Consider the following 102,035-nt stretch of genomic DNA (forward strand, 5'->3'; position numbering starts at 1 on the left):
CGCCCGCGGCCCCCCCGTCGTTTTTCCTGCGGGCCCCCTACTCCAACCGCCCCCCCCCCCCCCCCCCTTCTCATACCCAGGCCGGTTTACGGCTCGAACTTGTAACCGAGCCCCCGCACCGTGACCAGGTACCGCGGCGCGCCCGGGTCCGGCTCGATCTTGGCGCGCAGGCGCTTGACGTGGACGTCGAGGGTCTTGGTGTCGCCCACGTAGTCCGCGCCCCAGACGCGGTCGATCAGCTGCATCCGGGTCAGGACACGCCCGGCGTTGCGCAGCAGCATCTCCAGGAGGTCGAACTCCTTCAGCGGCAGGTCGACCTTGCCGCCGGCGACGGTGACGACGTGCCGGTCGACGTCCATGCGGACCGGGCCGGCCTCCAGCGCGGCGGGGGTGACCTCCTCGGGCTCGCCCCGGCGGCGCAGCACCGCGCGGATGCGGGCGACGAGCTCGCGGGAGGAGAAGGGCTTGGTGACGTAGTCGTCGGCTCCTATTTCCAGGCCGACGACCTTGTCGATCTCGCTGTCCTTGGCGGTCACCATGATCACGGGCACATTGGAGCGTCCCCGCAGCTGCCGGCAGACCTCCGTGCCGGGCAGGCCCGGCAGCATCAGGTCGAGCAGGACCAGGTCGGCGCCGTTGCGCTCGAACTCGTCCAGCCCGTCGGGCCCGGTGGCCGCGACCGCGACCTCGAAGCCTTCCTTGCGGAGCATGTAGGACAACGCGTCGCTGAAGGATTCTTCGTCCTCGACGACGAGCACTCGGGTCACGAGGCGGCCTCCGGTCGGTTCTCTGAGAAGTGCGGAGAGGGGGGAGAGAGGGAGAGGGGGAGAGTGCCGGGGATCACGGCCGGACCCCCGGCAGGGGGAGGTGCTCGCCGGCGTAGGTAGCGCCGGCGGGCTCGTCTGGGGTGTCGCCGGAGCCCGGGACCGGCTCGGGTCCGATCTCCTGGCCGATGCGCGGGGACTTGCCGCCCCGCTCGCGGTCACGGGCCGCGCCCGCCTCGGGCAGCCGCAGCGTGAACGTGGACCCCTGGCCCTCGGCGCTCCAGACGGTGACCTCGCCACCGTGCGAGGCGGCCACGTGCTTGACGATGGACAGGCCGAGGCCCGTGCCACCGGTGGCGCGGGAGCGGGCGGGGTCGACGCGGTAGAAGCGCTCGAAGACGCGCTCGCGGTCCTTCTCGGAGATGCCGATGCCCTGGTCGGTGACGGCGATCTCGATCAGGTCGCCGCCGGGGGCGGCGACGCGGCGGGCGGCGATGCCGACGCGCGTGCGGGCGGGGCTGTAGTTGACCGCGTTCTCCACGAGGTTGCCGAGGGCGGCGGCGAGCTGGCCGCGGTTGCCCCAGACGTGGAGCTCGGCGGTGCCTCCGGTGGCCATGGTGATCTGCTTGCTGGCGGCGCTCTGGCCGCAGCGGTCCACGGCCTCGGCGACGAGCTCGCTCACCCGGACGGGCTCGGAGTCCTCCAGCGGGTCGTCGTACTGCACCCGGGAGAGGTCGATGAGCTCCTGGACCAGGCTGGTCAGCCGGGTGGCCTCTATCTGCATCCGGCCGGCGAAGCGGGTGACCGCCTCGGGGTCGTCGGAGGCGTCCATGACGGCCTCGGAGAGCAGGGAGAGCGCGCCGACGGGCGTCTTGAGCTCATGGCTGACGTTGGCGACGAAGTCGCGGCGGACGGCCTCGATGCGGCGGGCCTCGGTGAGGTCCTCGACGAGCAGCAGCACGAGCCGGGAGCCGAGCGGCGCGACTCTGGCCGACACGGCGAGCGCTTCGCCGCGCCCGGTGCCGCGCCGGGGGAGGTCGAGCTCGACCTGGCGTATCTCGCCGTCCCGGCGGGTGTCGCGGGCCATCTGGAGCATGGGCTCGACGGCGAGCTTCCCGCCGCGCACCAGCCCGAGGGCGTAGGCGGCGGAGCTGGCCTTGACCACGGCGTCGGCCTCGTCGAGGACGACGGCGGAGGAGCGCAGTACGGAGAGGACGGTGTCGACGCCGGGCGGCAGCACGGCGTCGGTGTGGAGGGAGCTACGGGTGGGACGAGCCTGGTCGCGCTCGCTCCAGCGGAACGCCAGCATGGCGATCACACCGGTGCACACTCCGGCGATCGCCGCCGCTGCGGCGACGGCCGCGTCCAGGTTCATGAGTCAAGGTTATGCGGGTGTGCCGACACAGCCACAGCCAAATGGGGGGCACCTCGAACACCCGTTGCCAAGAGTTCACCTTCAGGCCAGTGCCGGTTCACTCCGGCGGCCGCCTGCCGTCTACGTTCCGGCCGGAACGTAGAGGTCACGGCCGGGATGACGGTCGGCGGGAAGCCGCCGGCCCGGCCCCGGCGCTGCCAAGGTGAGAGAAGGACAGGACATGCGGGACGCGTACCACGAGGAGCTGGATTCGATCGGCGAGGGCCTGGTCGAGATGGCCCGGCTGGTCGGCTCCGCGATCGGGCGCGCCACCACGGCGATCCTGGACGCGGACCTCAAGCTGGCGGAGTCGGTGATCGCGGCGGACGCCAGGGTCGACGACCTCCAGCGGGACCTTGAGGCCCGGGCGATCGCCCTGCTGGCGCGGCAGCAGCCGGTCGCCACGGACCTGCGGATCGTCGTCACCTCGCTGCGCATGAGCGCGGACCTGGAGCGTTCCGGCGACCTCGCCCAGCACGTGGCCAAGCTGGCCCGGCTGCGCTTCCCGGAGACGGCGGTCCCGCGCGATCTCCACTCCACGGTCCTGGAGATGGGCCAGCTCGCCCAGCGGCTGGTGGCCAAGGCGGCCGAGGTGATCATCACCAAGGACGTGGACCTGGCGCTCCAGCTGGAGCAGGACGACGACGCCATGGACATGCTCCACCGCACGCTCTTCCAGCACCTGATGGACGACCGCTGGCGGCACGGCATCGAGACGGCCGTCGACGTGACCCTCCTGGGCCGCTACTACGAGCGCTTCGCCGACCACGCGGTGTCGGTGGCCAAGCGCGTGGTCTACCTGGTGACCGGCGAGCACGCGGACGAGATCGCCCAGGCCGGCGGTGCCCCGGGCGCGGTCGAAGCGGACTGACGCCCCCGGAAGCGGGCCCGCTCCCCCGTACGCCCTGGCGCCCCCACCGTGCGCCTGTACGCCCCCACCCGCCCCGTACATACGTACGCGATGGGCATTGACGCTCGCTGCGGGCGGTCCTTGACTGGGTGGAGGCAGACACCCCTTCGAGGGAGGAGACCGAATGAGCGGCTGTCAGTGTGGTCCCGGGTGCTCGTGCGGCTGCCAGAACGGCGGCTCGTGCCAGTGCGGCGGAAGCTGCTCCTGACGAGTCCACGCACGTCACTCACGCATAGAGAAGGGCCCCTGCCCCGGCAGCCATCGGCTGCGGGGGCAGGGGCCCTGTCCCGTTCCGCTTCGTTACTTCTTCTTGCCCTGATTCTTCACGGCCTCGATGGCAGCCTTCGCGGCCTCCGGGTCGAGGTACGTGCCGCCGGGGACGACCGGGCGGAAGTCGGCGTCGAGCTCGTAGGCGAGCGGGATGCCGGTCGGGATGTTCAGGCCCGCGATGTCGGCGTCGGAGATGCCGTCGAGGTGCTTGACCAGCGCGCGCAGCGAGTTGCCGTGCGCGGCGACCAGGACGGTGCGGCCGGCCATCAGGTCCGGGACGATGCCGTCGTACCAGTACGGCAGCATGCGCTCGACGACGTCCTTGAGGCACTCGGTGCGCGGGCGCAGCTCGCTCGGGATCGAGGCGTAGCGCGGGTCGTCGCTCTGCGAGAACTCGCTGCCGTCCTCGAGCGCCGGCGGCGGGGTGTCGTAGGAGCGGCGCCAGAGCATGAACTGCTCCTCGCCGAACTCGGCGAGGGTCTGGGCCTTGTCCTTGCCCTGGAGGGCGCCGTAGTGGCGCTCGTTCAGCCGCCAGGAGCGGTGGACCGGGATCCAGTGGCGGTCGGCGGACTCCAGCGCGAGCTGCGCGGTGCGGATCGCGCGCTTCTGGAGGGACGTGTGGACCACGTCCGGGAGCAGGCCGGCGTCCTTGAGGAGCTCACCGCCCCGGACAGCCTCCTTCTCGCCCTTCTCGTTGAGGTTGACGTCCACCCAGCCGGTGAACAGGTTCTTCGCGTTCCATTCGCTCTCGCCGTGGCGGAGGAGGATCAGCTTGTACGGTGCGTCGGCCATGCCCTTGAGCGTAATCGACCGTGCGAGCGCCCCGCGCCCGGGACGATTGACGCCGATCGTCAATTGGATGGCGTGGACACGATCAAATACGTAAGGTGCGGAGAGCTTAGTACCACTTACTTTCGGGGGGCGCGGAATGTCGGTCGCGAGTATCGGGCGGGCCGCGAAGCAGAGCGTCTCGGGGCTGCCCCGGGCGTTCTGGTGGCTGTGGACGTCGACCCTGATCAACCGGATGGGCGCCTTCGTCGCCACGTTCCTGGCGCTCTATCTGACCGTCGACCGGGGCTACTCCGCCTCCTACGCCGGTCTCGTCGCCGCGCTCCACGGGCTCGGCCAGGTCGTCTCCTCCCTCGGCGCCGGTGTGATGACCGACCGGCTCGGCCGCCGCCCCACGCTGCTGATCGCCCAGGTGTCGACCGCCGCCACCGTGGCGCTGCTCGGCTTCGTCGAGCAGCCCGCCGCCATCGCGGCTGTCGCCTTCCTGGTGGGCGTGACCAGCAACGCCTCCCGCCCGGCCGTCCAGGCGATGATGGCCGACATCGTCGCCCCCGAGGACCGCGTCCGCGCGTTCGCGCTCAACTACTGGGCCATCAACCTGGGCTTCGCGTTCTCCTCGCTCGCGGCCGGTGTCATCGCCCAGTACAGCTATCTGATCGGCTTCCTCGGCGAGGCCGTGCTGACTCTCATCTGCGCGGTCCTGGTCTTCCTCAAGCTCCCCGAGACCCGGCCCGCGCCGTCCGCACCCGGGGCGGCGGCCGGTGAGCCGCCGGTCGGGCTGGGGACGGTGCTGCGCGACCGTCGCTTCATGGGCGTCGTCGGGCTGTCCTTCCTGATGGCCCTGATCTTTATGCAGCACTCGGTGAGCCTGCCGGTGGCCATGGGCAAGGACGGCTTCTCCAGCAGCGACTACGGCATGGCCATCGCCGTCAACGGCGTCCTGATCGTCGCCCTCCAGATCCCCGTGACCCGCTTCATCGAGCACCGCGACCCCCAGCGACTGCTCGTGATCTCCGCCCTGCTGGCCGGGTACGGCTTCGGGCTCACCGCCTTCGCGGGCTCGCTGGGCGTGTACGCGCTGACCATCTGCGTCTGGACGCTGGCGGAGATCGTCAACTCCCCCACCCAGATGGGGCTCGTGGTGCGGCTCTCCCCCGCGCAGGGGCGGGGGCGCTACCAGGGCGTCTACACCCTCTCGTGGTCCCTCGCGGCACTGGTCGCCCCGCTGACGGGCGGGTTCGTGATCGACGAGTTCGGGTCGGCGGTGCTGTGGGCGGGGTGCGCGGTCGTGGGTACGGTCGCGGCCGCCGGGTACTGGTGGCTGATGCGGGGGCTCCCGGCGGAGGGCGCGACCGACGCGGTCGGCGCGGCCGCTCGGCCGCAGGCCGAGACGGCGGCCACGGCCTCGGCCTGATCGTCCCTACGGTGCTTCGTCGCGCGTCAGGCGCGTGAACGCGTCGAGGTTGCGGGTCGACTCACCGCGCGCCGTGCGCCACGCGTATTCCTTGCGGATCGCGCTGGCGAAGCCCATCTCCAGCAGCGTGTTGAAGCTGCCGTCCGCGTGCTCCAGGACCTGCCCCAGGATGCGGTCGACCTCGTCGGGCGTCACGGCCGCCAGCGGCAGCCGTCCGACGAGGTAGACGTCCCCGAGCCGGTCGACGGCGTAGGCGAGCCCGTAGAGCTTGGTGTTGCGCTCCAGGAGCCAGCGGTGCACGGCGGCGTGGTTCTCGTCGGGGCACCGTACGACGAAGGCGTTGACGGACAGCGAGTGGTTGCCGACGACCAGGGAGACGGTCGTCGACAGCTTGCGCGTGCCGGGGAGCTTGACGACGTACGTGCCGTCGGAGCCGGCCGGGCTCTCCCATTCGAGCTCCGCCTCGCGGAGCGCGTGCTCGATGGTGGTCTTCGCGTCGGACATGTGCCGAGCGTAGGCGACGGCGGCGGTACGGCGAGGGGCGGGCGTGCCGGGGCCCTCGCCGGGCGGGCCCGGTTCGGGGGGTGGGCCGCTCCCCCGGACCGTCCGATTCCGTCGGCGAGAACCACCACCGCAGCAGCGCGGCGAGGAAGAGAACCGCTGCCACGAGGACGGTGGAGCCGACGGCGACGGGCGCGCCGCTCACGGCCCCGCCTCGGGCGGCCGCGCGCCGACGGCGTCGTGGAGCTCGAACCAGACCCGTTTGCCGATGACGTGGTGCCCCGCGCCCCACGTCCACGTCACGCCGGACGCGGCGCCGAGCCTGCGCAGCAGGGTGAGCCGGGGGTGGTCGTCCGGCCGTCTGCCGTACTCGACCGGCGTCCCCTGCGGGTTGTCCGTGCCCACGGCGACCACGACACGCGGCCGGATCAGCGTGATCTCCACCGCGAGGGGGCCGAGCAGGCGCGGGATCATGTACGTCACGGCATCGGACACGCACACACGCGCGTCCTCGATCAGGACGGCGGGCACGGTCGTCGTCAGCAGGACCGCCCGTACGACGTCCCGCGCGACCCGCGCCGACGCGGGGATCGCGGGTGCGATGAATCTGTAGGAGTCGGCGGTGGCGTAGGCGGCGTCGGGGCTTCTGAGCGTGGCTGTACGCATGGGGTTTGCTCCCGGTGGTCAGGCCGCACACCTCACGCTCGCCCGTGGCTCGGCCACCCCCCGGAGTGCCCCAACGGGCATGCAGGCGGCTGCACTTCGGCTCTTCCCGGCGTGCGGTGTGGTTTCGGCCTCGACCATAGGGATGCCGGGTGAACCCTTGCAACCCATTCAGGGAAACCCATGCACCGGGTGGACCCGCTGGAAGATCGCGCGCGAGACTGTGCCCAGACAGCGGGAAGGGAGCGGTATGCCACCGAGAGCGGCGCCAACTGCGCGACAGCAGAGGCTGGGTGCCGAATTGCGCAAGATGCGCGAGCAGGCGGGCTTGAGCGCCGGCGATGCGGGGCGCCTCATCGGCGCGGACCGCACTCGCATCAGCAACATCGAAGCCGGTCGGCTCGGCGTGAGTTCTGAACGGATCCGCACGTTCGCCACGGTTTACCAATGCCCGGACAGCGGCTACGTCGACGCCCTGGTCGGCATGGCGGAGGACCGTCACAAGGGTTGGTGGGAGCAGTTCAGGGGAATCCTGACTACCACCGTGCTCGACCTTGCCGAGATGGAACACCACGCCACCAGCTTGACGGTTATGCAATTCGCGTACATTCCCGGGCTGTTGCAAACCGAAGAGTACTCACTGAGCCTGTTCCGCAACGCGGTTCCACCACTGAACCCGATAGAGGTGGACCGCCGGGTATCGCACCGGATGAACCGGAAGTGCATCATTCGGCGCACCCCGGCCACACCCTGCACGTTCGTGATCCACGAAGCGGCGCTGAGGATGATCCACCCCGGCAGGGAAGGGCAGCAGCGGCAGCTGGACAGGCTGGCCGAGGTCAGCACCTACGAGGGCGTCACCCTTCGCGTGATCCCCTTCGCACACGGTTCGTTCCCCGGCGCCAACAGCTCCTGCACCTATGCGACAGGGCCGGTGCCACGGCTGGACACGATCCAGATCGACACCGCGCACGGCTCACTGTTCCTCGACACCGAGTCGCATCTTGAGAACTACCGCAGCATCTTGAAGCACGCCCAGAAAACGTCCCTCTCCCCGAAGGATTCGAGGGACTTCATCCGCAGCATCGCGAAACAACTCTGAAGGCAAGGCATGGAGATGTCGGAAACCATATGGCAGAAGTCCTCCTTCTCCGGGGACAGAGATGAATGCGTGGAGCTCGGAGCCCTCTCCGAGGTGGTCGCGATCCGCGAGAGCGACAACCCCGCAGCGATCATCGGGACTACGCGAGGCGCGCTGCGCGCGTTCATCCTCGGCGTCAAGTCCGGTGAGCCAAGTCGCCCGATCTAGCGAGGCCCACCACTCGAAGGCCTCCCATCCGTGCAGGTGGGGGGCTTTCGGCATATGCCGGTGCACACGTTCTCCGGTGCACGCTTGCATCCGCGCTCGGTGCGGCACTAACTTCCCGTCGCATCACCGCTCCGCGCGGCGCAACTCACCGCGCCCGGAGGACGGTTCGACGCAAGGGGGACACCCATGGCCGTGTACGCGCACATCACCGACTCCGCCGGACGACTGCTGCTCCTGATGTGCGGCATAACCCGCGAGTGGGTGCTGCCCGGCGGGGACGCCATCCCGTACGAGTCCGAGGCGGACGCCACCGCCTATCACGTCCGCCGGATTCTCCACATCTCACTCGCCCCGGGCGAGAAACGCGCTGTCGCGCAGGGCGACGTCCTCTTCGACTGCGGTTCCGTCAGCCCGCATCAGCTGTCCCGCATCGAGCTTCCCGAAAGGCCCCCGGGGCGGTCCCGTCCCGAATTCCTCGCCCACCGCTTCGTATTGCCGTCGGCGCTGCCCGAACCGATGCGGGCCGGGCACCGGCGGCTGCTCTACGAACAAGGGATCGACCGACCGCACCCCACCATGACAGGATGACGGCATTCCGGTTAGCTCGTGCCGAGAGGGGAGCAACATGGACAAGGTGTCCTGGGTCATGGAGAACGCCGTCGTCACGGTGTCCCTGCCGCCGTCGGACGCGGAGTGGGCCGCCGAGGGCACCCGTGGGATCCACCATGTACCGGCCACCCATGAGGGCCGGGGCCCCGAGCCGCTGCCGGTCCCCGAGGCCGAGGGCATGAGCCCCATCCAGCTCGGCGCCATGGGGTCGGGCCTCTAGCGACCCGCCGGAGCCCGGCCGCGGGCACCCTCAGACGTGCGCCCCGCGCAGCCGACGCCGCCGTTCCGCGATCGCGGCGGTGTAAACCTCCGCCGTCGCGGCGGCCGCCGCGCCCCAGCCGAAGGAGCGGGCGTGGTCGGCGGCGGCCGCGCCCATGGTGCCGGCCAGGGCCGGGTCGTCGGCGAAGCGGGCGAGCGCGGTGGCGTAGTCGGCCGGGTCGTGGCCGTCGACGAGGAAGCCGCTGACCCCCTCGCGCACGGCCACGGGCAGGCCGCCGACGGCCGCCGCCACGACCGGGGTGGCGCAGGCCTGGGCCTCGATGGCGACGAGGCCGAAGGACTCGCTGTACGAGGGCATGACCAGCACCGACGCGGCCCGGTACCAGTCGGCGAGGCGGTCCTGGCCGACGGGCGGGCGGAAGCGGACGACATCGGCGATGCCCAGACGGGCCGCCAGCTTCTGGAGGCCCTCGGGCTTGGCGAGGCCGCTGCCGCTGGGGCCGCCGACCACGGGGACGACGATGCGCGAGCGGAGCTCGGGACGCCGGTCCAGCAGCACCGCGACAGCGCGCAGCAGCACGTCCGGGGCCTTGAGGGGCTGGATGCGTCCGGCGAAGAGCGATATCAGGGCGTCGGCGGGCAGGTCCAGCCGCTCACGGGCGGCGGCCCGGCCCCCCGCCGGCCGGAAGCGGTCGAGGTTGACGCCGGGGTGGACGACGGCGACCTTCTCCGGGTCGGCGTCGTAGTGGTGGACGAGTTCGTCGGCCTCGCCGCGGGTGTTGGCGATGAGCCGGTCGGCGGCGCGGACGATCTGGGTCTCACCGATGACGCGGGCCGCGGGCTCGGGGGTGTCGCCGACGGCGAGCGCGGCGTTCTTGACCTTGGCCATGGTGTGCATGGCGTGGACGAGCGGCACGCCCCACCGCTCGGCGGCGAGCCAGCCGACGTGGCCGGAGAGCCAGTAGTGGGAGTGGACCAGGTCGTAATAACCGGGCCGGTGCCCCGCCCAGGCGCGCATCACTCCGTGGGTGAAGGCGCACAGCTGCGCGGGCAGCTCCTCCTTGGCCAGGCCCTCGTACGGGCCCGCGTCGATGTGCCGCACCAGCACGCCGGGGGCCAGCTCCACGGTGGGCGGGAGGGCGGCGGTGGTGGCGCGGGTGAAGATCTCCACCTCGATGTCGATCTCCGCGAGGCGCTTGGCGAGCTCGACGATGTAGACGTTCATGCCGCCCGCGTCGCCCGTGCCGGGCTGGTGGAGCGGGGAGGTGTGCACGCTGAGCATCGCCACGCGGCGCGGGCGCCGGGGGGTGCCGAGGCGCCGGAGCTGGGGCTTGGGGAAGTGGCCGAGCGTACGGCCACGGCGAGCGCCGAGCCGGGATGCGTACTGGCTCACCGTCTGTCCTCCGTCCGCCCACTGAGGGACCGTCCCTGGGGCGTCCATCGCCTGTCCGACGGTGCAACACCGGACCGACCGGCTCCCATTTCCCCTTTACCAAACAGTGACGCAAAGCCCTGGTCAAATCGCTATGGGCGGCCGCGCGTGAGGGCGATTCCGGCTGCCAGCTGGGCCGCCGCCGTCGCCAGGAGCAGCGCCATGGGGGCCGTCCAGCCGCCGGTGGCGTCGTGCAGCAGGCCCACGGCGAGGGGGCCGGACGCGGCCAGCAGATAGCCGAGGGACTGGGAGAGCGTGGACAGCGCCGTGGTCTGCGCGGGGCCGCTGCCGCTCTGCGCGATCACGGTGAGGACCAGCGGGAACGAGCACAGCCCCAGCCCCACCAGCACCGCCCACACCAGGGGCATCGTCATGGGCGCCACGAGCAGCCCGGTGAAGCCCGCGAGCATCGCCGCAGAGACGACCGCGAACGCCCCGCGCAGCCCCGCCGGGCCCTTGGCCAGGGCCAGGACCGCGAAGGACACGGGTATGCCCACGGCCTGGGCGACCGCCAGCACGACGCCCGCCGCGCCCCCGGACATGCCGTGGCCGGACAGCAGCGAGGGCAGCCAGCCGGTGATGGCGTAGGCATTGAGCGCCTGGAGGCCGAAATAGGCGGTGACCAGCGCACCGAGGCGGGTGCGGGCCATGGCCCAGGGGGAGATCCGCTCCCCCTGGACCGACGGCATGGTGACGCCCGGCGTCCGTATGCCCGTCCGGGCGCCCCACACGACCGTCGCGGCCAGCGCGGGCAGCGCCCAGACGGCGAGGCCCAGCGACGGTGAGCCCACGGCCACGGCCACGGGGACGGCCACGGCGGAGGCGAGCGTGGCCCCCAGGGCGAGGGTGGTGGTGTAGAGGCCGGTGAGCAGGCCGACGCGCCCGGGGAAGTAGGTGCGGACGAGCGTGGGCAGCAGGACGTTGCACAGCGCGAGCCCGGACATCCCGAGCACGGTGCCGGCCAGCAGCGCCCACGTGGCCGGTACGGCCCGTACCGCCAGCCCGGCGGTCAGCGCGCCGACGGCCGCGAGGACCGCGCGCTCCGCGCCGAGCCGGCGGGCCAGCGCGCCCGTACCGGCGCCCGCGGCGGCGAAGCAGAGCGACGGCAGCGTGGGCAGCAGCGCCGCGACGAGGGGCGAGAAGCCGAGGTCCGCGCGGAGGGCGTCCAGGAGGGCGGCGGCGCTGCTCATGCCCAGGCGGAGGTTGAGGGCGATGAGAAGCACGGCGACGGCGGTGAGGAGGCCGGCGCGGGTGCGGGCCGAAGCCACGGCGGAGGTGGGGGTGGCAGTGTTCTGAGCCATGGACTTAAACGTAAGACGTCTGACGTTTGATGTCCAACGTGCGACGTGTGATGTGTTCTCCGGCCAGCCGGTACCGTGGCCGCATGACCGCCGACCCCGCCGACCCCGCCCTCGAACCGGTGCGCCGCCCGGCGCTCTCCGACGAGGTCATCGAACGGATCCGGGCCCGCATCGCCTCCGGCGACTGGCCCGTCGGCAGCCGCATCCCGCCCGAGCCCGAGCTGATGCGCCGGCTCCAGGTCGCGCGCGGCACCGTCCGCGAGGCCGTGCGCGCGCTCGCCCACACCGGGCTGCTGGAGGTGCGGCGCGGCGACGGCACCTACGTCAAGGCCAAGAGCGAGCTGTCCGGCGCGGTGACCCGGCTCTACGGCGGCAGCGACCTCGGCCAGCTCCTGGAGGTACGCGAGGGCCTGGACGCGCAGGCCGCCCGCCTCGCCGCCGCCCGCGCCGACGACACCGCGCTCGACGCGCTCGCCGACGCGCTGCGGCGCCGCACCGCCGCGTGGGAGGCCCGCGACTTCGACACGTGGATCGCCGCCGACTGGGACTTCCACGCCGGCGTCGCCGACGCCTCCGGCAACGCGCTGCTCGCCGAGCTCTACCGCAACCTCGCCGGACCGCTGCGGGCGGCCATGGCCGAGGCCTGGTCCACGTCCGGCTTCCAGGGCGCGGACCCCGTCGGCCACGAGACCCTGCTGGCCGCGCTGCGCGACCGCGACCCCGCCGAGGCGGGTCGGCAGGCCGCCGCGAACGTCTCCGACACGCGGGCGTGGGACGAGGGCTCCGGACGTGACTAGGACCGTTCGCCCCATCGGCTCGGCCACCCGCGGCACCACCAACCCCAACCGGCTGCGCCGCATGGACCGCTGGATCGCCGCCACCCACGCGGCCGCGCTACGACGCTCCGCCGACCCCGTGGCCGTCGACCTCGGCTACGGCGCCGCGCCGTGGACGGCCGTGGAGCTGCTGGGCCGGCTGCGCACGGTGCGGGCGGACGCGGAGGTCGTGGGCATCGAGATCGACCCTGCGCGGGTCGCGGGCGCGAAGCCGTACGAACGGGACGGGCTCGCCTTCGTCCACGGCGGCTTCGAGGTCCCCCTGCCCGGGGACGCCGGGCGGCGCGCCCTGCTGATCCGCGCCGCGAATGTGCTGCGGCAGTACGACGAGGGCGAGGTCACCGCCGTCTGGGAACGACTGTGCGGGCGCCTCGCGCCGGACGGGCTGCTCGTCGAGGGCACGTGCGACGAGATCGGGCGCCGGCATGTGTGGGTGGCGCTGGGGCCGGAGGGGCCGCGCACTCTCACGTTCGCGGCGCGGCTGGGGTCGCTGGGCGCGCCATCGGATCTGGCGGAGCGGTTGCCGAAGGCGCTGATCCACCGGAATGTTCCGGGGGAGGCGGTGCATGCGTTTTTGCGGGACTTCGATCGGGCGTGGGCCGCGTTCGCGCCGTACGGCGCTCTGAGCGCCCGCCAGCGCTGGATGCGCTGCGCCGACGCCCTCCGGGCGGACTGGCCGGTGGTGGACGGCCCGGCACGCTGGCGTCAGGGCGAACTCACCGTCCGGTGGGACGCGCTGGCGCCGGGTGGGTGAGGGTCAGGGGCAAAGGCCCAGCGCGGCGCACAGCGCATCCACCAGCGGACGGTCCCGTTCCTGCGTCAGCCGGTCCCGCGCGGCATCCGGCGGCAGCCACACCAACTGGTCCACCTCCCGATTCGGCTCGAAGAACCCACCCGTCATCTCCGCCGACCAGTAACGGACCTCCTTGGGCCGCCCGTCCACGGCATACCGGGCCGTGGGCAGCCGCGCCCCCACCGCGCAGTGCATGCCCGTCTCCTCCAGGACCTCCCGGAGGGCTCCCAGCAGTGGGTCCTCCCCCCGCTTGAGCTTGCCTTTCGGGAAGGACCAATCGCTGTATTTCGGCCGGTGGACGAGCGCCAGCTCGATCCCCCCGGAGCCAGGGGCCCGGCGCCACAGCACGCACCCCGCCGCCCGCACCACAGCCCCGCCGCCGGCCATCAGATCCGCTGCCAGATCCGGCCGAACAGGAAGCGCGCCGCCTCCACCTCGTGCCGCTGGTCGGCGTGGAGGACGCCCAGGGCGTACGCCGTCGCCGGGGCGATGCGCGGGGTGCGGGCGGCCGAGGCCGCCGCGGCGGCGGCCTCGGCGGCGTCGCGGTGGCGGTCCAGGGCCTGGCCCGCGCCGAGCAGCCGCACCGACAGGGACGGTTCCGCTTCCGACTGCCGTTGCTCGTCCAGGACCTCCTGGGCGTAGCGCCGCAGCCGGACCAGGCGGCGCACCTGGTGCCAGGGCGCGTCCTGGCGGGTCTCGGCGGCCGGGGCGTCGGCGGTGGGCGTGGCGGCCAGCCCGCAGGTGAGGGCCTCGGCGTTGTACGGCAGGCCGGACGCCGACAGGGGCAGCGCGTCGACCGCCTCGGTGAGCCGTCGCTGGATCTGTTCGGCCAGGCGGGTCAGGGCGTCGCCGGCGAGCACCTCGTGCGCGGCGGGGTCCAGCGGCACCTCGGAGGCCAGGACGGCGACCGAGTCCGCGACGCCGTGGAAGCGCGCCGAGCCCAGTGCCTGGAGGGCCGCCGAGTGGGCGCGGGTGCGGGCCAGGGTCAGCTGGCGGTCCAGCAGCGCCCCGGCGCGCGCGGCGCCCACGGTCGGGGTGCCGTCCGTGCCGGACAGGCGGTGCAGCGCGCCGCGCAGCCGGGCCAGCCGGGCGGTGTGGGCGTGTTCGCGACCCAGGACGTCCGAGAGCCACACCAGTTCGGTGCGGAGCTGATCCGTCCAGGCGACGTCCGTGAGCGGCCGGTAGACGTGGAGCGTGCCGGCGACGCGGCGCGCGGAGCGCCGCAGCAGCCGGACCGCCTCGCCCGCGTCCTCGGCGTCGGAGCGGCTCTCGCCGTGCAGCCGCAGGCTGCGCAGGAATTCGGTGGCCTGGGTGTGGAGGTAGCCGGAGAGGACGTCCCCGGCGGTCGGCGCCTCCAGGCCGTGATGGCCGAGGGGGCCGTGGGGGCCAAGGGGACCGTGGGGGGCGCCGCCGTCGAGCGCGGCCTGCCCTCCGGAACGTTCCGTCGTCGTCACTTCATACTCCACGGGCACGGACACGGGCACGGGTGCCGGCGCGGTGAGCGTAACCGGCGGGTCATGAGGTCGCTGAGCCACGCCGGCGCCTCCGGGCGTCGATGAGCATCTCCTGCACGTTGCGCAGCGGCCGGCCGTCGGCGTCGGTGGCGTGCCGGGTCCAGTTGCCGTCCGGGCCCAGGTGCCAGGAGGACGTGCGGTCGGAGACGCCGAGCTCCAGCAGCCGGCTGAGGGAGGCCCGGTGGCCGGGGTCGGTGACCCGGACGAGGGCCTCGATGCGGCGGTCGAGGTTGCGGTGCATCATGTCGGCGCTGCCGAGCCACACTTCGGGCTCGCCACCGTTCCCGAAGGTGAAGACCCGGGAGTGTTCCAGGAACCGTCCGAGGATGCTGCGCACCCGGATGTGCTCCGAGAGGCCCACCACGCCCGGCCGCAGCGCGCAGATGCCGCGCACCCAGATGTCCACCGGCACCCCGGCGCGCGAGGCGCGGTACAGGGCGTCGATGACGGCTTCGTCCACCATCGAGTTGACCTTGATGCGGATGTACGCGGGCCGTCCGGCGCGGTGGTGGACGACCTCCTTGCCGATCCGGGAGATCAGGCCGTCGCGCAGGGACCTGGGGGCGACGAGCAGCCGCCGGTAGGTCTCGCGCCGGGAGTAGCCGGAGAGGCGGTTGAAGAGGTCGGAGAGGTCGGCGCCGACCTGCGGGTCGGCGGTGAGCAGTCCGAAGTCCTCGTAGAGCCGGGCCGTCTTGGGGTGGTAGTTGCCGGTGCCCACGTGCGCGTACCGGCGCAGCGTGTCGCCTTCCTGACGGACCACCAGCGACAGCTTGCAGTGGGTCTTCAGCCCCACCAGCCCGTAGACGACGTGGCAGCCGGCCTCCTCCAGCTTCCGGGCCCACTTGATGTTGGCCTGCTCGTCGAAGCGCGCCTTGATCTCGACGAGGACGAGGACCTGTTTGCCGGACTCGGCGGCGTCTATGAGCGCGTCGACGATCGGCGAGTCGCCGGAGGTCCGGTAGAGGGTCTGCTTGATGGCCAGGACGTCCGGGTCGGCGGCGGCCTGCTCCAGGAACGCCTGGACGGAGGTGGAGAAGGAGTCGTAGGGGTGGTGCAGCAGGACGTCGCGCTCCCGCAGCGCCGCGAAGATGTCGGGCGCGGAGGCGGACTCCACCTCGGCGAGGTCACGGTGGGTGCCCGCGACGAACTTGGGGTACTTGTGCTCGGGCAGGTCCAGGGAGCCGATGGCGAAGAGCGCGGTGAGGTCCAGCGGGCCGGGCAGCGGATAGACCTCGGCGTCGCTGATCTTCAGCTCGCGGACGAGCAGGTCGAGCACGTACGGGTCGATGGTCTCCTCGACCTCCAGCCGTACGGGCGGGCCGAAGCGGCGCCGCATGAGCTCCTTCTCCAGGGCCTGGAGGAGGTTCTCCGCGTCGTCCTCCTCGACCTCCAGGTCCTCGTTGCGCGTCACCCGGAACATGTGGTGCGCGAGCACGTCCATGCCGGGGAAGAGCTCTTCGAGGTGGGCCGCTATGACGTCCTCCAGCGGGACGTACCGCCGCGGGGAGACCTCCAGGAAGCGCGGCAGCAGCGGCGGCACCTTCACGCGCGCGAAGTGGTCGTGGCCGCTCACGGGGTTGCGGACGACCACGGCGAGGTTGAGCGAGAGCCCCGAGATGTACGGGAAGGGGTGCGCGGGGTCGACGGCGAGCGGGGTGAGCACGGGGAAGATCTGCTGCCGGAAAAGGGTGAAGAGCCTGCCCTGTTCCTTCTCGGTCAGCTCGTTCCAGCGGATCAGGTGGATGCCCTGCTCGGCCAGCTCGGGGGCGACGTCCTGCTGGTAGCAGGCGGCGTGCCGGGCCATGAGCTCGCGGGAGCGGGTCCAGATCAGCTCCAGGACCTCGCGGGGCTGGAGCCCTGAGGCGGAGCGGGTGGCGACGCCGGTGGCGATGCGGCGCTTGAGGCCGGCGACGCGGACCATGAAGAACTCGTCGAGATTGCTGGCGAAGATCGCCAGGAAATTGGCGCGTTCGAGCAGGGGTGTGGCCGGATCCTCCGCCAGCTCCAGCACCCGTTCGTTGAAGGCGAGCCAGCTGCGCTCCCGGTCCAGGAAGCGGCCGTCGGGCAGCGGCTCGGCGTCCACGTGGCCGTCGCCCTCGTCGAGATCCTTGATCTCGTACGTGTCGAGATCGGGCCCGATCCGGGGCACGCCCGCGACCACGGCGGCCTTCGGGCGGTGGGCGGCGATGAAACCCACCGATTCGGTGGAGTCGGTGCTGTCGTGTGCCTGTGCGCTGGACGACTGGCTCATGTCTTCATTGTTCCGCGCCGGGGGCCGCACAGGCGCGTCGGAAGACGACGCGGGGGCGGCGCGGAGCCGTCGTTCGGAGGCGCGGGGCGCGGCGGGCTGCATTCGCCAAGGCTCGCAACCGAGGTTTAATCACGGGTAACGTCCACATGGCGTTAAGGAAATGCGGCCGCTTCCAGCGCGGGACGAGGCGGGGCGAGGATCCGCCTCCAGCACGGGACGACGCGGGACGGAGATCCGCCCCGCGCCCCCACCCGCATCGGGGATACGTCAGGGATACGTCCGGCGGATCACCCAGAACGCCGCGCCGGCCGCGAGCGCCGCCAGGCCCACCGCCACACCCGCCTCGGCCCACTCCAGCGGCCACAGGTGCGAGCCGGGATGCCAGTCCACGTACCACCCGGCGGCATGGTGCTGGGCGACGCAGTCGTCGGGGCCGACGCCCACCCCGCACCGGGGGTCCGGGATCCGGCCGCCCGTCTTCGTCACCATGCCGTGCTCGACGATCCAGTCCTCGTCGCCCCTGATCAGGCCCGGCGCCGCGGCCGACAGCTGCGTGGCCGGGCCGATCAGGCGCGGCCGCAGGCTCTCCAGCTGCCCCCAGAGCGCCCCGAGGGCGATCAGCGTGGCGCCCATGGCCGGCACCGTCCGCTTGATCAGCAGGCCCACGAGCGCGCCGACCGCGATCGCGAGCAGCGCGTGGGCGACCGGCGCGGGGCCGATCATGTCGAACGACCGGTCCCAGCGCTGCCCGGGAAGCAGCCCGGCGGGGGCGGCGCTCCAGGTCCAGGTGTAGACGGCCGCGAGCGCGGAGACCCCGGCCAGGACGGCCACCACCGGCACGGCGAGCTTCGCGGCCAGCCAGCGCACCGGGGGCACGGACTGTGCCCACACCAGCCGGTGCGTCCCGCTCTCCAGCTCGCGCGCGACCATCGGCCCGGCCACGAACAGGCCGGTGAGCAGCGGCAGGAACTCCAGCAGCTGACCGTTGTAGTGCAGATAGTCGCCGTACGTGGAGCGGAATCGGTCGACCTGCGCGAGGAGGCCGTCGGCGCAATCGCTGCCCCCGGTGCCCGGCCGGCAGGCCGTCCGCAGGCCGGGGTGGGCGTCGAGGTGGCCGGTCATCGCCAGGCGCAGCCACACCAGCTCCGCGACCAGCGCGATCAGCAGGGCCAGGGCGACCCGGGCCGTGGTGCGGTGCCGGCGCAGGACGAGCCAGGCGAGGCCACGGGCCCGGGCGGGCCCGCGCGCCACGGGGGCGGTGGAGGTCATCGTCGCCGTCACGCCGCCGCCTTCAGGCCGGCCGGGCGCGGTTCCGCGCTCGGGGCGACGAGCGCCGGGGCGCCGGGCGCGCGGAGGTGGGCGAGCAGCAGCTCCTCCAGGGAGGGCTCGGCGACCTCCCAGTGGCCGCCGATCGGCCCGTCGGTCCGTACGAGCGCGGTGAGCTGACGGCCCGTCGTACGTGTCTCGACGATCGTGTGGGCGGCGAACTCGCGGGGCGTGCCGGCGTCCTCGTAGCGGCCCATGACGAGCCGGTGGGCGGAGAGCAGGTCCTCGACCTCGCCCGCGAGCCGCACCCGGCCGTCGGCGATCAGCAGCAGGTAGTCGCAGGCGCCTTCCAGTTCGGCGACGATGTGCGAGGCGATGACGACGGTGGTGGCGTGCTCGGCGGCCTGGGCCATCAGGGCGGCCATCATCTCGTGGCGCACGAGCGGGTCGAGGTCGCTCATCGGCTCGTCCAGCAGCAGCAGTTCGGGCCGTTTGGCCAGGGCGAACGCGAGGGCGACGCGACGGCGCTGGCCACCGGAGAGGGAGTCGACGCGGGCCCCGGGCCGCACCCCGCCCCCGGCCCCGCCCTCGTAGACGAGGCGCTCGGCGGCGGCTTGGTCCCAGGAGCCGGGGTTGAGCTCACGGCCCAGGCGCAGGGTGTCGGCGACGGTGAAGTGCGGATAGAGGGGGTTGTCCTGGGCGACGTAGGCGACGCGGGGCCGGACGTCCGCGCCGCCCGGCGCGCCGCCGAGGACGCTCAGCCGGCCGGCGGACGGCTTGCGCAGCCCGGCCGCGAGGGACAGCAGGGTGGACTTGCCGGCGCCGTTGGGGCCCACGAGCGCGCACACGCGCCCGGCGGGCAGCCGGAACGAGCAGTCGCGCAGCGCCCAGCCGCCGCGGTACCTCACGCCCAGGTCCACCGCCTCCAGGGCGGTGCGGTCGGGCAGGAATGTCAGATCGGTCATGCGGTCCCCTCGCTCACGTCGTCTCGGCCCCGCGCGCCTTCCCCGGTCCCGGGTGGTCACTCCGGTGCACCGGGACGGGATCCGCCGGAGGGGGTCCCATCGGAACGGGCTCCGCCTGGCCGGGTCCCGTCGAAACGGGTCTCGTCGAGGACGGACGCGACCAGCGCGGCCACGTCCTCCCGGTCGAGCCCGGCCGCGTGGGCGCGTGCCATCCAGTCGACAAGTTCGGCACGCAACGGCGAATCGGCGGCTGCCCCGGGACGGGCCAGCGACCGCCGGACGAACGTCCCCAGTCCGGGGCGCGCCTCGACCAGGCCCTCGCGATCGAGCTCGCGGTAGGCCTTCAGGACGGTGTTGGGGTTGATGGCGGTGGCCGCGACGACCTCTTTGGCGGTGGGCAGCTTGTCGCCGGGAGCGAGCAGACCGAGCCGCAGGGCCTGTTTCACCTGCTGGACGATCTGCATGTACGTGGCGATCCCACTGCGCCGGTCGATGCGGAACTCGACCACACACATCACCCTTTCACTACTTGACTAGTGAAAGGGTGATGGAATCGTTCGCGCTATGTCAAACGTGAGCTCTCGGTCGTCAGCTCTCGGTCCGGTACATCAGGTCCGTCTCGTGGACGAGGAAGCCGAGCCGCTCGTAGACCCGTACGGCCGGGACGTTGTCGGCGTCCACGTAGAGCATCGCGGTCGGCAGCCCCTTGGCCTCCAGGTGCCGCAGGCCGATCGTGGTGAGCGCCTTGCCGAGGCCGCCGCCCTGGGTGCCGGGACGCACGCCCAGGACGTACACCTCGCCCAGCTCCTCGGCAGCGTGGATCTTCGTCCAGTGGAAGCCGATGAGCTCCCCGCCGCGCTCGGCGAGGAAGAAGCCCTCCGGGTCGAACCAGTCGGCGGCCTTACGGTCGTCGAGGTCGCGCTGGGTGAGCGAGCCCTGCTCGGGGTGGTGGGCGAAGGCCTCGGCGTTCACCGCGAGCCACGCCGCGTCGTCCTCGCCGGGCCGGAAGGCCCGTACGGTCACGCCCTCGGGCAGGACGGGGTCGGGGAGGTCGAGGCCGGCCAGCGGGCGGCGCATCTGCCGCAGCTCGCGGAAGAGGCTCAGCCCGAGCACCTGCGCGAGGTGCCGGGCGGCCGGGTGGCCGCCGTGCGCCCAGACCCGCAGCCGCTTGCCGGACTCGTGCAGCAGGGCGCTGCCGAGCGCCCGCCCGTGGCCACGCCCCCGGGCGTCGGGGTGGACCACGAACTCGCCCGCCGGGGCCTCCACGGGGTCGCTGTCCTCCAGTTGGCCGTATCCGATGAGCTTCTTGTCCATGTCGCTCAGCAGGACGTGCCGTACGCCCGCGCGCCGCCCCTTGAGCTGAAGGCGCCCCTGCTCGGAGACGGCCGGCTGCCCGTCCACGGCGGCCGCAGCGTCGACCAGCCGCAGCACGCCGTCCACCACGCCGGGCGTCAGCTCCTCCAGCACCTCGATCCGGCGCTGCCCGCTCACGTCCACGTCATTCACCACGTCACTCATGGTGCGAGCCTACGACTTGGCGGTGCGCTGGTGGTCGACGCTCCGGTTCAGCGGCGGCTGTTGAGGAAACCGATGACGGTCGCGCCCCACCAGCCGAGCTGGGAGACGAGCACACCGGCGGCGCAGCGGGCGACCAGGGCACGCCGGGACCCCTGGGGCGAACACTGGGCTCCGAGGCGCGGCTGGAGGGTGTGGGCGTGGATGCCGTTGAGGGCGACGAGGAGGACGAGGCCGAGCTTGATCCGGGTGAGGGGGGCGCCGGGGTCCGGGTGGAGCAGCACCCCGCTGCCGACGAGCCCGGCCAGCCCCAGCCAGATCGGCGTGTGGACGGCGTCGGCCGTGCGGAGGACGTCCGGCAGCGGGCGCTTGCCCAGCAGCCACAGCAGGCCGAGCCAGTCCACGGTCAGGACGGCGCCGAAGCCGACGATCAGGCAGGCCAGGTGGACGAAGAGCGCGACGTCGTGGAGGAGCGGATCGGCCCGGAGGTGGACGGCGGCCCAGACCGCGGCCGCCCAGACGGCACAGACGCCCGTTGCGGCAGCGGAGATCAGCACGGATCTCGCGACCAGAGGGGTGGAAACGGGGGCGGGGCCGACCGGGGCGGTCACGGGCAGGGTCCTTCGCACGAGGAGGGGACGGGTGGGTGTGGCCGGCCCCCCACAGGCCGAACGCACCGCGGTCGGCCTTCGCTCGGGTCAGGTTAGGAAAGGCTTCCCTTGGTAAGTTCGCCCTTACTACGCCACAGAAGCCATGTCCCGGTCAAGCGGCGTGACCTTTTCGTTGCCCCGTCAACAACCCTTGGCAGCGCCGTTGCAGCGCCGTGGGCCGCACCGAAGCGCTACCGATTCGTCACCTCGCCCCACCTGCCGACCTACGCGCGTTGACCGTAGGCTGCCGCCGACCGCATAAACCCGATCTTCATGCACGCCTCACGCGCACCTCGTGCGCGTCTTCTCGTCAATTGCACAAAGGGGAACAAATGCACGCGACGCCGCCACGGAAGCGCCTCGCAAGACGGCTGACCGCGACGGCGGCCGTACTGGCCGCCACCGCCGGTGTCCTCTCCACCGCCGCCCCCGCCGGCGCGGCGACCGCCTCGTACGGCCACGGCCACGGCAACGGCCATGGGCACGGCAACGGCCACGGCCGGACCGTGGACCTCCAGCTGCTGTCCTTCAATGACCTCCACGGCAACCTCGAGCCCCCGCAGGGCTCCTCCGGCACGGTGACGGAGACCCAGGCCGACGGAACGAAGAAGGTCATACCCGCGGGCGGCGTGGAGTATCTGGCCAACTCGCTGCGCACCGCGCGCAAGGGCCACGAGTACTCGATCACCGCCGCGGCCGGCGACATGATCGGCGCCAGCCCGCTGATGTCCGGCCTCTTCCACGACGAGCCCACCATCGAGGCGCTCAACAAGCTGAAGCTGGACGTCACCTCCGTCGGCAACCACGAGTTCGACGAGGGCCGCGCCGAGCTCACGCGCATGCAGAAGGGCGGCTGCCACCCGAAGGAGGGCTGCTTCGAGAAGGGCAAGAAGTTCAAGGGCGCCGACTTCCCCTACCTCGCCGCGAACGTCCTCGACGAGAAGACCGGCAAGCCCATCCTCAAGCCCTACACGATCTGGCAGCACAAGGGCGTGAAGGTCGGCTTCATCGGCGTCACGACCAAGCACACGCCGGACGTCGTCACGGCCGAGGGCGTCAAGGGCCTGAAGTTCGCCGACGAGGTCGAGACGATCAACAAGTACGCCAAGGAACTCGACCGCCAGGGCGTGAAGTCGATCGTCGCGCTGATCCACGAGGGCGGCATGCCCGCCAACGGCTCGTACAACTTCGACTGCGACACCCCGGGCGCGGGCGCGGGCATCTCCGGCCCCATCGTCGACATCGCCAAGAAGGTCACCCCGAAGGTCGACGCCCTCGTCACCGGCCACACCCACCAGGCCTACGCCTGCACCATCCCCGACCCGTCCGGCGCCCCGCGCACGGTCACCTCGGCGGCCTCCTTCGGCCGGCTCTTCACGGACACGACCCTGACCTACGACCGCCGCACCAAGGACATCGTCCGCACGGCCGTCAAGAGCCCCCGCGCCGGCAACCACGTCGTCAACCGCGACCAGCCCAAGGCCGCGGACATGACCGCGCTCATCGACCGCTGGAAGACCCTGGCGGCCCCGATCGCCAACAAGCCCGTCGGCTACATCTCCGCCGACATCAACGGCCGCGGCTCGGAGGCCCTGGAGCAGCCCCTCGGCGACGTCATCACCGACGCCCAGGTGGAGGCCCTCGCCCCGGCCGGCAAGGGCAGCGCCCAGATCGCCTTCATGAACCCCGGCGGCATCCGCTCCGACCTCGCCTACAAGGCCTCGGGCGGTGAGGGCGACGGCGTCGTCACGTACGGCGAGGCGTTCACGGTCCAGCCGTTCACCAACATGATGCAGACCAAGGACCTCACCGGCGCCCAGGTGCTGGCCGTCCTCCAGCAGCAGGTCAGCGGCGCGAACGCGGACCAGACGAAGATCCTCCAGATCAGCAGGGCGCTCACCTACACGCTGGACCTGACGAAGAAGGGCGCGGACCGTATCGTCGCGTCGTCCGTGAAGGTCAACGGCGCCCCGCTGGAGGCCGGCAAGACCTACCGCGTCGCCGCGAACGAGTTCCTGATGGGCGGCGGCGACGGCTTCCCCGCCTTCAAGGACGGCACGAACAAGCTCGTCGGCCCGTCCGACCTGGACGTCTTCGTCACCTACCTGACGGCCCACTCCTCGAAGGCGTCCCCGCTGGCGCCGCCGAAGGCGGACCGCATCACGATCGTGAAGTAAATCGTGAAGTAAACGGTCCCGCGGCTCACTTGCCCGTACGCCCTCGCGCCCCTTGGCGCGGGGGCGTACGCCGTATGGGGGACGGCGCACGGTGGTAGATCGTCCCGGACCCACCGCCCGCCGTCCGCTTCACGACGAGGAGACCCGCATGAAGCACACCCTCCGCCGCGTCCTCACGACAGCCGCCGCGACTTTCCTGCTGGGCCTGGGCGGTGCGGCCCTGGCGACCCCGGCCCACGCGGAGGTGGACGGCACGGTGCTGGGCGGGCTCGTTCTGGCCCATGCCAACAAGGTCGTCGACGTGGACGCCCTGGGAACCCCGCTGGTCCGCCTCAACAACGCCCTCGAAGGCCTGATCTGACCTTGCCGGGGGCGCGGGACAGGCCCATGATCACTTCTCGTATCGAGTCGGTCACCCAACAGGACTGGAGACGAGACGTGGCATCCCGCATCGCGTTCCGCGCCCTCGCCGCGATCGTGGCGACGACGGCCCTGACCGCGCCCTTCGCGCAGGGCGCGTCGGCGACGACGCCGCCGGCGCGCACGACGGCGGTCACCGCCGCGGACGAGAACCCCTTCCGCTGGATGGACCTGGACGGCCTGCGTGCCGAGTACCGGTTCATGTGCCCGGCGGGGCACTGCGTCGGCTACTGGTCGCTGGTCCTGACGGATGAGGTCGCGAGGCGTTCGTACCGGGGTGGCGAGTTCTTCGCCTACGCCCCGGCGACAGGCGAGTTCGGCTTCTTCCTGGACACGGACATCGCGACCCGCACGGTGCGGCACCCCCGCCAGGTCCGCCTCGTGGACTCCGACTTCACCCGCTCCCACCCGCGCTTCGAGATCCGCTACGGGGATTCGGCCCAGCCGAAGAAGGCGCGGGTCGTGGCGATGGCCACGACCTGGATGCGGTGACGCGCAGCAGCGCGCGCAGGGTCGCGGGGGCGACGGCCAGGACGGTGTCCGGGTCGTCGCTCTCGCGTAAGCGGAAGAGCCCGGACCCCGCAGCCGCCACGTTCAGGCAGTTCGTGGCGTCGCCGCTGTAGGAGGACTTTTGCCAGACGGCCATATGCATCACTCTCCGTTGACGGGCAACAGCCCTGCCTTGGCGGCGCGTATCAGCGCTCCGAAGGAGGCCGCAGTGGTGTCGAGCACAACCGCCGGATCATCACTTTCACGAAGCCTGATGCCGACATCGCTGTTGGCTGCGATGTTGACGCAGTTGCCAGCATCCGCGCTGTAGGAGGACTTCCGCCATTGGTACGTGGGCACTTCCACTCACCTTCACAGACTGCGCAGGAGGCCGTGGATGAAGTCCCTCGACTTTGCAGGATCCAGCGAACTGAGCTCCATCCGGTCCACGACCGCCCTGTATTTCGCCAACTCCGCATCGGCATCAGCGCACTGGCATCCAGGAGCTGCATCCAACTGCACCGTGTCGAGCTGCTGAACAGGGCCGAGGACATAGTCGAACGACTGCCCCGTCCCAGGGAATGTCCCGCCACCGGCGAAGGGGATGACACGAATGGTTACGTTGCCCATCTCGCTCATCTCGATCAAGTGCTTGAGCTGTCCACGGGCAGTGGCCGTGCCACCGAACTCCATCCGCAGGGCGGCCTCATGGATGGTGGCCGTGTAGGGCACAGGGTTGTCGCTGTACAGGATCGCCTGCCGCTTCATGCGGTGTGAAAGCCGGTGCTCAACCTCGAAGGCATGTAGTGGCGGGGCCGCACCCTGGATGACCGCACGAGCGTGATCGAGTGTCTGAAGCAGGCCAGGGATGTGGATCACCAAGCAAGCCCTGATCCCACAAGCGTGGTGCTCCAGCTCAGCCAGGTCCGCGAAACCCACCGGAAGGTGTTCCCGGTACTCGTCCCACCAGCCGCGCTTACGCCTACCCGTCATAGCGGCCAAGGCGTCCACGAGCTTGTCGTCCAAGCATGAATAGCTGCGGGCCATGACCCGGACCCGGTCCGCGCTCACGGCATACCGACCAGCCTCGATCATGCTCATGCGTGTCTGCTGGAAGCCGAAGCGCGCTGCGGCAGCGGTAGACGACAAGCCCGCACGCTCGCGGAGCTTGCGCAGCTCAGTGCCAAGACGACGCTGCCTGAGCGTCGGGGAGTTCGTGGGAGGCATGAAGCATCACTGTAGGGCGGTCCTCCGTCCGCCCTTGTCACCCACACGAGGGCAATCCCTGACCCCTCTTACGAAAACGGTAGTAGGAGTATCACGGTCGGCCCTACCGTCATCTCCAAGCCACTCCCCACGCGGCCCGCCGCGAACGCGGAAGCGCACCGCCCTGCCAAGGGGCGGCAATGACACCGCGCGGCAGCGTAGACCTCCCCGAAAGGAGCCACCATGGCAACCGTATCGCCGGAGAACCGCTGGTCCTACTCACTCACCCTCCCCCACGACCCGCGCTCCGCGCGGATCGCTCGAATCACACTCCGCAGCGCGGTGGTAAGTCACGGCATGGACGAACTCGCGGACGTCACAGAGCTGGTGGTGAGCGAACTGGTCACGAACTCGTACCTCTACTCGGACGGACCGACCGAGGTACGGCTGAAGTACGTGGCCGACGACCGGCTGCGGATCAGCGTCTGGGACCGGAACCCGGAGGTACCGGCTCCGTTCGAACGGCCCGTTCATCTCGGCAAGGGCCGGATCCCGGAGGCCGACCTGGAGTCGCTCCAGGGCCGGGGCCTACGGGTCGTGCGGCTCTGCGCCGACAACTGGGGCAGCTGGTCGGCCAGCGCCGCGTACCTGGGGTTGCAGGGGAAACTCCTGTGGTGCGAGGTGAGCCCGTCGTCGGTACCCTTCGCCCTCGCCGCAACAGCGGCATAAAACAGAGGCGCTCACTGCGCGTTGATGACGCCCCGGCACAGCCCGAACGCATCGCCGCTCTTCACCGAGCCCTCCCCGAACGCCGTGTTCAGCGCTGTCGCGAACTGCGGGGTGACGCTCAGAGCGATGGTGAAGGGGATGGTGACCTTGGGCGTCGGCATCAGCTCCAGCTGTGGTGACAGCGGTCCCGACGGGACGTAGGTGAAGGCCGGCGTACGGGTGCCGGACGGGTCGGCGGGGGTTTTGACGAGAAACGTCAGCACGCCCTGGAGAAGATTCTCCGCACTGCTGGGGATCTCGGGGTCTGATGCCTCGATCATGTTCCCCGCCCCGTCCCGCAGCGAGAATCCGCCTTTCGCCTCACCTGCGATGGTGATCGCACGTGTCAGAGCCGACGCATCCGTGGCCAGCGAGGGGAGATCCCCCTCACCGGCGATCTCGACCCTCCCCGTGCCGTCCCTGGTGGCGAAGGAGCCCGGCGCGGCGCCCGGGGTCAGCGGGGCGAAGACGACGTCCGGCTTACGCCAGGAGACAGCGCACTCACCCGTCGCGCCCTCGGTCGTGAGGGTGACGGGGTCGGGTACGAACGCGGCCCATCCCGTGACCGCGGCGCCGGTGAGCGCGGCGGCCGCCAGGGCGACCACAGCCTTCCGGTTCACGGGGCGACGCCTCCTCGGGCTTGGGCTCGGACCACGCTGGCATCCTCGCCCCAGCGGGATTCACTCGCATCCGCCCGCCGTCATTGGGATGACCGCTGTCCGAGTCATCCCGTGCCGCACATGTCGCGTGATCGTCGCGACTCCCCCGAGCCCGTGCCATGGAGATCACGCTAGAGGGCTTCGCGGGCCATCCGGGATAAGCCGTGGCGCAACGGCCGGAAACCACCCCGATTTCTGCGCGTATTCGTGCTAAGACTCGCGTTCGAAGGACCTGCCAAGAATGCGCCAGGACCGGCGGTAGCCCTTGCGGTCACCGTCCCCGGCCATGGTGGGATGTGGTGATGCGAACCCCCACGCGCATAGCCGCCCGTCCCCCCAACCCCTACGAGGAACTGGCGGCACTCGCGGATCCCGAGCCGCCACCGTACGACGAACCCCCCGAACCACCCCTCATATCCACCGGCCCCCACGCCGACCCCTACGTCGACCCCTACGTCGACACGACCGCCTATATCTCGGCCGGTCCCGACGACGACCAGCCGTGGACCCCGCCCGGCCACCGTCGCAGCAGGCGCCGCGGAAGGCGCCGCACCCGCCGTCACCCCCGGACCCGGACGCGACCCCCAAGTCCCCTCCGCCTCCTCCGCCGCCTCGTGAAACTCCTCCTCTTCCTCACCGCCGGCGCCGCCCTCCTCTTCCTCGCCGACCGCTGCGCCGTGATGTACGCGGAGAAGAAGGCCCAACAGCAGCTCCAGAGCGCTCTGCACCTGACGGCCGAACCCCAGGTCGACATCAAGGGATTCCCGTTCCTCACCCAGGTGGCCGCCAAGCGCCTCGACCGGGTCGACGTCACCGTCCCCCACGTCGCCGCCGACCGGGTGACGCTGGCGCGAGTACGGGCGAGCGCCCGCGACATCCGGCTCACCGGCAGCCTGCCGACCGCCATCCGGGGGGCCGTCATCGGTGACGTCAACGGTGAGGTCCTGCTGGCCTTCGCCGACATGGACCGGGAGCTCGGCGCCTCCCAGGTCAGATTCCGCGACCTCGGTGGCGATTCGATCGGCGCCCGGGGGCGGCTGAGCGTCGCCGGGCAGGAGCTGGTCGTCCGGGCCGAGGCCCATCTGCGCCGGGACGGCGGGCGGGGCGTCACCACCGAGATCGACGGGATGAGCCTCGACCTCCCCCACGTCGCCACCTACCGCCCCGGGGGCCAGGGCCCCGGCGACCACAGAAGTCTCGTCCTGCACCGCGAGGCCGCCGAACGGATCGCCATGGACACCGCCCGGGTGAAGGCCCTGTTCGCCGTCCCGGCGATCGTCGAACGGCTCGGCGTGCCGGAGGATGCGGTGGAAGCCGCGCTGGGCAGCGAGGAGAAGCTGCGGGAGGTGGCGGGAACGCCCCGGTTCGTCGACGGGCTCACGCGACTCAACCTCGTCGACGTGCTCGTCGACCACCCGTGGCTGCTGGAGAAGCTGGGCATCGACCCCGGGCTGCTCACTGCGCTGACGCGCCTTCAGCCGCCGGAGCTTGCGGACCGTTTCTCGTTCTCCTTCCGGCTGCCGCCGGAGGCCGGCCAGTTGCGCCTACGCGAGCTGACCGTGGGGCCGGACGGCATCCGGGCCGAGCTGTCGGCGACGGATCTTGCTGTCGGCAAGCCCTGAGCGTTCCGCTTCGCTGCGGGCCGGTGGGGGCTGGTCGCGCTCACGCGGCGGTAGCCGCAAATCGACGCTGCCCCGCGCCCCTTACGGGGCCGCTACAGCCGCGGCGGCTCCGTCGCCGCGCCCGGCAGCCGTACGCTCGCCACCGTGCCGGCGCCGCCCCCGGCCGCCGCGCGCAGTGCCACCTCGCCGCCCGCCTGCCGGACCGTCCGGGCGACGATCGACAGGCCCAGGCCGCTGCCCGGCATGCCGCGTGCCGACGGGGAGCGCCAGAACCGGTCGAATACGTGCGGGAGTTCCTCGGCCGGAATGCCGGGGCCGTGGTCGCGGACGGTCAGCTCGCCCTTCACCAGACGGACCTCGATCACACCACCCGTGGGGCTGAACTTCACGGCGTTGTCGAGGAGGTTGACCACTGCCCGTTCCAGCGCGGCCGGCTCGGCGCGAACGAACCACGGGTCGAGCTCGGCGTCGATGGTGAGCCCGGCGCCGCCGGCTCGCAGCCGGGCGCGCTCGACGGCCCGTCCGGCGGCCTCGTGCAGGGCGACCACCTGGAGCGGGCCGCTGTTCTCGGGGCCGTCCGGGCGGGAGAGCTCCTGGAGGTCGCCGATGAGCTCGGCGAGCTCCGTCATCTGCGCCTTGACGCTCGCGAGCAGCGCCTTCCGGTCCTCCGGGGGGATCGCCCGGCCGGTCTCCTCGCTCCGCACGAGCAGGTCGATGTTGGTGCGCAGAGAGGTCAGCGGCGTCCGCAGCTCGTGTCCGGCGTCGGCGATGAGCTGCTGCTGCCGGTCCCGGGAGGAGGCGAGCGCCTCGGTCATGGAGTTGAACGAGCGTGACAGGCGGGCGATCTCGTCCTCGCCCTCGACGGGGATGCGCACGGCGAGGTCGTCCGTGCGGGCGATGTGCTCGACGGCGTCCGTCAGCCGGTCCACCGGTCGCAGCGCGGCCCGGGCGATCCACAGTCCGGCCGTCGCGGCCAGCACCACGCCCACCCCTGCCGTCAACACCAGGACCAGGGCGAGGGAGTTGAGGGGCTTGTCGGTCTCGCTCAGCGGCTGGGCGATGGAGACGGCCGTGTTGGGCAGCTGTTCGCTGCGGTACGTCGAGACGCGCATCTCGTTGCCGTCGGTCGCGACGCTGTCGTGCAGCGCTTCCTCCAGCCGGCCGTCGGCGACGGCGAGGTCGGCGGCCGTGACCCTGATGGGGGACTTGCCGGGCATCGTGCAGACCAGGCCGCCGGCGGTGACGACCTGCACGGTGTACGAGCCGGGGGCCGGGGGCAGGCCGGGCGGGTTGGCGCCGCAGCCGCGCACCAGGGCCTGCACCGACCGCTCGTCGAGGCGCTTGCTGGTCAGGGTGGTGTCGCGCTCGCTGCCGAGCTGCTCCTTGGTGACGAACCAGCAGGCCCACGCCGCCAGCGCCACCGCCACCGCGCAGGCGCCGGCCGTCAGCAGTGCCAGCCGGGAGCGCAGCGGGAGCCCGCGGAATCTGGTCGCGATCATTCCGTGCCGCCGTCGGCCCGCAGGACGTACCCCACCCCGCGGACGGTGTGCACGAGCCTCGGCTCTCCCCCGGCCTCGGTCTTGCGGCGCAGGTACATCACGTACACGTCGAGGGAGTTGGACGACGGCTCGAATTCAAACCCCCAGACGGACTTGAGGATCTGCTCCCGGGTGAGCACCTGACGGGGGTGCGTCAGGAACAGTTCCAGCAGGGTGAACTCGGTCCGGGTCAGCTCCACGCGCCGTTCGCCCCGGGTCACCTCGCGGGTGGCGAGGTCCATGCGCAGATCGCCGAAGGACAGCGTCTGCGAGTCGGTGTCCGCGGGCGCGGGGACGGTGGCGTAGGAGCTGCGGCGCAGCAGCGCGCGGATGCGGGCCAGCAGCTCGTCCAGCTCGAAGGGCTTGACGAGGTAGTCGTCGGCACCGGCGTCGAGGCCGGTGACGCGGTCGCCGACCGTGTCGCGGGCGGTCAGCATCAGGATGGGGACGGTCACTCCGGAGGCGCGCATCCGGCGGGCGGCCGTCAGGCCGTCCATGCGGGGCATCAGCACGTCGAGCACGATCATGTCGGGGCGATGGGCGGCGACCCGCTCGACCGCGTCCAGTCCGTCGACGGCCAGCTCGGTCGCATAGCCCTCGAAGACGAGGCTGCGGCGCAGCGCCTCGCGCACGGCGGGCTCGTCGTCCACGATCAGGATGCGGGCGGGCGTCTCGCCGTGCTCGGCGGGGCTCATCGGCGGTACCTCACGGATCTCACTGGGCGGGTTCAGGTGCTCTCTCTCCTCAGCCTCGCACGCCCGGCGCTTTCTCAGCTGCCACTGCCGCCCGCTCGCAGCTTGGCCAGGTCGGCCTTGACCGTGTTGACCGGGATGGCGAAGCCGAGGCCCACACTGCCGGCGGTGTCACTGGCGCCCGCGTTGTACATGGCGGAGTTGATCCCGATGATCTCGCCGTTCATGTCGATGAGGGCGCCGCCGGAGTTGCCGGGGTTGAGGGAGGCGTCGGTCTGGATGGCCTTGTACGTGGTCTTGGAGGAGCCGGTGTCGCCGTTGTACTGGTTGCCGCCGAACTCGAACGGCCACTGCGGGAGGCCGCGCTGCTGTTGCTGACGCTGCCGGCCCTGGCTGCCGCTGCCGCCCTGCTCCTTGGAGACGGTCACGTCGCGGTTGAGGGCGGAGACGATGCCGCTGGTCACGGTGCCGGTCAGGCCCTCGGGGGAGCCGATGGCGACGACCTGGTCGCCGACCCTGATCTTGCCGGAGTCGCCGAGCTTGGCGGCCTTGAGGCCCTTGACGTCCTGGATCTTGATGAGGGCGAGGTCCTTGTCGGGGTCGGTGCCGACGACCTTGGCGGTCTTGGAGGTGCCGTCGCTGAGGCCGACCTTGACCTCGTCGGCGCCGGCGACCACATGGTTGTTGGTGATCACTTCACCGTCACCGGTGATGATCACGCCGGAGCCGGTGGACTGGCCGGAGGCGGTCGTCGCCTTGATCTCGACGATGCTGGGGCTGAGGGCGTTGGCCACGGCCGAGACGCCGGTGCCCTTGACGGAGGCGTTCTGGACGGGGGTGGACTGGCTGCTGTCCCCGCCGCGCCCACTGGTCAGCTCTCCGACGAGGGCCGCGGACCCGCCGCCGACCACGGCCGCGACGATCGCCGCGGCGGCGAACAGCGCGATCGGGCGCTTGGCGCGGGCGCGGTGGGATGCGGGGTAGGGCGGGGTGGACATCCCCGGCCCCGCCGGGGCAGCCGGCTCTGCGAACTGGGCGTACGGGGAGTACGCCGGGGGCGCGGGGTACTGACCAGGGTCCTGGGGGCCGCCGGGGCGGGGGGTTTCCGTCATGGGTACGACTGTGCGCCGCGATGATGAGAGGAGTCTGAGGACGGGCTGAGAAGGGGTGCAGAACCCTGTTCACCCGGCATAAGGAGCCGCGTCCCGCCTGGGGGGCCGGGGGCTTGCCCCCGGTTTCGGGAAGGGGCGGGACCGGGGCTCTCTCCCGCCGCGACGGTGAGCGGCCCGTACGGCGAGGGTCCGGCGGAATCCTCACGTGCCGCAGCCCGGGGGCGCCCCGCCGTGGTGCACGTCCGTCCGTGGTCGGATTGTGCCCACCCTCCCCCGGCTACCGCTGGGAGGTGCCCCCAGCCCTGCGGGACGATTGCCCACAACCCCGGGGGCGGGGGCAGCCCACGGCCCCGGGGGCGGGCGGCGGCCCACAACCGGGGCGGGTCAGCCACAGCCGCAGGAGCGGCGGATTACCAGACGCGACGGGAACTGCTTCAAGCGCTCGCGGCGGGAGCCGGCGAAGCGGAGGCCGTCGTCGAGGACGAGGTCGACCGCCGCGCGGGCCATCGCCTGCCGGTCGGAGGCGACGGTGGTGAGCGGCGGGTCCGTCAGCGCCGCTTCCTTCACGTCGTCGAAGGCGGCGACGGCCAGCTCCCCCGGCACGTCGATGCGCAGCTCGCGGGCGGCCCGCAGCACGCCGATGGCCTGGTCGTCGGTGGCGCACATCAGGGCCGACGGCCGGTCGGGGCGGGAGAGGAGCTCCAGGGCGACCTTGTACGCGTCGTAGCGGTTGTAGGGGGCCTGGAAGAGCCGGCCCTCCAGGGACAACCCGGCCTCGCGCATGGCGCGCCGCCAGCCCTCGACGTGGTCGGTGACCGGGTCCCCTATGGCCGGCGTCACCTCCGTGCCCCCGAGGCAGGCGACGTACGGGTGGCCGTGCTCCAGGAGGTGGCGCGTGGCGAGCTGGGCGCCGCCGACGTCGTCGGTCACGACGGCCACGTCGTCGATCGCGTCGGGCCGACGGTGCATCAGGACGATCCGGGCGTCCCAGGCGTCGATCTCCATGGCGGCGGTCTCGCTGGGGCCCTGGCTGATCAGGATCAGGCCGGAGACGCGCATGCCCAAGAAGGCGCGCAGGTAGTGCACTTCGCGCTCGTCGAGGTAGTCGGAGTTCCCGACGAGGACCATCTTCCCGCGCTCGGCCGCCGCCTGCTCGACCGCGTGCGCCATCTCCGCGAAGAAGGGCTGGCGCGCGTCCGGGACGATCAGGCCTATGAGGTCCGTCCGTCGTGAGGCCATCGCCTGGGCGACCCGGTCGGGCCGGTACCCCAGCTCCTTGATCGCGGCCAGCACTCGCTCCCGCGTCGCCGGTGCCACCGGGCGCGGTCCGTTGTTGATGACGTAGCTGACGACCGCGGTCGACGTCCCCGCAAGCCTTGCCACATCGTCCCGCGTCACCTTGGCCACGCGCGGCAGTCTACGCGGGTCCACCTACCGTTTCACCGGGCGAACGGCCTCGGTTCGGTCACTAAGGGAGGCGCTGTGCGACCCGTCCCGAGAGCCGTTCCGTGAGCCGTTCGGCAACTGCTCCGGCGCCTGCCTCCCGGCGGAGGCGGTGGAGGCGGTGGACGCGGAGGAGCCCGAGGACTCGGCCTTCCCCTTCTCCGCCTTCTCCGGCAGCACGAACCGGTAGCCCACGTTCCGGACGGTGCCGATCAAGGACTCGTGCTCGGGGCCCAGCTTGGCGCGCAGCCGCCGGACGTGGACGTCCACCGTGCGCGTACCCCCGAAGTAGTCGTAGCCCCAGACCTCTTGGAGCAGCTGGGCACGGGTGAACACCCGGCCGGGGTGCTGCGCGAGGTATTTGATCAGCTCGAATTCCTTGAAGGTCAGGTCCAGGACCCGGCCCTTGAGCTTGGCGCTGTAGGTGGCCTCGTCCACGGAGAGGTCGCCGGTGCGGATCTCCATCGGGCTGTCGTCCATGGAGATCTGCTGGCGTCCCATGGCCAGCCGCAGCCGCGCCTCGACCTCGGCGGGGCCCGCCGTGTCGAGGAGGACGTCGTCGACGCCCCAGTCGGCGGTGACGGCGGCGAGGCCGCCCTCGGTGACGACGAGGAGCAGCGGGCAGCCCGGTCCGGTGGAGCGCAGCAGCTGGCAGAGGCTGCGGACGTGGGGCAGGTCGCGGCGGCCGTCGATCAGTATGACGTCGGCCCCGGGGGTGTCCACGAGGGCCGGGCCCTCGGCGGGGGCCACACGCACGCTGTGCAGCAGCAGACCGAGCGCGGGCAGCACCTCGGTCGAGGGCTGCAGGGCATTGGTCAGGAGGAGCAGGGAGCTCATCGGCAACCACCCGCCCGGGTCCTCGTACGGCTCGTACTGGTACTGGCACTGGTACTCGTACGACCCGTCGGGGTCGCGCTCTCTTGTCGTGCGCTTCGCTCGCCCATTACGTCGGTTCCTCCTCGGTCCCTGCGAGGACGGTTGGGGCACTGCTCGTCGTCCGAATGCACAAAAGGACCCGGGGGCCACTCTGCCCGGATCCTCTCTGCGCAGCAGAATAACCCACCCGACTTTCGACGGCGCGGACGATTTTGCATGAGCTTGTGTTTCGTCGGTCACTTCGAGTGGTCATCGCATCGCACTCTTGACAGCGGAAGGCCTGTGGCGCAGCGGTCGCGGGGCGGAGCGTCCCGCACCGTCCAGTCTCGCGCACCCACCGGCCGGCGGACGGCCGGATGGGGGTGCGATGCGGCACAGACGGCGCATGGGAGCACGCGCCGGGGCGCGCGCCGTCACGACGGCGCGCGCCCCGATGCTGCTACGCCTCCGCGACCGGCTCCGCGAACTGCGCCTCGTACAGCCGGGCGTACGCCCCGCCCGTCGCCAGCAGCGAGTCGTGGGTACCCTGCTCCACGATCCGGCCGGACTCCATCACGAGGATCACGTCCGCGTCCCGGATGGTCGAGAGGCGGTGGGCGATCACAAAGCTGGTACGCCCGGTCCGCAGCCGGCCCATGGCCTGCTGGATCAGCACCTCGGTGCGGGTGTCGACGGAGCTGGTGGCCTCGTCGAGGACGAGGATCTCCGGCTCGGCGAGGAAGGCCCGCGCGATGGTGATCAGCTGCTTCTCGCCGACGCTGACGTTGGAACCCTCGTCGTCTATCACCGTTTCGTAGCCGTCGGGCAGCGTACGGACGAAGCGGTCGACGTGGGTGGCCTTCGCCGCCTCCACGATCTTGTCCATGGAGACGCCCTCGGGGGCGCCGTAGGCGATGTTCTCCGCGATCGTGCCGCCGAAGAGCCAGGTGTCCTGGAGGACCATGCCGATGTGGGAGCGCAGCTCCTCCCGGGACATCTGCGCGACGTCGACGCCGTCGAGCGTGATGCGGCCGCCGTTGACCTCGTAGAACCGCATCAGCAGATTGACCATCGTGGTCTTGCCGGCGCCGGTCGGGCCGACGATGGCGACGGTCTGGCCGGGCCGGACCGTCAGCGACAGCTCCTCGATGAGGGGGCGGTCGGGCTCGTAGCGGAAGGAGACCTTCTCGAAGGCGACCTCGCCACGTACGTGGTCCGGACGGCGCGCGTCCACCGGGTCGGCGGACTGCTCCTCCGCGTCGAGCAGCTCGAAGACGCGCTCGGCCGAGGCCACACCGGACTGGACCAGGTTGGCCATGGAGGCCACCTGGGTCAGCGGCTGGCTGAACTGGCGCGAGTACTGCACGAACGCCTGGACGTCACCGATCGACAGCGAACCGGTCGCCACGCGCAGACCGCCGACCACGGCGACGAGCACGTAGTTGAGGTTGCCGATGAACATCATCGCGGGCTGGATCAGGCCCGAGATGAACTGTGCCTTGAAGCCGGCCTCGTAGAGCTCGTCGTTCTCCTTGCGGAAGGTCTCGGCGGACTCCTTCTGGCGGCCGAAGACCTTCACCAGCGAGTGGCCGGTGTACATCTCCTCGATGTGGGCGTTGAGCTTGCCCGTGGACTTCCACTGCGCGACGAACTGCGGCTGTGCCCGCTTGCCGATCCGGGTGGCGACGATGATCGACACCGGCACGGTCACCAGGGCGACCAGGGCCAGCAGCCAGGAGATCCAGAACATCATCGCCAGCACGCCGACGATCGTCAGCAGGGAGGCCATGATCTGGCTGAGGGTCTGCTGGAGGGTCTGCGCGATGTTGTCGATGTCGTTGGTGGCCCGGGAGAGGACCTCGCCGCGCTGCTGCTTGTCGAAGTAGCTCAGCGGCAGCCGGCCGAGCTTCTCCTCGACCTCCTCGCGCAGCCGGAACACGGCCTTCTGGACGACGTTCGTGGCGATGCGGGCCTGGACGAGCTGGAAGAGGGACGAGCCCACGTAGATCAGCGTCACCCACAGCAGCACCGTGCCGATGGCGCCGTAGTCGATGCCGTGGCCCGGCACGAAGTCCACGCCGGAGAGCACGTCGGCGATCTTGCCGTTGCCCTGCTGCCGCATCCCGGCCAGGACCTCGGCCTTGGTGGCGCCGGCCGGCATCTGGGCGCCGACGACACCGGCGAAGATCAGGTCGGTGGCGTGGCCGAGGACCTTGGGGCCGATGACGGCCAGCCCCACGCTGGCCACACCGAGCGCCAGGGCGATGGAGACGACCGCACGCTCGGGGCGCAGCCGGGCGAGGAGACGGCGGCCGGAGCCGGCGAAGTCCATGGACTTCTCGGTGGGCTGGCCGCCCATGAAGCGGGCTATGCCGACGGCGGGCGCCGGTCCTCGACGCTGGGGGGCGGCGGGACCGCCCCCGGGCTTGCCGCCCGGTCCGCCGGGTGTTCCGTCCGGGCCGCCGGGTTTGCCGTCCGGGCCGCCGGCGGTGGGCGCGGCGGGCTTCTCCAGGGACGTCACGCCGCCTCCTCCTCGGTGAGCTGGGAGAGCACGATCTCCCGGTAGGTCTCGTTCGTCCCCATCAGTTCGGTATGGGTGCCCGTGCCGACGACCCGGCCCTCGTCGAGGACCACGATGCGGTCGGCGTCGCGGATGGTCGACACCCGCTGCGCGACGATCACCACCGTCGCGTCCCCGGTCTCATGCGACAGCGCGGCCCGCAGCCGGGCGTCCGTCGCGTAGTCGAGGGCGGAGAAGGAGTCGTCGAAGAGGTAGATCTCCGGCTTGCGGACCAGGGCCCGCGCGATCGCCAGACGCTGCCGCTGACCACCGGAGACATTGGTGCCGCCCTGGGAGATCGGCGCCTCCAGCATCCCGTCCATGGCCGCGACGAATTCACGGGCCTGCGCGGTCTCCAGCGCCTGCCACAGCTCCTCGTCGGTCGCGTCGGGGCGTCCGTAGCGAAGGTTGGAGGCGACGGTGCCGGAGAAGAGGTACGGCTTCTGGGGGACGAGCCCCACGGCCTCCGACATCGCGGCCGGCTCCAGCTCCCGTACGTCCACGCCGTCGACGAGGACGGCGCCCCCGGTGGCGTCGAACAGCCGCGGGATGAGGCCCAGCAGGGTCGACTTGCCGCTGCCCGTGGAGCCGATGACGGCCGTGATCTCGCCGGGCCTGGCCACCAGGGAGACGTCCCGGAGCACCGGCTCCTCGGCGCCCGGGTAGCCGAACTCCACCGTGCGCAGCTCCAGGTGCCCGCGCCCCCGCAGCTCGGTCACCGGGACGGCGGGCGGTGCCACGCTGGACTCGGTGGTCAGGACCTCCTGGATGCGCTCGGCGCAGACCTCGGCGCGCGGCACCATCATGAACATGAAGGTGGCCATCATGATCGACATCAGGATCTGCATCAGATAGCTGATGAACGCCGTGAGCGCGCCGATCTCCATGCCGCCGTCCCCGATGCGGTGGCCGCCGAACCACACGACGGCGATCGAGGACAGGTTCACGACCAGCATCACGGACGGGAACATCAGCGACATCAGCCGGCCCGCGCGCAGCGAGACGTCCATCAGCTCGGCGTTGGCGTTCCGGAATCGTTTCCGCTCGTGGTCGTCGCGGACGAACGCGCGGATGACGCGGATGCCCGCGATCTGCTCGCGCAGCACCCGGTTGACCGTGTCGATGCGGGCCTGCACCCCGCGGAACACCGGCCGCATCCGCCAGATGATCACGCCCACGATCGCCGCCAGGACCGGGACGATCACCAGCAGCAGCGCGGACAGCGGCACGTCCTGCTGGACGGCCAGGACGATGCCGCCCGCGCACATGATCGGCGCCGACACCATCAGCGTGAACGCCATCAGGGTCAGCATCTGGACCTGCTGGACGTCATTGGTCGTGCGGGTGATCAGCGAGGGCGCCCCGAACTGCCCCACCTCACGCGCGGAGAAGGACTGGACCCGGTCGAAGACCGCGGCGCGCAGGTCCCGGCCGACCGCCATGGCCGTCCGGGCGCCGTAGTACACCGCGCCGATGGCGCAGACGATCTGCGCGAGGGTCACGGCGAGCATCAGCCCGCCGGTGCTCAGGATGTATCCGGTATCGCCTTTGACGACACCCTTGTCGATGATGTCCGCGTTGAGATTGGGGAGGTAGAGGGTGGCGAGGGTCTGAACGAGCTGCAAGAGCACGATCAGCGCGATCGCTCCGGAGTAGGGCCGCAAAGACGACCGTAGAAGTCGCACCAACACACAAGAAGCCTATGCGAGCACCTCTCGATGGGGCCTCTCCTTTACCGGGCGGGGACATGCCGGGCCCGGCACCCGTCATCATGGAGGCGGCAAGAAACCGAAAGGGGTCGCCGTGGCGACGACACACACGGCTCGTCCGGCATCACTGCCGGCACAGCCGGGGCCGCCGGAACCTCCGGCCGGCACGATCCGGTACTGGGCCGCGGCCAAGGCCGCCGCGGGCACGGCCGAGGAGCCGTACGCCGCGCGGACGCTCGCGGACGCGCTGGTCGCGGCCCGGCGGACGCACGAAACGGCGCCGGAGTTCGCGCGAGTGCTCACGCGCTGCTCGTTCCTCGTGAACGGTGACCCTGTCGGCACGCGCGACCACTCGACGGTCCGACTGACCGAGGGCGGCACGGTCGAGGTGCTCCCGCCCTTCGCAGGAGGGTGACCCGGCAGCATGAGCGAACAGCACCACCGCAATCCCTATGACCGGTACGACCAGCACGGGCAGTACCCGCAGTACGAGCAGCCGCAGCAGGGCTACGGGTCGTACGACCACGGGCCGGACGGGCAGGCCGACGGTTCGGCATACGGCTACGGCTACGGCTACGACGCGCAGCAGGCGCAGCAGGCGCAGCACCAGCACGCGGCGCACCAGCAGCCCGCCGCGTGGCCGCAGGCCCAGCAGGACTACCAGCAGCACGACGAGCCGCACACCCAGACCTGGCAGACCCAGACCTGGGAGACCCACACCTGGCAGCAGCCGATCGGCGAGAGCCGGGAGCAGGCCCCCGCGGCCCCGGTCACGCCCGCGCCCGCGTACGACGCTTCGTGGCCGACGGGCGGCGGCGAGGGCGCGGCGTCGCCCTGGGACCGGCAGCGGCCGTCCGGCTACGAGCCCGCCGGGGCCGGGGCGCTGCCGGTGCCCCGTCCGGAGGGCGTGGTCGTGACGGCGGCGGCGCCGGTCGCCGGTGAGGTGGCCGAGCGGCCGATGACCGCGGCCGAGAAGGCGAAGGCGGAGGGCCGCGCGCAGATCGTGTCGCCCGGTCTCCAGCCGGCGCTGATCACCGCCGTGCTCGCCGGCCTGCTGGCCGCCGTGGCGCCGCTGGGGCGGCCCGCGCTGGCCGTGCCCGTGGTGCTGCTCCAGGCGGTGACGGCGGCGGGCTGGTTCCGGCTGAACGGCATGTGGCCCGCCCGGCAGGGCATCGCGCTGGCCTTCCTCGGCGGCGTGGCCGCCGACATCGGCCTGCTGGCCACCGACACGGCCAAGGCGCCGACGGTCCTCCTCGGCACCCTCGGCGTATGGATCCTGCTGGTCGTCGTCCTCCAGCTGCGCAGTCACGCCGCGCCGGACGAGCGGCTCTACGGGCTGACGGCGGCCACCGCCTCGACGGCCCTGGCCGTCATGGCGGGCGCCCACCTGGCGGCCGACTCCGACGCGGTGGTGATCGGCGCGCTCGGCGTGGCCGCGGCCGTCCTGGCCCGCGCCCTGCCGCTGCCCTCGGTCGCCGCCCCCGTCGTCGCGCTGATCGCCGCGACGGGCGCGGGCATCGCGGGCGGCCAGCTGACCGGCTTCGGCGCCTCGGCCGCGCTGCTCGGCCTGGCGGCCGGCGTCTGCGCCCTGGTCGGCCTGCGCGTCGCCAGCTACGACTACCCGTCCCGCTTCGTCCACCTGACGGCGGGCGTCGCACTGCCGCTGGCGCTGGCGGCGCCGGCGGTGTACGTGCTGGGGCGGGCGCTGGGCTAGGGAGTTTTCGGGGGCTCCGCCCCCGGACCTCCGGTCCGCGAACGCCGGACGGGCTGACCTTGTCGGCCCGTCCGGCGTTCGCGGGGCAAGAACCCCCAAACGGTTACAGACCGGTGACACCCGGCCCTGCCACCCACCACCCCCATCCGGTTAGGCTCACGGGAAAGCCTGACCAAGAGTGGGGGACGAACGAACCGATGCGCGCGATACGCAGGCTCCTGATCGCCGCCATAATCCTGGCGGCCCTGTTCATGGGCGCCGACCGTGCGGCCGTCTACTTCGCCGAAAGCCAGGTCGCCGACAAGATCCGCAGCAGCCAGGGCCTCTCCGGCACCCCGGACGTCTCCATCAAGGGATTCCCCTTCCTCACCCAGGTCGCGAGCTCGCAACTCGACGAGGTCGAGATCAAGCTCGACGGCGGCGTCACCGCCGGCACGGGCGACCGCTCCATCACGGTGAGCGGCTTCGACGCCACCCTGCACGACGTCCGCGTCGACAGCAGCTACACCTCCGCCACCGCCGGCCGCGCGAGCGGCACCGCGCACCTCACCTACGAGGAGCTGACCAAGGCCACCGGCGACCCCGACGCCACCGTCGGCTACGGCGGCAAGGACACCACCGGCGGCAACCAGGTGAAGGTCTCCGGCAAGGTCACCGTCATGGGCCAGACGTCGCAGCAGAGCGTGGTCTCGACCGTGACGGTCGTGAACGGCGACACCGTCCGCGTCCGGGCGAACGAGGTCCCCGCGCAGGGCATCCCCGGCCTGGAGCGGAAGATCCGCGAGAAGACCGACTTCGACCGGAAGATCACGGGCCTGCCCAGGGGCATCAAGCTCGACACGGTCGTCGCCACGCCGAACGGCATCGACATCACCCTCACCGGCACCGACGTCAACCTGACGGGCTGAGACCCCCGTCCACGGTACGAGACGCCCCCGTCCGCACATCAGTCCACGCGAGCCCGCGGAAGGGCCGGACGGGGGTCGGCGAGCCTTCCGTGGAGATCTCGATCCCAATATGTGGGATCTTTCGTCTCATTATCCGGCACCCCGGTGACAGGGCTCCCGCCCCTCCCTACGATCCCCCTTATGAAGCGACAGGCGGATCTCACCAAGCGGCGGGCAGTGGACCTGTGCCGTGTTGCCGCCATGCTGTGTCGCCGTGTCTGACGGGGACCGTTTAACGGACCCCTTTCCGGCCCCTCGGCCGCCTCCCCGCACCACCGCTCCACTCGCCGCGCGGTGCCGCGTACCCGCTCACCGCACCACGCGCACGCGCCGCGCACCGGCACGCCAGCAACCGCCCCGGAGGAGATCAGCATGAGCCGCAGTGACGTCCTGGTGGACGCCGACTGGGTCCAGGCCCGCATCGACGAAAACCACCCCACGACCGTCATCGTCGAGGTGGACGAGGACACGTCCGCGTACGACAAGAACCACATCAAGACCGCCATCCGGATCGACTGGAAGACCGACCTTCAGGACCCGGTCCGCCGCGACTTCGTCGACCAGGCCGGCTTCGAGAAGCTGCTGTCCGAGAAGGGCATCGCCAACGACGACACCGTCGTCCTCTACGGCGGCAACAACAACTGGTTCGCGTCCTACGCCTACTGGTACTTCAAGCTCTACGGCCACCAGGACGTGAAGCTCCTCGACGGCGGCCGCAAGAAGTGGGAGCTCGACTCCCGCGACCTCGTCGCCGAGGTGCCGGGGCGGCCGCAGACCGACTACCGGGCGCAGCCGCAGGACGCGTCCATCCGCGCCTTCCGCGACGACGTCCTGGCCGCCATCGGCGAGCTCAACCTCGTCGACGTGCGCTCCCCCGACGAGTTCAGCGGCAAGCTGCTCGCCCCGGCGCACCTCCCGCAGGAGCAGTCGCAGCGCCCGGGCCACGTCCCGACCGCGCGCAACATCCCGTGGTCGAAGTCGGCCAACGACGACGGCACGTTCAAGTCCGACGACGAGCTCACGGAGCTCTACCGGGGCGCGGGCGTGGACCTCGCCAAGGACACCATCGCCTACTGCCGCATCGGCGAGCGCTCGGCGCACACCTGGTTCGTCCTCCACGAGCTGCTCGGACAGCGGAACGTCCGCAACTACGACGGCTCCTGGACCGAGTACGGCTCCCTCGTGGGCGTGCCGATCGAGCTCGGCGCCGGCGGCTGAGCCTCCGAGCCGAGCACCCCGCGCCAAGCACCCCGCGCCAACGGAAAGGAACGCACATGTGTGGAGCGAAAGCAGGCGGCCCCGACGCCTCGACCGCCAAGGCCGGTGAGACCACCATCCAGGGCTCGGTGACCCGCGACGGCGAGCCCGTCGCCGGCTACGTCCGGCTCCTGGACTCGCACGGCGATTTCACGGCGGAGGTGCCCACATCCGCGACCGGGCAGTTCCGCTTCTACGCGGCCGAGGGCACGTGGACGGTCCGCGCGCTCGTCCCGGGCGCCACGGCCGACCGCAAGGTCGTGCTCACCGAGAAGGGCGCGCTGGCGGACGTCGTCATCACCGTCTGAGGCCGGCCGTTCGAACGGCCACGGGACTCGAAGGGCCGCACCCCGGGGTTGGACGCCTTGTGGGGGTGCGGCCCTTCGCGCGCCCTTCGCGCGGGCCGCCCCACGGTCGTACCGTGAAAGCGTGTACTCCCGGCGCAAGCACCTCTACTTCGCCATGATGGGGACCTGCATCTTCCTCTTCGTCATGGCATGGGCCGTCGTACGCCTGTGGTCGGTGCCGGCCGCCGTGGGACTGTGCCTCTTCGCCATGGTCATCCCGCCGGTCGCGGCCATCGTCGCGAACCGCCGGGGGCCCGAGGACCGCTGGTGGGACGATCCATCGGGCGACCCGAAGTCGGACGAATGGTGGGACGAGCTGGACGGCAAGCGCCGCCAGGGGCCACGCGACCCCTGGGGCCGCGACTGAAACCGGGTCTCGGCGGATCAGTAGCGGATCAGTAGACGAGCGCCTGCGTGCCGTCCGCCATCGCCTCGCTGACGAACACCTGCGCGCCCGCGATCCGGGCGCCCTCGATCAGGTCCTTCTCCTCGATCCCGCGCCGCGCCGCGCACTGCGTGCACAGCGTGATCATCCCGCCCCCGGCGAGGATCCCGTCGATGAGGTCCGGCAGCGGCGCCGCGTGCGGCAGCTCGAACTCCGCGGCGCGCCCGGGCAGCGCGAACCACGACGACTCCCCCGTCAGCCACAGCGACACCTCGACACCGCTGGCCACGGCCACGGCAGCCACCGTGAACGCCTGCGAGCACCGCTCGGGCGCGTCCGCGCCCGCCGTCACCTTGATCACGAGCTTCTTCGCGTTCGCCATGCCGGTCACTCTAGGACGGCGGGACGACAGACCTCACAGCGCCGTCCCCGAGGCGGCCGACTAGACTCCTGTCCGGTCCGTACCGACATTGATCTCCACTCCGACCGAGGAGCGCGCTCGTGCTTGAAGGCTTCTTCACCACCCTGCTGGTACTGGTCGCCGTCGGCGTCATGGCCTTCGCGGGCCTGACCTGGAAGAAGCTGTACCAGGGCCAGCGCTGACCCCGTTCTCCGCACCGCCTACAGATCGCCTGAGCCCATGATCGAGATTCCGTCCGACCTTCACCCCGACCTGGTCCCCCTGGCGTTCCTCCTCGGCACGTGGGAGGGCGCGGGCGTCCACGACTTCCCCGGCTCCGAGAAGTGCAACTTCGGGCAGGAAGTCGTCTTCAGCCACGACGGCCGGGACTTCCTCGAGTACGTCTCGCGCTCCTGGGTGCTGGACGCCGCCGGCAAGCCGGTCAAGCCGCTGGAGACCGAGACCGGCTACTGGCGGATCGACAAGAACCGCAAGGTCGAGATCGTCATGATCCGCGACACCGGTGTCGTCGAGGTCTGGTACGGCGAAATGGCCGACCAGAAGCCGCAGATCGACATCGCCACGGACGCCGTGGCGCGGACCGCCGCCTCCGGCCCGTACTCGGGCGGCAAGCGCCTGTACGGCTACGTCAAGGGCGACCTGATGTGGGTCGGCGAGAAGGCCACCCCCGAGGTGCCGCTGCGCCCGTACATGTCGGCGCAGCTGAAGAAGGTCCCGGCGGAACTCCAGGACTGGGCGCGCAACCTGCCCGACGACCTGCCGGACGGCGTCTCCTTCTTCAACCCCGACGGCACGCCGTACAAGCCCGAGGAAAAGTAACCTCTTTCGCGCCCCGCGGGGGAAGTCCGGTCGAAGTCCGGCGCTGACCCTCCCCCAGGGCCTGAACGGCATGGGGGGACCCCCATCGGTAGGCGGAAGGCCCTCTGACGGGGCCTTCCGCGAGCCCGATCACCCACGGCGGCGTGGTTCCCAGCTCACTCGCCGTGGACTGCGAGGGGACACCCGTACGCGTTTACGGCGTTTTCGCTTTCGCGCGCGGAGCCACGGCCCGAGGCGAAGGCGTACCGCCCGTGGCGCACCCCCGCAGGCTCCCCCTGCCGCCCCTTCTGGCAGCCCTCTCCGCCGCCCTCCTCGTCTCCCTGCTGTGCTGTGTGGCGCTCGGCGCGTCCGGCGTCGGCTGGGGCCGGACGACGCGCCATCTGTGGGCGGGGCTGAGCGGCGGGACCATCGCGCCGGACGAGGTCCCGGCGTACACGATCGTCTGGGAGCTGCGCCTCCCGCGCGCCCTGCTGGCCGCCGTCGTCGGCGCGGGGCTGTCGGCCATCGGGGTGGGCGTACAGGCGATGGTGCGCAACGCCCTCGCCGATCCGTTCGTCCTCGGCATCTCCTCCGGCGCCGCCGTGGGCGCCAACGCCGTACTGCTCTTCGGGGCGCTGGGCTCGCTCGGCGTGTGGGCGCTGTCCGGTGCCGCGTTCACCTCCGCGCTGGCCGCGATGGCGCTCGTCTACGCGGCGGCGCGCACCCGGCACGGGCTGACGCCGCTGCGGCTGGTACTGACCGGCAGCGCGATGTACTACGGCTTCTCCGCGATCACCACGCTCATGGTGTTCAGCGCCGACCGGGGCGAGGCGGCGCGCTCGGCGATGATGTGGCTGCTGGGCAGCCTGGGCGGGGCCACCTGGTCGTCCGTGCCGATCGCGGCGGCCGTGGTGCTGGCCGGGACCGGGTATCTGCTGTGGTCGGCGCCGCGCCTGAACGCGCTGGCCATGGGCGACGAGACCGCCGCCACGCTGGGCGTGGACGCCGAGCGGCTGCGACGGGTGCTGTTCGTGGTGACGGCCGCGGTCACCGGGGCCGTGGTGGCCGTCAGCGGAGCGATCGGCTTCGTGGGGCTGATGGTCCCGCACGTCACCCGCATGCTCGTCGGCGCCGACCACCGCCGGGTGCTCGCCGTGGCGCCGCTCATGGGCGCGGTGCTCCTGCTGTGGGTGGACGTCGTCTCCCGGCTGCTGCTGGCGCCGGTGGAGCTGCCGGTCGGGGTGATCACCGCGCTGATCGGGGTGCCCTGCTTCGTGCTGCTGATGCGGCGGCGCGGCTATGTCTTCGGGGGTTCGTGATGCGGGTCGACATCGAGGGGCTCGCGGTCGACATCGCGGGCGCGCGGCTGGTGGAGGACATCGCGCTGAGGGCGGGCAGCGGGCAGTTCGTGGGGCTGGTGGGGCCGAACGGCAGCGGCAAGTCCACCCTGCTGCGCTGCGTCTACCGGGCGCTGCGGCCGGCCGCCGGGCGGGTGCTGCTGGACGGCGACGATCTCCACGCGCTCACCGCCCGCGAGGGGGCGCGGCGGCTGGCGGCGCTGCCGCAGGAGTCGGGCGGCGAGTTCGACTTCACGGCCGCCGAGGTCGTGGCCATGGGCCGGCTGCCGCACCAGGGCCCGGGCGGCCGGGCCACCGAGGTGGACGCCGAGGTGTGCGCGGCTGCGCTGGCGCGGGTGGGCGCCTCGCACCTGGCCGGGCGGGGCTTCCTGTCGCTGTCCGGGGGCGAGAAGCAGCGGGTGCTGATCGCGCGGGCGCTGGCCCAGGAGCCGCGGGTGCTCGTCCTGGACGAGCCGACGAACCACCTGGACATCGCCCAGCAGCTGGAGGTCCTGTCGCTGGTGCGCGAGTCGGGGGTGACGGTGCTGGCCGCGCTGCACGACCTCAATCTCGCCGCCGGGTACTGCGACGCGCTGTACGTCGTCGCCGGTGGGCGCGTCGTCGCGTCCGGGCCGCCGCATTCCGTGCTGACCGCCGAGCTGCTGGCCGAGGTCTTCGGCGTACGGGCGCACCGCGTGCCGCACCCGGTCTCCGGCGCCCCGCAGCTGCTCTTCGACCGCCTCCCGTAAGGAACCTCCGCATGCGAACCGCCCGCATCACCCTCGCCGTTCTCACCGCCATCACCCTCACGAGCTGTGGCGCCAAGGTTTCGGACGCTCCCGACGGCAAACAGTCGAAGGCGGCGTCCGGCGGCCACTACCCGGTGACGATCTCCAACTGTGGTGTGAAGACGACGTACGACAAGGCGCCGGAGCGCGTGGTGACCAACGACGTCGGGATAGCCGAGATCATGTTCGCGCTGGGTCTGGAGGACCACATGGCCGGCTATGTGGCGCCCGACTACCGCACGAGCCGGGACGACAAGGGAGCCGCGCCCTGGAAGAGCGGCTACGACAAGGTGAAGTGGCTGTCGAAGAAGGAGATCAACAAGGAGCTCGTCCTCGACGCCAGGGCGGATCTGGTCTTCGCGGGCTGGAACTACGGCTTCGGCGAGGGGAACGGCTTCACCCCGGAGGCGCTGAAGAAGGTCGGCGTGGGCTCGTACGTCCTCACCGAGTCCTGCCACAACGGCGGCACGGGCACGTCGCGCGGGGTGATGCCGCCGCTGGAGGCGCTCTACACCGACCTGGAGACGCTCGGGAAGGTCTTCGACGTCGAGGACCGGGCGCGGAAGCTCGTCGACGGCTTCAAGAAGCAGGTCGCCGACGCCCGGGCGGCGGTGCCGGAGGACGGCCGGGCGCCGCGGGTCTTCCTCTACGACGACGGCAAGGACAAGCCGCTGACCGCCGGGGCCTTCGCCGGGCCGCACGACATCATCACCAAGGCGGGCGGCGACCATGTGATGAAGGACCTCAAGGACTCCTGGGTGACGGTCGGCTGGGAGACGGTCGTCGAGCGGGACCCCGAGGTCATCGTGATCAACAACTACGGGTCCGTCGGCGCGGAGGAGAAGAAGAAGTTCCTGATGTCCTACCCGCCGCTCGCGGGCGTCTCGGCCATCAGGAACGACCGGGTATTCGTCCTCGACTACGTCGATCTCGTCGAGAGCCCCCGCAATCCGTCGGCCATCGCCGCGCTCGCCGGGTATCTGAAGGGGGTACGGGATGCGTGACGCTGCCTAGACTGGGAGCGTGGTGGACACCGACTGGCAGAGCGACCTCCGTAAGCGCGGCTACCGGCTGACCCCGCAGCGCCAGCTCGTCCTGGAAGCCGTGGACCGGCTCGAACACGCGACGCCGGACGACATCCTCACCGAGGTCCGCAGGACCGCGGGCGGGGTGAACATCTCGACGGTCTACCGGACGCTGGAGCTGCTGGAGGAGCTGGGGCTGGTCAGCCATGCCCATCTCGGGCACGGGGCGCCGACCTACCACCTCGCCGACCGGCACGACCACATACACCTCGTGTGCCGGGACTGCACGGGTGTCGTCGAGGCCGACCTGGCGGTCGCGGCGGACTTCACCGCGAAGCTCCGCGAGACCTTCGGCTTCGAGACGGACATGAAGCACTTCGCGATCTTCGGCCGGTGCGCCGACTGCTCCTCGAAGGCGCCGGACCCCGAGCCGTAGGCTTGGCCCCATGCTGCGTCAATCGAAGAGCCCGCTGCTGTCGCTGCCCGGCGCCGTCCCCGCCGAGGGGCCGGACGAAGGGGTCGCCGCGCACTACGGCGACCTGTTCCGCGAACAGCGCGCGCTCGCCGGCGGGGCCGGTTTCGTGGACCTCTCGCACCGGGACGTCCTGACCGTCACCGGCTCCGACCGGCTGAGCTGGCTGCACCTGCTCGTCACCCAGCACGTGAGCGAGCTCCCGGCGGGGCAGGCCACGGAGGCCCTGATCCTCTCCCCGCACGGCCACATCGAGCACGCCCTGTACCTGGTCGACGACGGTGAGACGACCTGGATGCACGTGGAGCCCGGCACGCGGGAGGCGCTCATCGCCTACCTGGAGAGCATGAAGTTCTTCTACCGGGTCGAGGTCGCCGACCGGACGGACGACATCGCGGTGGTCCACCTGCCGGCCGGCTCGATCGCGGAGACGCCCGAGGGCGTCGTGGCCCGCGAGACGTCCCACGGCCGGGAGGTCTTCCTGCCACGCGCGGACCTGCCGGCCTTCGCCGCCGCGCACGGCCCGGCGGCGGGCATCCTCGCCTACGAGGCCCTGCGCGTCGAGGCCCACCGCCCGCGGCTCGGCCTGGAGACCGACCACCGGACGATCCCCCACGAGCTGGGCCTCATCGGCGTGGCCGTCCACCTCCAGAAGGGCTGCTACCGCGGCCAGGAGACGGTGGCCCGCGTCCACAACCTGGGGAAGCCGCCGCGCCGCCTGGTCTTCCTCCACCTCGACGGCAGCGAGGTCACCCTCCCGGCCCACGGCGCCCCGGTCCGCCTGGCCTCCGACGGCCCCGAGGGCCGCCAGCTCGGCTTCGTCACGACATCGGCACGCCACTACGAGCAGGGCCCGATCGCCCTGGCCCTGGTGAAGCGGAACGTCCCGGTGGACGCGGCGCTGCTCGTGGGCGAGGGAACGGCGGCGGCGCAGGAGGTCGTGGTCGAGCCGTAACGCCACGGCGCCGTGCGGCTGGGCTTCGACGGGGGCGGGTGAGTCCCCGCGTCTCCCGGGGGCGAGCCCCCGCCCCGCCTCGCACTCCCGGCCCGCTGGGCGGGCTGGCGCGGCCCGGGGCGAGCGAGGGGCTTCGCCCTCGCCAGGGGCGGCGCGGCCCGGGCGGGCGCAGCCGGCGCGGGGCCCCGGCTGCGCAGGACCTGAGCACCCTCGCCCGGGCCCGGGGCGAAGCCCCCGGAGGCCGGCGGCGGGAGCCAGGGGCGGCAACCCCCGGAGGAGCGAGGGGCGGGGGCCGGGGCGGCAGCCCCGGTAAACGGGGAAAGGGCGGGGCCGGGGACGGCTCAGTCGCGGGCCCGCCCGAGCACGACCACCCCACCCCCCACCGCCAAAGCGGCGAGCGCCACCGCGAACGTCGTCGCCCCGCCCGTCAGCCCGACCCCGTCGCTCAAGTAACCCGCCGCGACAGGCAGAGCTCCCGCCGGAACGTATCCGCCCACGTTCAGGGCGGCGTTGGCCTCGGCGAGGCGGTCGCCGGGGACGGTGGAGTTCAGCAGGGAGAGGCCGCCGAGCTGGCCCATGCCCTGACCCGCGCCGGCAAGAACCGCGGCGGCGGCCAGAAGGGCGACGGACGACGTCCACACGGCGGCCATGAGAGCCACCATGCCCGCCACAACACTCCCCGCCCCGCCCAGCAGAATCGCCCGCACCCGCAGCCCCTTCACCGCGAACTGCACCCCCGTGGCCGCGAGGAACATCACGAAGGCCATCGCACCCGCGACCACACGGCTGGTGGTACCCAGCAGACCGGACAACAGCGACGGACCGAGCGAGAGCACGAAGGACGTCGACGTGATGCCGGGGGCGAACACCGCGATCCCGAGGAGCAGCTGACGCCCGGCGCCCCGCGGCACCTTGGGCAGCCGGATCCAGGCACCCTCACCCGTAGCCGTAGCCGAGGACGGCCGGGAAACCGGCATCCGCAGCACGGTCACAAACGCCAGGGCGAGCAGCGCGATCTCGGCCAGGAAGACGGTCGCCGTCGGGCCCGGCAGCGTCTCGGAGAGCACACCGGCCAGCAGCGGCCCCAGGCCCGCGCCGAGCACCATCGCGCAGGACGCCAGCAGTGCGCCGAGGCGCTTGCGGCCGGGGCCGGCGACGTCCGTCACCGCCGCCATGCCCGCGGAGACCACCGCGCCGACCGCGACGCCCGTGAACAGACGGGCCGCCATCAGCGCGACCACCGACGTGGCCGTGGCGAAGATGCCGCAGGCCAGCACCGCCAGCCCCAGCGCCGGGAGCAGGACCGGCTTGCGGCCGACCCGGTCGGAGACCACGCCCGAGACCAGCAACGAGCCGATGAGGCCCACGATGTAGCAGGCGAAGACGACGGTCATCGTGCCCTTGGAGAAGCCGATGTCGCGTTGCCACAGCCCGTACAGCGGTGTCGCCGCGTTGGAGAGGACGAAAACCGCTGTGACGGGCCAGGCCGCCAGCCAGATCCACCGGGCCGGGGCGGTGGCGGGCGCACCGGCCGCCGCCGCTTCCACGGGCGCAGGACGGGTGATGGTCACAGGGGTCCCCCTTGGCGAGCTCCAGTACGAGTCGAGTCGAACTTAGCATGCAGTACGATCAGACTCGTACAAGAAAACGGCACGCTGCGAGGGAGCGGTCATGGCGTCAACAGCCGGAACCGGCAAGGTCATCAAGGTCCTGCCCACCCCCGACGACCTGCCGGAGCCCCTCCCGGAGCCCGCGGCCCACGAGATCCGCCTGGAGACGGTCATGGGCGCGCTCAGCGACCCCCTGCGCATGGGGATCGTCCGCAAACTCCTCCTGGAGTCGGAGCGGTTCGACCACCCCTGCGGCTGGTTCGGGCTGGACCGCCCCAAGTCCTCGCTCACCCACCACTTCAAGGCCCTCCGCGAGGCGGGCGTCACCCGTCAGCGGCAGTACGGGCTGGAGCGCCGCAGCCACGTCCGCGTCGACGACCTCGACGCCCGCTTCCCCGGCCTGCTCGCCCTGGTCGCCGCCTGGACGCCCACGCCCACGCCCGCTCCCTGAGCGACGCCGACGCCGACGCCGGCCCCCGGCCCCCGGCCCCCGGCCCCCGGCCGTACGGCCTACGCGCCCCCCAGCGGCGCCCGCGGCACCCCCAGCACCGACAGCCCCAGCCGGGCGCCCCGGTCGAAGGCGACCCCGAACGCTTCCTCGCCCAGGGCCGCCCGCGCGCCCGCCGTGACGCGGTCGACGTCGCCGCGTTCGGCGGGCGGCAGGGGGGCGCCCGCCGAGGCGCGGGCGCTCGCGGCGGCGCCCAGGAGGAGCGCGGCCAGCCCGGGGTCGCCGCCGAGCGCGGCGGCGCCGGAGAGGCCCTCCAGGGGCAGGGCCATCGCGCGCGGATCGCCGATCAGCCGGGCGATGCCGAGCGCCTCCCGGTGCAGCAGCCACGCGGCGACCGCGTCGCCGCGCAGCTCGGCGACGAAGCCCAGTTCGTCGAGGACCAGCGGATTGCCCGGCTCCGCCGACACCGCGTCGTACCAGTCCCGGATCTTCAGCAGGATCGTTTCCGCAGTGGTGAGGTCCCCCTCCCGCCGGGCCGACAGCGCCTGGCCCAGCTCGGCGTGGATCTCACCGAACTTGAAGCCCTGGGCCACGGCCGTCCGCCGGGCCCGCTCGTGGAGCGCCCGGGCCGCGCCCGGGGCGTCGGTCAGCAGGGCGATCCGGCCGAGGTGGGAGAGCAGGAGGGAGACCTCGGTGGCCAGGTCCAGGTCCTCCGCGATGATCAGCGCGTCGTTCAGCAGCCGTTCGGCCCGCGCGTAGTCCCCGCCGATCTCGGCCAGGGTCGCCAGCGGGGCCACGCTCTGGAGCTGGCCCCACCGGTCGCCCAGCTCCCGGAAGAGGGCCGCGCTGGCCTCGCCGTCGCGCCGGACGGCGGCCAGCTCGCCGCGGATCATCGCGTGCGTGGCGCGCAGGGCGAGGGCGGCCGCGACGCCCCAGCGGTCGCCGTGCTCCCGGAAGCCCGCCAGCGCCAGCTCCGTCTGCTTCTCGCTGGCGGCCAGGTCACCGGTGTTGAACAGGGCGTACGCCAGGAACCAGCGGGCCCTGGACCGGACGCCCGGCCCGTCCAGCCCCTCGTACGGCGGCGGTTCGGCCCGGTGGCCCGAGAGCAGCGCGAAGCCGCTGTGCACGGCCCGGATCTCGTCGGACTCGCCGGTCGACAGGGCCTCCGCCGCCCGGCGGCGCGCCTCGCCCAGCCGGCCGCGCAGCAGCCAGTACCAGGCCAGGGAGCCCACCAGCCGGCGGGCCTCGTCCGCCGCGCCCTCGCGCACAGCCGTGTCGAGCGCGGCGCGCATGTTGCCGCTCTCGGCGTCCAGCCGGCCCAGCCACTCGCGCTGTTCGGCGCCGTGGAGATACGGGCGGGCGCGCTCGGCGAGGTCGGCGTAGTAGCGCAGGTGCCGCCGGCGCACGCACGTCTCGTCCGCGACCTCGCGCAGCCGCTCGGTGGCGTAGACGGCGACGGACTCCAGCAGCCGGTAGCGGGGGCCCCGGTCGACGTCGGTCACCAGGACCAGGGACCGGTCGACGAGCCGGGCCAGCAGGCCCAGTACGTCCTCGCGCGCGACGCCCTCGCCCGCGCAGACGGCCTCGGCGGCCGCCAGCGTGCAGCCGTCGGTGTGCGCGGCCAGCCGGCGCAGCACGGTCCGTTCGGGGACGGTCAGCAGCCCCCAGCTCCAGTCGATGACGTCCCGCAGCGTCTGCTGCCGCCGCGGCGCGCCCCGACGACGGCCCGTCAGGACGCCGAAGCGGTCGTCCAGTCGCGAGGCGAGCTCGCGCACGCCCAGCGCCCGGACGCGGGTGGCGGCGAGTTCCAGGGCGAGCGGGAGGCCGTCCAGGCGGCGGCAGATGACGTCGACGGCGTCCCTGCTGCGGTCGTCCAGGACGAAGCCGGGGGCGGCGGCGGCCGCGCGGACCGTGAACAGCCGTACCGCGTCGGCCTGCGGCAGCGGTTCCACGGAGCGCACCGTCTCGGCGGGCAGGCCCAGCGGCTCCTGGCTGGTGGCCAGGACGCGCAGGCCGGGCGCGGCCCGCAGCAGCCGGTCGGTGAGCTCGGCGGCTGCCTCGATGACCTGTTCGCAGTTGTCGAGGATCAGCAGGGCCCGCCGGTCGCGCAGCCGCTGGGCGAGGCGTTCCACGGCCGACAGCGGCGCGGGCGCGCCGTGCGGCGCCCTGTCGTCGCGTACGCCCATGACCCCGGCGATCACCTCGGCCAGGGAGTCGGCGTCGCCGTGCTGCCCGGCCAGCTCCGCCAGCCACACCTCGTCGAGGCGGCCGCCCGCGAGCCGGCCCGCGGCCTCGACCGCGAGGACGGTCTTGCCGACGCCGCCCGGCCCGGTGAGCGTCACCAGGCGTCCGGCGCGGAGCAGGGCGGTCACCTCCGCCATGGCGTCCTCGCGGCCGATGAGTTCGGTGAGGGGGGCGGGGAGGTTGGTGCGGACGGCCGCCGGGCCGGACGGCAGGGCGGGGGCCCGGCCGGTGAGTTCCGGGGCCTGGGTGAGGATCGCCTGGCGGAGGGCGGTGAGCTCCGGTCCCGGGTCCAGGCCCAGTTCGCGGGCGAGCCGTTCGCGCAGCCCGGCGTAGGAGGCCAGGGCCTCGCTCTGCCGTCCGGCCCGGTACAGGGCGCGCATCTGGACCGCGCGCAGCCGTTCGCGCAGCGGGTGCCGGGCGACGAGCGCGGTGAGCTCCCCGGCGAGGCGGCCGTGTTCGTCCAGTTCGAGCCGGGCCTCGGCCTGTTCCTCCAGCGCGGTCAGCCGGAGTTCCTCCAGCCGCAGGGCGGCCGCGCGGACGTACGCGGCGTCGGCGAAGTCGGCGTAGGCCGGGCCGCGCCACAGGCCCAGCGCCTCGGTGAGCAGCGCGGCGCGCTCGCGGGGGGCGGTGACGGCCCGGGCGCGGGCGACGAGGGTCTGGAAGCGGTCGGCGTCGGTGTCGCCGGTGTCCAGGTGGAGCCGGTAGCCGGGCGGGGTGTGGACGACGCGGTCGCGGCCGACGGCCCGGCGCAGCTGGGAGACCTTGCCCTGGAGGGCGTTGGCGGGGTTGCCGGGGGGCACGCCGCCCCACAGGTCGTCGACGAGCCGGTCGGTGGGGACCGGCCGGCCTTCGTGCACCAGAAGGTCCGTCAGCAGCGCGCGGACCTTCGCCTCGCGCACCGTGACCGCATCCCCTGCCTCGTCCCACACCGTCAGTGGACCGAGCACCCCGAACCGCATGCCGATGACCGTAACCCAGCGCGCCCCTCCCGGCCGGGCAGACATGACCGTGGACCGTCAGTCCTTCCGCAGCGGGGCGTCAGTGGGACACGAAAGAGTACGGTCATGGCGATTTCCATCGAATCCACGGACGCGTTCACCGACAAGCCTCGTTACGGCGGTAGGAAGGCCGTCATCACCGGGGGAACCATGGGCATGGGGCTGGCCATCGCCAGACGCCTCATCGCAGGCGGGGCGGAGGTGTTATTGACCGGCCTGAACGACGGAAACCTGCTCAGAGCGCAGGAGGAGCTCGGCGCCCACGCCCACGTCGTCCGTTCCGACACCACCAGCCTCGACGACATCGCCGCGCTGGGCGCGACGGCCGAGGAGGTCCTCGGCCATGTCGACTACCTCTTCGTCAACGCCGGGGTCTCGGAGCCCGGCCCGGTCACGGAGGTCACCGAGGAGTCCTACGACCGGCAGTTCGGGGTCAACGCGAAGGGGGCGTTCTTCACGGCTCAGCGGATGATCCCGCTGCTGCGCGAGGGCGGGGCGATCGTGTTCACCACGAGCGTCGCGGACTCCATGGGGGCGCCGGGCATGGGCGTCTACTCCGGGTCGAAGGCCGCCGTGTGGGCGTTCGCGCAGGTGCTGGCCGCCGAGCTGGCCGGGCAGGGCATCCGGGTCAACGCCGTGTGCCCCGGCTTCATCGACACTCCCACCATGGGCGTGGCCGACATGTCCGACGAGGAGCGGCTGCACTTCAGGGAGCTGGGCGACGCCGCCACGCCGATGGGTCGGCACGGCTCGGCCGACGAGGTGGCGCGGGCCGCGCTGTTCCTGGCCACCGAGGCGACGTTCACCACCGGTGTGAAGCTGCCGGTGGACGGCGGGCTGGCGCAGAGCATCGCCGTGTTCCCGGCCGGTTAGCGCCTGCCCGTTGGCGCCTGCCGGTTGGCCCCGGCCGGGAACACGGGCTCACGCGCCGTACGGACGGGTCGCGCGGGCCTCGCGCAGGGAGACGGCCCACCAGGAGAGCTGATCCAGCATCACCTTCGCGGCACCGGCGGCCAGCTCGCCCGCCTCCTCGTCCAGGTGGCGTCCGGTGGCGTCCAGCTTGCCCCAGGGGCTGTGGAAGCTGACGGTCTCGCGGATGGTGACGGCGTGGAGTTCGGCGAAGACCGGGCGCAGGTGCTCGACCGCGCGCAGACCGCCGGAGAGGCCGCCGTAGGAGACGAAGGCGACCGGCTTGGCCTGCCACTGGGTGTAGTGCCAGTCGATGAGGTTCTTCAGGGACGCCGGGTAGCTGTGGTTGTACTCGGGCGTGATGACGACGAAGGCGTCGGCCGCCGCCAGCCGCGGGGTCACGGCGGCCAGCGCGGCGGCGGCCTCGGGGCCCGGGTCCTTGGACAGGCTGACGGGAAGCGGGTGTTCGGCGAGATCGATGACGTCGACGTCGATGTCGTCGCGCCGTGCGGTCTGGTCGGCGAGCCACTCGGCGACGGTCGGGCCGAAGCGGCCCTCACGGGTCGACGCGACGACGACGGCGAGGCGGTAACGGGTCTCGGACATGACGGGTCCTCTTCTCGGCACTTCACGGGGCTCAATCGGTGCGGGCCGGTGGCGGGCCGCTGGGAAGAAGCCTCTTACCTCAAGCATGGTTGAGGTCAAGCGCGGATTTCCGGGCGCCTTGTGCGGCGCCCGGGCGCGATCGAGGCGCGGGCGACGGCCAGGCCCTCGTTGGTTCCGATCACGATCGGTTCGCGGATGAACTCCGCGAGTGCGGCGGAGACGTGGAAGACGAGCCGGCCGACGGTGTCAGCGGAGGCCCCCCCGGCCGATCCCTCTCGCCGAGACGAACCCGCGCGTACCGAGCCCGCGAGACGCGACCGACCCGAGTTCCCGCCCGATCCCTGCCCCCGGAGAGACACGACCACCAGTTACTTGAGTACCCGAGCACACTGCACGACACTGGCCGAAACACCCCTTATTGGCCGATATGCACGAGATCATCCGAGGCGCCAAGTCCCGGTGCTTGCTCGGAATGCCTCGCTCGGCCCGGCGAAGGGGCGACGCCGTTACTACCAAAGGACATGAAACATGGCCAGCATCGAATCAGGGCGTACCTACAGCCTGGTGAACGCAAAGTCGGGGACCTGCATGGCATCGCGCGAGGAGGACAATGCGTCCATTGTCGGGGATGACTACGAGCCCGGCGATGACCTTATGCACTGGGAGGCGGCTCAGGCCGACAGCGCGTGGACCTTGCGGAACGTGGCGACGGGTAGATACCTCGCCATTAGCAGTGGCCGCGTTGCGGACGGAACCCTCGTCACCCTGGCGGACAGCCCAGTCGAGTGGGAAATCTATTCTGACGAAAAAGACTCATCAATTTACCGCGTGTACGCTCGGGGTCAATTCAGCGAGCTCAATCTCGACCTGGAGGGCTATGGAAACCCTGCCCCAGGAACACCGGTACGACTGTGGTCTAAATCGGACGGCACGCACCAGTGCTGGCAGTTCGAAGAGGCAGAAGAGTTTTAAGGGCAGTACGGCGGACCGGGTGCAGCGGGGCCCCGGCGAGAGGCGCGACGCCAGTCCGCGTCGCCGACGTCCTCGTCCTCGATGTCGTGGCCCTCGGCGCGGAGCCGGGTGACGGCGGCGTCGAGGTAGCGGGTGTTCCACAAGACCACGGCGTTGAGGACGAGGCCGAGGGCGGCGAGCTGGTCCTCACGGTACGCCTGGCGGATCTGGCCCCGGCCGCCGTGGCAGATGGCGCGGGCGAGCCGGTGGCGGGACTCCCGCACCGTGAGCTGCCGGCCCATCAGCACGAGCGCGGGACCGGCCCGGTGCGCGGCACGGGCCACTGCCTCGTACAGGCGCCGCTCCGCCACCGTGCGGGCCACCTGCACCTGCCGGGCCAACACCGAGACGCCCGGCAGCAGCACCCGGTTCTTCCGCAGCCACGTCACCGCGTGGCTGAACAGGGCCACCGGCCCCTCGGCGTGCGTCCACGCCCGCCCGTACAGGAAGCCGCGGCCCCGCACCGCCGGTCGGTGAAGTCCCGGTACTTGAACCGCTCCTGGATCTCTCGCGCGTGCTCATACGGCGCCCTGCGCCGCTCCGGATTACGCTCACGCACGAGGCATCCTCGATGCCAGGCTGCCCGGCCAGGTACTCCACGACCTCCCACGGCACCGCGAGCGGGTCCTCACCCAGGAACGGCCGGGGCCGGTGGCTCAGAAGACGTCCGGGCACCACGGCCGCCGGGCTGTGCGCAGCATCAGCTCGGCACGCGCCGCCGCGCCCGGCCGCTCCTCGGCGACCCGGCCCAGCGCGGCCAGCCGTACGACGGACTCGTCGCCCAGGTACAGGGCGCCCAGGTCGCGCGCGGCGAGGGCGAGATCGGCCGGACGCGCGGTGACCGTGCAGCGGGCGCCGTCCGGCCCCGCCTCCAGCAGGAAGCGCCCGCCCGCGTAGCCGTCCGGGTCGGCGACCTCGACGACCAGCGCGCCGGGCTGGGCGTACGTCCGGGCCTCCAGCAGGGCCGGCACGTCCAGCGGGCGCAGCCACAGGAGGTCGGCGTGCGTGGTGACCTTGGCCGCGCGCGGGTCGGGCAGCAACAGCGGGAGCAGGTCGTCGGGGGCGCGGAAGCCGGAGCGGACGGTGGTGATCCAGTCGACCGACAGCAGGAAGTGCCACAGGGCGCGTTCGGCCTCGGTGCTCACCGCGATCAGGTCGAGCACGGAGACGGTGCCGTGCGGGCGCTTGGCCTCCCAGGTGTCCTCGGCGGTGTAGGCGAGGAGGCCCTCGACACCGCCGTCGGGGGCGCGGTACAGGACGTAGAACGGCTCGGTCCACGGCCGGCCGGCCGGGCGGAGGTCGCCCGTGGCCCGCCGCCACCAGCGCTCGTCACGGTCGACGAAGCCGGGCCGGGTCGCGCGCAGCCGCTCGTGGAGGGCGGGGCCGAGCTCGCGCACCGTGCCGGGGTCCACGAAGTCGACGCGCCCGCCGTCCGTGGGCCCCGCGTAGCGGCGGTCCAGGCCCGCGGCGGCCACGTCCACCTCCCACTCGGTGATCCAGGAGGCGGGGCCGAAGCCGTACCTGCCGTAGATGAGCCACTCGGCGGTGATCAGCGTGGCCGCCGCCTCGCCGCGCTCCTTGGCCGCCCGCAGGTCGTTCGCCATCATCCGGCCGAGGAGCCCGCGCCGGCGGTGCGTGGGCGAGACGGTCACGTTGGAGACCGCGCTGGTCGCCACGGACGCCCCGCCCGGCACGGTGAGCCGCTGCGCGAAGGTGCGGAAGGTGGCCACGCAGCGCCCGTCGTCGAAGGCCCCCTGGGTGCGGTGGAGAGCCATCCCCGCGCGACGTATCTCGACCTCTTCCTTGGAGACCACGGGGGGCCGGAGGAAACCGGCGTGCATGGCGCGCGTCCAGGCCGTCACGTCGTCGTCGCCGATCGTGCGGATCTCGATGCCGGTGCTCGCGTTCATGCGAGCACGCTAGGGGCGGGCCCGTCCGGGCCGCACGCGATTTCCTACGACCGTCAATGATCCGTAACAGGACCTGCCCAGACGGAAGGAAGCCCTCAGAAAGCGCGCGTCAGAACGCGGCGCGCGCCAGAACGCGGCGCGCGTCAGAACGCGGCGCGCGTCAGAACGCGGCGCGGATCTCCCCGACCCGCTGTGCGCCGCCCAGCAGCGGCGCCTCGGCGATCCGGGCGAGGACGGGCGAGTCGACGCCCAGCAGCGCGAGAGCGCGGGCCAGCACGGGCCCCATGGCGCGCGCCGCCCCGTCGTCGATCTTGAAGGCCAACGCCCGGCCGTCCGGCAGGGCCAGGGCCTGCACGGCCTCGGCGCCCATCTTCGACAGCGCGCCCGGCACCTCGCGCATGATCCAGGTGTCGGGACGGCGGGTGCCCGCGACGTACTCGGGGTGGGCCCGCATCGCGTCGGCCACCGCGCGCTCCGGCGTGCCCGGCGCGGCCAGCACGAAGGAGCGGAACGCCCGGGCCAGGCCGGTGAGGGAGAGCGCCATCAGGGGCGCGCCGCAGCCGTCCGTGCCCATGTGGTGCACGGGCTCGCCGGTCACCGCCTCCACGACGTCGAGGACGAGTCGCTGGAGGGGGTGGTCGGGGTCGAGGTAGGTCTCGGTGGGCCAGCCGTTGGCCGCACAGGCGGCGATCATGGCCGCGTGCTTGCCGGAGCAGTTCATGGTGACCTTGTGGCGGGCCAGGCCCGAGGCCAGGTACGCCTCCGCCTCGACCGGGTCCAGCGGCAGGTCGGGCGGGGTCTGGAGGTGCTCCTCGGAGAGGCCGAACTCGCCGAGCATCGTCCGCGCCAGCTCCAGGTGGAACGATTCGCCGGAGTGGCTCGCCGCCGCCAGCGCCAGCCGCTCCCCGGAGAGCTCCAGCCCGGCGCGCAGCACGGCGGCCGCCTGCATCGGCTTGTTGGCGGAACGCGGATAGACCGGGGCCGCGGGGTCGCCGAACGCGAGCTCGACACTGCCGTCGGCGGCCAGCAGCACCAGCGAGCCGCGGTGCACGCCCTCGACGAAGCCGGAGCGGACGACCTCGGCGAGAACCGGGGACAGCCGGGATATGCCGGGCGACGCCGCGGTGGCGTCAAGGGTCGAGGAGGTCATCGTCGGCCTTCCGGGGGGTGGGGTCGGTGGTGCGGGGGCCGCCCGGTGGTCCGTGGTGCCAGAGGTGTCACACGATCACGAGAGCAGGTCGTCCACTTGCGCTTCCCCTTCACGGTACCTGCGTGCGATCTCGGCACTGCAATCGTCCGTGGTGCGCTGCAATCCCTGACGGCGCAGGGAGACCTGCCGCTCGTACGCCACCAGCCGCCCCATACCGGCCCGTAGCTCCCCGTCCGTACGGGCGCCCAGGTCGGACAGCTCGACCTCCGACAGCATGTCCTCGGCCAGCCGCCGGTACTCCTCGCTGTGCGGGGTGCCCAGCGTCACATGCCGGGCCGAGGAACGGTGGGTGGACGGGCCGTCCGCCAGGATCTCCGAGAGCCGCTCCACCAGCAGCCGCTCCACCAGCGGGGACCCCGGCGTCGCCCGGCGCGCCAGCTCCGCCCGCAGGATGTCGATCCGGCCCTGGAGCAGCCGCCGCACATAGCTGAGGTCCGCCTCGTCCTGCCGGGCGTCCCGGCGCATCGCCCGCAGCTCGGCCAGCCGCAGCTCGTTCAGCCGCCGCCCGGGGACGTCCGCCTGCCGCCCGGTGCGCTGGCTCGGGGGTCTGGCCTGCAAGCTGTCCACTGCCGTCAGGCCCTTCAAGTCCTTGAGCCGCTTGAGCTCTTCGAGGTCCGTGAGGCCCTGGGTGAGGCCTTCCGTAAGGCCTTCCGTAAGGCCTTCCGTGAAGCCCTCCGTGAGGTCCTTCGTCATGCGGTTCCGTCCCCTCGGGCGGCGGTGCGCGGCCGGATCACCTTGCCGATGCCCGCGAGGAGCACCGCCTTGCACGCATCGTGCCATTCGGTACGCCCGGTGCGCAGGGCCTCTCCGCCCGAACGGACCTGAATGGGCGCAGGGCATCATGGTCCGTATGCGTGCTGTGGTGCAGAGGGTGGACGGGGCGAGCGTCGCCGTGGACGGCCGGGTGGTCGGCGAGATCGTCGGCGAGGGCCTGTGCGTGCTGGTCGGGGTGACGCACGACGACACGCCGGAGCGCTGCGCGCAGCTGGCGCGGAAGCTGTGGAGCCTGCGGATCCTCCAGGACGAGAAGTCCTGTTCGGACGTGGGGGCACCGCTGCTCGTGATCTCGCAGTTCACCCTCTACGGTGACGCCCGCAAGGGGCGCCGCCCCACGTGGAACGCGGCGGCCCCGGGCCCGGTGGCGGAGCCCCTCGTCGACGAGGTGGTCGCACAGCTGCGGGCGCTGGGGGCGCGGGTGGAGACGGGGGTGTTCGGGGCGGACATGAAGGTGTCGCTGACGAACAACGGGCCGTTCACGGTGCTGCTGGAGATCTGAGGAACCCGCTTTCGTCCCGCGGGCGCTACGCGCGGAGCGCGAAGAACATCAGCCCGCCCACCTCGCGCCACCGCTCCACGATGTCGGCCCGGTGCTCCAGCACGTCCGAGATGTGCTGCATGCCGAAGAAGCCCGCGACGAGCGAGCGCGCGGCCGCCGCCGGGTCGACGCCCTCGCGCAGCCGGCCCTCGTCGCGCGCGGCCGTCAGCAGCCCGGTGAGCAGCTCGGTCCAGTCGACGTAGGGCGTGGGGAGCGTGGCGTCGATCTCCGGGCGTTCGAGCTGGAGCCGGGCGCCCGCCTGGACGACGACGTCGTCGCGGAAGGCGACGGCCGCCCGGTTCAGCATCTCCGCGGCGGTGTCCAGCGGGGACAGGCCCTGCTCCCGGATCTCCTCCAGCAGCTCGGGCCAGCGGGCGTAGTGCTGCTCGACGACGGCGACGGCGAGCGATTCCTTGGACGGGTAGTGGAAGTAGACCGCGCCCTTGGTCATCTCCACCCGGTCCGCCACGTCGTTCACGGACGTGTGCCGGAAACCGCGCGCGGCGAAGAGTTCGGCGGCCGCGCGCAGGACGAGGGCCTTGGTGCGGATCGACCGGTCCTGCTTGGGGGCGGGCCCCCGGGCGCAGTCGATCCTCCGCGGCGGGAACGCGGTCGTCGAGGCGCACTCAGCCGATTCGTTCACCATGGGGGTCAATATACCTTCTGGCAGGTATATTTCCGCGTCCAGGGCTGCGGCCGGAGCCGCGGGTTCTCACGGCACGTAGACATACGGCGTGGTCGTCCCCAGCCCCACGAACCCCAGCCGTTCCAGGATCGGCCGGCTCATCGCCGACGCGTCGACGTGCAGATGGCGGTATCCCCGCCCGGCCGCCAGCCGCGCCCGGTGGTGGACGAGCGCGCGGTAGACGCCCCGCCCCCGCCACTCCGGCACGGTGCCGCCGCCCCACAGGCTCACGAAGGACGTCCCGGGGTGAAGTTCCATCCGCGCCGCGCTCACCGGAACGTCCCCGGCCATGGCGACGACCGCGAGCGGAACGTCCGAGTCCAGCTGGTCGAGGAGGAGCTTCCGGTGTTGCTCCCGGGCCTCGCCGAACGCCCGCTCCTGGGCGGCCACCGCGAGGTCGACGCCGGCCGCGTCGGTGACGGGAAGCAGCCGGATCCCCTCCGGGGGCCCCGAGCCGGCCGGCAGGTCCGCGATGGCGGCGACCATCACCGTCTCCGTGGGCTCGGCCACGAAACCGGCCGCCGACAGGCGCTGCGGCAGGTCGGTCGGCAGGTCGTGCCCGTAGAGCTTCCACTCGAACTCTCGGCCGAGGGAGGCGAAGTACGCCACCTGTTCCGCGATGGCGGCGTCCGCCGTGGCTTCGTCGAGGTCCGACCAGACGACGCCGTTCCAGCCGTCGGCGTCCGCGCCGACGTGCCGGACGACCCCGCCGACGCGCTCGACGCGGGCACCGGGCCCGTCGGCCCGGACGCCCTCGCGCATCTCGCGGTCGTAGAACGGCAGGAGCGCCGCCACCGTGTCCTTGTCCATCCGCACACCCCAGCACCAAGCGGAGCGCGGGGCAACGGAATTAGAAAGGCCCGCGATCCGTCAGACCTTCGGCTGGGTGAAGCGGATGCGGTTGCCGAACGGGTCGCGCAGGCCGCAGTCGATCCCGTACGGGCGCTCGGTCGGCGGCTCGGTGAACTCGACGCCCTTGGCCAGCAGCGTCTCGTAGGTCTTGTGGCAGTCCGGCGTGGTGAGGATGAGCCAGCCGGCCATCGCGCCCTTGGTGACCAGATCGCGCACCTGCGCCGCCGTCTCGTCGGACATCATCGGCCCGCCCGGCTGCTCCAGCAGGATCTGGCGGCCGGCGTCACCGGGGACGCCGACGGTCAGCCAGCGCATGAAGCCCAGGGGGATGTCGGCGGTGACCTCCAGGCCCAGCTTGCCGACGTAGAAGTCGAGGGCCTCGTCCTGGTCGAGGACGTAAATCTGCGAGTGCGTGATGGCGTTGAACATGAGGACAACGCTATTCGGCCACCGGCCCGAAAACTTATCCAAAACTGCTCTCTACGAGAACCGCTCTCTACGAGCCGGGCCGCGTCCAGGCCATCGCGAAGCACGTGGGCACATGCTGCGCGACCGCCTGCTTGCGGTACTCCCGGGGCGACATGCCGACGATGTCCCGGAACGTCCTGCTGAACGTCCCCGGGCTGCCGAAGCCGACCTCGAAGCAGATGTCCGTGACGCCGCGCCCGCTCTCGCGCAGCAGGAACATCGCCCGCTCGACGCGGCGCCGCTGGAGGTAGCGGTGCGGGGTCTCCCCGAACGTGGCCCGGAAGGTCCGGCTGAAATGCGCCTCGGAGACATGGGCGATACGGGCGAGGGCGGGAACGTCCAGCGGCTCCGCGTAAGCGCGGTCCATGGCGTCCCGCGCCCTCAGCATCCGGCGGTTGGTGTCCTCGACGGCACGGTTCACAGCGCTCATCCCACCATATGGCGGGCGTGGAAGCGCAGGTCAGCGCTGGGGGAACGCCCCGAGCGTCCCTATGACGACGGTGGCGCCCAGCTCCTCGCAGCGGGCGACCTCCGGGACCAGCCCGCCCCGCGCGAAGGTCCGGGCCGTACGGGACGCCTGCCGCTCGCTCGTCTCCATCAGCAGATGCCCGCCGGGCGCCAGCCAGCGCGCGGCCCCGGCCGCGACGCGGCGCTGGACGTCGAGCCCGTCCGGGCCGCCGTCGAGCGCCACCCGCGCCTCGTGGACCCGCGCCTCGGCGGGCAGCAGTCCGATGGCTTCGGTGGGGACATAGGGGGCGTTGGCGAGGAGGACGTCGACGCGGCCGCGGAGCGCGGCGGGCAGTGGCGCGTAGAGGTCGCCCTCCAGGACCCGCCCGCCGAACGCGGCCACATTGCGGCGCGCGCACCGCACGGCGGCGCGGTCGATGTCGGCCGCGTGGAGCGCGACGTCCGTCCCCACCCCGGCCTCCCCCACCCCGGCCACCAGAGCCGCGCCCAGCGCGCCGGACCCGCAGCACAGGTCCACGGCGACCACGTCCGGGCCACGGCCCAGGGCGCGGGCGACGGCCTGCCGGACGAGGAATTCGGTACGGCGGCGCGGTACGAAGACACCGGGGTCGACGGCGATCCGCAGTCCGCAGAACTCGGCCCAGCCGACGACGTGTTCGAGCGGATGCCCGGCCGCCCGCCGGTCCACCATGGCACGGAGCTCGTCCGGCGAGCCCGCCGCGGAGAGGATCAGATCCGCCTCGTCCTCGGCGAAGACACAACCGGCGGCGCGCAGCGAGGAGATGACGGTGTTGCGAAAGGAATGCAGCAGAGCCGCGGAAGCGGCGAAAGAAACCGACACGGGGGCCTTTCGGGATCCGAAGGGCGCCCTCCCGGTCCACCTAGACCGGCGCGACCAAGGCGTCGCGGGACGAGAGCACCCGACCTGACACAGCGTTGATCGGTCTCACCTCCTTCGGCCCGGGCCCTTCTCAAGACCCGTATGACACCGGCTCGAACCGGCCGGGGGCGGCAAGGTTACCGCACGCCCACGCCCGGTTCCCCGCCTCGGACGGCGACGGTCAGGCCCCTATGTGGTAGCCGTCGTACTTGCCGCCGACGCAGGCCAGGTAGATGTAGCGGAAAACGATCTGGCCGCCGCCCGCGACGCACTCCCGCGGGCTCACCGTGGGAATGCCGGACACCGCCGCGGAAGTGGCGGGCGTGGCGGCCGAGGCGGTACCGGCACCGGCGAGGCCGAGGCCCATGGTGAGGGCGGATCCCAGTAACGCGAGAGAAACCAGACGACGTCTCATCGTTCTGCTCCATTCGTGATGGTGGTGAACGAAGCGAACATAGCGACGAATTAGGGCGGTTGGCCATACACAGACAGTGACTTGTGACTGAGACTTGTGGCTGAGACTTGTGACGCTCACGGCAGCCATCGCACCGGGGACACCTGGCGGATGTGGATGAGCACATCGAACGCGTCGGCAAGACCGGCGACGGCGATGTGTTCGGCGGCGTCACGCAGCGGGGTGTAGACCCCGCTGATGACGCGGGCCTTCGCGGGGCCGTCCCATCGGCGGCGTACGGCGTCGAGACGCAGGTCCAGCCAGTGGGCGGCCGCATCCGCCTCGCCCAGCATCGCGTCGATCAGATCCCCGGCCGGCTCCGGGACGGTGGCGACACCGACGTCCCCGTGATGGAAACCGATGGCCACGGAGACATACCGCGTGCCGAATCGCTCGCGCAGCAGGCTGCCGGCGCTCGCTTGCGGACCGCGCTCGGGCGCCGACCCCATGGTCACCGCGGCCGCCGATGTGTGAGCGATCCCGTCCCAGTAGACCACTCGCCGGCCCGTCCGACGCTGGTGGTCACCGATGGCATCGGCACATACGACAGCGTCGCCCGCGTAGTTGCCGCTCCCCGCGACACTGCGTTCGTGGAAGTCCGCGATCAGACGCATGCGCGCCACGATGCCGTCGGCGTGGTCGACACCGGGCAACGACCGGACGAGCGCGAGCGCGTCGCGGGCGTGGTCGGCGAACGGGCGCCCCGGGTGCGTCCCCCGAGCGCGCTGCACGTGCTCATCGACGCGGTGGGCGGTCCGGATCGGCTCCAGATGGGATGCCGCCTCCGCCCACCGTTCCGGGGCCGATTCACGTATGTGATCCAGGACGGCGTCGTAGTCCTCGGACCGCGCCTGTACGGGTTTCACACCGAAGATCCGGACGGGGTCGTGGGGGTGGTCCTTGTTGAACGCCCGTATCCACTCCAACGTCGCGGCCATCTCGGCGGTGCGCCAGGGGCGCCAGGCGCCGTCGAGGGCGGATTCGGCCGAACCCTCGCCGGTGCGCACGTACCCGTCGAGGTCGGCGGCGGCACCGGCGCCGTCCTGTACGGCCAGTGCCCGGAACCCGTGGTGCTGGACGAGCCGACGGAAGAGCTGTTCCCGCACCCCGAAGGTCTCCCGGGAGAATCGGGTGGACTCCCCGATGCCGACGACCGTCGCATCGGCGGCGATCGTCTCGGCGAGCTCATCGAGCGTGGCGTCGGACAGCGGGGCGGCGGTGTCACTGTTCATGCCCTCAGCCTCTTACCTAAAGCATGGTTGAGGTCAAAGGGCCCAAGCAGTGCGCCCGGTCACATGACCGTCGGACGGCGACTGACGGACGGTGACTGGCGGAAAACTATTGCAAGCATCCGCTTGCAATAGTTAGCAAGCTGCGGCAGCATCGGCTGCATGGCATCACTCAACGTCGGCAATCTCGGCGAGTACCTCCGCGAGCAGCGGCGCACCGCGCAGCTGACGCTGCGGCAGCTCGCGGATGCCGCCGGAGTGTCCAACCCGTACCTCAGCCAGATCGAGCGCGGCCTGCGCAAGCCGAGCGCCGAGATCCTCCAGCAGCTGGCCAAGGCGCTGCGGATCTCCGCCGAGACGTTGTACGTGCAGGCCGGGATCCTCGACCAGCGGGACCGGGAGGAGGCGGAGGTCCGCAGCGTGATCCTCGCCGATCCCTCGATCACCGAGCAGCAGAAGCAGGTACTGCTCCAGATCTACGAGTCCTTCCGCAAGGAGAACGCCCTCACGACGCCCGAGCAGGCCGGTCCGAGCGGAACCGGCGGCGCGGGCGGGACGAGCGGCACGGGCAAGACGGACGACGACCAGAGCAATCCTTAAAAGGCTTAAGAGTCTTAAGAGCCTCAAGAGCAAACCTTCGAGCCGATCCGGGAGACCCTTCGCCATGGCCCTCACTCAGGACATCCGCAAGACGGCTACCGACACCCTCTACGTCACCGCCGGCATCGCCGACCTCGCGGCGGAGAAGGCGGGGCAGCTCGTCGCCGAGGCCCCCGGGCGCATCGAGCAGCTGCGCAACACCGACCCCAAGGAGCTGGGCGGGCGGGTGAAGCAGCAGGCCAAGCAGGTCCAGACCCAGGTGACCACCAAGGTCACCGAGTTCGTCGGGACCGTCGACACCGACGCCAAGAAGCTCGGCCAGAAGGCCCAGGACCTGGCGCTCCAGGGCGTCGGGCAGGTCGTCGCCGCGGCCGCCCAGGCCGGTGAGCAGTTCGAGAAGCTGGCCGAGCGCGGGCGCACGGCCGTGAAGACCTGGCGCGGCGAGGCCGCCGAGGGGTTCTCCGAGATCGCCGTCGCCGTGGAGCCGGGCAGCGCGGAGAGCGACGGCGGCGCCAAGGACGGACAGCCCGCCGAGGGATCCTCGGAGCCCGCCGCCACCGACGGCTCGGACGGCACGGACGGCTCGGACGGCTCGGACGACGCGTCCAAGCCCGCCGCCCGCCGGACCGCCGCCCGCAAGCCCGCCGGCGCGAAGAAGGCGGACGCCAAGGCCGGTGACGACGCCTAGCCCGCGGCGCGCGGCAGCGAGCGAATCGATCCGGGCACACACCACGTGCCCGGATCGTTCTCCGGGTACGGTGGGCAACGGACACACTGAGAGGTGAGCGGCATGCTGGTGGAAGGCTTCGGCGAGATCCTGTACTGGGTGTCGATCGGCCTGCTCGTCTTCACGGTCGTCGCCTTCGTCGACGCGGCCGTCCGCCGGGAGGACACCTACCGGGCCGCGGACAAGCAGTCCAAGGGCTTCTGGCTGATCATCCTCGGTGTCGCGGTCGCCGTGAACCTCTTCTTCGGCATCCTGAACTTCCTGCCGATCCTCGGCCTGATCGCCACGATCGTCTACATGGTCGACGTGCGCCCCGCCCTGCGGCAGGCCTCCGGACGCGGCGGCCCGCGCCGCCGGGGCTCCAGCTCGGACGGCCCGTACGGCCCGTACAACGGCGGCCGCTGACCCCTCTTCCCCCGGCCGGCCCTAGCCCCGGGCGAGCAGCAGCACCGCGAGGTCGTCCGTCAGGTCGCCACCGTTGAGCGCCCGCACCTCCGTCACGACCTCCTCCAGCAGTTCCTCCCCGGCCAGGCCCTCCTTCAGCTGGCGGGTGACCAGCTCGATCATCCCCTCCTGGCCCAGCCGCCGCGTGCCCTCGCCCACCCGGCCCTCGACCAGGCCGTCCGTGTACATCATCAGGCTCCACGCCTCCCCGAGCCGGATCTCGCGGTGCGGCCAGCGGGCGGCGGAGAGCAGCCCCAGCGCCGGGCCGCCGTCCTCCTGCGGCAGCAGGGCCGGGGCGTGCCCGGGGCGTACGAGCAGGGGCGCCGGGTGCCCGGCGAGGCAGAGCGCGGCCGAGCGCCCGTCCGGGGCGATGTCGACCGCGCACAGCGTCGCGAAGACCTCCTCGTCCGCCCGCTCGTGCTCCAGCACCTGCTGGAGGGTGGCCAGCAGCTCGTCCCCGCACAGCCCGGCGAGCGTCAGCGCCCGCCACGCTATGCGCAGCTCCACCCCGAGCGCCGCCTCGTCCGGGCCGTGCCCGCAGACGTCGCCGATCATCGCGTGGACGGTGCCGTCGGCGGTGCGGACCGTGTCGTAGAAGTCCCCGCCGAGCAGGGCGCGGCTGCGCCCGGGCCGGTAGCGGGCGGCGAAGCGCAGCTCGGAGCCGGCCAGCAGCGGATGGGGCAGCAGGCCGCGCTCCAGCCGGGCGTTCTCCTGGGCGCGCAGCCGGGTCTCGGTGAGCTGCCGCCGGTCGAAGTCGGCGCGCTTGCGCTCGACGGCATAGCGGATGGCCCGGCTGAGCACCCGTCCGTCCAGCTCGTCGCGGAAGAGGTAGTCCTGCGCGCCGACCCGGACCGCCTCCGCCGCCCGCGCGGCGTCGGTCTCGGCGGTCAGCGCCAGAACGGCCTGGTGCGGGGCCAGCCGCAGCACTTGGCGCAGGGTGTCGAGCTCGTGGCCGCGGCCCGGGCTGTAGGCCCTGGAGGGGAGGGCGAGGTCGAGGAGGATGCACTGGACGTCGTCGGTGAGCAGCCGCTCCGCCTCGGTGAGATTGCGGGCGGTCCGGATGCGTACGGGCCCCTCGGCCGTACCGGTCATCTCCGCCATGCCGGTGCCGGACAGCGCCCCGCCCGGGACGTCCTCGATCACCAGCAGCGTCAGCCCGCCGTCGGGCGGCATGGCGGGCGGCTCCGCCGGCCCGGGCACGGATACGGGCATCGCTTCGGTCCTTCCTCCCCCGGCCACCACCAGGGGGTGCCCCTGCCCCAGGGGCGCGGCACCTCGCCGACAGACGAGTACAGAACGTGACCCTAGCGCCAGAGCCCGCCCGAACGGAATGGTACGCAGCCACCCGCCTCCGTCATATGCCTTACGAGTGAGGGTAGTTGACGCCCGCGCAAGGACAAGCGGACCGTCCTACGAGCTGATGGTCGAGCCGCCGCCGGTCGCCCGGCCACGCCCCGGAGGGGCCGCCGCCGCCCCGGCGTACGGGCCCGGCGGCACCCCGCGCACGACCGCCGTCACCCTGACCGTACGGCCGCCGTCACCCCGGCCGGACGACCCTCGTCACCCCGGCCGGACGACCCCGAGCACCGGCATCGAGCCCGCGCCCGTGACGGTGACCTGCCGGCCCGGCCGCGGGGCGTGGACGATCCGGCCGTCGCCGATGTACATGCCCACGTGGCTGGCGTCCGTGAAGTAGATGACCAGGTCGCCGGGGCGCATGTCCTTGACGTCGACCTTGGGCAGCTGCCGCCACTGCTCCTGCGAGGTGCGGGGGATGGCCCGGCCCGCCGCGGCCCAGGCCTTGAGGGTGAGGCCGGAGCAGTCGTAGGTGTCGGGGCCCTCCGCGCCCCAGACGTAGTCCTTGCCGATCTGTGCGGTCGCGAAGTCGATCGCGCGGGCGGCGTCGCCGGTCGCCGCGACGGAGCCCCGTCCGGTCAGCTGCCTGGCGGCGTCCGAGGCGAGCCAGCGGTCCTGGGCCTGCCGGGCCCGCTCCTCCTCCAGCAGCCGAAGTCTCTCCTTCTCCTGCGCCGCGAGTCGTGATTCCAGCTGCTTGGCGGCGTCCAGCCGCTCCTGGATCTCCTTCTTCGCGGCTTCCCGCTTCTTCTTCTCCGCGTCCAGCGCCTTCCAGCGCTCGCCCGCGTCCTTGGTGTAGCGCTCCAGCTCCGCCTTGGTGGCCGTGACGTCGGTCAGCAGCCGGCGGGTGGCCTGCTCGCCCTTGCGGGCGAGGGAGACATTGCCGAGGAAGGAGTCGGGGGACCCGCTGAGGAAGAGCTGGGTGCGGTTGAAGCCACCACTGCGGTACTGGGCGCGGGCCAGGGCGCCCGCCTGGGTGCGCAGCGTGTCCATGCGCTTCTGGGCCGCCTCCAGCCGGCGCGTGAGATCCGCGATCGACTTCTCCTGGAGGCGCAGCTGCTCACCTGCGGCGTTGTAGGCGTCGGTGGCGGTCTCGGCCTTGCGGTAGAGCTCCTCCACCTCCTTGTGGATGGTCTCCAGACGCCGGGTGGCGTCGTCCGCCGCCACGCCCGCCGAGGCGGACGGAGATATGGACGGCGTCGGGTCCGGCGTCGGTCCGGGCGCCGCGTACGTCACGCCGGGCGCGCCCAGCACCGCCAGCCCGGCCGCGCACACGAGCGCGGTCGCCACCGCCACGCGCCGCCGGCGTCCTCGGCCGCCCCCCGCACCGCCATCGCCCGTACGGTCGTCGTTCCGCCTGTCAGGACACCCCACCGGCCACCTCCGCGCCTTCACCCCCACGCCTGACATACCGTCACGCGAAATTCGGATGCTGCCATGCCTGGCGTCAAATCGATAGAGACCTGCGTCACACTGCAAAAAGAACCGGACCTGCATGCGGGCAACCACCCTGACGGGTGAGGTTCACCCTCCGTTCACTCTCACCCATCAACCGCTTCACCTGATCTGCCTAATTTCGCCGAGTAGAGGGTGCGGGCAGGACCGCTCGCACCGACACCTCTCGCACGCCGCCCCAGCGGCGGCTCCCGGAAGGAACATCCGAAAGTGAAGCTTCAGCGCAAGAACCGGCTTCGCACCGTCGCTCTCGGCGCCATCGCCGTCTCCAGCGCCCTGGTGCTCACGGCGTGCGGCTCGGACGACAACAGCGGCAGCGGCTCCACGGGCGGCGGCGACTCCACCAAGGCGGCGGGCAACATCAAGTGCGAGGGCAAGGGCCAGCTGCTGGCCTCCGGCTCCTCCGCACAGAAGAACGCCATGGAGCTCTGGGTCAAGAACTACTCGGCGGCCTGCAAGGACACCCAGATCAACTACAAGGCCACGGGTTCCGGCGCCGGCGTCCAGGAGTTCCTCCAGGGCAAGACGGCCTTCGCGGGCTCCGACTCGGCGCTGAAGCCGGAGGAGGTCACCAAGTCCAAGGAGGTCGTCAAGGGCGGCCAGGGCATCAACCTCCCCATGGTCGGCGGCCCCATCGCCATCGGCTACAACGTCCCGGGCGTGGACAGCCTGGTCCTCGACGCCGACACCCTCGCCAAGATCTTCGACGGCAAGATCGAGAAGTGGAACGACGAGGCGATCGCCAAGCTCAACAAGGACGCCAAGCTCCCCGACCTGAAGATCCAGGCGTTCCACCGCTCCGACGAGTCCGGCACCACGGACAACTTCACCAAGTACCTCAAGGCCGCCGCGCCCTCCTCCTGGTCGTACGAGCCCGCCAAGGCCTGGAAGGCCAAGGGCGGCCAGTCGGCCGACGGCTCCGCGGGTGTCTCCTCGCAGGTCAAGCAGACCTCCGGCGCCATCTCCTACTTCGAGCTGAGCTACGCCACCGCCAACAGCATCAAGACGGTGAAGCTCAACACCGGCGCCGCCGCCCCGGTCGAGGCCACCTCCGACAACGCCTCCAAGGCGATCGCCGAGGCCAAGATCGTCGGCACCGGCACGGACCTCGCCCTCAAGCTCAACTACGCCACCAAGGCCGAGGGCGCCTACCCGATCACCCTGGTCACGTACGAGATCGTCGGCGACAAGGGCAACAAGGCCGAGACCCTCCCGGCCACCAAGTCCTTCCTGACCTACATCGTCAGCGAGGACGGCCAGTCCGTCCTCAAGGGCCTCGGCTACGCGCCGCTGCCCGCCGAGATCGCCAAGAAGGTCCGCGAGACCGTCGCCACCCTCTCCTGACCCGGGCGCGGACGGGCCCCACCGGGAGCCGGCCACCAGGCCGCACCGGCCCAGTGGGCCCGTCCGCACCATCCGGTGCACCGCCGCGCCAGGGAGCGGCGCCGCCGCAGCCGACCCGAGCCCACTGGGCCCGGAAGGCCCCGGCGGCAGCCGTCCCGCAGACCGGAGAAACCCATGGAAATAACCTCAGCCACCACAGACGGCCCACCGCCACCGGGGACCACCACCACGCGCGTGAAGTCCGCCTCCCGCGCCGGTGACCGGATCTTCCTCGGCCTCTCCCGGGGTTCCGGGATCCTGCTCCTGGTGATCATGGCCGCCATCGCGGCCTTCCTCGCCGTGCGGGCGACCAGCGCCCTCTCCAAGAACGAGGGCGACTTCTTCACCACCTTCGAGTGGGCCGCCAACTCCACCCCGCCCAAGTTCGGCATCGCGGTGCTGGCGTTCGGCACGATCGTCAGCTCGGTCATCGCGATGCTCATCGCCGTGCCCGTGGCGATCGGCATCGCGCTGTTCATCTCGCACTACGCGCCGCGCAAGCTCGCCGCGCCGCTCAGCTATGTGATCGACCTGCTCGCCGCCGTCCCGTCCATCGTCTACGGCCTGTGGGGCGCGCTCTTCCTGGTGCCGCACCTCGGCGGGCTCTACAGCTGGCTGAACGACTACTTCGGCTGGACCGGGATCTTCGAGTACCACGACGGCGCCGCCCGCTCGCTCTTCACCATCGGCATCCTGCTGGCGATCATGATCCTGCCGATCGTCACCAGCGTCAGCCGCGAGGTCTTCCTCCAGGCCCCGAAGATGCACGAGGAGGCCGCCCTCGCGCTCGGCGCGACCCGCTGGGAAGTCATCCGGATGTCCGTCCTCCCCTTCGGCCGCTCCGGTGTCATCAGCGCCTCGATGCTGGGCCTGGGCCGCGCCCTCGGCGAGACGATGGCCGTCGCCACCGTCCTCTCCCCCAGCTTCACCATCGGCAAGAGCCTGCTCGACCCGGGCGGCGGAACGTTCGCCCAGAACATCGCGAGCAGCTTCAAGGAGTCCGGTGAGATCGGCAAGGACGCCCTGATCGCCTCGGGTCTCGTCCTCTTCGTCCTGACCCTGCTGGTCAACGGCGCCGCCCGGCTGATCATCGCCCGCCGCAAGGAGTACACGGCATGAGCGACGTGACCATGGACGACACGGTCGTCGCCGACAGCGCGCCCCTCCCCTCGTACACCCTGCGCCAGCCCCGCCTCCCGCGCTGGACCCCCGCCGCCCTCGCGGCCGCCGCGCTCGCCGTCGGCACCGGCGTCGGACTGGGCGCCGGGCTGAGCAGCCACGTCCAGTGGGGCCTGATCGCGGCGGTGGTCTTCCTCGCCGGGATGTTCGCCCTGGCGGCCCGGGTCGAGGGCCTCCGGCAGGCCAAGGACCGCTTCGCCACCAGCATGGTGTGGGTCTGCTTCCTGCTCGCGGTCGTCCCGCTGGTCTCGCTCCTCTGGGAGACGATCTCGCGCGGTGCGAAGGTCCTCGACGGGAACTTCCTCAGCCACTCCATGGCCGGCGTCCTGACCATCCAGCCCGGCGGCGGCGTCTACCACGCCGTCATCGGCACCCTGGAGCAGGTCGGCATCGCCACCGCCATCGCGGCCCCCATCGGCCTGCTGACGGCGATCTACCTGGTCGAGTACGGCCGGGGCCGCCTCGCGACGGCCGTCACCTTCTTCGTCGACGTCATGACGGGCATCCCGTCGATCGTCGCGGGCCTGTTCGTCCTCAGCTTCTGGATCCTGATGCTGGACAACGGCTACTCCGGCTTCGCCGGGTCGATGGCCCTGGCCATCCTGATGATGCCGGTCGTCGTCCGCTCCACGGAGGAGATGCTCAAGCTCGTCCCCAACGAGCTGCGCGAGGCCTCGTACGCCCTGGGCGTGCCGAAGTGGCGCACGATCCTCAAGGTCGTCCTGCCCACCGCCATAGGCGGCATCGCCACCGGTGTGATGCTCGCGGTCGCCCGTATCGCCGGTGAGTCCGCCCCGATCGTCCTCCTGGTCTTCGGCTCCCAGCTCATCAACAACAACCCCTTCGAAGGCGCCCAGTCCTCGCTGCCGTACTACATCTACGAGCAGTGGGCGGCGGGCAACGAGGCCAGCTACGACCGTGCCTGGGCCGCGGCCCTGGTCCTCATCGCCTTCGTCATGATCCTCAACCTGGTGGCCCGCGGCATCGCCCGCTGGAAGGCCCCCAAGGCCGGCCGCTGACGCGGTTTGATTTCCCGAAAGTAGTGATCCCCATGGCCAAGCGAATCGACGTCAGCGGCCTGAACGCCTACTACGGCAACCACAAGGCCATCGAGGACATCTCGATGACCGTGGAGCCCCGCTCCGTGACCGCCTTCATCGGCCCCTCCGGCTGCGGCAAGTCCACCTTCCTGCGCACCCTCAACCGGATGCACGAGGTCACCCTCGGCGGCCGGGTGGAGGGCAAGGTGATGCTGGACGACGAGAACCTCTACGGCTCCGGGGTCGACCCCGTCGCCGTGCGCCGGATGGTCGGCATGGTCTTCCAGCGCCCGAACCCCTTCCCGACCATGTCCATCTACGAGAACGTGGTCGCCGGCGTCCGCCTCAACGGCGGCCGGTACCGCAAGTCCGAGCTGGACACGATCGTGGAGAAGTCCCTCAAGGGCGCGAACCTCTGGAACGAGGTCAAGGACCGGCTGAACAAGCCGGGCGCCGGCCTCTCCGGCGGCCAGCAGCAGCGTCTGTGCATCGCCCGCGCCATCGCGGTCGAGCCCCAGGTCCTGCTGATGGACGAGCCCTGCTCGGCGCTCGACCCGATCTCCACGCTCGCCATCGAGGACCTCATCGGCGAGCTCAAGGAGCGGTTCACGATCGTCATCGTGACCCACAACATGCAGCAGGCGGCCCGTGTCTCCGACCGCACCGCCTTCTTCAACCTGGCGGGCGTCGGCCAGCCCGGCAAGCTGATCGAGCTCGACGACACGGCGCGCATCTTCTCCAACCCGTCGGTCCAGGCCACCGAGGACTACATCTCGGGCCGCTTCGGGTAATCCCCGGCCCCGGTCCGACCCCGGCCCGGCCACGATCTGCCTCGCGGTGCTGCATGGCGGTGCCACCGCAAGGCAAAGGGCCCGCCCCCCTGCTCGTACCAGGGGGGCGGGCCCGAACTCTTTCGTCCGGCGCGTCAGCCGAACGCGAGGTTCACGATCCAGTAGCTCAGCGCGGCGACCGCCGCCGCGGCCGGCATCGTGATGAACCAGCCGAGGATGATGTTCTTGGCGACACCCCAGCGCACCGCGTTGACCCGCTTCGTCGCACCCACACCCATGATCGCCGAGGTGATGACATGCGTCGTGGAGATCGGCGCGTGGAACATAAACGCGGTCGTGAACATCACGGACGCACCGGTCGTCTCCGCCGCGAAACCCTGCGGCGGGTCCAGCTCGATGATCTTCCGGCCCAGCGTCCGCATGATGCGCCAGCCACCCGCGTACGTACCCAGCGAGAGCATCACGGCGCAGGAGAGCTTGACCCAGACCGGGATGGCGTCGCCCTTGCTCTGCACATCGCCGATGACCAGCGCCATCATCACGATGCCCATCGTCTTCTGGGCGTCCTGGAGGCCGTGGCCGAGCGCCATGCCGGCGGCCGAGACGGTCTGGGCGATACGGAAGCCGCGCTTGGCCTTGTGCGGGTTGGACCGGCGGAACATCCACATGATCGCGACCATCACCAGATAGCCGAGGATCAGGCCGACGAACGGCGAGAGGAACATCGGCACGACGACCTTGTCGATGACGCCCGACCAGATGACGGTCGTGCCGCCCGCCAGCGCGGCGCCCACCATGCCGCCGAAGAGGGCGTGCGAGGAGGACGACGGCAGACCGAAGTACCAGGTGATCAGGTTCCAGGCGATCGCGCCGATCAGAGCGGCGAAGAGGATACCCATCCCCTTGTCGCCCGTCGGGGTCTCGATCAGTCCCTCACTGACCGTCTTGGCCACGCCGCTGCCCAGGAAGGCGCCGGCGAGGTTCATGACCGCGGCCATCGCGAGGGCCGCGCGCGGGGTCAGTGCCCGCGTGGAGACCGAGGTGGCGATGGCGTTCGCGGAATCGTGGAAGCCGTTCGTATAGGTGAATCCGAGCGCTACCGCGATGGTTACGACAAGTGCAAACGTATCCACCGGGGGTCAGGACTCCTTGACCGCGATGGTCTCGACGGTATTGGCGACGTGCTCGAAAGCGTCGGCCGCCTCCTCGAGCACATCCACGATCTGCTTGAGCTTGAGGACCTCGATGGCGTCGTACTTGCCATTGAAGAGCTGTGCGAGCAGCTTGCGGTGGATCTGGTCGGCCTGGTTCTCGAGGCGGTTGACCTCGATCCAGTACTCGGTCAGATTCGTCATCGTCCGCAGGTTCGGCATCGCCTCGGCGGTCAGCTCCGCCGCCCGCGCGAGGACCTCGATCTGCTGCTCGACGCCCTTCGGCAGCTCCTCGACCTGGTAGAGGACGACCAGATCGACGGCCTCCTCCATGAAGTCCATGATGTCGTCGAGCGAGCCGGCGAGGGCGTAGATGTCCTCGCGGTCGAACGGCGTGATGAAGGAGGAGTTCAGCTGGTGGAAGATCGCGTGGGTCGCGTCATCCCCCGCGTGCTCCGCTGCCCGCATCCGTTCGGCGATCTCGGCCCGGGCGGAGGCGTCCGCTCCGAGCAGTTCCATCAGGAGCTTGGAGCCCGTGACGATGTTGTCCGCGGAGGCGGCGAACATGTCGTAGAAGCTCGTCTCCCTGGGGGTCAGACGAAAGCGCACGTGGGATCCTCGGGGTGCAGCGGATTCGGTCTCGTTGATGCTAGGCGCATCATCCGGCCACAGCTAACTGGCATTCCCTCAGTGTCGCCCATCGGGCAGAGTGCTCATGAAGGCGGTACGGGCCTCCGGCGGTGAATTTAGGTAGGATATACCCGCCGGGGGTATGTAAAAAGGGTAGGAACGTTTAGACGCCGACAAGCGTGACGTGCCCCCCACAGCCCGCCGATGACCAGCGCGGACACGTCGGTAAAAAGACGGAGGACGCCATGACGGCCAGGGAGGCCACAGTGACCAGCGCCACTGAACCGGTCGGGGCGCCCTGCCACGGCGATCCGCACGACGACGCCCACGCCGCGTCCGCCACCGGATCCCCCGCCGGCCCCCACGGCTACAGCAAGCAGAAGGACCAGCACCTCAAGCGACTGCGCCGGATCGAGGGCCAGATCCGCGGCCTCCAGCGCATGGTCGAGGAGGACGTCTACTGCATCGACATACTCACGCAGGTGTCGGCGAGCACCAAGGCCCTCCAGTCCTTCGCCCTCCAGCTCCTCCAGGAGCACCTCCGGCACTGCGTGGCCGACGCGGCCCTCAAGGGCGGGGCGGAGATCGACGCCAAGGTGGAGGAAGCAAGCGCGGCCATCGCAAGGCTGCTGCGGACGTAGGACCGTGTTGTGGGCGATCGTCCCGCAAGGCGATGGGGGTACCCCCATGCCGTTCAGGCCATGGGGGAGGGTGGGCACAACGGCGACCACCGGCCCGCACCGGCTCGTCAGCCGTCCAGCTCTCCCGGACCTTCGGCGCCGCCCCGCTGCCGCCGCACAACCCGCAGCACCTCATCGATCCGGTCAAAACTCAACCGCTCCTCGTCCGCCATGGACGCCGCGATCATCAAATCACCGTAGAGATCGATCTCGATGAGGGCCACGGGGTCCGGCCCGCCGCACAAACCGCGTCGCGGAACCACGCGATTCACCTCCTCGGGTCCTCGGGGCTTCGGTACTCACCGGCCGGGGCCGTCACGTCACCGCTTTCCAGCGTAGTGATCGGTACACACACCGCGCATGGCACAGATGGACCATTTCCATGGCCAACCATGTCCTCCCGCGTTATTTCTGTGGCGAAGCGACCGTGCCCGCATAGATTTCGGCGGGCGCGGGAAGCCGGATGTCCGGCCGGAATCCAAAGGAGCCGAGCTCCACGGTCGACACCACGGTCATCGGCACCGTCATCGGCGTGGCGGGCGGGGTGGCCGGCGCCATGTCCTGCCGATAGGAGGGGTCCCCACCGGGCCTCCTGCCGGGGGAGTACGTCGCGGCGGCAGTGGCGACCCCCGTCTCCCCCACCGGCCCACGCCCGCCGGCCCGCGCGTCCCGCGCCCCGACCCCGAAGCGATAGCGCAGCACCCGCGGCCGCCCCGCCTCGTCGAGATACGCGTCGAACGCAACCGTCCCACTGGAGAACCCTTTCGCCGCAGCGGCCAGCGCGGCCCGGTCCCTCACGGGCGCGGCGCGCGCGGCCCGGTCCAGATCGATCGTGCCCCAGTAGTGCCCCACGCGGGTGTCGCCGATCCACTCGTCCCGTACATACGCCACCTCGCGCGCCCCGCCCAGCAGCTCGGCCGCCGCGAGAGGGTCGGTGGCGCCGCTCGTGAGCAGATCACCGTCCACGAGGGCACCCGTGTCGAGCCGGACCCATTTGCCGGCGGGAACACCCGCGCCCCGGTTCTTCATATACAGCGCGCCGGGGGTGAAGACCTCCGTGATCGCCCTGCGGCCGGCGGACCCGTCGGCGTCCTCGGGCAGCGTCACGGTCAGCCGCCCTGCCGGACGGGTGAAGTCGTAGCCGCCCTTGCCCCGGATCGTCAGCCGCGTCCCGCCGCTGACGGTCTCCATGGACGTCCGTACCCTGGCGCCCCCGGCCCGGGCCAGGGCCTCGGGGGCGTGCCGCACCACAGCGAGCGCCCGAGCGGGATCGACCCCCACCGGGCCTTCCAGCTGAGCCTGCCGGACCTGGCCGCTCGCCCCGCGCCACGGCCCCTTGCCGTCCTGGCCCCGCTCGGCGGAGCCGCCCTGCTCGGCGCAGCCGGAGACGGCGAACAGCCCGAGGGCGATGCCGCCCGCCAGCGCGGTGGCGACGATCACGCCTCCGCGTCTGCGTCCCTGCACCGCCATGGCCGTAAGCCCCCTGCCGCACGCTAGTGGAACCCGTTTCTTCCAACGACCGCCCCGGGGCGGTCGTCACGGCCGGGTAGCGTGGTCACGTGTCCGATCCCGCTGACCACATAACCAGTACGAGCGAACGAGGCTCGTTCTGCACGGCGCGCTGCACCTGCGGCTGGTACGGCCCGGCCCGCCGGGCCCGCTCCCTGGCGAGAGCGGACGCGGAGGATCACCTGACGGGGGCACCGGGCCCGTCCGGCGCTTGAGCCGCGACGGTTCAGGCCGAGCTGCTTGCGCTTGCGGCTAGGCAGCCAGATCCCGGTCCTGGGCCCGCACCTCGTGCCCACGCCCTGCCGCCCCGGACACGGCCTCCGCCGTCGCGGCCGGCACGAGAGCCGTGTCAGCGGCACCCGCACGCGCCCGTACGAGCCACCCGCACCGCGTCCCCGCGATCCACCCCGTCAGCGGCGTGAGCAGCATCATCGCCGGCGGGGCGAGAAGCAGCGTGACGGCCGTGCCCAGGGCCAGCCCGCCGACGACGTCCGTCGGGTAGTGCACACCCATATAGACCCGGCAGAACCCCTCCAGCAGGGCGAGTCCGATGCCGATGAGGCCGTACTTCCGGTTGGCCACGAACAGGCCGACGCCCAGCGCCATCGTGAGCGTCGCGTGGTCGCTGACGAAGGAGAAGTCGGTCTTCCCCTTGACCAGTACCTCCAGGCCCTGGTGGTCGAGGAAGGGCCGGGGCCGGCGGACGAATCCCCGGATGGGCACATTGATCAGCAGGGCGATCCCGGCCGCGAGCGGCGACCACAGCAGCGCGGCCACCCCGGCCGGGGCGTCCTTGCTTTTGCGAACACTCCACCAGGCGCACAGCATCAGCACGGCGAGACCGAGGACGATGCCGTACTCGCCGATGAACTCCACAGCCCGGTCGGTCCAGTGGGGTGCGTCCTTGGCGATGCCGTTGATGTCGTAGAGCAGGCTGACGTCGGGGTTCGTCTCGCCCCCGGCCAATACGGCCACCGGCATGGAGTCTCCCGTCACGAGTCCAGCCATCGCCCGGCCCCTATCTGTCGCCTGTCACCACGCCCAGCTACCGACCCCCGTGGTCCGTGCGCCGCAGCACGCGGCGCTGCTTTCCCACTCCAATGGAACGCCCTGCTCCGGCCCGCCGTTCCACTCTCCACCCAATGATCACCTGGACGTTATCGAAGGGTGACCCGTTGCCCCAGCCCAGGGGTGAGGTTCGCGGGGAGTTCAAGCCAATCGCGACCTGACGCCACCTCATGGGGCGCCACCGGCCCGCCGGTACCCGGCCGGCTCGGGCCGCTCAGGCCTTCCGCCCCGCCCCTCCCGGCGCCGTGGGCAGCGCCTTCGCCCCGTCCGCGGTGACGCGGGTGGCACCGATGTAGTCCGGCTGCGAGTCGATCTTCTCGAACCGGATCACGGCCCCCGTGCGCGGCGCGTGGATCATGTACCCGCCGCCCACGTAGAGCCCCACGTGGTGGATGCTGCGTGGGTCGTTCAGGTCGTTCGCGTAGAAGACGAGATCCCCGGGGAGCAGCTCGTCCCGTTTGGGGTGCGGGCCGGCGTTCCACTGGTCGTTCGCGACGCGCGGCAGCTCGATCCCGACCGTGGCGTACGCGGCCTTGGTCAGCCCCGAGCAGTCGAAGCGCCCGTTGTCCTCGGGCCCGCCGTCACCGCCCCAGAGATAAGGGGTGCCGAGCTTCTCCTGGGCGTAGTAGATGGCCCCGGCCGCCTGCTGCGAGGGCGCCACCCGGCCGACCGGGCGGGCGAAGCTCTTCTCCAGGCTGCGGATGGATTTCACATAGCCCTGCGTCTCGCTGATGGAGGGGACGCCACCGGCCTTGATGACGCGGTACGGGCCGGCGTTGTAAGCGGCCAGCATGTTGTCCGTGATGTCACCGGACACGCCTTTCACGTCCTTGGCCAGCTGACAGTCGTAGGAGGCGGCTGACGGAATGGCGTCCGCCGGATCCCAGATGTCCTTCTTGCCGTCGCCGTTGCCGTCGATGCCCTCGGTGTCCCACGTCTCCTGGATGAACTGCGCGATGCCCATCGCCGCGGCGGGGCTCCTGGCGGTCGGGTCCCAGTTGCTCTCGGTGTAGAGCTGGGCGGCCAGCACGGCGGGGTTGAGGGCGGGGCAGAGATTGCCCCACTTGGCCACGAGTGCCTGGTACTGATCGGGCACGGCGCCCTTGGCGAGCCCGACCGTACCGCCCTTCCCCAGGCCGGTGATGTTCCCGGCGGCCACGTACACCCCGACGACGAGCAGCCCGATGAAACTCAGGCACATCGCGATGCCGACACCCACGCCCACCCAGAGCTTCCGCACCCGTCAACCTTCCCCCATGGCAGGCCTGTTGCACTGCCGTTTCCGGAATATCGTGCGAGGCCTACTCCCGCGCACCCGTTCCCCCGCCCGTCCCCCTACCGCCTGCTTCCTACTTCGCGACGAAGCCGCGGCAGTCGAAACTCGCGTACTCCTTCGGCCCCTTGACGTGCTGGAAGAGCACGGTCCAGTTGCCGGGGTCGTTCCCGACCGGGATGGGGGATCCGACGGGCTCACCCGTGACGAACTGCTGGAAGTCGTCAGGGTAGGTCAGCTGGATGTCCTTGCCCTCGAAGCCGGACACGCCGTCGGGCAGGAGGTTCACCGGTTTGCTGGTGTACCCCAGTCCGAGGTTTGCGCTCGACAAGCCCGCCAACGGCTTGCCCGTCCCCGAATCGATCTCGTGTGGAGGTTTGACGGCCACGGAGACGAAGTACGGCCGAGGGAGGGCAGGATCGGCATACTTGAATCGGAATGAGATCTTCACCTTGCCGGACATCTGGTGACTCGCCGGGTTCTCGACGTTCATGATCGAGGACTGCAGTTCGCCCCGGCCGGCCCGCTCCTCGGGCGGCAGGCCGCACGAGCCCAGGCCGTCGGGGTCCCCCTCCTTGGGGGTCCAGAAGTCACGGTTGGGGTTGGTCGCCTCGATATAGGCGGGCTCCTTGCCGTCGCCCTGACCGGCGGACGGCGCGCCGGACGCCGACGGCGAGCCCGACGCCGAGGCGGGGGCGGAAGCCGCCGGCTCGGCCGCCCCCTTGCCCAGCGCCTTGTCCTCGCTCCCCTTCGCGTCGTCGCCCAGCGACTGGACGGCGAGCGCGGCGACGACGCCGAGGACGACGGACGCGGCGCCGACGGTCAGCCACAGCTTGGTACGACGGGGCGGGGCGGCGGCCACACCCGCGACACCGCCTGCGACACCGCCTGCGGTACTACCCACCGAACCCGGCATCAGCGTCGGCACATACCCGGCCGGAGGCGCGGAAGCCCCAGAGACCGTGGGCGTCCGCTGAGCGACCGGTGGCAGCACCGTGGGCGTACCGCCCACAGCCGTCAGCTCCCGGTACACCGGATCGTCGACGAGCGCCGAACTCACCGCGCACCGCGCGATGATCCCAGCAGGATCCGGCCGCTTGCCCGGATCGCCCGCGACGCACTCCCGGATCAGCTCCGCGAGCGCCGGCTCCACACCGGCCACGTCCACTTCCCCGTGGACGACCCGGTACGTCACGGACTCCAGCGAACCCTCGCCGTAGGGCGGCCGTCCGGTCGCCACGGCGGCCATGGTCGCGCCGAGCGCGAAGACGTCGGCCGCGGCGCTGACGTCGTTCCGCGTGATGATCTCGGGCGCGGTGTACCCGGGCGTGCCCGGGGCCGACCCGGCCTGGGTGAGTGCGGTCTGCTCGGCGCCGCGCGCGATCCCGAAGTCGATGAGCTTGGGCCCGACGGCCGAGAGGATGACGTTGTGCGGCTTCAGGTCGCGGTGGAGCACCTCGTGCCCGTGCACATGGGACAGCGCCTCCGCCAGCGCCGCGAACAGCCGCAGACAGGTGTCGGCGGGCAGTGGGCCCCGCGCCCGTACCGCCTCCACCAGCGTCGGCCCGGGCACGTACTCGGTGGCGAGCCAGTACGGGGTGGCCTCCAGCGAGGCGTCGATCAGGTTGGCGGTGTACGCGCTGCGCACGGCGCGCACGGTCTCCACTTCCCGCCGGAACCGCGCCAGCGCCTCGGGCGACTCGGCGAAATCCTCCCGGATCACCTTGATCGCCACCTGGCGACCGCCGGGCGACCGCCCCAGATACACCTGCCCCATCCCACCGGCACCGAGGCGGGCGAGAACGGTGTGCACGCCGATGTTCGCGGGGTCCTGAGCTCTTAGCGCTTCCACGAGGTGAGACTGTGCCATATCTGATCATGTCCCTGATCACCGTCTCTCAGGCCGCGACCCGGAACCAGACCGCCTTCCCGGGCCCGTGCCCGTGACGGCACACGCCCCAGTGAGTGGCACAGGCCTGGATGAGGCTGAGCCCACGACCGCCCTCGGCGTCAACGGGCCACGCCCGCTCGTGAGGCGCGCCGGGGGCGTAGTCCCGTACGAGGACGAGCAGGGCGCCGCCGTACATCCACTTCGCGTAGACGGTCACGGGCGACGTGCAGTCGCTGCGACGGCAGGCGTTGACCGCGTTGGTGACGACCTCGGAAGTGAGGAGCAGCGTGCTGTCGACGAGCTCCTCCCGGCCGGCGGCGACGAGTGCGGTCCGTACGGCAGCGCGAACCTCACGGACGAGGCTGGGGACAGGGAGGAAACCGAGGGAGAAGTCGGGGCGGATGGGGACGACGGTGGTGATGGGACACATGGCGTGACTCCTGGGCTTCACCGATTGCCGGGTGCCCTCGGGACGGCGAACAGCGGTGGCATTGCCGGGCACGCATACGGGGCGCGGATGGGCGCGCATGCGGACGCGGTGCGCTTCCGGCTTACGGGCCGGGAGGGCGGGTCGGTTTCGACGGTAAGGAGTCGAGTTGCCGATCAGCAACTCATTCCAACCGATTAACTCCAACGAGTGCCCTCAAGCCCTCGAAACCCGGCAGACTGCTCACGATCTCAAGGAGGACGCCATGGGTCTACGCACCAACCCCACGCAGCGACAACGCCGTTTGGGCATCGAACTGCGCAGACTACGAACCTCATCAGGCCTGCCCGTCGGGCATGCAGCAGCCTTCGCCGACCTGGGGCCGGCCCACCTGGGCCACATCGAGGCGGCCCGAACAGCCATTCCCGAGGTGAAGTTGCGGGCACTCACCGACGCTTACGGTTGCCGATCAGAGCCCCTGATTGATGCACTGGTAGCGATGAGCCACGCCACAGGCAAGGGGTGGTGGACGGCGTACAGGGACATCCAAGGTCCGCACACACTCGACCTGGCCGAGCTCGAAGCCACCGCCGTCGCATGCCGTTCATTCCAGTGGCTGTACATGCCGGGGCTGCTTCAGAGCCCGGAATACATCCGGGCTCTCTTCGAGTCGGCCGAGCCTCACACCGACCCCGCACTGATCGAGAAGTACGTCCAGTTCCGGCTCGATCGCCAACGGGCACTCACGGACGGCTCGCTGCGGTTCCATGCCGTGATTCATGAAGCGGCGCTGCGGATGCACTTCGTACCCGCCGAAATCATGCGCCGCCAGGTCCACCACCTGGTCGGGATGGCTCAGCTGCCCCACGTGCAGGTGCAGATCCTCCCCTTCAAGGCGAGCATCAACCCACCGACGTACAGCACGCCGTTCGTTCTCTTCGAGGGCCCGGTACAGGAGCTGAACACGGCCTACATGGAGCAACCCGTCGCGTCTCCCTTCATCAGCGACCCGGAGCACCTGACCCAGTTCGCCCACTCCTTCGAGTCGCTCAGCTCCTCTGCACTGCCACCAATTGACGCCCGAGTCGAACCTGAGTTCCATACGAGGAGGGATTCCCTAGGCCTCATCCAGCACCTGATGTACACGATGTGAAGGAAGCCATGTCAGAGCTCCAATGGCAGAAGTCGAGCTTCAGCGGACCTAGCGGCAACAACGGCGAGTGCATAGAACTGGCCACGACAGAGGCGCGCACCGTCCACCTCCGCGAGAGCGACACCCCAACCATCACCCTCTCCCCCAGCCACCACGCTCTCCGCGCACTCCTCAGGTGGCAGAAGACAGCGTGACGTGCCCGTCATCACCATCCCCCACGGACAGTGGCCGGTGAGCGGGCCTGTAGCGTCATCCCTCTATGTGCGGAAATGATCGGCGCGAGCGTGGCGCGCCGGCAACGGTGAACCAGGCCATCACCTGCTGCGGCTGCGCCGTCATCGCCCTGGTAGTCCTGTCCACCGCCTGGGTCGTCCTCGGCACGATGCTGCCCGAGAAGGTGTTCTGGTACCCGCTCTGGCTCGCGACGGTGGTGTGGAACGGCCAGGACGGCAACGGCGGCATCAACGGACTGTGGAAGTAGCCGCATGAACAAGGGCTGTTGCGGCGCGCTCGCCGCCACGATCGTCGTGTGGGTGCTGCTCGGGTTACTCGTGTCCAAGGCCTTCTTCTACGCTCCATTGGTCGCAGTGGCCCTGGCGCGAGTCCTGATCGAGGGCAAGCACGGCTGAGAAGCCACAGGGGAACTTCACTCGTGACGCCAACCCACCGTCACCACATATGAGTACACATACTCATGCGCCACCCCTCACCCACGGTGATAGAAAGATTCACCGTGCGTCAGACGCATGTGCGGACCACGGGGGCGCCGCCGCGACTGCTGAAGGCGTGCAGCGAAGACGTTTCTCAGGGGAGGGGAAGGCGCCGCCATGTCCAGATGGGACATCAAGCCCGACGGCGTACGCGGCGTGGTCGCCACGACGGCCGAGATCGCGGGCAAGCTGGTGGGCCAGGCCAACGCGTACATCGAACACATCGACTCCGCCGCAGGCCACGCCGGCCGCCTGGCGGGCCCGTGCGACGCGAGCGAGGGCCTCGTCGGAATGGCACTCAAGGCGTACGCGAACCACGCCACACCTGAACTGACCCACATAGCGGTGAGGACACGCACGCGTCCTTCCAGGGCCTGTCGGCCCACTACGCCGCCCCGGAAGCGGACCAGCTCTTCCGCTCGACCCTCCCTGTGCGCGAACGGGCGGCCCACTTCGCCAACGAACTGAACAAGTTGAGCACCTACCTCAGCTATGAGATGGCAGCCGAAACCGGAGGGTACCTGCGCCCGACGCTGCACTCATTCAATGACGCATACGTAGAGGCAGTACAGTCAGGCCTCAAGTCGATCCTTGACGATCGAAATCTAACCGTGAACGACTACATGGCGATCAGGGATATCAAGTTCGAAGGCGAGGGTGCCCTCTATGACTACCTCGGCAAGATTTACGACTACCTGTTCGGCGACCTCGCCGAACAATCTCTCCCGCCGGATTAGATAGTCGACTGCACCACTCGAATGTCGTAGCCAGAACTATCCCTACTGGATTGTTTGCATGAGCTCCTATCAGCAGCCGCCCCCCTACGGGAACGGCCCGCACCAGCCACAGTTCACCCCACCGTACATAGCACCACGGCCAGGCCCGCCCGACGAGGCTCTGCCCAACCCGGGCGTACGTCTCGGAGCCCGAATCATCGACATCCTCATCATCTTGGTCGGGATATTCGTCATCGCCATTCCGGCGGGAGCGGCGATGGCCGCAGTGGCTGATAACGACAATGCTGGTGCAGCGACGATGGCCACAGCAGGCCTCGGAATCATGGCGCTCTACGAGCCTCTCATGACGCACCTTTATGGAGGAACTCTCGGAAAGCGCGTCTGCGGGTTGCGGGTTGCGCGCGTCTCGGACGGGCAGAAGCTCTCTTTGGGGGCCGCCTTCGGACGCTGGGCCGTCTACCAGTTCATCGGACTTGTCCCGTTCGGCGGGCTGATCAACGCACTGTCCTGTCTCTGGGACAAACCACTACGTCAATGCTTTCACGACAAAGCAGCCTCCAGCGTGGTCGTCAAACGCCGTTGGGGACAGTCCGGCAACCACCTGTGATCGCGCTCCGCAGCCACGCATGAGCCTGGACGTTGACGTCTTCGTCGTCGAGGAGAGCGGGGAGATCCGCATCCTCGACGTGCCTCCCGGTTGTTCCGACCGCGCCGGATTCGAGCGATGGCGTCGCACTGTCTGGGGCTCCGAGACAGTGCGATCTCTCGGAGCCCGGTTCTTCCCCAAGCTCGCCGACGGCGACCTCTACGTCCATCCCACCGACGTACCGGCCTTCATCGCCGAGTGCCTGGTCGTCCGCACGCGCGTCGACCGCATAGCCGCCCGCATGCCGACAAGCGAGCCATACGCCTTCACCGTAGAACTGCTCGAGCAGCGCTTGGGCAACATCACCGACGCAGCCCGTCGCGCACAACGAATCGGCGGAGGAGTCCTCATCTGGTGAAACCAGGCGGTGTGGCGGCACGAGCAACACGGTCGATCAGCCGTCCGGGCTACCTCCCAGGGAACGTCTGAACAGTCCGGCCTCGGCTCAAGCACGGTGCTCCACAAAACGCCGGGCCAGGCCAGGCCGGAAAAATCCGGGCCACTCGTCACACTCCCCCGTCGCCATCCGTCAGTGCAGTGACGGACCTCAACCCGCCGGTGCGACAGACAGACGCACCGGCGGGCCAGGCTTACGAAGGGAAACACCATGAGCGCTCGTATGAAGAACCCTGCGATGGTCCTGCCCGACGCCATGAGGGGCATCCAGAGCCTCATGTCGGCCGTCAACCAGGGCGACGTCCCGCAGCAGATCCTGGAGCTGGTGCACCTGCGGGCCAGCCAGATCAACGGGTGCAGCGCCTGTGTGTACGGCGGTATCGCCAGTGCCAAGAAGGCGGGCGAGACCGACGAGCGGCTGCACCAGGTCGCCGCCTGGCGCGAGGCGCCGTTCTTCAGCGATGCCGAGCGCGCCGCGCTGGCGCTGGCGGAGGCCGCGACCCGGATCGCCGACCGTTCGGGCAAGGCCGTGCCGGACGAGATCTGGGACGAGGCGGCGGATCACTTCGACGAGAAGCAGCTCTCCGCCATCATCCTCATGGTCGCCACGACCAACTTCTTCAACCGCATCAACACCACGATCGAGGAGCCGGCCGGTACGACCTGGGGCTGAGGCCGAGCTGCCACCACGTCCGGGCCCTTCTGACCAGCGCGTCCATCCTTTGTTCATCAGGCACCAATCCCTCACGTGAAGGCTCTTCCTCGCAACAACCGGAACCCTTCCGTCGAGTACTGAGAGGTGCCTCCTCATGAACCTCATCGCCCGGACCGGTCTCGCCGCGGCGCTCGCGGTCGGCGCCGTCGCCACGGTCGTCGCGCCCGCTTCCGCCGCGATCAGCACCGACCACGCCCGTGCGGAGTCCGGCACGCACGCCGTGGTGGCGAATCCGAAGACGATCAAGACGGCCGCGTACAACCAGGCGCGGAGCATCCTCGCCAACGCGGGCAGCCAGACGGCCGCCAAGTCGCATCCCATCCACGGAAAGCCCGACGTGCCGGTCAGCTACGGAACGAGCCTGCTGGCCGGATCACGCGACGAGTTCCGGCAGACCGACAAGCACCTGCCGGCGAAGGACAAGAAGTCCGACATGTCGATCCCGCACTACAACGCGATCCACAGCGCGGCGAAGACGATGGGCATCGACCGGTGGTGACGAGGCGCTGTACGCGCTAGCCGTCGTATGCCATGCGACGGGGCCCCGCCACCGGTCTACCGGTGACGGGACCCCGTGCGGCAGGCAGCGCCGATCTCGATTTCCCTCCAAGGGAAGTCGAGAGAATCGCGGGTAGTACGGAGCGATCGCCGGCCCGGCCCCCGGGTTATCCACAGGCCTCGCGGGATTCCGCTCCGTGCGGTGTCCTGAGGTCATGAAACGGGGGGATCAGCGAAATCTTCACGAGGCCGCCGCCGCGCAAGGCGGCGTCCTGCTCACGACGCAGGCCGTCGAGTGCGGGCTGCGGCCCAGCGGAGCGGCGGGGGCGCTACGACGGGCCGGCTGGTCGCGGTTGTACTGCGGGACATGGGGGCAGCCGGGCTTGCGGATCGATACGCGGCTGCGGCTGCTCGCGGTGCAGTTGAGACATCCGGAGTGGGTGGGCAGCCATGGGTCGGCGGCGGCTCTGTACGGCATTCCCGCCCTCCCGCACGGCCGGGCCGTCCGGCGTCGTGGCGTCGCCCGCGTCGTCGGCGACGACGACGTCGAACTCACGGACCCGCGTCGGCGGGGGCAGTCCCGGGCGCCCGGCGTCGTCGTGCACGCCATACCGCTGGCGGCGCGCGAGATCACGGTGGTCGGCGGTGTGCGGGTCACGACGGTCCTCCGGACCATCTGCGACCTGCTGACGGCCCTGCCCGCGCACGAGGGCGTGATCGCTGCCGACTTCGTGCTCGCGAAGGGGCTGGCAGGCCGGGAACAGATCCACGAGGCGCTCGGCCCTGACGGACGCGACGGACGCCGTCGGCGAAACATACGGTCGGCGCGGGCGGCACTCGCGCTGACCGATCCGGCCTCCGGGTCCCCGGCGGAGACCATGGCGCGACTGTGGATGCACGGCACCGGGCTGCATCCGGAATCGCAAGCCGAGGTGACGGCCCCGAACGGCCGACTGCTGCGGCTCGACTTCCTCTTCAGGGCCGAAGGGCTGGGGGTGGAGATCGAGGGATACACCTGGCACGGCAGCCGGGCCGCACACCAGAACGACATCCTCCGCTTCAATGAACTCTCCGGCTGCGAGGGCATCCGCCAGGTGCTCAGGTTCAGCGGCGACGACGTCTTCCGCCGCCCCCGGCTGATGATGCACACCATTCAGGAGGCACTGAGCAGACTTCGGGAGTCAGCGTCAACGGACTCCTCTATCGTGGTCGCCGACGTTCATCCGAACATCCCATCGCGTGAAGGGGCGTTGCCGTGCCCGAGCTCAACTGGATCCCGGCCACTGATGACGAGACGATGACCGAGTACCTGGAGGTGGCCTTCGGCGGCGACGGGAACGTCTACATCCGGGAGAACATCAACCCCGAGACGGTCGTCGTGACCACCGAGACCAAGTGGGAAGCCTTCTGCCTGGGCGTCAGGGCAGGAGAGTTCGACCACTTCGTCGAGGGCATCGACGACTAGGTTCCACCTCCTGGCGCGGTCAGGGCCAGGGTCAGAACAGCGCGGCACCGATCAGCGCGGCCACGACGAAGACCACCACTCCGGCGACAGCCGCGAGCAGCATCTTCGGCCGTCGTCGCCCAGCAGCGCCCACCGCCGCGGCGGCCCTGGTCCGTGCGGATGGCAGCGCGTACGTGGTCGTCGTCTCCCGCTGAAGGGAGGGAGGCAACGGCGCTACGGGCGAGCCGGGGGGCAGGTGCGCCGCCGGAGCCGACGCCGAAGGCGGCACCGCAGCCGCTACGGGGGTCACAGGCGGGGCGGACGGCGTCGGCGGGGCTCCCATGGCCACGGGGGGCACGGGAGCCGCGTGTGGATGCAGAGGTGCGGCCGGGGGTACAGCGACAGGCCCGGCCGGGGGCATCGCCGACGGAGCGGCCGACGGCGTGACAGCGGGTACGGACGGAGGCGCGGCCGACGTCCCCGCCATCGCTGTCGGCCCTGCTGTCGGTGCCACAGTCGGTCCTGCGACCGACTGTGCGGCGGCAGTCTGCGACACCCCCGGCACGAACGGCGAGGTCATGGGCGACAACGGCTGGGGCGTACCCCGCCACGCGGTACTCGAGAAGAAGTCCGCGACCTCCTGCGCCGACGGCCGTTCCTCCGGCTGCTTCGCCAGCATCCTCAGCAGATACGCCTCGAAGGCGGGCGGGACGTCGGGGCGGTAGTGGCGCGGCGGCTCGGGCGGGCTGTCCACGTGCAGGTACAGCAGCGCCGTCGGGTTTTCGTCCCAGAACGGCGGCCGGCCGACCAGCATCTGGTACAGCACGCAGCCCAGCGCGTACACGTCCGATTCCGGGCCCGCGGTCCGGCCCAGGGCGCGCTCGGGGGCGAGATAGGTGCTGGTACCGACGATCTGGCCTGCCCGGGTCAGTCCGGCCGAGGTTTCGTCTACGAAACGGGCGATGCCGAAGTCGCCGATCTTCAGCGTGCCGGTCGCGGCGTCGACCATGAGGTTGCCGGGCTTCACATCCCGGTGGACCACTCCCTGCCGGTGCGCGGCCGCCAGGCCCGAGGCGGTCTGGGCCACCAGGTCGGCCGCGCGGGCCGGCGCGAGGGCGCGCCGCTCGGCGAGCTCCACCGACAGGCTCGACCCCTGGACCAGCTCCATGACCAGGTAGAAGCGGCCCTCCCACTCGCCGAAGTCGTATACGGCGACGACCTGGGGGTGGTTCAGGCGGGCGGCCGTCTGGGCTTCCAGCCGGAAGCGCATGGCGGCCGATTCGTCGCCGTCGTCGCCCAGGAGGAGCTTGACCGCGACCTGACGGCCCAGCACCTCGTCCTGCCCCTGCCAGACTTCGCCCATCCCGCCGCGGCCGAGCGGATCCCCCAACCGGTACCGACCGGCAACCAGCACCCGTACCACCCTTGATCTTGAACCATGCGCAGATCAGGAAGAGTACCCACCGAACACACTGCCGTTCGAACATCCCCCGGCCCCCCTGCGATACCCCTCACACGGCCGGACATTGCCCGCCGTCCATACGCGTGATACACAGAGTCACCATAGGACTCCCCACTGACAACGGGCCTCGTCGCAGGTCAGGGCCATGCAACCGCCGGTCATACGGGTTCCGACAAAAAATGCCGCCAAATCGACATGCGGACGGCGGTATGTCAGCGAAGATAGGTCCGGGCCTTTGCCGTGCGGCGGGGTGGACACAATTACCCGTATGGGGCGGTGAGTTAGAGATGTTCTTGGCGGCCGGCAAAGGCGACATCAACACCATTATTGGCGGAATCGCCCCTAACTGGGGCCCGTTCGGTCAACTGGGCCGAGAGGCCCGGGTGATGATCGAGGTCATCATGGCCGTGGCGATCCTGCTCTGCCTCGCGATCGCGATCTGGGGCGCGGCGAAGCAGCGGATCGGCGCGACGGCCCTGCGCGACACCTTCAGCGCCGAGCAGGGCAAGGGGCTGATCGTCGCCGGCCTGACCGGAGTCTTCATCATCGGCTCGCTCGGCACGCTGTTCACCATTGTCTACGGCATGGCGGTCTGAGCCCCTCCACGCGCCCCTTCCACCCCCACCCGATCCCCTGTGCACCGCCGCGCATCGTCCCAGCGCAGACCCTCTCGTCCCCCAGCCCACCTCCACCGAGGCTGCCAACTGATGCCCCCTCACTCCCCCACGCCCTCCCCCGGGATTCCGTTCACACCGCTACCGTCATATACGGGCGGCAAGCCGGCCACGACGTATGAGGGAGCAGGCGAGCGATGAGTCTCGGCGACGACGGCTACGGTGGCGGCCAGGGCGGCTACGGCGACGACCGCCACATGACGCGCACGCGGCTTCCGGAGGGCGAGGTCGACCCCTACGCGCCGACCCGCCGCGGAAGCGGGCGTTCCGGTCGCGGGGGCCGACCATCCAGCCGGAATCTGGTGACGGTCGTCGGAGTCGTGGTGCTGCTCATCGCGGCGATCGCCTTCGCCAACCGGGGCGGTGACTCCAGCAGCGGCTCCTCCTCCGGCGGCGATGCGCGCCGCCCCGGCGGGAGCGCGCCGACCGCCCCCACCGGCGTGAAGCCGGTCGACGGCAAGACCGGAGGCATCGCCTCCGGGTTCGCCCATTCGGAGCAGGGGGCGCAGTCCGCGGCGGCGAACTTCGCGGTGGCGTTGGGGGGTGACGGAATGTTCCGGAAGGACAGCCGCCACGCGATCGTCGACGCCACCCACACTCCGGATGCCGCGCCCGCTCTCCAAGGGCAGCTCGACACGGCGTACTCCGACGCCTTCCTCAAGAACGTGGGGCTACTGCCCGACGGCTCGGCGCCCAAGGGCCTGACGTTTGTGTCGCGCACAGTCCCCGTCGGGTCGAAGACCACCTCGTACGGGACCAACGACGCGACCGTCGAGGTCTGGTGCACCGGCCTGGTCGGCCTCGCCGGCGAAGGATCGACCAAGCCCGTGAGCCAGACGTGGTTCACCCTGACGCAAAAGCTTCACTGGACGAACGATGACTGGAAGGTCGCGTCGTCCAGTCAGAAGCAGGGTCCCGCACCGGTGAACGGTGACGACCGGGCCGCATCAGCCACTGAGATCGCGAACGCGGTCAGCGGGTACGGAGGGTTCACATATGCCAGGTAGCCACCGCCCGCGCGCCTTCTCCGTCACTGCGGCCGCAGTGGGCGTGCAGGTCGCTCTCATGGCCCTGGCCTCACGCGCGACCGCCGATCCGGTACCGCCGCCGGCTGGCACGCCGACGCCCGCGACCACACCGCCCGTGGCCACGCCCACGCCCGGCGCGTCGGGGTCGGCCGTGCCCACCCCGACACCGTCGGCCTCCAAGGGGAACGACCCTTGCGACCTCATCGTCGGGCTGGCCAAGGACTACTGCAAGGGCGGAAAAACCCCCGGCACCTCCACCTCCCCCAACGACCCCCAGACCGTCACCGACCCCCTCGCCTCCCTCGCCAAGGGCTGTGCCGACGCCGCGTCGTGGATCATCCACAAGCTGTCCACCGCCGTCCACTCCACCGGCAACGTCGACTTCACCAACACCCCCTTCCTCCGCCAGTACGCCGTCGTCTTCGCCGCCTCCACCATCCTCACCCTCGTCCTGTGGCTGCTCGCCGTGGCCAAGCGGGCGGTGCGCGGGGTGCCGTTCAGCGAGGCGATCACCGAGGCTGTGGGGTTCCTGTGGCTGACGGTGCTGGCGTCCGCCTTTACGCCGCTGATCCTCTACACCGTCGTGAACGCCACCGACGCCGTCACGGAGGTCATCGCCACCGGCTCGTCGACGAACAACGACCAGTTCTTCGGCGGCTTCGCCGAGGCCCTGCAGAAGGGCAACGGCATCGGCGGCGGGCCGATCATGCTGATCGTCGTGTCGCTCGTGTCCGTGCTGGCCGCCGGCGTGCTCTGGCTGGAGCTGGTGATCAGGGCCGCCCTGCTCTACGTGGGCGCGCTGCTCGGCACCGCCGTGTACGCGGGGCTGGTGGACAAGAACATGTGGGGGCACGTCCGCCGCTGGGCGGGCATCATGATCGCGGTGATCCTGGTCAAGCCGATCATCATGATCGTGCTCGGCCTCGCCGGGGCCCTGTCCGCCGGGAAGGGGCCGAACTCCTTCTCCGCCGTGGTCTCCGGCCTCGCGATCATCCTCCTCGCCATCTTCGCCAGTGCGATGATCTACCGCTTCGTGCCGGGCTTCGGCGACGAGATCGTCAGCAGCCGCAACGCCAGCAAGGACGTGGCCTCCCGCCAGGCCGCCGCCGTGATCTCCTCGCCCGCCGCCCTGGTCAAGCAGGGCATCACCACCCACAGCGCCCGTGGCGACGGCGGGGGCGGCGGCTCCCAGCCCCGCCCCTCGGGCGCCGTCAGCGGCGGTGTCACCGCCCACAGCGCCCGCCCGGCGGCCGCCCCGTCCAGCAGCAGCGGCGGTGCTCCCTCCGCAGCCTCGGTGCCGGGCACGGCCGCCGTGCCCGCACCCCGCGCACAGAACAACGCGCAGAACAACAGCAAGCGCAATACATCCGGAGGTGAGCGGAGTTGACGATCCAGGCCCAGTCCCAGCCGATCGCGCCCCGCCGTACGTATCTGATCGGCCGCGCGCGTCCCAACGCGGTCGTCGGCAAGAACCGCGAGACCGGCGAGATCGCGCTGATCATCGCGGGCGCGTTCCTTGGCATGATGTGCGGGCTGCTGGTGCCGATCCTCCCCCTGCGGATCATCACCCTCACCGGCCTCCCGGCGCTGTCGCTGGCCGCCGTCTACGTCCCGTACAAGAACCGCACGTTCTACAAGTGGTTTGAGATCAACCGCTCCTACAAACGGTCGCTGCGTCGCGGCGCGACGTACCGTTCCGCGGTGATCGAGGCGGGCACCCGGATGGACGGGCGGGAGATCGAGGTCGGCCCGCCGCCCGGGATCGGGCGGATCAACTGGCTGTCCGCGCCCTTCGGGCCGGACGAGATCGCCGTGCTGCTGCACGCCGACCGCCGCACCGTCACCGCCGCGATCGAGATCGAGGGCCCCGGCGTCGGCCTGCGCGACTCGGAGGACCAGGAGGCGCTGGTCGAACGGTTCGGCACGCTGCTGAAGCACGTCGCCAACGGCGACGGCTACGTCACCCGCATCCAGATGCTCGCCCGTACGCTCCCCGCCGACCCCGACGCCCACGCCAAGGACGTCGAGCGGCGCGGCGACGAGCGGGCTCCGGAGTGGCTCAAGGACTCCTACGACCAGCTCCAGTCCATGGTCTCCACCTCCTCGGAGCAGCACCGCGCCTACCTCGTCGCCTGTATGCACTACGGCCGTGAACTGGCCGCCGAGGCCCAGGCCATCGCCCGCGCCTCCCGGCACGAGGCCGGCAAGCGGCGGCTGGACAAGGACGCGGGCCTCGCCGTCGTCATGGCACGCGAGCTCACGGACATCTGCGCCCGCCTCGCCGAGGCGGACATCCGCGTCCGCCAGCCGCTGGGCCAGGCGCGCCTCGCCTCGCTCGTGCACTCGATGTACGACCCGGACCACCCCATCGACCACATCCAGGCGATGACGAAGCGGAACGCCTGGCCGGCCGAGCTGGACGCCATGGAACCCACGTTCCTCCAGGCGAAGACGCGCGAGTCGTCCACCCGGGCACCCTGGTGTCACTCCACGGCGTGGGTCAAGGAATGGCCGATGACACCCGTGGGGGTCAATTTCCTCGCTCCCCTCCTCGTCCACACGCCCGATGTGATTCGTACAGTGGCGGTCTGCATGGACCTGGAGCCGACCGACGTCGCCATCGAACGGATGCTGACCGAGAAGACCAACGACGACGCGGACGCCTCCCGCGCCGCCAAGATGAACCGGGTCGTCGACCCGCGCGACGTAGCCCACCACTCCCGCGTCGACCAGCGCGGCGAGGACCTCGCCAGCGGCGCGGCCGGCGTCAACCTCGTCGGCTACATCACCGTGTCATCGCGTTCCCCGGAGGCCCTGGCGCGCGACAAGCGGACCATAAGAGCCTCGGCCGGCAAGAGCTACCTCAAGCTCGAGTGGTGCGACCGCGAGCACCACCGGGCGTTCGTCAACACGCTGCCGTTCGCGACCGGCATCCGACGATAGGGGCAATGCCGTGCTCGACCCGCTCGCCGCCGTCACCGACGCCTTCACCAGTTTCCTGTTCGGAAAGGTCGAAACCACCCGGCTGCCCGTACGTACCTCCACCGGGCAGGCGCAGGCCGTCTACCTCCCCACCGCGGCTCCCGGCCTCGGCGACTCCGGCGTGGTCATCGGGCGTGAGGTGTACTCCGGCAAGGGCTATATCTACGACCCCTTCCAGCTCTACGGACAGCAACTGCCCGCCCCCCACTGGCTCGTCCTCGGCGAGTCCGGCAACGGCAAGTCCGCGCTGGAGAAGACCTACGTCCTACGACAGCTGCGCTTCCGCGACCGTCAGGTCGTCGTCCTCGACGCCCAGGGCGAGGACGGCGTCGGCGAGTGGAACCTGATCGCGCAGCAGCTGGGGATAACCCCCATCCGGCTGGACCCTACGGCCGCCCTCAACGGCGGCATCCGCCTCAACCCCCTCGACCCGGCCATCACCACGACCGGCCAGCTCGCCCTCCTCCGCACCATCATCGAGGTCGCCACCGGCCGGGGACTCGACGAACGCGCCGGCTTCGCCCTCAAGGTCGCCCACGCGACTGTGCTCAATGAATTCGGCTCCGCCGAGGGCAACGAGACGAACCTCGACCGGCAGCCCGTCCTCACCGACATCGTCGAGCAACTGCGCCACCCCGAGGCCGAGTCCGCGGAATCGATGAACGTCGACATAGAAGACGTACGGGCCTGGGGCCTGGACGTCGCCCTGGTGCTGGACCGGCTCGTCGACGGCGACCTGCGCGGGATGTTCGACGGCCCCACGACGGCCGGCATCGATCTCGACGCGCCCCTGATCGTCTTCGACCTCTCCCACATCGACCGCAACTCCATCGCCATGCCGATCCTCATGGCGATCGTCGGCGTCTGGCTGGAGCACACCTGGATCAGGCCGGACCGGAAGAAGCGAATCTTCTTGGTCGAGGAAGCCTGGCACATCATCAACTCACCCTTCGTCGCCCAGCTCTTCCAGCGCCTGCTGAAGTTCGGACGGCGGCTCGGCCTGTCGTTCGTCGCGGTGGTCCACCACCTCTCCGACGTCGTCGACGGCGCGGCGGCGAAGGAAGCGGCCGCGATCCTGAAGATGGCCTCCACCCGGACCATCTACGCCCAGAAGGCCGACGAAGCCCGGGCCACGGGCCGGGTCCTGGGGCTGCCCCGCTGGGCGGTCGAGATCATCCCGACCCTCACCCCCGGCATCGCGGTCTGGGACGTCAACGGCAACGTCCAGGTCGTCAAACACCTCATCACGGACGCCGAACGCCCCCTCGTCTACACCGACCGCGCCATGACCGAGGACGGCGACCGCACCCACGAGCTCGCGGCGGAGGCGGCAGCGGCGGAACGAGCCGCCGCGGCACGGGAATCGCCGTTCGCCGACGAGCCGTACGGCACCGCCTCGACCTACGGATCCTCGGAATCGACGGTGGCGTGAGATGAGGTCCTCGGGGGGCGGGGACCGGGCGGGGCACCGGGACCCGGGTGCGGAGCGCGGTATTCCGGATGGCCTGCTGGTCAGCGGCATAGCCTTTCTGCTGGGCCTGAACCTGCTGGTCTGGACGGCCACCGGCCTGGCCGCCCTCGCCGAACACGGCAGCTGGCCGGAGGGGGTGACCCTGACCCGCACCCCCCAGGCCCTGCGTCATCTGATGACCCAGCCCCGCGACCTCCCTTCCGCGTGGCCGAGCACCCCGCAGGAGGCCCTTTCGGGGTACGGGCTGTTCTGGGGCATCCTCATCAGCGAGCTGCTGGTGGCCGTGGTGCTGATGACGTTCGCGATCGGCACGCTGGCCCGCTGGCGGGGCGCACGGGCACGCCGGGCGGCGGAGGCGGCCGTACCCGCGCCGGCGGTGGGGCCGGCATCGGCGGCGGAGGCCACGTCGGCGTCTGAGGCCGCGCCTGCGTCGGGGGTCTCGCCGATCGCGGAGGCCGCACCGGCGGTGAATCCCGCACCGGCGGTGGAGTCGACGGCCGCCGCCGTCCCCGAGCCGCGGACAGCCGCCGGCGCGGCCTCGGCACCTACGACACCGGTGGCAGCAGCCGCCACGGCGACCACACCGGCCACGACTCCCCCGGCCGCCTCCTCGGTCGTCCCGGCCCCCTCCCCGCCCTCAACCCCCCGGCGCCTCCTCTACACCACCGATCGCCGTGCCCCCGCCTCCCGCGCGGTCCTCGAAGCCGCCGGCCCGGCGCTGGTCGTCACCAGCGATCCCGGCCTCTGGACCGAGACCAAGACCGCGCGCGCCAAGCTCGGGCCGGTCCACGTCTTCGACCCGAGCCACCTCCTCGACACTCCCGACCGGCTCCGCTGGAGCCCCACCACCGGCTGCGAGTCACGCGACACCGCCGCGGCCCGCGCGGCCGCGCTCCTCGCGCCCGTACGGCCCCTCAGCACCCTCGACTCGGCCACCGCCGACACCGCCGAGACCCTGCTGCGCTGCTGGCTCCACGCCGCGGCCGTGGACGGTCGGCCCTTCCGTCAGGTGCACCGCTGGGCCCAGGGCACGTCGGCCCACGAACCGGTCCGTATCCTCCGGACCAGCCCCAAGGCCACCGGCGGCACCGCGGGCGAACTGGAATCCGCCCTCACCGGGCACCCCGAGCGGCGCGACATGGCCCAGGAGCTGGCCGCACGGGCTCTCGGCGCCCTGACGTCCGTCCACATCCGGGACGCCTGTAACCCGAATCGAGCCAATTCGCCGGCGCCGGAATCATTCGTCGCCGAAGAGGGAACGCTGTACGTGGTGGGTGAGGCGATTGAGGATCCCCGCACCCGCCCGGGTGCGATGCCCTTGCTCACCGCACTCGCCTCAAGCGTGGTCGAGCACGGCCGCCGCATGGCCGCACGGTCATCCTCCGGCCGGCTCGACCCACCACTCACCCTCGTCCTCGACGATGTGGCGGCAGTGGCCCCGCTGCCCGCCCTGCCCGACCTTCTGGAGCACGGCGAGGCACAGGGCCTCCCCACGTTCGCGCTGATGCGCTCCGAGGAGCAGGGCCGGGCACGCTGGCCCCGCCGCACCCTTCCGACCGGGTAGCACGGAAGTCCGACCGGACAAGCGCGTCCGCCCGGACAAGCACGGAAGCCGACGAAGCCACGGCGACAGGGGGTAACCGCCATGCACGACACCCTCCTCCTCACCCACACCACACTCATCGCCGCCCCGGGAACACGCGGCCCCGAGCAGGACATGACCGTCGTCGTCCGCGACGGCAGCATCGTGACGGTCGGCCGTACGGCCGAGGTCCCCGTCCCGCACGGGGCCCGTGTCATGGACCTCTCCGGGAAGTACGTCATCCCGGGTCTCGTCGACATGCACACGCACAGCCACGGACCGGCGGAGCTCGTCGCCCCGCTCTACGTCCTCACCGGTGTGACGACCGTCCGGGAGATGTGGGGCACGCCGGCCGTCCGCGCCGGCCGTGACCGGGTCGAGCAGGGTGATTTCCCGGGCCCCCGCTGGGTGATCGCCAGCACCCTCGTCGACGGGCGGCCCAGCCTCTGGACCGACGACGCCTCACCGGTCCCGGTCGTCGAGGCGGGCACGGAGGCCGAGGCACGGGAAGCCGTCCGCCGGATCAAGGAGGAGGGCGCGGACTTCATCAAGGTCTACTCACGGCTGACGCGCGAGGTCTACCTCGCCCTCGCGGACGAAGCCCGACGGCGGGGCATCCCGTACGCCGGCCACTGCCCCGACGCCGTGTCCGTGACGGAGGCGTCCGACGCCGGCCAACGCACCATCGAACATCTCCATCCTCTTCTCACCGCGACGAGTTCGGAGCAGTCGACGCTCCGCCGCGAGATGGAGGACGGTCTGAAGGTCGATCCGACGGACACCGGCTCGATCAGCCGCTGCCGCCGCTGGTTCCGCCGGGTTCATCAGCTGGAGTCGCTCGCGGCTCGCTCCTACGACCCCGAACGAGCCGACCGCGTCTTCGACCGCCTCGCCGCGAACGGCACCCATGTCACACCGACGCTCGGCATCCACCACGTCATGGAGCGCCAGGACACCCTCCCGAAACGGGCCCCCGAATGGGTCCATCTGCCCAGTTGGCTGACCGGCGCGTGGCCGAGCCAGTTGGAGGAGCTGATGGGCGGCCGAACAGAGCAGGAGTATGCGAACGTCCGCGATGTAAACGTCCATCACACGCGGATCGTCGGCGAACTCCACCGCCACGGCGTCCCCCTCCTCGCCGGTACGGACTCCGGGGCCCCCTACCTCGTCCCCGGCTTCGCCCTCCACCAGGAGCTGGAACACCTCACCCTGGCCGGCCTCGGGGCGGCTCACGCCCTACGAGCTGCCACCACCACGCCGGCCCACGCCCTCGGCCTGGAGGCCCTCCTCGGCACGATCGAGCCCGGCAAGGCCGCCGACCTCGTCGTCCTCGACGCGGACCCGTTGGACGACATCCGCAATACGCGGCGCGTCGACTCGGTGGTGACGCGCGGCCACTTGATCGACCGGGCGGAACGCCGACGGCTGCTCGCCCAGATCGCGCAGGCGGCGGCCGAGCTGAAGCCGCCCGCGGGCATGGCCTCGTGAGGAAGGCCAAACCGAGGATCGCGATCACCATGGGCCGCGATGAAGCGGGTGCGACCCTGCCCGCGGATCTACGCGCACGGCTCGCGGAATGGGGGGAGGTGGTGGGTGGTGCAGCGGAACAGGCCGACGTTCTCATCACGGGCTGGGGAAGCCCCCCGCTCACGGAAAGCTTCCTCGCCCGGGCACCGCGTGTGCGGGTGGTCCTTCATGCTGCCGGGTCCGTCAAATGGCTGGTCACGGACGCGGTGTGGGAGCGGGGCATCGTGGTCTCCTCCGCCGCCGACGTCAATGCCGGTCCGGTCGCCGACTACGCCCTCGCCACGATCACTTTCGCGGTCAAGAAGGCGGTGATCGCGGCGTCCACGTATGCCACGAGCACCGCCTGGCCCGGGTTCGCGGAACGGGAAGGCGGCGACGGCCGTACGGTCGGTGTCGTCGGGGCGTCACGCATCGGGCGGCTGGTCCTGGAGCGGCTGGCCACGGCGGATACGGGATGCCGGGTTCTCCTGTACGACCCGTATGTGTCCGCCGCCGAGGCCGCGCGGCTGGGTGTCGAGGCGGTGGGGCTCGAGGAACTGTGCGGCAGCAGTAGCGTCATCACACTCCACGCTCCTGAAATACCGGAAACCCGGCACATGCTGGACGCCCGCAGGCTGGCTCTCATTCCGGACGGCGGCACGGTCGTCAACACCGCACGCGGCTCACTGATCGACACGGAGGCGCTGGTGCGGGAATGCGCGTCGGGGCGGCTCAACGCGTTCCTGGACGTGACGGAGCCGGAGCCCCTGCCGCCGGGGCATCCACTGTTCTCCTTGCCGAATGTGCTGGTCACTCCCCATATCGCGGGGGCCCAGGGGAGCGAGGTCCGCAGGCTGGGGAAGTGGGTGGTGGAGGAAACGGAACGGTGGGTGCGGGGATTGCCGTTGTCCGGGCCGGTGAGAAGGGAAGACCTTTGCCGGCTGGCCTAGCTTTTGGCCGTAAACGCAAGAAAGCCCTGGCAGGTATCCCCTGCCAGGGCTTTCTCCAAAAGAAGTTCGGCGGCGTCCTACTCTCCCACAGGGTCCCCCCTG

At 71.2% G+C, this 102,035-nt stretch carries 107 protein-coding genes and 4 pseudogenes; 57 read left to right on the plus strand and 54 right to left on the minus strand.

Going from position 1 to position 102,035, the window contains the following annotated elements; all coding sequences use genetic code 11:
- Window positions 1-86: 86 nt before the first annotated feature.
- Entirely contained in the window at window positions 87-767 is a 681-nt protein-coding gene (locus AB0E98_RS18195; protein ID WP_015035162.1) for a response regulator transcription factor, read from the minus strand.
- A 73-nt stretch (window positions 768-840) separates the two neighbouring features.
- Window positions 841-2,139 (minus strand): ATP-binding protein, encoded by a 1,299-nt coding sequence (locus tag AB0E98_RS18200; RefSeq protein WP_361703383.1) that lies wholly within the window; start codon window positions 2,137-2,139, stop codon window positions 841-843.
- 220 nt (window positions 2,140-2,359) lie between these two features.
- On the opposite strand from AB0E98_RS18200, the gene phoU reads away from it, so the two are divergent.
- A complete protein-coding gene (gene phoU / locus AB0E98_RS18205) occupies window positions 2,360-3,049 on the plus strand; it encodes a phosphate signaling complex protein PhoU (RefSeq protein ID WP_361703386.1) in 690 nt (229 codons plus the stop codon).
- 339 nt (window positions 3,050-3,388) lie between these two features.
- Here the strand turns inward: phoU and AB0E98_RS18210 are convergent, their stop codons facing one another.
- Window positions 3,389-4,150: a phosphoglyceromutase gene (locus AB0E98_RS18210; RefSeq protein WP_311613787.1), complete on the minus strand. Its 762-nt coding sequence runs from the start codon at window positions 4,148-4,150 to the stop codon at window positions 3,389-3,391.
- Between the two features lie 136 nt (window positions 4,151-4,286).
- On the opposite strand from AB0E98_RS18210, the gene AB0E98_RS18215 reads away from it, so the two are divergent.
- Entirely contained in the window at window positions 4,287-5,561 is a 1,275-nt protein-coding gene (locus AB0E98_RS18215; protein WP_361703390.1) for an MFS transporter, read from the plus strand.
- 6 nt (window positions 5,562-5,567) lie between these two features.
- Here AB0E98_RS18215 and AB0E98_RS18220 read toward each other — a convergent pair whose 3' ends face one another.
- Both AB0E98_RS18220 and AB0E98_RS18225 read right to left on the minus strand, forming a co-directional pair.
- Window positions 5,568-6,065 (minus strand): YbjN domain-containing protein, encoded by a 498-nt coding sequence (locus tag AB0E98_RS18220; RefSeq protein WP_361703392.1) that lies wholly within the window; start codon window positions 6,063-6,065, stop codon window positions 5,568-5,570.
- A 198-nt stretch (window positions 6,066-6,263) separates the two neighbouring features.
- Window positions 6,264-6,728, minus strand: coding sequence for a hypothetical protein (locus AB0E98_RS18225; protein WP_361703395.1), 465 nt, complete (start codon window positions 6,726-6,728; stop codon window positions 6,264-6,266).
- Window positions 6,729-6,975: 247 nt separating this feature from the next.
- On the opposite strand from AB0E98_RS18225, the gene AB0E98_RS18230 reads away from it, so the two are divergent.
- From AB0E98_RS18230 to AB0E98_RS18245, 4 genes are all read left to right on the plus strand, one after another.
- Window positions 6,976-7,827: a helix-turn-helix transcriptional regulator gene (locus AB0E98_RS18230; protein WP_361703397.1), complete on the plus strand. Its 852-nt coding sequence runs from the start codon at window positions 6,976-6,978 to the stop codon at window positions 7,825-7,827.
- Between the two features lie 15 nt (window positions 7,828-7,842).
- The gene (locus AB0E98_RS18235) at window positions 7,843-8,034 is read left to right on the plus strand and encodes a DUF397 domain-containing protein (protein ID WP_361703400.1); all 192 of its coding nucleotides are present in this window, start codon (window positions 7,843-7,845) and stop codon (window positions 8,032-8,034) included.
- Between the two features lie 186 nt (window positions 8,035-8,220).
- On the plus strand, window positions 8,221-8,622 hold the full coding sequence (locus AB0E98_RS18240) for a hypothetical protein (RefSeq protein ID WP_361703402.1): 402 nt from the start codon (window positions 8,221-8,223) through the stop codon (window positions 8,620-8,622).
- A gap of 37 nt (window positions 8,623-8,659) precedes the next feature.
- Window positions 8,660-8,863 (plus strand): hypothetical protein, encoded by a 204-nt coding sequence (locus AB0E98_RS18245; protein ID WP_361703404.1) that lies wholly within the window; start codon window positions 8,660-8,662, stop codon window positions 8,861-8,863.
- Window positions 8,864-8,893: 30 nt separating this feature from the next.
- Here the strand turns inward: AB0E98_RS18245 and mshA are convergent, their stop codons facing one another.
- Both mshA and AB0E98_RS18255 read right to left on the minus strand, forming a co-directional pair.
- Window positions 8,894-10,255, minus strand: a complete 1,362-nt coding sequence (mshA, locus tag AB0E98_RS18250) for a D-inositol-3-phosphate glycosyltransferase (protein ID WP_361703406.1) — start codon at window positions 10,253-10,255, stop codon at window positions 8,894-8,896.
- 131 nt (window positions 10,256-10,386) lie between these two features.
- A complete protein-coding gene (locus AB0E98_RS18255; protein WP_361703407.1) occupies window positions 10,387-11,595 on the minus strand; it encodes an MFS transporter in 1,209 nt (402 codons plus the stop codon).
- Between the two features lie 83 nt (window positions 11,596-11,678).
- Between AB0E98_RS18255 and AB0E98_RS18260 the strand changes: the two genes are divergently transcribed.
- Together AB0E98_RS18260 and AB0E98_RS18265 are read left to right on the plus strand one after the other, a co-directional pair.
- Window positions 11,679-12,392, plus strand: a complete 714-nt coding sequence (locus AB0E98_RS18260; protein WP_361703410.1) for an FCD domain-containing protein — start codon at window positions 11,679-11,681, stop codon at window positions 12,390-12,392.
- Complete coding sequence (locus AB0E98_RS18265) at window positions 12,385-13,185, plus strand: class I SAM-dependent methyltransferase (protein ID WP_361703413.1); 801 nt, start codon at window positions 12,385-12,387, stop codon at window positions 13,183-13,185. Before AB0E98_RS18260 ends, AB0E98_RS18265 begins: the two co-directional genes overlap by 8 nt.
- Window positions 13,186-13,188: 3 nt before the next feature.
- On the opposite strand, the gene AB0E98_RS18270 is transcribed toward AB0E98_RS18265, so the two are convergent.
- The 8 genes from AB0E98_RS18270 to AB0E98_RS18305 all read right to left on the minus strand — a co-directional run bounded on the left by AB0E98_RS18270 (window position 13,189) and on the right by AB0E98_RS18305 (window position 21,346).
- On the minus strand, window positions 13,189-13,611 hold the full coding sequence (locus AB0E98_RS18270) for an NUDIX hydrolase (RefSeq protein ID WP_361703415.1): 423 nt from the start codon (window positions 13,609-13,611) through the stop codon (window positions 13,189-13,191).
- The gene (locus tag AB0E98_RS18275) at window positions 13,611-14,582 is read right to left on the minus strand and encodes a CHAD domain-containing protein (RefSeq protein WP_361703655.1); all 972 of its coding nucleotides are present in this window, start codon (window positions 14,580-14,582) and stop codon (window positions 13,611-13,613) included. The genes AB0E98_RS18270 and AB0E98_RS18275 overlap by 1 nt, the downstream gene beginning before the upstream one ends.
- Before the next feature lie 157 nt (window positions 14,583-14,739).
- Complete coding sequence (locus AB0E98_RS18280; protein ID WP_361703418.1) at window positions 14,740-16,989, minus strand: RNA degradosome polyphosphate kinase; 2,250 nt, start codon at window positions 16,987-16,989, stop codon at window positions 14,740-14,742.
- 267 nt (window positions 16,990-17,256) lie between these two features.
- Window positions 17,257-18,270, minus strand: coding sequence for a translation initiation factor IF-2 (locus AB0E98_RS18285; RefSeq protein WP_361703420.1), 1,014 nt, complete (start codon window positions 18,268-18,270; stop codon window positions 17,257-17,259).
- On the minus strand, window positions 18,267-19,220 hold the full coding sequence (locus AB0E98_RS18290; protein ID WP_361703422.1) for an ABC transporter ATP-binding protein: 954 nt from the start codon (window positions 19,218-19,220) through the stop codon (window positions 18,267-18,269). The genes AB0E98_RS18285 and AB0E98_RS18290 overlap by 4 nt, the downstream gene beginning before the upstream one ends.
- Window positions 19,221-19,276: 56 nt before the next feature.
- Window positions 19,277-19,735, minus strand: a complete 459-nt coding sequence (locus AB0E98_RS18295; protein ID WP_361703424.1) for a GntR family transcriptional regulator — start codon at window positions 19,733-19,735, stop codon at window positions 19,277-19,279.
- Between the two features lie 73 nt (window positions 19,736-19,808).
- Window positions 19,809-20,738: a mycothiol synthase gene (gene mshD, locus AB0E98_RS18300; RefSeq protein ID WP_361703425.1), complete on the minus strand. Its 930-nt coding sequence runs from the start codon at window positions 20,736-20,738 to the stop codon at window positions 19,809-19,811.
- Between the two features lie 47 nt (window positions 20,739-20,785).
- Window positions 20,786-21,346: a hypothetical protein gene (locus AB0E98_RS18305; RefSeq protein WP_361703427.1), complete on the minus strand. Its 561-nt coding sequence runs from the start codon at window positions 21,344-21,346 to the stop codon at window positions 20,786-20,788.
- Between the two features lie 371 nt (window positions 21,347-21,717).
- Between AB0E98_RS18305 and AB0E98_RS18310 the strand changes: the two genes are divergently transcribed.
- The 3 genes from AB0E98_RS18310 (at window position 21,718) to AB0E98_RS18320 (ending at window position 24,474) form a co-directional block, all read left to right on the plus strand.
- Complete coding sequence (locus AB0E98_RS18310) at window positions 21,718-23,562, plus strand: bifunctional metallophosphatase/5'-nucleotidase (protein WP_361703430.1); 1,845 nt, start codon at window positions 21,718-21,720, stop codon at window positions 23,560-23,562.
- Window positions 23,563-23,710: 148 nt separating this feature from the next.
- Window positions 23,711-23,923: a hypothetical protein gene (locus AB0E98_RS18315; protein ID WP_361703433.1), complete on the plus strand. Its 213-nt coding sequence runs from the start codon at window positions 23,711-23,713 to the stop codon at window positions 23,921-23,923.
- Window positions 23,924-24,000: 77 nt separating this feature from the next.
- Complete coding sequence (locus tag AB0E98_RS18320; RefSeq protein WP_361703436.1) at window positions 24,001-24,474, plus strand: hypothetical protein; 474 nt, start codon at window positions 24,001-24,003, stop codon at window positions 24,472-24,474.
- Here AB0E98_RS18320 and AB0E98_RS18325 read toward each other — a convergent pair.
- The 3 genes from AB0E98_RS18325 to AB0E98_RS18335 are packed head-to-tail and all read right to left on the minus strand — an operon-like array spanning window position 24,377 to window position 25,698.
- Window positions 24,377-24,634, minus strand: a complete 258-nt coding sequence (locus AB0E98_RS18325) for a DUF397 domain-containing protein (RefSeq protein ID WP_361703437.1) — start codon at window positions 24,632-24,634, stop codon at window positions 24,377-24,379. The two genes, AB0E98_RS18320 and AB0E98_RS18325, sit on opposite strands and share 98 nt — an antisense overlap.
- Window positions 24,634-24,831, minus strand: a complete 198-nt coding sequence (locus AB0E98_RS18330) for a DUF397 domain-containing protein (protein ID WP_361703440.1) — start codon at window positions 24,829-24,831, stop codon at window positions 24,634-24,636. The genes AB0E98_RS18325 and AB0E98_RS18330 overlap by 1 nt, the downstream gene beginning before the upstream one ends.
- A gap of 12 nt (window positions 24,832-24,843) precedes the next feature.
- Window positions 24,844-25,698 carry a helix-turn-helix transcriptional regulator gene (locus AB0E98_RS18335; protein WP_361703442.1) on the minus strand — a complete coding sequence of 285 codons (855 nt, stop codon included), beginning with the start codon at window positions 25,696-25,698 and terminating at the stop codon, window positions 24,844-24,846.
- Window positions 25,699-25,920: 222 nt separating this feature from the next.
- On the opposite strand from AB0E98_RS18335, the gene AB0E98_RS18340 reads away from it, so the two are divergent.
- Window positions 25,921-26,406: an ATP-binding protein gene (locus AB0E98_RS18340; RefSeq protein WP_361703445.1), complete on the plus strand. Its 486-nt coding sequence runs from the start codon at window positions 25,921-25,923 to the stop codon at window positions 26,404-26,406.
- A gap of 11 nt (window positions 26,407-26,417) precedes the next feature.
- On the opposite strand, the gene AB0E98_RS18345 is transcribed toward AB0E98_RS18340, so the two are convergent.
- Window positions 26,418-27,065 carry a hypothetical protein gene (locus AB0E98_RS18345; protein WP_361703447.1) on the minus strand — a complete coding sequence of 216 codons (648 nt, stop codon included), beginning with the start codon at window positions 27,063-27,065 and terminating at the stop codon, window positions 26,418-26,420.
- A 341-nt stretch (window positions 27,066-27,406) separates the two neighbouring features.
- On the opposite strand from AB0E98_RS18345, the gene AB0E98_RS18350 reads away from it, so the two are divergent.
- The gene (locus AB0E98_RS18350) at window positions 27,407-28,726 is read left to right on the plus strand and encodes a DUF2993 domain-containing protein (RefSeq protein WP_361703449.1); all 1,320 of its coding nucleotides are present in this window, start codon (window positions 27,407-27,409) and stop codon (window positions 28,724-28,726) included.
- A gap of 92 nt (window positions 28,727-28,818) precedes the next feature.
- Here AB0E98_RS18350 and AB0E98_RS18355 read toward each other — a convergent pair whose 3' ends face one another.
- The 7 genes from AB0E98_RS18355 to AB0E98_RS18385 form a co-directional block, all read right to left on the minus strand.
- Window positions 28,819-30,225, minus strand: coding sequence for a HAMP domain-containing sensor histidine kinase (locus tag AB0E98_RS18355; RefSeq protein WP_361703452.1), 1,407 nt, complete (start codon window positions 30,223-30,225; stop codon window positions 28,819-28,821).
- On the minus strand, window positions 30,222-30,959 hold the full coding sequence (locus tag AB0E98_RS18360; RefSeq protein ID WP_361703454.1) for a response regulator transcription factor: 738 nt from the start codon (window positions 30,957-30,959) through the stop codon (window positions 30,222-30,224). The genes AB0E98_RS18355 and AB0E98_RS18360 overlap by 4 nt, the downstream gene beginning before the upstream one ends.
- Before the next feature lie 74 nt (window positions 30,960-31,033).
- Window positions 31,034-32,068: a trypsin-like peptidase domain-containing protein gene (locus tag AB0E98_RS18365; RefSeq protein ID WP_361703457.1), complete on the minus strand. Its 1,035-nt coding sequence runs from the start codon at window positions 32,066-32,068 to the stop codon at window positions 31,034-31,036.
- Between the two features lie 384 nt (window positions 32,069-32,452).
- Window positions 32,453-33,475 (minus strand): LacI family DNA-binding transcriptional regulator, encoded by a 1,023-nt coding sequence (locus tag AB0E98_RS18370; protein ID WP_361703460.1) that lies wholly within the window; start codon window positions 33,473-33,475, stop codon window positions 32,453-32,455.
- Window positions 33,476-33,499: 24 nt separating this feature from the next.
- Window positions 33,500-34,348 (minus strand): response regulator transcription factor, encoded by an 849-nt coding sequence (locus AB0E98_RS18375; RefSeq protein WP_361703463.1) that lies wholly within the window; start codon window positions 34,346-34,348, stop codon window positions 33,500-33,502.
- Between the two features lie 478 nt (window positions 34,349-34,826).
- On the minus strand, window positions 34,827-36,725 hold the full coding sequence (locus AB0E98_RS18380) for an ABC transporter ATP-binding protein (RefSeq protein ID WP_361703658.1): 1,899 nt from the start codon (window positions 36,723-36,725) through the stop codon (window positions 34,827-34,829).
- Between the two features lie 158 nt (window positions 36,726-36,883).
- Window positions 36,884-38,617 carry an ABC transporter ATP-binding protein gene (locus tag AB0E98_RS18385; protein WP_361703465.1) on the minus strand — a complete coding sequence of 578 codons (1,734 nt, stop codon included), beginning with the start codon at window positions 38,615-38,617 and terminating at the stop codon, window positions 36,884-36,886.
- A 145-nt stretch (window positions 38,618-38,762) separates the two neighbouring features.
- On the opposite strand from AB0E98_RS18385, the gene AB0E98_RS18390 reads away from it, so the two are divergent.
- The 6 genes and pseudogenes from AB0E98_RS18390 to AB0E98_RS18415 all read left to right on the plus strand — a co-directional run.
- Window positions 38,763-39,050, plus strand: coding sequence for a MoaD/ThiS family protein (locus tag AB0E98_RS18390; RefSeq protein WP_361703661.1), 288 nt, complete (start codon window positions 38,763-38,765; stop codon window positions 39,048-39,050).
- 9 nt (window positions 39,051-39,059) lie between these two features.
- Window positions 39,060-40,349, plus strand: a complete 1,290-nt coding sequence (locus AB0E98_RS18395; RefSeq protein ID WP_361703466.1) for a hypothetical protein — start codon at window positions 39,060-39,062, stop codon at window positions 40,347-40,349.
- Window positions 40,350-40,546: 197 nt separating this feature from the next.
- The gene (locus tag AB0E98_RS18400) at window positions 40,547-41,257 is read left to right on the plus strand and encodes a DUF2993 domain-containing protein (protein WP_361703467.1); all 711 of its coding nucleotides are present in this window, start codon (window positions 40,547-40,549) and stop codon (window positions 41,255-41,257) included.
- Window positions 41,258-41,668: 411 nt separating this feature from the next.
- A complete protein-coding gene (locus AB0E98_RS18405) occupies window positions 41,669-42,514 on the plus strand; it encodes a sulfurtransferase (protein WP_361703470.1) in 846 nt (281 codons plus the stop codon).
- Between the two features lie 56 nt (window positions 42,515-42,570).
- Window positions 42,571-42,861, plus strand: coding sequence for a DUF1416 domain-containing protein (locus tag AB0E98_RS18410; protein ID WP_361703471.1), 291 nt, complete (start codon window positions 42,571-42,573; stop codon window positions 42,859-42,861).
- Between the two features lie 94 nt (window positions 42,862-42,955).
- Window positions 42,956-43,267, plus strand: a pseudogene (locus AB0E98_RS18415) (DUF3099 domain-containing protein); the annotation flags it as partial.
- A 28-nt stretch (window positions 43,268-43,295) separates the two neighbouring features.
- Here AB0E98_RS18415 and AB0E98_RS18420 read toward each other — a convergent pair.
- Window positions 43,296-43,667 (minus strand): DsrE family protein, encoded by a 372-nt coding sequence (locus AB0E98_RS18420; RefSeq protein ID WP_126915426.1) that lies wholly within the window; start codon window positions 43,665-43,667, stop codon window positions 43,296-43,298.
- A 258-nt stretch (window positions 43,668-43,925) separates the two neighbouring features.
- On the opposite strand from AB0E98_RS18420, the gene AB0E98_RS18425 reads away from it, so the two are divergent.
- From AB0E98_RS18425 to AB0E98_RS18450, 6 genes are all read left to right on the plus strand, one after another.
- Window positions 43,926-44,525: an FABP family protein gene (locus AB0E98_RS18425; RefSeq protein ID WP_361703473.1), complete on the plus strand. Its 600-nt coding sequence runs from the start codon at window positions 43,926-43,928 to the stop codon at window positions 44,523-44,525.
- 251 nt (window positions 44,526-44,776) lie between these two features.
- The gene (locus AB0E98_RS18430; RefSeq protein WP_361703475.1) at window positions 44,777-45,823 is read left to right on the plus strand and encodes an iron ABC transporter permease; all 1,047 of its coding nucleotides are present in this window, start codon (window positions 44,777-44,779) and stop codon (window positions 45,821-45,823) included.
- Window positions 45,823-46,590 (plus strand): ABC transporter ATP-binding protein, encoded by a 768-nt coding sequence (locus AB0E98_RS18435; RefSeq protein WP_361703477.1) that lies wholly within the window; start codon window positions 45,823-45,825, stop codon window positions 46,588-46,590. Before AB0E98_RS18430 ends, AB0E98_RS18435 begins: the two co-directional genes overlap by 1 nt.
- 11 nt (window positions 46,591-46,601) lie before the next feature.
- The gene (locus AB0E98_RS18440; protein WP_361703480.1) at window positions 46,602-47,633 is read left to right on the plus strand and encodes an ABC transporter substrate-binding protein; all 1,032 of its coding nucleotides are present in this window, start codon (window positions 46,602-46,604) and stop codon (window positions 47,631-47,633) included.
- A gap of 19 nt (window positions 47,634-47,652) precedes the next feature.
- A complete protein-coding gene (locus AB0E98_RS18445) occupies window positions 47,653-48,090 on the plus strand; it encodes a transcriptional repressor (RefSeq protein WP_361703483.1) in 438 nt (145 codons plus the stop codon).
- Between the two features lie 10 nt (window positions 48,091-48,100).
- Window positions 48,101-49,081 (plus strand): folate-binding protein, encoded by a 981-nt coding sequence (locus AB0E98_RS18450; protein ID WP_361703485.1) that lies wholly within the window; start codon window positions 48,101-48,103, stop codon window positions 49,079-49,081.
- A gap of 341 nt (window positions 49,082-49,422) precedes the next feature.
- Here the strand turns inward: AB0E98_RS18450 and AB0E98_RS18455 are convergent, their stop codons facing one another.
- Entirely contained in the window at window positions 49,423-50,628 is a 1,206-nt protein-coding gene (locus tag AB0E98_RS18455; RefSeq protein WP_361703663.1) for an MFS transporter, read from the minus strand.
- 124 nt (window positions 50,629-50,752) lie between these two features.
- Here AB0E98_RS18455 and AB0E98_RS18460 point away from each other — a divergent pair, with 124 nt between their 5' ends.
- Window positions 50,753-51,142, plus strand: coding sequence for an ArsR family transcriptional regulator (locus AB0E98_RS18460; protein ID WP_361703487.1), 390 nt, complete (start codon window positions 50,753-50,755; stop codon window positions 51,140-51,142).
- Between the two features lie 59 nt (window positions 51,143-51,201).
- On the opposite strand, the gene AB0E98_RS18465 is transcribed toward AB0E98_RS18460, so the two are convergent.
- Window positions 51,202-54,342: a BTAD domain-containing putative transcriptional regulator gene (locus AB0E98_RS18465; RefSeq protein WP_361703490.1), complete on the minus strand. Its 3,141-nt coding sequence runs from the start codon at window positions 54,340-54,342 to the stop codon at window positions 51,202-51,204.
- Window positions 54,343-54,447: 105 nt separating this feature from the next.
- Here AB0E98_RS18465 and AB0E98_RS18470 point away from each other — a divergent pair, with 105 nt between their 5' ends.
- Complete coding sequence (locus AB0E98_RS18470; protein WP_361703492.1) at window positions 54,448-55,254, plus strand: SDR family oxidoreductase; 807 nt, start codon at window positions 54,448-54,450, stop codon at window positions 55,252-55,254.
- 48 nt (window positions 55,255-55,302) lie between these two features.
- Here the strand turns inward: AB0E98_RS18470 and AB0E98_RS18475 are convergent, their stop codons facing one another.
- Both AB0E98_RS18475 and AB0E98_RS18480 read right to left on the minus strand, forming a co-directional pair.
- Entirely contained in the window at window positions 55,303-55,896 is a 594-nt protein-coding gene (locus tag AB0E98_RS18475; RefSeq protein WP_361703495.1) for an NAD(P)H-dependent oxidoreductase, read from the minus strand.
- 143 nt (window positions 55,897-56,039) lie between these two features.
- Window positions 56,040-56,135 (minus strand): annotated as a pseudogene (locus tag AB0E98_RS18480) (recombinase family protein); the annotation flags it as partial.
- 289 nt (window positions 56,136-56,424) lie between these two features.
- Here AB0E98_RS18480 and AB0E98_RS18485 point away from each other — a divergent pair.
- Complete coding sequence (locus AB0E98_RS18485) at window positions 56,425-56,868, plus strand: RICIN domain-containing protein (RefSeq protein ID WP_361703497.1); 444 nt, start codon at window positions 56,425-56,427, stop codon at window positions 56,866-56,868.
- 65 nt (window positions 56,869-56,933) lie between these two features.
- Here AB0E98_RS18485 and AB0E98_RS18490 read toward each other — a convergent pair.
- From AB0E98_RS18490 to AB0E98_RS18510, 5 genes and pseudogenes are all read right to left on the minus strand, one after another.
- Window positions 56,934-57,155 (minus strand): annotated as a pseudogene (locus AB0E98_RS18490) (Tn3 family transposase); the annotation flags it as partial.
- A pseudogene (locus AB0E98_RS18495) lies at window positions 57,156-57,537 on the minus strand (DUF4158 domain-containing protein); the annotation flags it as partial.
- A gap of 26 nt (window positions 57,538-57,563) precedes the next feature.
- Window positions 57,564-58,817 (minus strand): GNAT family N-acetyltransferase, encoded by a 1,254-nt coding sequence (locus tag AB0E98_RS18500; protein WP_361703500.1) that lies wholly within the window; start codon window positions 58,815-58,817, stop codon window positions 57,564-57,566.
- Between the two features lie 160 nt (window positions 58,818-58,977).
- Complete coding sequence (locus tag AB0E98_RS18505; protein WP_361703503.1) at window positions 58,978-59,967, minus strand: asparaginase; 990 nt, start codon at window positions 59,965-59,967, stop codon at window positions 58,978-58,980.
- A gap of 75 nt (window positions 59,968-60,042) precedes the next feature.
- Window positions 60,043-60,720 carry an AmfC protein gene (locus AB0E98_RS18510; RefSeq protein WP_361703506.1) on the minus strand — a complete coding sequence of 226 codons (678 nt, stop codon included), beginning with the start codon at window positions 60,718-60,720 and terminating at the stop codon, window positions 60,043-60,045.
- A gap of 157 nt (window positions 60,721-60,877) precedes the next feature.
- Between AB0E98_RS18510 and dtd the strand changes: the two genes are divergently transcribed.
- Window positions 60,878-61,303: a D-aminoacyl-tRNA deacylase gene (dtd, locus tag AB0E98_RS18515; protein ID WP_311613837.1), complete on the plus strand. Its 426-nt coding sequence runs from the start codon at window positions 60,878-60,880 to the stop codon at window positions 61,301-61,303.
- A gap of 25 nt (window positions 61,304-61,328) precedes the next feature.
- Here the strand turns inward: dtd and AB0E98_RS18520 are convergent, their stop codons facing one another.
- The 7 genes from AB0E98_RS18520 to AB0E98_RS18550 form a co-directional block, all read right to left on the minus strand.
- The gene (locus tag AB0E98_RS18520; RefSeq protein ID WP_361703508.1) at window positions 61,329-61,988 is read right to left on the minus strand and encodes a ScbR family autoregulator-binding transcription factor; all 660 of its coding nucleotides are present in this window, start codon (window positions 61,986-61,988) and stop codon (window positions 61,329-61,331) included.
- A 66-nt stretch (window positions 61,989-62,054) separates the two neighbouring features.
- Window positions 62,055-62,837: a GNAT family N-acetyltransferase gene (locus tag AB0E98_RS18525; RefSeq protein ID WP_361703511.1), complete on the minus strand. Its 783-nt coding sequence runs from the start codon at window positions 62,835-62,837 to the stop codon at window positions 62,055-62,057.
- Between the two features lie 60 nt (window positions 62,838-62,897).
- Window positions 62,898-63,308, minus strand: a complete 411-nt coding sequence (locus tag AB0E98_RS18530; RefSeq protein ID WP_358633077.1) for a VOC family protein — start codon at window positions 63,306-63,308, stop codon at window positions 62,898-62,900.
- A gap of 67 nt (window positions 63,309-63,375) precedes the next feature.
- Window positions 63,376-63,777, minus strand: coding sequence for an AraC family transcriptional regulator (locus AB0E98_RS18535; RefSeq protein WP_361703514.1), 402 nt, complete (start codon window positions 63,775-63,777; stop codon window positions 63,376-63,378).
- Window positions 63,778-63,807: 30 nt separating this feature from the next.
- Window positions 63,808-64,656 (minus strand): putative protein N(5)-glutamine methyltransferase, encoded by an 849-nt coding sequence (locus AB0E98_RS18540; RefSeq protein WP_361703516.1) that lies wholly within the window; start codon window positions 64,654-64,656, stop codon window positions 63,808-63,810.
- 220 nt (window positions 64,657-64,876) lie between these two features.
- The gene (locus AB0E98_RS18545) at window positions 64,877-65,110 is read right to left on the minus strand and encodes a hypothetical protein (protein WP_361703518.1); all 234 of its coding nucleotides are present in this window, start codon (window positions 65,108-65,110) and stop codon (window positions 64,877-64,879) included.
- A 116-nt stretch (window positions 65,111-65,226) separates the two neighbouring features.
- A complete protein-coding gene (locus AB0E98_RS18550; protein ID WP_361703521.1) occupies window positions 65,227-66,381 on the minus strand; it encodes an erythromycin esterase family protein in 1,155 nt (384 codons plus the stop codon).
- 159 nt (window positions 66,382-66,540) lie between these two features.
- On the opposite strand from AB0E98_RS18550, the gene AB0E98_RS18555 reads away from it, so the two are divergent.
- The 3 genes from AB0E98_RS18555 (at window position 66,541) to AB0E98_RS18565 (ending at window position 68,110) form a co-directional block, all read left to right on the plus strand.
- On the plus strand, window positions 66,541-66,978 hold the full coding sequence (locus AB0E98_RS18555) for a helix-turn-helix transcriptional regulator (RefSeq protein ID WP_361703524.1): 438 nt from the start codon (window positions 66,541-66,543) through the stop codon (window positions 66,976-66,978).
- Window positions 66,979-67,042: 64 nt separating this feature from the next.
- Window positions 67,043-67,666, plus strand: coding sequence for a hypothetical protein (locus AB0E98_RS18560; protein WP_361703526.1), 624 nt, complete (start codon window positions 67,043-67,045; stop codon window positions 67,664-67,666).
- A 102-nt stretch (window positions 67,667-67,768) separates the two neighbouring features.
- The gene (locus AB0E98_RS18565; RefSeq protein WP_361703528.1) at window positions 67,769-68,110 is read left to right on the plus strand and encodes a DUF2516 family protein; all 342 of its coding nucleotides are present in this window, start codon (window positions 67,769-67,771) and stop codon (window positions 68,108-68,110) included.
- A gap of 21 nt (window positions 68,111-68,131) precedes the next feature.
- Here the strand turns inward: AB0E98_RS18565 and AB0E98_RS18570 are convergent, their stop codons facing one another.
- Entirely contained in the window at window positions 68,132-69,361 is a 1,230-nt protein-coding gene (locus AB0E98_RS18570) for a fused response regulator/phosphatase (RefSeq protein WP_361703530.1), read from the minus strand.
- Between the two features lie 348 nt (window positions 69,362-69,709).
- Complete coding sequence (locus AB0E98_RS18575) at window positions 69,710-70,798, minus strand: NlpC/P60 family protein (protein WP_361703532.1); 1,089 nt, start codon at window positions 70,796-70,798, stop codon at window positions 69,710-69,712.
- A gap of 369 nt (window positions 70,799-71,167) precedes the next feature.
- On the opposite strand from AB0E98_RS18575, the gene pstS reads away from it, so the two are divergent.
- From pstS to pstB, 4 genes are all read left to right on the plus strand, one after another.
- Window positions 71,168-72,301, plus strand: a complete 1,134-nt coding sequence (pstS, locus tag AB0E98_RS18580; RefSeq protein WP_361703534.1) for a phosphate ABC transporter substrate-binding protein PstS — start codon at window positions 71,168-71,170, stop codon at window positions 72,299-72,301.
- 174 nt (window positions 72,302-72,475) lie between these two features.
- Window positions 72,476-73,459, plus strand: coding sequence for a phosphate ABC transporter permease subunit PstC (gene pstC / locus AB0E98_RS18585; protein WP_361703536.1), 984 nt, complete (start codon window positions 72,476-72,478; stop codon window positions 73,457-73,459).
- Window positions 73,456-74,538 (plus strand): phosphate ABC transporter permease PstA, encoded by a 1,083-nt coding sequence (gene pstA / locus AB0E98_RS18590; protein WP_361703539.1) that lies wholly within the window; start codon window positions 73,456-73,458, stop codon window positions 74,536-74,538. The genes pstC and pstA overlap by 4 nt, the downstream gene beginning before the upstream one ends.
- Window positions 74,539-74,570: 32 nt before the next feature.
- On the plus strand, window positions 74,571-75,350 hold the full coding sequence (pstB, locus tag AB0E98_RS18595; RefSeq protein ID WP_361703542.1) for a phosphate ABC transporter ATP-binding protein PstB: 780 nt from the start codon (window positions 74,571-74,573) through the stop codon (window positions 75,348-75,350).
- 134 nt (window positions 75,351-75,484) lie between these two features.
- On the opposite strand, the gene AB0E98_RS18600 is transcribed toward pstB, so the two are convergent.
- Together AB0E98_RS18600 and AB0E98_RS18605 are read right to left on the minus strand one after the other, a co-directional pair.
- A complete protein-coding gene (locus AB0E98_RS18600; RefSeq protein WP_361703544.1) occupies window positions 75,485-76,483 on the minus strand; it encodes an inorganic phosphate transporter in 999 nt (332 codons plus the stop codon).
- A 6-nt stretch (window positions 76,484-76,489) separates the two neighbouring features.
- Window positions 76,490-77,110 (minus strand): DUF47 family protein, encoded by a 621-nt coding sequence (locus AB0E98_RS18605; RefSeq protein ID WP_361703547.1) that lies wholly within the window; start codon window positions 77,108-77,110, stop codon window positions 76,490-76,492.
- A gap of 266 nt (window positions 77,111-77,376) precedes the next feature.
- Between AB0E98_RS18605 and AB0E98_RS18610 the strand changes: the two genes are divergently transcribed.
- The gene (locus AB0E98_RS18610) at window positions 77,377-77,772 is read left to right on the plus strand and encodes a metal-sensitive transcriptional regulator (RefSeq protein WP_361703549.1); all 396 of its coding nucleotides are present in this window, start codon (window positions 77,377-77,379) and stop codon (window positions 77,770-77,772) included.
- A gap of 107 nt (window positions 77,773-77,879) precedes the next feature.
- On the opposite strand, the gene AB0E98_RS18615 is transcribed toward AB0E98_RS18610, so the two are convergent.
- The 6 genes from AB0E98_RS18615 to AB0E98_RS18640 all read right to left on the minus strand — a co-directional run bounded on the left by AB0E98_RS18615 (window position 77,880) and on the right by AB0E98_RS18640 (window position 83,982).
- Window positions 77,880-78,074 carry a hypothetical protein gene (locus tag AB0E98_RS18615; RefSeq protein ID WP_361703666.1) on the minus strand — a complete coding sequence of 65 codons (195 nt, stop codon included), beginning with the start codon at window positions 78,072-78,074 and terminating at the stop codon, window positions 77,880-77,882.
- Window positions 78,075-78,216: 142 nt separating this feature from the next.
- The gene (locus tag AB0E98_RS18620; protein ID WP_361703551.1) at window positions 78,217-79,281 is read right to left on the minus strand and encodes a hypothetical protein; all 1,065 of its coding nucleotides are present in this window, start codon (window positions 79,279-79,281) and stop codon (window positions 78,217-78,219) included.
- Window positions 79,282-79,572: 291 nt separating this feature from the next.
- Complete coding sequence (locus tag AB0E98_RS18625; RefSeq protein WP_361703668.1) at window positions 79,573-80,295, minus strand: phosphatase PAP2 family protein; 723 nt, start codon at window positions 80,293-80,295, stop codon at window positions 79,573-79,575.
- Window positions 80,296-80,602: 307 nt separating this feature from the next.
- The gene (locus tag AB0E98_RS18630) at window positions 80,603-81,628 is read right to left on the minus strand and encodes a bifunctional lytic transglycosylase/C40 family peptidase (protein WP_361703553.1); all 1,026 of its coding nucleotides are present in this window, start codon (window positions 81,626-81,628) and stop codon (window positions 80,603-80,605) included.
- A gap of 109 nt (window positions 81,629-81,737) precedes the next feature.
- Window positions 81,738-83,531, minus strand: a complete 1,794-nt coding sequence (locus tag AB0E98_RS18635; RefSeq protein ID WP_361703555.1) for a serine/threonine-protein kinase — start codon at window positions 83,529-83,531, stop codon at window positions 81,738-81,740.
- Window positions 83,532-83,559: 28 nt separating this feature from the next.
- Window positions 83,560-83,982: an ATP-binding protein gene (locus tag AB0E98_RS18640; RefSeq protein WP_361703558.1), complete on the minus strand. Its 423-nt coding sequence runs from the start codon at window positions 83,980-83,982 to the stop codon at window positions 83,560-83,562.
- Window positions 83,983-84,148: 166 nt separating this feature from the next.
- Here AB0E98_RS18640 and AB0E98_RS18645 point away from each other — a divergent pair, with 166 nt between their 5' ends.
- The 12 genes from AB0E98_RS18645 to AB0E98_RS18700 all read left to right on the plus strand — a co-directional run bounded on the left by AB0E98_RS18645 (window position 84,149) and on the right by AB0E98_RS18700 (window position 90,299).
- Entirely contained in the window at window positions 84,149-85,132 is a 984-nt protein-coding gene (locus tag AB0E98_RS18645) for a helix-turn-helix transcriptional regulator (RefSeq protein ID WP_361703559.1), read from the plus strand.
- An 8-nt stretch (window positions 85,133-85,140) separates the two neighbouring features.
- Window positions 85,141-85,326: a DUF397 domain-containing protein gene (locus AB0E98_RS18650; protein ID WP_361703560.1), complete on the plus strand. Its 186-nt coding sequence runs from the start codon at window positions 85,141-85,143 to the stop codon at window positions 85,324-85,326.
- A gap of 107 nt (window positions 85,327-85,433) precedes the next feature.
- Window positions 85,434-85,613 carry a hypothetical protein gene (locus tag AB0E98_RS18655; RefSeq protein ID WP_361703563.1) on the plus strand — a complete coding sequence of 60 codons (180 nt, stop codon included), beginning with the start codon at window positions 85,434-85,436 and terminating at the stop codon, window positions 85,611-85,613.
- Window positions 85,614-85,617: 4 nt separating this feature from the next.
- Entirely contained in the window at window positions 85,618-85,761 is a 144-nt protein-coding gene (locus AB0E98_RS18660; protein WP_361703565.1) for a hypothetical protein, read from the plus strand.
- 198 nt (window positions 85,762-85,959) lie between these two features.
- The gene (locus AB0E98_RS18665; protein ID WP_361703566.1) at window positions 85,960-86,310 is read left to right on the plus strand and encodes a DUF6507 family protein; all 351 of its coding nucleotides are present in this window, start codon (window positions 85,960-85,962) and stop codon (window positions 86,308-86,310) included.
- Window positions 86,274-86,579 (plus strand): hypothetical protein, encoded by a 306-nt coding sequence (locus AB0E98_RS18670; RefSeq protein WP_361703680.1) that lies wholly within the window; start codon window positions 86,274-86,276, stop codon window positions 86,577-86,579. The genes AB0E98_RS18665 and AB0E98_RS18670 overlap by 37 nt, the downstream gene beginning before the upstream one ends.
- Before the next feature lie 160 nt (window positions 86,580-86,739).
- Window positions 86,740-87,186: an RDD family protein gene (locus tag AB0E98_RS18675; RefSeq protein WP_361703671.1), complete on the plus strand. Its 447-nt coding sequence runs from the start codon at window positions 86,740-86,742 to the stop codon at window positions 87,184-87,186.
- A gap of 19 nt (window positions 87,187-87,205) precedes the next feature.
- Complete coding sequence (locus AB0E98_RS18680; RefSeq protein WP_361703568.1) at window positions 87,206-87,583, plus strand: hypothetical protein; 378 nt, start codon at window positions 87,206-87,208, stop codon at window positions 87,581-87,583.
- 249 nt (window positions 87,584-87,832) lie between these two features.
- A complete protein-coding gene (locus AB0E98_RS18685; RefSeq protein WP_361703571.1) occupies window positions 87,833-88,294 on the plus strand; it encodes a carboxymuconolactone decarboxylase family protein in 462 nt (153 codons plus the stop codon).
- A gap of 136 nt (window positions 88,295-88,430) precedes the next feature.
- On the plus strand, window positions 88,431-88,835 hold the full coding sequence (locus tag AB0E98_RS18690; RefSeq protein WP_361703573.1) for a hypothetical protein: 405 nt from the start codon (window positions 88,431-88,433) through the stop codon (window positions 88,833-88,835).
- Window positions 88,836-89,049: 214 nt separating this feature from the next.
- Window positions 89,050-90,135: a hypothetical protein gene (locus AB0E98_RS18695; RefSeq protein WP_361703576.1), complete on the plus strand. Its 1,086-nt coding sequence runs from the start codon at window positions 89,050-89,052 to the stop codon at window positions 90,133-90,135.
- Window positions 90,132-90,299 (plus strand): DUF397 domain-containing protein, encoded by a 168-nt coding sequence (locus AB0E98_RS18700; protein WP_361703673.1) that lies wholly within the window; start codon window positions 90,132-90,134, stop codon window positions 90,297-90,299. The genes AB0E98_RS18695 and AB0E98_RS18700 overlap by 4 nt, the downstream gene beginning before the upstream one ends.
- A 31-nt stretch (window positions 90,300-90,330) precedes the next feature.
- Here the strand turns inward: AB0E98_RS18700 and AB0E98_RS18705 are convergent, their stop codons facing one another.
- Window positions 90,331-91,692: a protein kinase gene (locus AB0E98_RS18705; RefSeq protein ID WP_361703579.1), complete on the minus strand. Its 1,362-nt coding sequence runs from the start codon at window positions 91,690-91,692 to the stop codon at window positions 90,331-90,333.
- A gap of 335 nt (window positions 91,693-92,027) precedes the next feature.
- Between AB0E98_RS18705 and AB0E98_RS18710 the strand changes: the two genes are divergently transcribed.
- The 8 genes from AB0E98_RS18710 to AB0E98_RS18745 all read left to right on the plus strand — a co-directional run bounded on the left by AB0E98_RS18710 (window position 92,028) and on the right by AB0E98_RS18745 (window position 101,933).
- Window positions 92,028-92,336: a hypothetical protein gene (locus AB0E98_RS18710; protein ID WP_099199098.1), complete on the plus strand. Its 309-nt coding sequence runs from the start codon at window positions 92,028-92,030 to the stop codon at window positions 92,334-92,336.
- Between the two features lie 215 nt (window positions 92,337-92,551).
- On the plus strand, window positions 92,552-93,421 hold the full coding sequence (locus AB0E98_RS18715; protein ID WP_361703581.1) for a hypothetical protein: 870 nt from the start codon (window positions 92,552-92,554) through the stop codon (window positions 93,419-93,421).
- Window positions 93,411-94,829: a hypothetical protein gene (locus AB0E98_RS18720; protein ID WP_361703584.1), complete on the plus strand. Its 1,419-nt coding sequence runs from the start codon at window positions 93,411-93,413 to the stop codon at window positions 94,827-94,829. The genes AB0E98_RS18715 and AB0E98_RS18720 overlap by 11 nt, the downstream gene beginning before the upstream one ends.
- Before the next feature lie 2 nt (window positions 94,830-94,831).
- Window positions 94,832-96,385 carry an SCO6880 family protein gene (locus tag AB0E98_RS18725; RefSeq protein ID WP_361703675.1) on the plus strand — a complete coding sequence of 518 codons (1,554 nt, stop codon included), beginning with the start codon at window positions 94,832-94,834 and terminating at the stop codon, window positions 96,383-96,385.
- Between the two features lie 10 nt (window positions 96,386-96,395).
- Window positions 96,396-97,856, plus strand: a complete 1,461-nt coding sequence (locus AB0E98_RS18730; RefSeq protein WP_361703587.1) for an ATP-binding protein — start codon at window positions 96,396-96,398, stop codon at window positions 97,854-97,856.
- 1 nt (window position 97,857) lies between these two features.
- Window positions 97,858-99,459, plus strand: a complete 1,602-nt coding sequence (locus AB0E98_RS18735; RefSeq protein WP_361703590.1) for a type VI secretion protein — start codon at window positions 97,858-97,860, stop codon at window positions 99,457-99,459.
- Between the two features lie 81 nt (window positions 99,460-99,540).
- Window positions 99,541-100,965, plus strand: a complete 1,425-nt coding sequence (locus AB0E98_RS18740) for an amidohydrolase family protein (protein WP_361703592.1) — start codon at window positions 99,541-99,543, stop codon at window positions 100,963-100,965.
- Window positions 100,966-100,994: 29 nt separating this feature from the next.
- Window positions 100,995-101,933, plus strand: coding sequence for a hydroxyacid dehydrogenase (locus AB0E98_RS18745; protein WP_361703595.1), 939 nt, complete (start codon window positions 100,995-100,997; stop codon window positions 101,931-101,933).
- The last annotated feature ends 102 nt before the right edge of the window (window positions 101,934-102,035 follow it).

The sequence above is a fragment of the Streptomyces sp. NPDC037389 genome (genome assembly GCF_040636475.1).
Taxonomy (GTDB): domain Bacteria; phylum Actinomycetota; class Actinomycetes; order Streptomycetales; family Streptomycetaceae; genus Streptomyces; species Streptomyces hesseae.

What these genes read in the sequence shown, in the direction of transcription:
- AB0E98_RS18200 (WP_361703383.1), bottom strand. Translation starts at nt 2,139, where the DNA reads ATGAACCTGGACGCGGCCGTCGCCGCAGCGGCGGCGATCGCCGGAGTG.
- phoU (WP_361703386.1), top strand. Translation starts at nt 2,360, where the DNA reads ATGCGGGACGCGTACCACGAGGAGCTGGATTCGATCGGCGAGGGCCTG.
- AB0E98_RS18210 (WP_311613787.1), bottom strand. Translation starts at nt 4,150, where the DNA reads ATGGCCGACGCACCGTACAAGCTGATCCTCCTCCGCCACGGCGAGAGC.
- AB0E98_RS18215 (WP_361703390.1), top strand. Translation starts at nt 4,287, where the DNA reads ATGTCGGTCGCGAGTATCGGGCGGGCCGCGAAGCAGAGCGTCTCGGGG.
- AB0E98_RS18220 (WP_361703392.1), bottom strand. Translation starts at nt 6,065, where the DNA reads ATGTCCGACGCGAAGACCACCATCGAGCACGCGCTCCGCGAGGCGGAG.
- AB0E98_RS18225 (WP_361703395.1), bottom strand. Translation starts at nt 6,728, where the DNA reads ATGCGTACAGCCACGCTCAGAAGCCCCGACGCCGCCTACGCCACCGCC.
- AB0E98_RS18230 (WP_361703397.1), top strand. Translation starts at nt 6,976, where the DNA reads ATGCCACCGAGAGCGGCGCCAACTGCGCGACAGCAGAGGCTGGGTGCC.
- AB0E98_RS18235 (WP_361703400.1), top strand. Translation starts at nt 7,843, where the DNA reads ATGTCGGAAACCATATGGCAGAAGTCCTCCTTCTCCGGGGACAGAGAT.
- AB0E98_RS18240 (WP_361703402.1), top strand. Translation starts at nt 8,221, where the DNA reads ATGGCCGTGTACGCGCACATCACCGACTCCGCCGGACGACTGCTGCTC.
- AB0E98_RS18245 (WP_361703404.1), top strand. Translation starts at nt 8,660, where the DNA reads ATGGACAAGGTGTCCTGGGTCATGGAGAACGCCGTCGTCACGGTGTCC.
- AB0E98_RS18255 (WP_361703407.1), bottom strand. Translation starts at nt 11,595, where the DNA reads ATGGCTCAGAACACTGCCACCCCCACCTCCGCCGTGGCTTCGGCCCGC.
- AB0E98_RS18260 (WP_361703410.1), top strand. Translation starts at nt 11,679, where the DNA reads ATGACCGCCGACCCCGCCGACCCCGCCCTCGAACCGGTGCGCCGCCCG.
- AB0E98_RS18270 (WP_361703415.1), bottom strand. Translation starts at nt 13,611, where the DNA reads ATGGCCGGCGGCGGGGCTGTGGTGCGGGCGGCGGGGTGCGTGCTGTGG.
- AB0E98_RS18280 (WP_361703418.1), bottom strand. Translation starts at nt 16,989, where the DNA reads ATGAGCCAGTCGTCCAGCGCACAGGCACACGACAGCACCGACTCCACC.
- AB0E98_RS18290 (WP_361703422.1), bottom strand. Translation starts at nt 19,220, where the DNA reads ATGACCGATCTGACATTCCTGCCCGACCGCACCGCCCTGGAGGCGGTG.
- AB0E98_RS18295 (WP_361703424.1), bottom strand. Translation starts at nt 19,735, where the DNA reads ATGTGTGTGGTCGAGTTCCGCATCGACCGGCGCAGTGGGATCGCCACG.
- mshD (WP_361703425.1), bottom strand. Translation starts at nt 20,738, where the DNA reads ATGAGTGACGTGGTGAATGACGTGGACGTGAGCGGGCAGCGCCGGATC.
- AB0E98_RS18310 (WP_361703430.1), top strand. Translation starts at nt 21,718, where the DNA reads ATGCACGCGACGCCGCCACGGAAGCGCCTCGCAAGACGGCTGACCGCG.
- AB0E98_RS18315 (WP_361703433.1), top strand. Translation starts at nt 23,711, where the DNA reads ATGAAGCACACCCTCCGCCGCGTCCTCACGACAGCCGCCGCGACTTTC.
- AB0E98_RS18325 (WP_361703437.1), bottom strand. Translation starts at nt 24,634, where the DNA reads ATGCATATGGCCGTCTGGCAAAAGTCCTCCTACAGCGGCGACGCCACG.
- AB0E98_RS18335 (WP_361703442.1), bottom strand. Translation starts at nt 25,698, where the DNA reads ATGCCTCCCACGAACTCCCCGACGCTCAGGCAGCGTCGTCTTGGCACT.
- AB0E98_RS18340 (WP_361703445.1), top strand. Translation starts at nt 25,921, where the DNA reads ATGGCAACCGTATCGCCGGAGAACCGCTGGTCCTACTCACTCACCCTC.
- AB0E98_RS18350 (WP_361703449.1), top strand. Translation starts at nt 27,407, where the DNA reads ATGCGAACCCCCACGCGCATAGCCGCCCGTCCCCCCAACCCCTACGAG.
- AB0E98_RS18355 (WP_361703452.1), bottom strand. Translation starts at nt 30,225, where the DNA reads ATGATCGCGACCAGATTCCGCGGGCTCCCGCTGCGCTCCCGGCTGGCA.
- AB0E98_RS18360 (WP_361703454.1), bottom strand. Translation starts at nt 30,959, where the DNA reads ATGAGCCCCGCCGAGCACGGCGAGACGCCCGCCCGCATCCTGATCGTG.
- AB0E98_RS18365 (WP_361703457.1), bottom strand. Translation starts at nt 32,068, where the DNA reads ATGACGGAAACCCCCCGCCCCGGCGGCCCCCAGGACCCTGGTCAGTAC.
- AB0E98_RS18375 (WP_361703463.1), bottom strand. Translation starts at nt 34,348, where the DNA reads ATGAGCTCCCTGCTCCTCCTGACCAATGCCCTGCAGCCCTCGACCGAG.
- AB0E98_RS18380 (WP_361703658.1), bottom strand. Translation starts at nt 36,725, where the DNA reads ATGGGCGGCCAGCCCACCGAGAAGTCCATGGACTTCGCCGGCTCCGGC.
- AB0E98_RS18395 (WP_361703466.1), top strand. Translation starts at nt 39,060, where the DNA reads ATGAGCGAACAGCACCACCGCAATCCCTATGACCGGTACGACCAGCAC.
- AB0E98_RS18400 (WP_361703467.1), top strand. Translation starts at nt 40,547, where the DNA reads ATGCGCGCGATACGCAGGCTCCTGATCGCCGCCATAATCCTGGCGGCC.
- AB0E98_RS18405 (WP_361703470.1), top strand. Translation starts at nt 41,669, where the DNA reads ATGAGCCGCAGTGACGTCCTGGTGGACGCCGACTGGGTCCAGGCCCGC.
- AB0E98_RS18410 (WP_361703471.1), top strand. Translation starts at nt 42,571, where the DNA reads ATGTGTGGAGCGAAAGCAGGCGGCCCCGACGCCTCGACCGCCAAGGCC.
- AB0E98_RS18420 (WP_126915426.1), bottom strand. Translation starts at nt 43,667, where the DNA reads ATGGCGAACGCGAAGAAGCTCGTGATCAAGGTGACGGCGGGCGCGGAC.
- AB0E98_RS18425 (WP_361703473.1), top strand. Translation starts at nt 43,926, where the DNA reads ATGATCGAGATTCCGTCCGACCTTCACCCCGACCTGGTCCCCCTGGCG.
- AB0E98_RS18435 (WP_361703477.1), top strand. Translation starts at nt 45,823, where the DNA reads ATGCGGGTCGACATCGAGGGGCTCGCGGTCGACATCGCGGGCGCGCGG.
- AB0E98_RS18440 (WP_361703480.1), top strand. Translation starts at nt 46,602, where the DNA reads ATGCGAACCGCCCGCATCACCCTCGCCGTTCTCACCGCCATCACCCTC.
- AB0E98_RS18450 (WP_361703485.1), top strand. Translation starts at nt 48,101, where the DNA reads ATGCTGCGTCAATCGAAGAGCCCGCTGCTGTCGCTGCCCGGCGCCGTC.
- AB0E98_RS18460 (WP_361703487.1), top strand. Translation starts at nt 50,753, where the DNA reads ATGGCGTCAACAGCCGGAACCGGCAAGGTCATCAAGGTCCTGCCCACC.
- AB0E98_RS18465 (WP_361703490.1), bottom strand. Translation starts at nt 54,342, where the DNA reads ATGCGGTTCGGGGTGCTCGGTCCACTGACGGTGTGGGACGAGGCAGGG.
- AB0E98_RS18470 (WP_361703492.1), top strand. Translation starts at nt 54,448, where the DNA reads ATGGCGATTTCCATCGAATCCACGGACGCGTTCACCGACAAGCCTCGT.
- AB0E98_RS18475 (WP_361703495.1), bottom strand. Translation starts at nt 55,896, where the DNA reads ATGTCCGAGACCCGTTACCGCCTCGCCGTCGTCGTCGCGTCGACCCGT.
- AB0E98_RS18485 (WP_361703497.1), top strand. Translation starts at nt 56,425, where the DNA reads ATGGCCAGCATCGAATCAGGGCGTACCTACAGCCTGGTGAACGCAAAG.
- AB0E98_RS18500 (WP_361703500.1), bottom strand. Translation starts at nt 58,817, where the DNA reads ATGAACGCGAGCACCGGCATCGAGATCCGCACGATCGGCGACGACGAC.
- AB0E98_RS18505 (WP_361703503.1), bottom strand. Translation starts at nt 59,967, where the DNA reads ATGACCTCCTCGACCCTTGACGCCACCGCGGCGTCGCCCGGCATATCC.
- AB0E98_RS18510 (WP_361703506.1), bottom strand. Translation starts at nt 60,720, where the DNA reads ATGACGAAGGACCTCACGGAGGGCTTCACGGAAGGCCTTACGGAAGGC.
- dtd (WP_311613837.1), top strand. Translation starts at nt 60,878, where the DNA reads ATGCGTGCTGTGGTGCAGAGGGTGGACGGGGCGAGCGTCGCCGTGGAC.
- AB0E98_RS18520 (WP_361703508.1), bottom strand. Translation starts at nt 61,988, where the DNA reads ATGGTGAACGAATCGGCTGAGTGCGCCTCGACGACCGCGTTCCCGCCG.
- AB0E98_RS18525 (WP_361703511.1), bottom strand. Translation starts at nt 62,837, where the DNA reads ATGGACAAGGACACGGTGGCGGCGCTCCTGCCGTTCTACGACCGCGAG.
- AB0E98_RS18530 (WP_358633077.1), bottom strand. Translation starts at nt 63,308, where the DNA reads ATGTTCAACGCCATCACGCACTCGCAGATTTACGTCCTCGACCAGGAC.
- AB0E98_RS18535 (WP_361703514.1), bottom strand. Translation starts at nt 63,777, where the DNA reads ATGAGCGCTGTGAACCGTGCCGTCGAGGACACCAACCGCCGGATGCTG.
- AB0E98_RS18545 (WP_361703518.1), bottom strand. Translation starts at nt 65,110, where the DNA reads ATGAGACGTCGTCTGGTTTCTCTCGCGTTACTGGGATCCGCCCTCACC.
- AB0E98_RS18550 (WP_361703521.1), bottom strand. Translation starts at nt 66,381, where the DNA reads ATGAACAGTGACACCGCCGCCCCGCTGTCCGACGCCACGCTCGATGAG.
- AB0E98_RS18555 (WP_361703524.1), top strand. Translation starts at nt 66,541, where the DNA reads ATGGCATCACTCAACGTCGGCAATCTCGGCGAGTACCTCCGCGAGCAG.
- AB0E98_RS18560 (WP_361703526.1), top strand. Translation starts at nt 67,043, where the DNA reads ATGGCCCTCACTCAGGACATCCGCAAGACGGCTACCGACACCCTCTAC.
- AB0E98_RS18565 (WP_361703528.1), top strand. Translation starts at nt 67,769, where the DNA reads ATGCTGGTGGAAGGCTTCGGCGAGATCCTGTACTGGGTGTCGATCGGC.
- AB0E98_RS18570 (WP_361703530.1), bottom strand. Translation starts at nt 69,361, where the DNA reads ATGCCCGTATCCGTGCCCGGGCCGGCGGAGCCGCCCGCCATGCCGCCC.
- pstC (WP_361703536.1), top strand. Translation starts at nt 72,476, where the DNA reads ATGGAAATAACCTCAGCCACCACAGACGGCCCACCGCCACCGGGGACC.
- pstA (WP_361703539.1), top strand. Translation starts at nt 73,456, where the DNA reads ATGAGCGACGTGACCATGGACGACACGGTCGTCGCCGACAGCGCGCCC.
- pstB (WP_361703542.1), top strand. Translation starts at nt 74,571, where the DNA reads ATGGCCAAGCGAATCGACGTCAGCGGCCTGAACGCCTACTACGGCAAC.
- AB0E98_RS18610 (WP_361703549.1), top strand. Translation starts at nt 77,377, where the DNA reads ATGACGGCCAGGGAGGCCACAGTGACCAGCGCCACTGAACCGGTCGGG.
- AB0E98_RS18620 (WP_361703551.1), bottom strand. Translation starts at nt 79,281, where the DNA reads ATGGCGGTGCAGGGACGCAGACGCGGAGGCGTGATCGTCGCCACCGCG.
- AB0E98_RS18635 (WP_361703555.1), bottom strand. Translation starts at nt 83,531, where the DNA reads ATGGCACAGTCTCACCTCGTGGAAGCGCTAAGAGCTCAGGACCCCGCG.
- AB0E98_RS18640 (WP_361703558.1), bottom strand. Translation starts at nt 83,982, where the DNA reads ATGTGTCCCATCACCACCGTCGTCCCCATCCGCCCCGACTTCTCCCTC.
- AB0E98_RS18650 (WP_361703560.1), top strand. Translation starts at nt 85,141, where the DNA reads ATGTCAGAGCTCCAATGGCAGAAGTCGAGCTTCAGCGGACCTAGCGGC.
- AB0E98_RS18660 (WP_361703565.1), top strand. Translation starts at nt 85,618, where the DNA reads ATGAACAAGGGCTGTTGCGGCGCGCTCGCCGCCACGATCGTCGTGTGG.
- AB0E98_RS18665 (WP_361703566.1), top strand. Translation starts at nt 85,960, where the DNA reads ATGTCCAGATGGGACATCAAGCCCGACGGCGTACGCGGCGTGGTCGCC.
- AB0E98_RS18680 (WP_361703568.1), top strand. Translation starts at nt 87,206, where the DNA reads ATGAGCCTGGACGTTGACGTCTTCGTCGTCGAGGAGAGCGGGGAGATC.
- AB0E98_RS18685 (WP_361703571.1), top strand. Translation starts at nt 87,833, where the DNA reads ATGAGCGCTCGTATGAAGAACCCTGCGATGGTCCTGCCCGACGCCATG.
- AB0E98_RS18690 (WP_361703573.1), top strand. Translation starts at nt 88,431, where the DNA reads ATGAACCTCATCGCCCGGACCGGTCTCGCCGCGGCGCTCGCGGTCGGC.
- AB0E98_RS18695 (WP_361703576.1), top strand. Translation starts at nt 89,050, where the DNA reads ATGAAACGGGGGGATCAGCGAAATCTTCACGAGGCCGCCGCCGCGCAA.
- AB0E98_RS18700 (WP_361703673.1), top strand. Translation starts at nt 90,132, where the DNA reads ATGACCGAGTACCTGGAGGTGGCCTTCGGCGGCGACGGGAACGTCTAC.
- AB0E98_RS18710 (WP_099199098.1), top strand. Translation starts at nt 92,028, where the DNA reads ATGTTCTTGGCGGCCGGCAAAGGCGACATCAACACCATTATTGGCGGA.
- AB0E98_RS18715 (WP_361703581.1), top strand. Translation starts at nt 92,552, where the DNA reads ATGAGTCTCGGCGACGACGGCTACGGTGGCGGCCAGGGCGGCTACGGC.
- AB0E98_RS18720 (WP_361703584.1), top strand. Translation starts at nt 93,411, where the DNA reads ATGCCAGGTAGCCACCGCCCGCGCGCCTTCTCCGTCACTGCGGCCGCA.
- AB0E98_RS18735 (WP_361703590.1), top strand. Translation starts at nt 97,858, where the DNA reads ATGAGGTCCTCGGGGGGCGGGGACCGGGCGGGGCACCGGGACCCGGGT.
- AB0E98_RS18740 (WP_361703592.1), top strand. Translation starts at nt 99,541, where the DNA reads ATGCACGACACCCTCCTCCTCACCCACACCACACTCATCGCCGCCCCG.
- AB0E98_RS18745 (WP_361703595.1), top strand. Translation starts at nt 100,995, where the DNA reads ATGGGCCGCGATGAAGCGGGTGCGACCCTGCCCGCGGATCTACGCGCA.